Source organism: Collinsella sp. LCP19S3_F2 (assembly GCF_052121015.1).
Classification (GTDB): Bacteria; Actinomycetota; Coriobacteriia; order Coriobacteriales; family Coriobacteriaceae; genus Collinsella.
Map to the genome: position 1 here is coordinate 286,594 of NZ_JBQKFA010000001.1, position 93,964 is coordinate 380,557.

Below are 93,964 nucleotides of genomic sequence, written 5' to 3' on the forward strand. Positions count from 1 at the left end.
CGACGATGAGGCCATGGAGTATGACGAGGACTACGTGCGCGCCCTCGAGTACGGTATGCCTCCCGCGGGCGGCATTGGCATCGGTATCGACCGCGTGGTCATGCTGCTCACCAACCAGGCTTCTATCCGCGATGTCCTGCTGTTCCCGCACATGAAGCCCGAGAAGGGTTTCCAGTCCGGTGCCGCTGCCGCCAAGGCTGCAGAGGCCGGCAACGCCGCGAGCCCGTTCGTTAAGTCGCTCAAGCCCACGCTCGATTACTCCAAGATCGCCGTTGAGCCGCTGTTTGAGGAGTTCGTCGACTTCGATACCTTCTCCAAGAGCGATTTCCGCGCTGTGAAGGTCAAGGCATGCGAGGCCGTCAAGAAGTCCAAGAAGCTGCTGAACTTTACGCTCGACGACGGTACCGGTGCCGACCGCACCATCCTCTCCGGCATCCACGAATACTATGAGCCCGAGGACCTGGTCGGCAAGACCCTGCTTGCCATCACCAACCTGCCTCCGCGCAAGATGATGGGCATCCCCAGCTGCGGCATGCTCATCAGTGCCATCCACGAGGAGGAGGGCGAGGAGCGCCTCAACCTGATCCAGCTCGACGCCTCCATTCCCGCCGGCGCAAAGATGTACTAATTGGTTCCGCCGTTCTACCGAACGGCGGACCAGCCGACGCTGCGCGCCGCCCAGGGCGACAATTTGTCATTCAAAAGGCAAGGCATGACCAGAAGGTCTATGCCTTGCCTTTTTCATGCCAACTTGTTCGCCCTGGACGTCGCTCGCTGGCGTTGCCAATACATCGACGTTGTCGGAGTGGTCATTGGGGACGTTCTTAAACGACTAGTCATTCAAGAACGTCCCCAATGACTACCCAATGGCTATTGCACGCATGGCTCGCATGACAGTCGTCTCTTTTATGTTTCCTTTAGCCGTCGCTGTCTAGGATGGGGGTTAGTCGATAGGAAGGGAGCACCGGGATGGACGATGCGAGCGAGCGCGCAATCGAAGAGGACATGCTCGATCAGTTCAATTACTTTGATGATGAGGACGAGGAGCTGATCGACCGTCGCGAGCCAGCGCCGCTTGATTCCTTTGATCTGGTCGATGAAGAGACTGATAAGGTTGAGGACGAATCAACGGAGTCCCCACAGTCTTCGCGCCTTAACTCGCTGCTTTCGAGAGCCCCCATTCACCACGGCGTTCGTGCCGGCGCGCTCCATATGAAAACTGACTGGCACCAGATCGTGACGGCAGGCGATGAACTTGCCGTCGATGCGCCGCTCACCGATAAATCATCCATCGTCTGCCGCACCGGTATGCTTATGCTCGCGAGTGGAACGGGTGCCTGGCGCGTACGCGATACCATGAATCGAGTCGCCGCCGTACTCGGTGTCACCATCCATGTTGACTTAAGTCTCCTGTCGTTTGAGTGTACTTGCATCGAAGATGGCCACTGCTTTAACGAGGTCGTCAGTCTGCCGACAACCGGCGTCAACACCCATCGCATTTGGATGATGGAGAGTTTCCTCAAGGAAATCGAGACCTATGGTCGTCGCTTCACGGTGCACGAATATCACGAGATGCTCAAGACCGTTGAGAGTTCAAAACCTGATTACGCGCCTTGGCAACAGGGCCTTGCGGCAGCCTGCGCCTGTGACGCCTTTGTCTTTTTACTTGGTGGCGGTCCCATTGAGATGGCATGCGCGTTCGTGGGCGCGGGTGTCGGCAACTTTGCCCGCTCCCATATTCTCAAGCAAGGCCTTGGTCAGTTCAGCGCTTTGACGCTCGGTGTCGCACTGGCCTGTATCTCATATTTGCTGGCATTGCTCGGCCTCGCCCAGGTTGTTCCGGGTGCAATGTCGCACCAAGAAGGCTATATCGGCGCCATGCTCTTTGTGATTCCTGGCTTTCCGCTCATTACGGCAGGTCTCGACATCGCTAAGCTCGACATGCGAAGCGGTATCGAGCGTCTTTCGTATGCTGTGTCGATTATTGTGATGGCGACCCTCGTAGGTTGGATGGTTGCCGAGTGTGTGGGACTGGCGCCGGACGACTTTGCCCCACTGGGCCTTTCGCCGCTTGCCCTTACGCTCCTGCGCGTGGTGATGAGCTTCGTTGGCGTATTCGGCTTCTCGGTGATGTTCAACAGCCCGGTAAAGATGGCCGCGGCAGCTGGGTTGATCGGCGCCGTGTCCAATACCCTGCGTCTGACCCTTGTCGATGCGCCGACGATGATTCCCTTCCTGGGCCTCAGCACGGGAATGCCTCCCGAGGCAGCAGCGTTTATCGGCGCGCTGGTATCGGGTCTTCTGGCAAGCTTGGCCGAAGTCAAGCTCACCTACCCGCGCATCGCCCTCACGGTGCCTTCGATTGTCATTATGGTGCCCGGTCTGTATCTCTATCGCTCTATGTATTACATGTGCACCTTCGACACAGTCAATATGCTCGGCTGGTTTGTGCGCGCAGTGCTCATCGTAGCGTTTCTGCCCGTTGGGCTGGGTGTGGCGCGTACGCTCACCGACCCTCGCTGGCGCCACACCAGCTAATTGGTACAAGGGGGGACAGGTTACTTTGCACCAAATGAGTTGCGGTGAAATAGGGACTGAATTGCTGCTTAAAGGGTCAAAACAGTCCGTATTCCACTGCAACTTATGGGGTCGGGGGATTATCGGTGCCCTGCATCTTCATAAACTCAACGCTTACGAAGCGTGTGCTGTTCGTGTTAGGGTAGTTCCACCACATAAGTAGTCGCAGACGCACGTACCACGGGCGGGCGAGATGAAGTCCCAGTAACTCCATCTCGCCCGCCCGTTTTTGTTGGCGGCGCCGCGACGCAACACAGAAAGGACCATGCCCTTTATGCCTATCAACAAACGAGAGAGCCTGCTGTTCACCTTTATCATGTGCTTTTGCATGGTGTTCTGGATGAGCATCTACAACGTTGCCCTGCAGCACGGGGCCATCAACGGCGAGGTCATTGCCGCCGCGTGGCTCGGCTTCCCCGTTGCCTACATTTTTGCCATGTGCTGCGACTGGTTTGTTGCCAGCCCCCTTGCCAAGGGTTCCGCTTTTAAATTCCTGGTCACGCCGGGTAAGAGCTCACCGCTTGCCATGACGCTCGCCGTCAGTTCCTGCATGGTCGTTCCCATGGTCATCATCATGTCGCTCTACGGCGCGTGCGAAGGCCTGCTCCATATGCCCGGCGGCCCGCTTGCCAATCTGCAGGTGCTGCCGATGATGTGGCTCGTCAACATTCCGCGCAACTTTATCATGGCCCTGCCCTGGAACCTGCTGGTGGCTGGTCCGGTTGCTCGCTTTATCTTCCGCCATGCCTTCCCCATGGGAACCGTCTTTGAAGAACAGCATATGGAGCTCGTACGTATGCCGGGCGCTCCCGTTGCCGATGTCGTCGATGACGTTGCCGAGAGTATGGACGCCGAGCCCGTCTGCTAGGCAAGAGCCACTAACCTAGAGCGCCCGCCGCACCCGGCGATTCCTTTTTTGTAGACGTTGTCGTATGGCTGCACGCGGAAAAGGCCACAGCGGTTAACATATACTCCATATGGGTAAAGAGACCAAAGCGCCGCCACGAGTGGCGCTTTGCGTTTGAAAAACTAGCTCGTCTAAGAGGAACTAGCATGTTGGACCGTTTTACCGATCGCGCGCGCAAGGTCATGTCCATGGCCAAGCAGGAGGCGCTCGATCTTCACTCAAATAAGGTGGGTACCGAGCATCTGCTGCTCGCGCTCGCCAAGGAGGACGAGGGCATTGCCGCCGAGGCACTGCGCTCACTCGATATCTCCTACGATGACATCATGGACACGCTCAAGGAGGTCCAGACCACCGTTCCCGAGCCCAGCGAGGAGACCGAGGCCGCTAAGCTCGCCTTTACGCCGCTCGTCATCAGCGTGATGGAGCGTTCCTTCCGCGTGGCGCGCGAGAACAACCAGACCTATGTGTCGACCGAGCACCTGCTCATCGGTATCGTCGAAGAGGGCAACGGCATGGCCATGGACATTCTCATGCGCCTGGGTGTTTCGTCCGCTTCCATTAAAAAAGCCATCGAGAAGCTTACCGCCAAGGATCAAGACAAGAAGCGCCCGCTCGCCGGTGCCGGTGCCGGGCGTCCCGGTACAGGCCTGCCGTTCTTTAGCGGCTCGGACGCCTCGCAGCAAAAGGGGAGCGGCACCGACACGCTCAAGCAGTTCGCCACCAACCTTACGCAGAAGGCGCGCGACGGCGAGCTCGACCCGGTGATCGGTCGCGAAAAGGAAGTCCAGCGCATGATGGAGATCCTTTCGCGCCGCACCAAGAACAACCCGCTTATCTTGGGTGACCCCGGCGTGGGCAAGACGGCCATCGTCGAGGGCCTGGCGCAGCAGATCGCTGCCGGCAACGTGCCCGAGAACCTTATGAACCAGAACATCTGGACGCTCGACCTGCCGGGTCTTGTCGCGGGCGCCAAATATCGCGGTGAGTTTGAGGAGCGTCTCAAGAACGTAATCCAGGAGGCAACCGAAGCCGACGACGTCATCCTGTTTATCGACGAGATGCACACCATCATCGGTGCCGGTTCTGCCGAGGGATCCATCGATGCAAGCTCCATGCTCAAGCCCGTGCTCGCGCGCGGCGCTTTCCAGATTATCGGTGCCACCACGGCCGAGGAGTTCCGCAAGTACCTCACCAAGGACCCGGCCTTCGAGCGCCGCTTCCAGACCATCGATGTTGAGGAGCCAAGCGTCGAGGACACGGTCAAGATCCTGACCGCGCTCAAGCCGCGCTACGAGGAGCACCACCACGTGCGCTATACGCAGGGTGCCATCGAGGCCGCCGCGAACCTCTCCAACCGCTACATCCAGGATCGCTTCCTGCCCGATAAGGCCATCGACCTCATCGACGAGGCCGGCGCCCGCGCCCGCATTGCCGCCAACCGTGCGCCTGAGCCGGTGCGCGAGGCCGAGCATCGCGTGGAGGAGCTCAAGGCTGCCGCGCAGGAGGCCACCGAGGGCGACGACATGAACAAGGCCGCCGAGATTACCGAGCAGCAGAAGGCTGCCGAGATTGAGCTCGCCGAGGCCAAGGCAGCTTGGACGGCCGAGCTCGACGCCAGCCCGCTCACCATCGATGTCGCCCAGGTTGCCGACATCGTGTCCGTGACCTCGGGCGTGCCGGTGTCTTCGCTCACCGAGAGCGAAAGCCGTCGTCTGTTGCAGACCGAAAGCGTGCTCAAGACCCGCATTATCGGCCAGGATGAAGCTGTCGAGGCCGTGGCCAAGGCAGTGCGCCGCAGCCGCTCGCCGCTCAAGGACCCGCGTCGTCCCGGCGGCAGCTTTATCTTCTTGGGTCCTACCGGCACAGGCAAGACCGAGCTCGCCAAGACGCTCGCCGAGTACCTCTTTGGCAGCAAGGACGCGCTTATCAGCTTCGACATGTCTGAGTTTGGCAGCGAGTTCGAGGTCTCCAAGCTCATCGGTAGCCCCCCGGGCTACGTGGGCCACGACGAGGGCGGTCAGCTCACCAAGGCCGTTCGCCGTCACCCGTACTCGGTCGTGCTGTTCGACGAGATCGAGAAGGCGCACCCCGATATCTTCAACATCTTGCTGCAGGTGCTTGAGGAGGGTCGCCTGACCGATAGCCAGGGCAAGACGGTCGATTTCCGCAACACCGTGATCATCATGACGTCCAACGTGGGCGCCCGCGAGATTGCGCAGGATGCGAGCGTTGGCTTTGGCACCACCGGTGAGCAGGGTCTTACCTCGAGCGAGATTAAGGGCCGTGCGATGGGCGAACTCAAGCGCCTGTTCCGCCCCGAGCTGCTCAACCGTATCGATGACATCGTGGTGTTTCAGAAGCTTTCGGGCGAGAACCTGACCAAGATCGCTCACCTGCTGGTGGACGACCTGCGCCAGCGCCTGATTGCCAACGGCATGAACATCAAACTCACCGATGCGGCCTACGACAAGATCGTAGCCGAGGGTACCGACCTCACCAACGGCGCACGTCCGCTGCGCCGCGCCATCCAAAAGCTCATCGAGGATCCGCTGTCCGAGGAGCTGCTGGCCGGCGAGTGGGGCAGCGGCGATACCGTCCTGTGCGACGTGGCCGACGGCAAGTTCGTCTTTAGCCACGGTACGGGCGAGATCCCAGCGCCGCGTCCGGCAGGTGCGCTTGGGGGCGATACCGCTCCGGAAGCGCCGCACACCGGAAACGCCGCGCCTGTGAGCAGTGGCGTAAGCTCGGGCCCCGGCGGCATGATGCAAGCCGGTTCCGGCGCGCTGTAGGGCGTAACAAAACCTTGTGTCCACGAGGGCGTTCCAAAGGAGCGCCCTTTTTTCTGTTGGAAAGGCCCCTCGTTCAAAGTAAATCTCATTAAACATACCAACGGCGTATGCATAAGCGTTGATCAAGCGTTGAGGTTGGTTGAAGGGTCCAACGTCCCTTCGACGCGGTCCGTCTACCTGCTTTATCTTAATAAAGTGGCGTTTCTCCGCCGTTAGCCGATGATGCGAGAGCGCTCGGCGTTTTCGACTGGTTTATGCAAACGAAGTCTGGGAATATACAAGGCGCATGTCTTATTGTCTAACCAGTTGCGCCAAGGAGGCACCATGGACTACAAGATCACCGGCTATGAGCCCGCCCAGCTGTTCCATTTCTTTGAGGAGGTCAGCGCGATCCCCCGTGGGTCTGGCAACGAGAAGGGCATCAGCGATTTCCTGGTTGCGTTTGCCAAGGAGCGCGGCCTCGATGTGTATCAGGACGAGGTCTACAACGTCATCATTCGCAAGCCCGCATCTGCCGGTGCCGAGAATGCCCCGACCGTGATGCTGCAGGGCCACATCGATATGGTGTGCGACAAATTGGGCTCCGTTGAGCACGACTTTACGACCGATGGTATCGACCTGCTCGTCAAGGACGGCGTTCTCACCGCTAACGGCACCACGCTGGGCGCCGACAACGGTATCGCCGTCGCTCTGATGCTCACTGTTCTCGATGACGATTCGATCGTTCACCCCGCCCTCGAGTGCGTATTCACCACCGACGAGGAGACTGGCCTGGTCGGCGCCGAGACACTCGATAAGTCTCAGATTAGCGCCCGCACCATGATCAACCTTGACTCCGAGGAAGAGGGCGTTGCCACCGTCAGCTGCGCCGGCGGCGTCGTCGTTACCTACACCTGCCCGATCGCGCGCGAGCACAAGACCGGTAGTACCCTCACGTTCGACATCTCCGGCCTGCTGGGCGGTCACTCCGGCAGCGATATCCACCTGGAGCGCGGCAACGGCAACCTCATCATGGCCCGCATCATCGACCGCCTGATGGTTGCCGGCGAGCCCGCCATCGTTAGCTTTAACGGCGGCACCAAGGACAACGCCATCAACCGTGAGTGCAAGGCTGTTCTGGTCTACGCCGACCACGCTGCCGCCGAGGCCGCGGCCCAGATCGCAAAGGGCATTATCGCCGACGTCACTGCCGAGCTCGAGGTCTTCGACCCCGGCTTTACCTGCACTGTCGAGATTGCCGACGACGCCGAGGTCGAGGCCATGGACGAGAAGTCCGCGCTTGCCCTCATCCGCGCCCTGCGTCTTGCCCCCAACGGCGTGATCCGTCGCAACGTCGCTACCGACGGCTCCGTCGAGGTTTCCTCCAACATCGGTGTGGTTGCCACTTCTGACGACGAGGTCAAGATCATGCTGTCCCCGCGCTCCTCGATCACCTCGCTGCAGAACGAGTTCAAGGACCGCCTGCAGACGCTGGCCGATGTCTTGGGCTTCGACGCCAAGTTTGAGTTCGAGTATCCCGGCTGGAGCTATGCCGAGCATTCGCCGGTCCGCGACGTCTTTATCGAGAGCTATCGCGAGCTCTTTGGCTCCGAGCTGCGCATCGAGTCCATTCACGCCGGCCTTGAGTGCGGCCTGTTTGCCGAGGCCCTGCACGGCCTGGACGCCATCGCCGTGGGCCCGACGCTCTCCGATGTCCACACCCCGGACGAGAGCATGGAGCTCGCTTCTGCCGAGCGCTTCTACGAGCTGCTCATCGACGTCCTCAAGCGCCTTGCCGCGTAAAGGTCGCCTTGGTTAAGCCGCTCTAAAACGGCTGGCTATGAAAACGGCCGCCTGGCGTAATGCCGGGCGGCCGTTATTCGTTACAGTGCGAGGATCCCAAGGTGCTCAAGTAGGATCTTAAGCCCGATGAGGACGAGTACGACGCCACCCACGATGGTGGCGGGTTTTTCGTAGCGCGCGCCAAAGGTGTGGCCGATCGCTACGCCGGCGACGGAGAAGATAAACGTTGTGACGCCGATAAGTGATACGGAGGGCACGATATCGACCGAGAGCGCGGCAAACGAGATGCCCACGGCGAGCGCGTCAATCGAGGTGGCGATGGCAAGGATTAGGTACTCGCCCAGGTCGATCTTTTCGGCATCCTTGCCGTCGCCTTCGTCCTCATCCTCGTCTTCGGTAAAGGCTTCCCACAGCATCTTGCCGCCGATAAAGGCCAAAAGGATAAAGGCGATCCAATGGTCGATGGGACCGATGATGCCCATGAACTGGCTGCCGAGTGCCCAACCGATTACGGGCATGCCGGCCTGAAAGCCGCCAAAGAACAGGCCGAGCACAACGGCGACTTTAAGGTTGATCTTTTTCATGCCGAGACCCTTGCAGATGGAAACGGCAAAGGCGTCCATCGAAAGGCCAACGGCGAGCAACACGAGCTCTGCGAGTCCCATAGTCTGGCCCCCTCTCTGCGGGCGAACCCGATTACACGACTACTCCCTCATTTATATGAGACCCGATGCTACCACATGAGCAGCCAAAAGAGCCCCGTCCCAAATGAGCTACCTAAGCGGTGTTCGCTCATTCTGTAAGCATCGGAATTTGCGGGCGTCACAGGGGCAAACCGTGAGAAACTTATTGACGTTTATGGAGCGTATACGATGGGAGCGATGCCTTGGATAAGAACGAGCTGCAAAAGCGTATGGAACAGGCCATCCGCCTGACGGCACCTGGCCAGCCGATCCGCACCGCCCTTGACATGATCATCGCCGGTCACCTGGGTGCCCTTATCTGCGTCGGCGACACCGAAAACGTGCTCGCTGCCGGTAACGACGGCTTCCCGCTCAACATTTCGTTTACCTCGAACCGCCTGTTCGAGCTTTCCAAGATGGACGGCGCCATCGTCATCGACGGCGACCTTACCCAGATCCTGCGCGCCAATTTCCACCTCAATCCCGACCCCTCGCTCGCCACGAGCGAGACGGGCATGCGTCACCGTACTGCCGCTCGCATGTCGGTGCTCACCGACGCCATCGTGATCTCGGTCTCGGCCCGTCGTGCCGTCGTCAACGTGTATGTGCACGGCAAGAGCTATGAGATTCAGCCCGTCACCACCATCATGAGCTCGGTCAACCAGCTCGTCGCTACGCTTCAGACCACCCGTCAGTCGCTCGACCGCTCCCTGCTGCGTCTGACGGCCCTCGAGCTGGACGACTACGTCACGCTCGCCGACATCACCGGCATTTTCTCGAGTTTCGAGATCATGCAGCAGGCAAAGACCGAGCTTAAGGATTGCATTGTCAAGCTGGGCAACCAGGGCAAGCTCGTGCAGATGCAGCTCGAGCAGCTCGCCGGCTCCAGCATGGATACCGAGTACGACTTGATGATTCGCGACTACGCAAGCGATTCCTCCGAGGCAAACGCCGAGAAGATCCGTGCCGAGCTTAGCCGCATGACGCCCAAGGACTTGTCCGACCCGCAGCATGTGGCGGCGGTTCTGGGTTACGACGACCTGGACGAGGACTCCGTCATGACGCCGCTGGGCCTGCGCACGCTTTCGCGCGTGTCCGTCGTGCGCGACGGCGTGGCCGAGAAGATCGTCGACGAGTATGGCTCGCTGCAGGAGCTCATGGACGACATCAGCAAGGATCCGGAGCGCCTGGGCGACTTTGGCGTTAACAACCCTGCCATTCTTGCGGACTCCCTGTACCGCATGAAGGGCACCAAACAGGGGAACGCATAATGGCGCCCGTATGCGCCGTGGTCGTTGCCGGTGGCAGCGGCCAGCGCTTTGGTAATCCCGGTGGCAAGCAGCTCGTCAATGTAGCGGGCCGTCCGCTTATGAGCTGGTCCATCCGCGCGTTTGACCGTAGCGATAAGGTCGGCCACATCGTCGTGGTTTGCCCTGCCGAGCGTCGTGCCGAGATGCGCCGCCTGGCCATCAGCCCGTATTCGTATAACACGCCCATCAGCTTCGCCGATGCCGGCGATACTCGCCAGGACTCCACTCGTGCCGGCGTGCATGCGGTGCCGGCAGGCTTTGAATACGTCGCCATTCACGACGGCGCTCGTCCGCTCATTACTACCGAGGCCATCGATCACGCTATCGACGTGCTCGTGAGCGACCGATCGCTCGACGGTGTCGTGTGTGGCCAGCCCGCGATCGACACGCTCAAGATCGTCGATGGGGACAACATTGTCGAGACGCCGCCACGCGAACTCTATTGGGCCGCGCAGACGCCGCAAATCTTTAGTGTCGACGCCATGAAACGCGCCCATGCCGCGGCGATTGCCGAGGGCTTTATCGGTACGGACGATTCGTCACTGGTCGAGCGCATGGGTGGGCGCGTCCGCTGCGTCCAGAGCCCGCGCGACAACCTTAAGGTGACGGTGCCCGAGGACTTGCGTCCCGTAACCGCGATTTTGCTCGGGCGGATGGCCGAGAGAGAGGACCTTCCCCATGTTCAGTAACCTGCGCATTGGCCACGGCTACGACGTCCACCGTTTGGTGGAGGGGCGTCGATGTATCATCGGCGGGGTCGACATTCCCTACGAGCGCGGCCTGCTGGGCCACTCGGATGCCGATGTGCTCGCGCACGCGCTGGCTGACGCTATTCTGGGCGCCTGCCGCGGGGGAGACATTGGCAAGCTGTTCCCCGACACCGACCCCGCCTACGAGGGTGCCGACTCGATGGTGTTGCTTGCCCGCGTAATGGACTATGCGCGCGAGCTGGGCTTTGAGTTTGTCGATGCCGACTGCACCATTGCCTGCCAGCAGCCTAAGATCACCCCGCACCGCGATGCCATGCGTGCCAACTTGGCCCATGTCCTGGGCGTTGACGTCGAAAACGTGGGCGTCGCCGCCACCACGACCGAAAAGCTCGGTTGGGAAGGTCAAGGCGAGGGAATTGGCGCCTGGGCCGTCTGCCTGCTACAGAAAACCGTTAAGGAGTAACGAATGCGTATCTACAACAGCGCTACCCATAAAAAGGAAGAGTTCCAGCCCATCGAGCCCGGCAAGGTCCGTATGTACGTGTGCGGACCCACGGTTTACGACAACATCCACATCGGCAACGCCCGCACGTTCATCAGCTTCGATGTGATTCGACGCTGGCTCATCGCGAGCGGCTACGAGGTCACGTTCGCCCAGAACCTTACCGATGTCGACGACAAGATCATCAAGCGCGCTAACGAGCAGGGCCGTACGGCCGCCGAGGTCGCGACGGAGTTCTCGGATAAGTTTATTGGCGTCATGCGCGCTGCCAACGTGCTCGATCCCGATGTGCGCCCCCGCGCCACCAAGGAGATCGGCCCCATGATTGCCATGATCAAGGCGCTCATCGAGCAGGGCCACGCTTACGCCGCCGATAACGGCGACGTGTACTTTGCCGTGCGCAGCGATCCCAACTACGGTCAGGTCTCGGGCCGCAACATCGACGACCTTATGGTGGGTGCGCGCATCGAGGAGAACGAGGACAAGAACGACCCGCTCGACTTTGCGCTGTGGAAGGCCGCCAAGCCCGGCGAGCCCAGCTGGCCGAGCCCCTGGGGCGAGGGCCGTCCCGGCTGGCACACCGAGTGCGCCGCCATGGTGCACCGCTACCTGGGTACCCCGATCGACATTCACGGCGGTGGCTCCGACCTTGCCTTCCCGCATCACGAGAACGAGTGCGCCCAGGCTGCCTGCGCCTGGCACCAGGGCTTCTCCAACACCTGGATGCACACGGGCATGCTGCTGGTCGACGGCGAGAAGATGTCCAAGTCGCTTGGTAACTTCTTTACGCTGGCCGAGGTGCTCGAGCAGCACTCCGCTGCCGCCCTGCGCCTGCTGATGCTGCAGACGAGCTATCGCTCGCCGCTCGACTTCTCCTGGGAGCGCCTGGAGGGTGCCGAGAATTCGCTCACGCGTATCGCCGGTACGGTCGAGAACCTGCGCTGGGCCGCGAACCATGCGACGGCCGATGCCGATGAGGCGGCATCTGAGGCGTTTGCCGCCAAGGCTGCCGAGACCCGTGCCGCCTTTAAGGAGTGCATGGACGACGACTTTAACACCGCCGGTGCCATGGGCGCCGTCTTTGGTTTTGTCACCGAGTGCAATCAGTATCTGGAGCAGGCGGGCGACGCTGCCGACAAGGCCGCGGCTCTTGCTGCCGCCGATACGCTGGTCGAGCTGCTCGATACGTTTGGCGTTGAGCTTCCCGAGCCCAAGGTCGAGCTACCGCTGGGCCTTTTGGGCGTTGCCGCCGGCTTGGTCGCCTACACTGGTGACGACGTGGACGAGGCCGCTGCCAAGATTCTCGAGGCTCGCGCCGAGGCCCGTGCCGCCAAGAACTGGGACTTGGCAGATGCCATCCGCGATCAACTCAAGGACCTGGGCCTGACGATTGAAGATACCGCCGCCGGCACCCGTATCAAATCCCTCTAACCCCCGCGGGTTTCCCAAGCACCCGACCGCCCGAGCCACGGCACCTTGCCTTTCAATCGTCGGGCATGGACCCAAGGTCTATGCCCTCTTCTTTCAAGGCAATCTGCCGCACCTCGGGCGGTCGGTCTATTTGTTTCGTTTGATAGTTGTATTTAGGAGGCCGTCCTATGGCCGACAATCGCAAGCGTGCGCCTCGTGGCGGCAAGCAGGCCGCTTCTGGCTCGCGTCCGATTCGCCGAAATGACCGCGCTGCCGCTTCCAAGGGCCAGCGCGATCGCACCCAAGCTGCGCGTCCGCAGAGCGATCGCAACCGCGACGCTGTCCAGGCTCCCAAGGGCGAGTTTATCGAAGGCCGTCGTGCTGCCGTCGAGGCGCTGCGCACCGGTTTTCCCATCAAGTGCGCGCTCATTGCCGAGGGCGGGGAGCGCGATGCCGCCCTGTCTCGTCTGGTCGATGACCTCAACGCCGCGGGTGTCCGCATTAAGTACGTGCCGCGCGCGCAGCTCGATGCGCTGTCGAGCCATGGCGCTCACCAGGGTATTGCGCTCGAGGTGGGTAACTTCCCTTATGCGGATGTCGCCGATATCCTCGACCGTGCAGGCGAGGGTCCGGCACTTGTCGTGGTGCTCGACCACGTGACCGACGACGGTAACTTTGGCGCTATCGTGCGCTCCGCCGAGGTCGTGGGCGCGGCGGGCGTCATTATTGCCAACAAGCGCGCTGCCGGAGTGACCGTGGGCAGCTACAAGACCTCAGCCGGCGCCGTCATGCATCTGCCTATCGCGCAGGTCCCCAACATTGCCCGTGCGCTCGACGATCTTAAGGCCGCTGGCTTTTGGGTGGGCGGTGCCTCCGAGCACGCCGAGGGCAGTTGCTGGGATGCTCCCTTCGAGGGCCGCGTGGCGCTTGTCATGGGCTCCGAGGGCGACGGCATCTCGCGCCTGGTACTCGAGAAATGCGACTTTTTGACCAAGCTTCCTCAGCGTGGCATGACCGAGAGCCTCAACGTTGCCCAGGCAACGACGGCACTGTGCTTTGAGTGGCTACGTCGCAACGCCGGCGAGCTCATGGGGGAGGAGTAGCGCATGTCCAAGAAGAACCGCGCCAAGTCTAAGGCCAAGCGCTTTGGCGAAGGCTCGGCCAAGCCGATTGTCTCGGCCGCGACCTACGGCGTAGGCGGCAATGCGTTTGCGCAGGCTATCGCCGACCCGGTCTCCACGGTGCACTCCAATAAGCCCGAGCTGCTGGTGGTCGACGGCTACAACGTGATCCACTGCACGCCGCGCTACGAAAAGCTCGTGTACGACCATTCCGACGATCCGTATTCCAGCGACGTTCACGATATGGCGCGCACCGCCCTTATCAACGACGTCGCCGCCTTTGCCCAGGGCCGCTACGAGGCCGTAATTGTGTTTGACGGTGCAGGCAATATCTCTAGCGAGCGCCCCAACCTGCCGGCTCGCGGCGTGCGCATCGAGTTTTCGCCGACGGGTGTATCGGCCGATACCGTGGTACAAAAGCTCTGCATCGAGGCGCGCGAGGAAGGCCGCGCGTGCTCCGTTGTATCGAGTGACGGCACAATCCAGGCCGTCGTCATGGGCAAGGGCGTTACGCGCATCTCGAGCCGCATGCTGGTGGACGAGATCAAACAGATCGATAACGACGTCCGCGAGGCCGAGGAGGCTCCGCAGATCAAGATGACTCTGGGCAGTCGCCTGAGCCCCGATGCCCTGGCCAAGCTCAAAGCCCTGCGCGGGAGGTAGGTAAACCTTCTATGGGGAGCTGCTTTCTCGATTGATCAACCAACTGGTTTGTAATCAATGGGTTGCGGCTTGGCATCGCCAAAACGAATAGTTTTTGGTTCTGGCGAACAGATAAAACTATTCGTTCTGACGAATAGTTTTGAGATATGGTCGATCAAAGGGCCTGTTGCGCCCCGTCCGCAATTCCTTTATTCTTAATTGGCTTCGCGCGAAAGCGCCAAGTGTGCCAGTGTGGCGCAACGGTAGCGCAACTGATTTGTAATCAGTGGGTTGCGGGTTCGATTCCTGTCACTGGCTCCATGAGAGTTTCGGGCTCTGTTCCCTAGTGGGACAGGGCCCGTTTCTATTTATGGCGATTAGCGTCGGGCTGGGAGCCTGCCAGCTTTCCAGTTGTCTTAATCTGTAACAAGCGGAAGCAAAATATCGGTCTTGAAAAAAAGTTCCGCCCAAATGCGAACGGCCCTCAAATTCTTATAAATGAGAAATGGAGGGCGTGCGCATTTGGGCGGTACAGGGTGACCTTAATTAAGTTGGCTGAAATTCTATTCAGCCTCGTAATAAGTAGGCTCAACCTTTACGGTCTGCGCGCTGACGGTGCCGTAGGCTTCGAAGCGAACCTTCTCGCCCGGTGCCCAGCTGTTGACGTCGGTGTAAGCCTCGCCCTGCCTTACGCCATCGGCGTCATACAGTCCAAGGGTGATGGTGACGTTCGAGTAGGTGTACTGCGTAGTATTTTCAACGACGGCGGAATACGTGTAGCTGCCATAGCCGTCATCAGCGCAATCCCACGGGACATTGTTGAAGTTATTGGCTAGGCCCTCGTCCTGCTCGTTTTTCTTAGTGGCAGCGGTGCCGTTGGCAACGATGTCGTCAAAATCATCCTTGTACTTATCCGAAACAGTCAGATCGTATTTTTCGACAAGAACCTTCAGCGCAGAGGAGCGCTTGTCATAGGCGTCCGACCATTCCGTGTAGAACGAATCGCTCGAGGGGGAGTTGTTCTCTACCACATCCAATTGACCCTGGAGGGAGTTGATGTAGGAGAGGACGTCCTCCTGCATTTGGGAGTCCTTGAACTTTGCGTCTTTGAGCTCCTTGTCGATATCGAGCTCTGTGTTGATGAACTTCTTGTATGCTTTGCTGGTTCCGGTGTCTTCGCCATTTTGCTCCATCTCGCTTATGGCGTCCTGGCGAGCTTCATAGCCCTTGGCGATCGTCTCCATGGCGGTGTCATCAACATACTGAGGCTCCTCGCTCTTGTTGTTCGAGGAACATGCAGCCAAGCCGATCATGACGACCAGGCATGCAAATAGTACGGTAAGGCGTTTTTTCATATCGCATCCTTTCCCTTATTCCGACACGTCATAGGCTACCACCCCTTGTCATTAAAACACTGTTATAAGGGAGCTTTTCGGTAAATGGGAGCGAATCGTTTTCAATTTGTTGAGCAACAAAAAGTATTTTGTGACCGTCCGCGATGATGATCCTAAGTAAGCCGAAAGTGCCTCCCCGCCTTTGGTCTTGAATCTAGCTGGGGCTTCGAAGTCGCCGGTTTTAACGTACTGGAACTTTGGCATAGCCGCTCCTGTCTACCGTGTTTGCATCTATTTTACTGAGGCAGACGAACTCGAGGCTGCGACAAAGGTGCGAGTTGGGGGGCGGGAGCGATAAAAGAAAGACCGCCTGAGGCTGCATTGCCTGGGCGGTCTTCTGATCTTGAGTCGTTCTCTACTGGAGGTTCATTGCTTCGGAGATAACTTCCTCGCGCGATGCGACTGTTTTAATGTCGCTTGTATCGAACTTGAAATCATACGAGACGTTACTGACTTTCGCTTTTTCGCACTTCTCGATGTCAGATTTGGCTACCGAGGAGAAGCTCATTACCATGTGGTATTTATCACCGGACCCCGCAACAAGAGTATCCATGCCGCTCCAACAGCCATAGCCGGTCCCTGCGAACAGCTCATCGTACTGCCCCTTGTTCAGGTAGTAGTCGTCGGTATAGGAGTTCTTGTCGTCAAACTGTATTTCAGGCCCACACGTCCCGGCCGCGCCGCCCTTTGCCGCGTTTTCGTAATAAACGCCATTCAGGTTCTCGTCTTCGTCGGCGTCAACGGTCGAGAGCACCCATAACTCAACCGTCGAGTTTTCCGCATTCTCTACGGCGTACGCGCCCTTAAACGTCACGTGGTTCTTAGCGTTGTAATCTTCGTTCGAGACGTTGCCACAGCCTGCCATGGAAAGCGAAACGGCGCCCATCAATGCGAGAAAGCCCCTTCTGGACAGTTGATTCATCGTCGGCCTTTCTTATTGCACACTAAACAGCTCCTTTACTGTAATACGGACGTTCATTCGATTTGTTGAGCAACAAATACGAGCGGTGCATTATTTGGGGTCAAACGGAGTGGCTTTTGTGCGAGTTGAGGGGGCGGGTGCGGGGGTGATGCCTAGGTGTTTCCGTGATTTGACTTGTCTTCGAACGGTCTGCTCGCCCGCATAATATCGAACCACTCTTGCGACAGTTGCGGGACAATCCGCGCCCGTCCTTTCTCTTCTACGACAAAGGGTATGCCCCCGATGGCAGGAGGCTCCTGCCCGTCGGCTAGCGTCGGACCGAGCAGATATGCGGTTCCGCCTTTGAAGGGGCAGGCGTTGGTGACCTTGACGTTCCATGCTCGATATTTGTATTTGACCCAGGCGATGGCAATCTGTGCCCTCACGTTCCGCGACCCCCTCAGATTGCTGCATTCATTACCTATTTCCATTCGATCTTAGGGCTCATGCCGCTGGGCGACGCAAGGCCTGAAGCCGATTCGATCTTAACGTCTCTTTGTGACCTCCTTCGACCATAAACGGTAGTTAAACGCTGGTCGGAGGAGGTTTTAGAGGTTCGAAAAGAAGTTCTCAAAAGCTCCTGCAAAAAGCTCGAGTGCGGCTGCAATGATTTCCGTCATAAGATTGAAAACCTTGAGTGCTAGATCTGGGCGATTAACGAACAAAATTATTGCAAGCATTAAGGCGGCGAACGCGAGAAGAGGGAGCAGGCATCCCGTGAAGCAGCCTTCGCTTTCTGACTTCTTACGACGGTTTCCCGGTTTCTTCTTACGGCTCTCTGGCTTCCTCTGGCGGCTTTCCTCGGCGCGTTGTTTTTCAAGCTTTGACTCGGCAATATTGCAAGTAAGCTCTGCAACATTTGAGAGAAGCTTTGTTGCTGCTGTTGCGACTCCGAGAACTGCCAATAGCAGGCTGTCGGTATCTGTGGGGACATCAGACTCTTCATCAGACACGTTGAGCATGCCGCATTCGCTACAAGTATGAAGTGATTGCCAGCCCTCATAATCATCCTGGCCATTCAAGATTGCGTCACAGCATTCACAGTGCTTGATGTCCGTTGTGGAGTCGTAGATGAACTCTCCGCATGCGTCGCATATATAGCCATCGTCGTCCGCAGTAAAGAAGGGCTGTTCCTTTAGATCAGCATTGCAGTGGGGACAATGATATGAGCTCACGGTGACTCTCTCTTCTTTACGGTGCAGGCGTTATTCAATATAGCCGTTATGAGGTGTGGTGTCCGTATTAGCTAGGTGAGTGGCTAGGCGGTGGGCGTAGTGGGCGCCGTGGTCGGTAGTGGCGTGTTCGATGATGTGGGTGGCGCGGGTGTTGGGGGTGTAGGTGACGATGCCCGCGTGGTGGCGATCGCCTTCGGGTTGGTAGGCGTAGAGCAGATCTTCGGCAGATGCATTCAATAGCTCAAACGTAAGGCCAACCCAATAACAGGTTGCACTGTCGTTCATCCGACAAACGCTTGGAAATATGAACAGGTCACCTATGAAAAACATGTGGCCGAAAACCGACTCTACTGGGGAAAGGATGGAGGTAACACCTATTCAAGATTAAAGAAATTCCTAGCGGAGATGGACGGCGCTGTTCCCGCGAATCTCTGGTCATATAAGGAAGTGGGGTCGACGGATGTAGCAAGCAAGGAAGTGAGTAGCATCCTAGACGGTAAGTACTTTGACTTTCCCAAACCCACGGCTCTAATAGATAAGATTCTTGATATTGTTGCTGATAGTAACTCATTTATTGCCGATTTCTTTTCCGGATCTGGCGCAACCGCGCGTTCCGTCATCCATCAAAACATGCTCGACTCGGGATTAAGAAAGTTCATCTTGGTCCAACTCCCCGAGGTTTGCGACAGCAATTCGACAGCGTACAGAGACGGATGCGGTACGATTTGTGAAATCGGCGAGGAGTGCATCCGTCGAGCAGGCGAGAAGATCAGGGCCGAGGTCGATAAGACAAACGAGCAGCTCGAACTCGGCGCCGAGTCCAAGCCCGTGCCCGACATCGGCTTCCGCGTGCTGCGTGTAGACGAGTCCTGTCTCAAGGACGAGTACGCCACGCCCGAACAGTACGAGCAGACCGCGCTCGACCTCTTCGCCGACAACGCCGCTGAGGACGCCCCGCCGCTCGACCTTCTCTTCCAGGTCCTGCCCACGTTCCGCATCGAGTACTCCGCGAAGGTCGTCGAGCGCGAAACCGGCGGCAAGGTGTGCTTCGATGTCAATGGCGGCCAGCTTATCGCATGTTTTGACGAGGATGTCGATACCGTAGCGCTGGAGGCCATCGCCAAGGAGCGCCCACGCTACATGCCGTCTTCCGCGACGCATACTTCTCCAACGCCGCCGCCGTGGCAAACCTCGAGGAGCTCTTCAAAACCTTCAGCCCCATTACGAGGCCGAGCGGCGACGTGACATTTCGAGTCTCTTCGGCATGTTCGAGCCACAGGTCGAAAGCATTCTCGGTAGAGAGCGATATGAGGAAGACGATGGAGAGTGGGCTGACGTGTCTTCCCAGATTGTCCGCTCGATGACTCCGGCTCGCGAAAAATCTGGCGGGCAGAATCCGAGATGTGGTTGAATACGCGTTTTGGCTATCGTCTAAGCAAGAAGGATTTCGAGGCCATCTTCGAGATTCGCGGGCTGGAGCCAAATGAATGGACCGGTCGGTTCGTTGAAGATCTGCTGCCGATCAAATCAAAATGACGTCGCTGGTGAATCCCGTCTTCCAATTATTGGGAGACTTGCATTGCGGTTTGGGGCGTCGCTATAAAGTCCGAATCGAACCACACGTACATGGATTGAAACGTATGGTTCGATTCCAGTGCACAGCTATTTTCGATTACCCGCCGTTAGCTTAAAAGCGACGAGATACAAGATGCCGCCGATAACGTACATGCAGGCATCAAGCGGATCTGGGGTACTAAACTCGAGCACCATGGGCGCAAGTACTTCCCAGCAGATTGAGCATCCCACCGATAATGCCAAGCTACTTGCAAAGTTGCATATCGGCGTTTTCCCGCTCACCGTTTCGCAGAGGACGTTTACGTAGGCGGGAAAAATGATTCCTCCGCACAGATCTCCGAGCTGATAATGGGCGAAGTCGTAGGGGAGGAAAAAGTCGAAGCTCGCAATGTATCTGTTAACGAGATACACGATGCCGGCAAGCAGCGGCAGAAGATTTGCGCTGGAAATAAGCGCAGATCTGAATCGTTTAGCCACAGACCGCAAACATAGTCAGGCCAAGGCAAATGCCCAAAGCAATGATGATGATCTGGCTGCAGCCGTTACCCGAAGGGACCATGACACTCTCTTTCTCGATACATTAGTAAATTAAAGTATGCCACAGGAGGCAGCGTATTTGTTGAGCAACAACCTGTGGCTGATACCGTGTTACACGGCCTTGCGTCGGCTGAGGCATCAGCCGAATGACCTGGCACCTGTCGTGATGGCGCTCGACAATGGCGTGAGCACCGTCTACGCCCGTGACGGGCTATCGGTAGAACACATCATCTGGCTTCGAATAATGGGGGGAGTGCGAGTCATTGGCGTTTCTCGAAACGCTCGTTGCGCTCGCCGATTAATAGGCAACCCGTTGGGACTCATTACGCAGCCCGATTTAAACTGCTGACTTGGGTACCGCATGCATTTCGCATAGCCGCGGGAGGCTGCGGCAACCGCCTGACGCTATTTATGAGTCATGAGCTGTTTTGGTTATGCGAGATATCGAAAGGAATTCTAGGATGTCTGTAGATCTGAAAACAGTAAAAGATGCGATGAGCCTTGCGGCGAAGGTCCTGGTTGCGGCCGCGGACGTCATTGATGGCGCAAAGCAGCTCGGCGTCGATGTCGAAGCTGTCGGCGGCGCTGTAAAGGATGCTGCGGATGGTGCCGCTAACGGTGCACGTGTCGTTGCCGATGGTATTGGCAAGGGGCTCGGTGTCGCGGCCGACGGCTTTGGCGCGGCAGTTGGCGCGCTGGGCGGCGCCGCGAAAGCGTTGCAGGACTCAAGAGAGGCCGCCGAGGCTCGCAAGAAGATCAACGCCGCAAGGCAGTCGATTTTCGAAAGTGCGTCCACGGCGATGCCCCTGCACAAGTTTGTCTGCCAGCAGAAAAAGGCTGCCGATGCCGCGTTTAACGGCTTTGATATGCCTGGCTGCTACCTTATCGCGAAGTATCAAAAAGGCGATCACGATAAGAACTACAGTGACTATCTGGGAATTTATGTGGGCTCAAGCGAGCACATGTCGGAGGATATCGTTTCCACGCCCACGCGCTTGGGCGATCCGGATGTCTATGCCGATTACAAGTACCATCAAAACGTGATGCTATTTGTGTTTCCCTGCGAGCTAAAGGACCTCGATGAACGTCGCGAGCTCCTGCTGCGCTCGTTTGAAGGCAGCAGGCTCTACAACGGATCTGAGGTACTGGCTTAAGGGCTTGATTGGGGTTGGTCGACAATCTAGATCTGTAACACGAGGACGAGCATTCAGCTTCCAGCTGTTACAGATATAGACAATCTGGGGGCGAGCTGAGATGTGTCTCAATCTGTAACAACTAGGGAAGGAAAACCGTTCTAACTGTTACAGAATGAGACGTAAGCTAGGGTCTCTGCGAAACATCTCGATCTGTAACAACTAGGGAAGGAAAACCGTTCTTGCTGTTACAGATTTAGATAAACGGGAGACCGCCAGGGAAACATCTCGATCTGTAACAGATAGGGGAGAAAATGTTCTCTAGATGTTACAGATCGAGACAAAGGCCGGACCGGTCCCAGTCATCCTGGTTGAGCGAGGATATTCGGACGCACGAGGATCGTTATCGAAAGTCGATGCCGCAAGCGTGCTCCACCACACCAAAGTGTTCCCTCGGGAAATGTCGCCAGCGCAGCCAAATCCGCCGTTCTTCATATCTAAATTCAGCAAAACCGCAGGTCAAAGGTATATAGATACGCCCGGCACCGTGTATTTATAGGTTTTCGTTGACAGCCCCCAAGGTTGCATCGTATTATCTTTTTCGTTCGCGGGGGCGGAGGCCCAAAAGACCAAAGAACCTGCGGATACTTGAACGATTGGGAGTTTGCCCGAGTGGTTAATGGGGACGGGCTGTAAACCCGTTGGCTCTGCCTACATAGGTTCGAATCCTATAGCTCCCACCCGTCAAGTGCCTGTATAGCTCAGTCGGTAGAGCACTTCGTTGGTAACGAAGAGGTCACCAGTTCAAGTCTGGTTGCAGGCTCCATCCGGCGGTGTAGCTCAGTTGGTTAGAGCACACGGTTCATACCCGTGGCGTCACTGGTTCGAATCCAGTCACCGCTACCATAGGTAACACGGTGGCTTCTCAATAGTATGTTGAGAGGCCACTATGGTATAAAGGCATAGTCCCGTCCGGGGACGACCTGTTTAGAGGAGGGCTTTATGGCCAAAGAGAAGTTTGAGCGCACTAAGCCGCATGTTAACATCGGCACCATTGGTCACGTCGACCACGGCAAGACCACGCTGACCGCTGCCATCACCAAGGTTCTCTCCGAGACCGAGGGCTGCAAGGCTGACTTCACTGCGTTCGAGAACATCGACAAGGCTCCCGAGGAGCGCGAGCGCGGCATTACGATCTCCGTCTCCCACGTCGAGTACGAGACTGCTGCCCGTCACTACGCTCACGTTGACTGCCCGGGCCACGCTGACTACGTCAAGAACATGATCTCCGGTGCTGCTCAGATGGACGGCGCTATCCTGGTCATCGCCGCTACCGACGGCCCCATGGCTCAGACCCGCGAGCACATCCTGCTCGCCCGTCAGGTCGGCGTTCCCTACATCGTCGTCTTCCTGAACAAGTGCGACATGGTCGACGATGACGAGCTCATCGACCTCGTCGAGATGGAGACCCGTGAGCTCCTTTCCGAGTACGAATTCCCCGGCGACGACATCCCCGTCATCCGTGGTTCCGCTCTGGGCGCTCTCGAGGGCGACGCCAAGTGGATGGACGCCATTCGCGAGCTCATGTCTGCCGTCGACGAGTACATCCCGACGCCTGCTCGTGACAACGACCTCCCGTTCCTGATGGCCGTTGAGGACGTTATGACCATCTCCGGCCGTGGTACCGTTGCTACCGGCCGTGTCGAGCGCGGTGAGCTCAAGCTCAACGAGCCCGTCGAGATCGTCGGCATCAAGGATACCCAGAACACCGTCGTTACCGGTATCGAGATGTTCCGTAAGTCCATGGACTTCTGCGAGGCTGGCGACAACGTCGGTCTGCTGCTCCGCGGCATCAAGCGCGAGGACATCGAGCGCGGCCAGGTTCTCTGCAAGCCCGGTTCGGTTACCCCGCACACCAAGTTCACCGGTGAGATCTACGTTCTGACCAAGGAGGAGGGCGGCCGTCACACCCCGTTCTTCGATGGTTATCGTCCTCAGTTCTACTTCCGTACCACCGACGTTACCGGTACGGTCAAGCTCCCCGAGGGCACCGAGATGGCTATGCCTGGTGACCACATCACCATCGAGGGCGACCTCATTCACCCGATCGCTATGGAGGAGGGCCTGCGCTTCGCTATCCGCGAGGGTGGCCACACCGTCGGTTCGGGCATCGTCTCCACGATCATTGAGTAAATTAGCTCTCTGATACAGCTGACTTAGAGAACCCGGCACTTATATGGGTGCCGGGTTCTTTTCTACGTGGGTCTTTTTGCCTGATGATTACGCTTAGCTCGCTCTTAAGTTGAGCGTGAGGAATCGATTAGATCTCGTTGGCTCCATTGATGTGTTCCAAATATGAATGGATCTACCGAGAACCAATTGATTCGAGGTTTTCGTTGACAGCACTTACGTAGAGCTGATAAAGTACCAACTCGTGCCCGTACGGGGCGGATATGAAAGGTTCAGGATACATGCGTACTCTAGTTACTCTTGCGTGCACTGAGTGCAAGCGCCGCAACTATACGACCACTAAGAACAAGGCGAACATGCCTGATCGTATGGAGATCAAGAAGTATTGCCCCTGGTGCCGTCACCACACGCTGCACAAAGAGACTCGCTAGTCTCTAGTCACATACGCCAGTAGTTCAATTGGTAGAGCATCGGTCTCCAAAACCGAGTGTTGAGGGTTCGAGTCCTTCCTGGCGTGCCAGTCATTATTCCGTAAGCTCCCATTTGGGGGCTTACGGTTTACTCATGTATAAGCGCATTGCGCGGAGGTAACCCAAATGGCCAACAAGAAGAACAAGAAGAAGGCACAGCAGCAGGCGCCTGCCAACAAAGCTGCCGCCAACTCCAAGGTTGAGGCCAAGAAGGCCGTTGCCAAGAAGAGCGAGAAGGCTGCGAAGTCCAAGAAGAACGAGAAGCCCGGTTTCTTCGCCCGCACCAAGAAGTATTTTGCTTCGGTGAAGTCCGAGATGAAGCGTGTCACGTGGCCCGATAAGAAGGAGCTCGTGAACTACTCGGTCGTCGTTTGCGCTTCTCTGATCGTCGTCGGCGTCGTCATCGCTCTGCTCGATGCTGGCTTTGGCGAGGCTCTTGCTCTGTTCTCTGGATTGAGGGGCTAAACCATGTCTAAGCGTTGGTACGTCGTCCACACTTACTCTGGATACGAGAACCGCGTTAAGTCCGATCTCGAGCATCGCATCGAGACCATGGGCATGCAGGATCGTATCTTTGATATTGAGATTCCTATGGAGCGCGTCACCGAGATCAAAGAGGGTGGCAAGCGCGAGACCAAGGATTCTAAGATCTTCCCGGGTTATGTCCTGGTTCGCATGGAGATGGATGACGATGCATGGACGTGTGTTCGCAACACGCCCGGCGTCACCGGTTTCCTGGGCGGCAACGGCAAGCCCGCTCCGCTTTCCCGCGACGAGTACAATAAGATGACTCGTCGTCCCGGTAAGGGCGATTCGCCCAAGCGTACGTCGGTTGATATTGAGGTCGGTACGTCCGTCCGCGTCACCGATGGCCCGCTTACCGACTTTGATGGCAAGGTCTCCGAGGTTAACGCCGAGGCAGGCAAGCTCAAGGTCACGCTGATGATCTTTGGCCGCGAGACGCCGGTCGAGCTTGACTTTAACCAGGTCGCTGTCATCGCTTAAGTTTTCGTCCGTTCGCGCGAGCGTGCTTCTTCTGTGACTGCTCATCTCAGGAGTGCTTCTAACACGTGCGTGCTTACGATATAGCAAGTACTTCACACTCGTGATTCGAAAGGAATGACCATGGCTGAGAAGAAGGTTGCCAACGTCATTAAGCTCCAGATTCCTGCTGGTGCCGCTAACCCCGCTCCTCCCGTCGGCCCCGCCCTGGGCGCTGCTGGCGTGAACATCATGCAGTTCTGCCAGGCCTTTAACGCCGAGACGCAGGACAAGAAGGGCGACATTATCCCCGTTGAGATCTCTGTCTACGAGGATAAGTCCTTCTCCTTCATCACCAAGACTCCGCCGGCGGCTCACCTCATCAAGAAGGAGCTGAACCTCAAGTCTGGTTCCGCTAAGCCCCAGGCCGACAAGGTTGGCCAGCTCTCTCAGGAGCAGCTCACCAAGATCGCCGAGATCAAGATGCCGGACCTCAATGCCAACGACATTGACGCCGCCAAGAAGATCATCGCCGGTACCGCCCGTTCCATGGGCGTCACCATCGCTGAGTAGCGTTTTTCTAGGTAACGACGGGTGCTCCGACCGGGGCGCCCGTTAAATGTGTGCAATAGGGCACACGATACGATGTGGGAGGGCTCACGCCCGTTTAACCACAGGAGGTAATGCACATGGCTAAGCATGGTAAGAGCTATAACGCCGCTGCCGAGAAGGTCGACCGCGCCACGCTCTACACCCCCCTTCAGGCTGCCAAGCTCATCAAGGAGCTCGACACCGCCAAGTTCGACGAGACCGTCGAGGCCCACTTCCGTCTGGGCATCGATACTCGTAAGGCTGACCAGAACATCCGTGGTTCCATCTCCCTGCCCCACGGCACCGGCAAGACCGTTCGTGTTGCCGTCTTCGCCGAGGGCGAGAAGGCCCGTGAGGCCGAGGCTGCCGGCGCCGATATCATCGGTTCCGACGAGCTCGTCGCCCAGATTCAGAAGGGCGAGATCAACTTCGACGCCGCTATCGCTACGCCGAACATGATGGCCAAGGTTGGCCGCATCGGTAAGATCCTTGGTCCCCGTGGCCTCATGCCGAACCCCAAGCTCGGCACCGTGACCATGGACGTCGCCAAGATGGTCTCCGAGCTCAAGGCCGGCCGCGTTGAGTATCGCGCCGACCGTTATGGCATCTGCCACGTGCCCCTGGGCAAGAAGTCCTTCTCTGAGCAGCAGCTCGTTGAGAACTACGCTGCCCTGTACACCGAGATCCTGCGCGTCAAGCCCTCTTCAGCTAAGGGCAAGTACGTCAAGTCCATCTCTGTGTCTTCCACCATGGGCCCTGGCGTCAAGGTCGATCCCGCTGTCCAGCGTGACTTCCTGGCTGAGTAACTTCTAGTTACTGCCTGAGCAAAGCAAGCATTGCTAAAGGAACCCGGTTCTGTCTCGTGCAGGACCGGGTTCCTTGCTATTTCGGGCCAAAACCAACACGAAGGAGATAGGCGCCTTTGTGGTGGTTTTGGTTCAAAATCCCCGTTGCGCGTCGTTTTGCCTGTGTTACACTTTAGCCCAATGTAGTGAATACCCGAGGCTGAAAGGAGCCAGACATGTTCTATAACAAACAGCAGCTCCTAGGCCTAGCGCTACTAGATTGGATAGCGCGCTAGGGTTGTAATTTCGCTATAACGATTAGTTGTACCCGGGTGCGCTATCTTCCGCCGCTTTTGGGCGTGATGAGCGACACGGGTATTATTCTATCTTGAGGCACTCCATCTCTCCTGAAAGCCAACTGTATCTTTAGCCTGTCAGGAGGAAATCATGAGCCGCAAAATCGCAATCTTTGACACAACGCTTCGTGACGGGGAGCAGTCTCCCGGCGCCAGCATGAATACCGAGGAAAAGCTCGTTATTGCACGCCAGCTGGTACGTATGAATGTCGACGTGATCGAGGCGGGATTTCCTATTTCGAGCCCCGGTGATTATCGTTCCGTACAGGAGATTGGCAAGATCGCGGGTGACCGGTGCACGGTATGCGGTCTCACCCGTGCGGTCGATAAGGATATCGAAGTAGCGGCAGAAGCCCTCAAGACGGCTCAGAGGCCCCGTATCCATACCGGTCTGGGTGTGAGCCCCAGCCATCTGCGTGACAAGCTCCATATGACCGAGGATGAGGCTATCGAGCGCGCTATTCACGCCGTAAAGCACGCTCGTAAGTTTGTCGACGATGTCGAGTTTTATGCCGAGGATGCGGGCCGCTCCGATCAGGAGTTCCTGGTCCGCATTATCGAGGCAGCGATCAAGGCCGGCGCTACGGTCGTGAATATTCCGGACACCACGGGCTATAACTTGCCTTGGGAGTTTGGTGCTCGTATTCGCGATCTGCGCGAGCGCGTGGCCGGCATCGAGGACGTTACGATTTCGGTCCACACACATAACGATCTGGGCATGGCCACAGCCCTTGCACTCGAGGCCGTCCGCAATGGCGCGACGCAGATCGAGTGCACCATCAACGGCTTGGGCGAGCGCGCGGGCAACACGGCGCTCGAGGAGGTCGTCATGGCCATGAGGATGCACGAGCAGGATCTGGATGCACATACCGATATCGTAACGACCGAGCTCACGCGCGCATCTAAGCTCGTCAGCTCAATAACTGGCATTAACGTGCAGCCCAACAAGTCCATTGTGGGCGCTAATGCGTTTGCCCACAGCTCGGGCATTCACCAGGATGGCGTGCTCAAGGCGCGTGACACCTACGAGATTATCGATCCCAAGGACGTGGGTGCAGCGGGATCCGAGATTATCCTTTCGGCACGTTCGGGCCATGCGGCGCTGCGCCATCGTCTCGCCGAGCTGGGTTATACGTTTGGTGATGAGGAATTCGAGTCGATCTATCAGCGCTTCTTGGAGATTGCAGATCAAAAGAAAGAGGTATTTGACGAGGACCTGGAGTCGATGATTCAGGAGCGCCAGCGCGAGGTCAAGGCGATCTACACCCTCGACGCGCTTCAAGTTTCCTGCGGTGACCCGCTTATTCCTACGGCCACGGCAACCATCACGGACGAGGACGGCGCGACACGGGTGGTTTGCTCGACGGGTACTGGTCCGGTTGATGCGGCCTACAAGGCGGTCGACAAGGCCATCTCTGCCCATGGCGAGCTGACGGAGTTCAATGTTAAGGCCATTACGCGTGGTATTGACGCCATCGGTGAGGTGACGGTGCGCATCACCGCCGAGGATGGAAAGATTTACACCGGCCGCGGCGCGGATACCGACATTATCGTGAGCTCGGCCAAGGCTTACATCAACGCTATTAACCGCATGATTCAGACCAACCGTTCCAAGGCGGGCAAGTAACGATATTCGGCAGGGCAAAGCCCGCTTGAGAGGGGAATCACATGGCACGTCCCATGACCGTAGCAGAGAAAATTTTGGCGGCACACGCAGGCCTGGACGAGGTAAGGCCGGGCCAGCTGGTCGAATGCGACCTGGACATCGTGCTCGCCAACGACATTACCGCACCTATCGCGATCGATGTCTTTCGTGAGCTGGGTGCCACCGAGGTATTTGATCGCGATCGCATTTGCCTGGTGCCCGATCACTATGCGCCCAACAAGGACATCAAGAGCGCCGAGCAGACCAAAAAGATGCGAGATTTTGCGCACGAGCAGCATGTGACGCACTATTACGAGCAAGGCTGCGCGGGCATTGAGCATGCCCTGCTGCCCGAGCGCGGCGTGGTGGTCCCGGGTGATCTGATTATCGGTGCCGACTCGCATACCTGCACGTATGGCGCCTTGGGTGCGTTTTCGACCGGTGTGGGCTCAACAGACGCCGGCGTGGGCATTGCCACGGGGCGCGCATGGTTTAAGGTGCCGCCGACGATTCGCTTTGAGATTAACGGCGAGCTTGAGGACGGTGCCACCGCCAAGGACATCATCCTGCACATTATCGGCATGATCGGCGTGGACGGTGCCCTGTACCAGGCCATGGAGTTTGCCGGCAGCACCATCGAGGGCCTGTCGATGGAAGGTCGCATGACAATTTCGAACATGGCGATCGAAGCGGGCGGCAAGGCGGGCATTATCGAGGTCGATGATGTTGCCCGCGCCTGGCTCAAGGGGCGCTGCGAGCGTGATTACGTTGAGTATCACGCCGATCCAGACGCCGAGTATGCCCAGGTTATTGCCATTGACGCGGCCGACATTAAGCCGTGTGTATCGTGGCCGCATCTGCCCAGCAACACCCATCCGGTGAGCGAGAGCCGTCACATCATGATCGACCAGGCGGTAATCGGCTCGTGCACCAACGGACGTATCGAGGATATGCGTGCTGCGGCCGAAGTCATGCGCGGCCATAAGGTTGCCGACGGGGTGCGTTGCATCGTGATTCCGGCGACCCAGGCGGTCTTCCGCCAGTGCATAAAGGAGGGATTGACCGACATTTTCCTAGATGCCAACTGTGTGTTCTCCACGCCCACGTGCGGTCCGTGCCTGGGCGGCTACATGGGCATCTTGGCGGCGGGGGAGCGTTGCGTTTCTACGACCAACCGCAACTTTGTCGGCCGTATGGGCGACCCCACGTCCGAGGTCTATCTGGCCTCGCCGGCCGTGGCGGCTGCTTCTGCCGTGGCGGGGCACATATGCTTGCCGTCTGACCTGTAGGGGCTACGGGGTCCTTCGACCTTTGCTCGCTACTGCGGACAGTCCTGGCACTTTTTTTGTTCGCCGAAGGCGAACGCTAACTTTCCATTAGCTTTTTTGTAGCCGAAACGCGAACGAGGGATTTGATATTTGCTTGCGTCGAGTTCCGCACGAGCCGGAGAGCACTTAATGTGCTCTCCGTGCGAGCAGGACTGTCCGAGTAAGTAAGTAAATATCAAATCCCCCGCATTCCATGTTTGAACGGAGAATGATATGAACTTTGAAGGTTCGGTTTTTCGATATGGTCGTGATGTTGATACGGATGTCATCATTCCTGCTCGGTATCTGAACTCGTCCGACCATGCGCACTTGGCGGCGCATGCTATGGAGGATATTGATCCCGCGTTTGCCTCTGCCGTGAGGCCCGGTGACATCATTGTGGCTGAGGAGAACTTTGGTTGCGGTTCTTCGCGTGAGCATGCCCCGGTTGCCATTAAGGCTGCAGGGGTGTCGTGTGTTATTGCCAAGAGCTTCGCACGCATCTTCTATCGCAATGCCATTAACGTGGGCCTGCCCATTATGGAGTGCCCCGAAGCTGTCGATGCGATTTGTGCCGGCGATACCGTGAAGGTCGATACCGATGCGGGTGTCATCACCAACGAGCGTACTGGCGAGACTTTTACAGCTGAGCCGTTTCCGCCATTTATTGCCGAGATTATCGAGGCCGGCGGTTTGGTTGCGCGCACGCGTGCCAAGATTGTCGCGGCAAAGGGTCAGGAGGCGTAAGCGATTATGACGGTCAAGCTGGATAATCCGTTTGCAAACGGGCCGAGTAGCGAGAGCTGGAGCTGCAACGTGAAGAAGACCTATAAGATCTGCTGTCTTCCTGGTGACGGCATTGGGCCCGAGGTTATTACCGAGGGTAAGAAGGTGCTGGCTGCCGTGGGCAAGCGCGCTGGCGTAGAGTTTGCCTTTGAGGATCACCTGATTGGTGGCGCGGCGATCGATGCGTGCGGCAATCCGCTGCCCGATGAAACCCTTGCGGCGGCAAAGGCGTCGGACGCCGTGCTGTTGGCATCCGTCGGTGGCCCAAAGTGGGATTCGACCGATCCGGCGGCCCCGCGCCCCGAGCAAGGCTTGCTGCGTATCCGCAAAGAACTCGGCCTCTATACCAACCTTCGCCCCGTAAAAATCTACGACGCACTTGCCAGCGCATCGACGCTTCGTCCCAAAGTCATCAAGGGCGTTGACATGGTACTCGTCCGCGAACTTACCGGTGGCATTTACTTTGGCAAGCACGAGCGCTTTTATGACGAGGGCGGTGCGGGCACCGACGGTGTGGCTGGCCAGCGCGCGGTTGACGTAATGGAGTACCGCGAGTACGAAGTTGAGCGCATCGCCCGCCAGGCGTTCGAGGCAGCTCGCAAGCGCCGCGGCAAGGTGACAAGCGTGGACAAGCGCAATGTATTGGAGACGAGCCGCATGTGGCGTGAGGTCGTGCATCGCGTGCATGACGAGGAGTATCCAGATGTAGAGCTTGAGGACCTGCTCGTCGACAACGCCGCCATGCAGCTCATTAACCGACCGGCCGACTTTGACGTCGTAGTTACGGAGAACATGTTCGGCGACATTCTCTCCGACGAGGCGGCGCAGATTACCGGATCGCTCGGCATGCTTGCCTCGGCTTCGCTGGGCGATGGCGTGTCGCTGTTTGAGCCGAGCGCCGGCAGCGCGCCCGACATCGCGGGGCTCGGTATCGCTAACCCGCTCGCGCAGATCCTGTCGGCGGCAATGCTGCTCACGTACGCGCTCGACATGGGTGGGCAGGCTGCTTGGATCGAAAATGCCGTGGCGCGTGTGCTTGACGAAGGCTGGCGTACCCGCGACATCGCCGACGCCAGCACCCCTGCCGATAAGATCCTCGGCACGACCCAGATGGGCGATAAGGTCATCGCCGCGCTGTAGCGTCGAGATGTCCGGAACCACCACAAAGGCACCTGTCCCCTTTGTGGTGGTTACCAGGGGGTTCTGGCGGTTGAGGACTCGATTGCCTCGTGGCGTTTGAGCTCGCGGCGCATGGTTTGCGAATTGAGCCAGGCTGCCTGCCATCCACGGATGGGGTAGCGCGCCTCGTCCAGCTTAAACTGCGTATAGCCGCAGGCGTTGATAATCGTCGTCCCGCATGCGTGCTGGCGTTCGCGTTGAAAGTCGCGAACATAGCATTGGTGCACATGCCCGTGCACCATGTAGTCGGGATTCCATGTCTCGAGCGCTGTGTTAAAGCATGCGAATCCCCGATGCGGCAGATCGTCCAGATCGCCCATGCCGGCGGCGGGCGCATGGGTGAGCAAGATGTCGCAGCCGCCGACCATCCTCACTTTGCGGGACAGCTTGCGCACGCGCTTGGCCATCTCGCGCTCGGTGTACATGTTAGCGCCATCTCGATAGCGCATGGAGCCGCCAAGCCCCGCAATGCGGACGCCGCGATACACGTACACGGTGTCTTCGACACAGATGCAGCCGCCCGGTGCATGACGCGCGTAGCGGTCATCGTGATTGCCGCGCACGTAGATGAGCGGTCTGTTGATGACCGTGACCAAAAACTCAAGATAGTCCGGGTCCAGATCGCCAGCGGACAAAATTAGGTCGACACCCTCAAAGCGTTCCTTGCGAAAGCACTCCCATAGGCATCGTTCTTCGGTATCGGCTATGGCAAGGATTTTCATAGGGCGCGGACCTTCGGCTCATCGTCGGGCTGCGGAATGGTGCCCACCACGTTGTCTGCCAGCCAGTCCATCTCGACGATTTGCGTGCTCGGCAGTGGGGGAAAGCCCTCAATCTGCACCACGCCGTCTTGGCTATGGAGCTCGCCGCCAAATGGATTGATAGAGCCCTCGACGATGCCATTGCGGAGGAGCTGAACAAGCTTGCGCGTCTGATAGGGCAGACCCGGAGCGTAGCGAATGTCGATAACGCCCGAGCTCATGCCATACCAGTAGTTGACGGCGCGAACCTGGCTGTCGTCACTGGTCTCGTCCCAGGTGCCATGCAGCAGACTTCGCACGATAAGCTCGTAGTATCGGCCCCAGTTCCATACCGGCATGGCAATGCCGGCAACCTTGCCATCGACCAGGCGGTGGAGTCCGTAGGCCGTGGGGTCTTCGAGCGACTTTGACATGTCGGCGCCGGTCATGACGCTCACACCTTCGCGGCACATGGCCTCGGCAAGGCCTCCGGCGGGCACATCGCCCCAGGTCAGGATAATTTGCGCACGGGGGTCGAGCAGCGAGGCGCCAATCGCAAAGGCGTTGATCTCGCTGAGTGCGCCCGAGGCGAAGACCGACGCGTGGTAACCGATGCGGTGGTTGTCCGCCATACTGGCGGCAAGGGCGCCCAGGAGAAACTTGGCTTCGTACATCTTGCCAAAGTACGAACGGACGCTTTGGTGGGGAAGGCCGATGGAGCAGTTAAGGAACCGAACCCGGGGATATTCAACGGCAGCCCTGAGCGTGTATTCCATCAGGCGGTGCGAGGTCGAGAAGATGACGTTTGCTCCATGTTTGACAGCCGTTTCCACGGCGGCGTAGAACACGTCCGGATCGTGACAGTCCTCAAACGCCTCGGTGCGCACGATACCGCCAAAGTGCTCATCGAGATACTGACGCCCTTGGTCGTGCAGGCTGTCCCAGCTCGACGTCGCACAGGTGAATTCATGGATAAAGGCGATGCGCAGGGGGTTGGCCGCCGAATAGACGGTCTTGCCCATAAAGAAGTTGAGCATGCCGGAGGTGGACTTGGCGGGCAACCCCTCCTCATCGACGTTCGGCGATTCGACAAGATCGACCTTGTCCTCGTCACTTTTCCCGGCGATGACCAGCTCGCGCCAGATCTTGCACAGGCGGTTTACGACGATATCCGTCGGCGTATCCAGCAGGCGGTCCTGGTTGTACACATTGAGGTACACGAGCATGGCGTCGGCGGGCGTAATGTCCAGGTGGTCGCCGCCCGCGCGAAGGTAGGCGCGCTTAAAGAGTAGGAAGGTGTGGCGCAGGTAGTCGACCTTTTTCTGGGGCCATTTTTCGATAAGGTTCTGACCGAGCATCTTGGCGAGCGTTTCGTAGCTTCCTTCGCGCGAGAACTCGATCTCGTATAGGGGGCAGACACGCCAAAACGCGCAGAACTCGCCGTACAGGCGGCTTTCGACGGAATCCCATTTGCCGGGATAGAGACGGGTGACCTTGGCCGAAACCGTCGGGGCGTCCAGGAATTTGAGGACACTGACGCGTTTGTTGCCCTCCTGGACATAGAATCGATGCATGAATTCGGTGACGATGATGGGGTCGCGATAGCCCTCGGTTACCTGAATGTCGTAGAGGTTGGACCACTTGCGGGCGAACTCGGTGCTAAACGGCAGCAGGGGCATAAAGTTGCATGAAAAGGCGGACTGACGGCCCTTGGTAACCGTGCCGACAACCATTTCGAGCGGAATATCCCGCAGGCCGACATTCTCTCGCTGACCTAAGGGGAGCTGGGCAACCAAACTGTCGAGGTCCGTAAGGTATGGATGCTCGCTTTGGCTAATGGCGCGTCGACGTCCTTGCTCGCCGCGCTTGCGTGCTTGACGGTAGGCCTCTTCCATAGTTTGCTCCCTTAGTCGTTTAAACAACTGTATGAACTATGGTACCACGAATGAAAACCTCCCATTTCCCGATGTCCAAGAAATGGGAGGCAGTTCACCGTCCCCTTTGTGGCGGTTTAGGCGATGATGGGGGCGATGGCGCGGATGCAGGCGTCGGCAGCGGTGAATGTGGTGCTGTCGTCGCTGACGATAAAGATGATCTTGCCCTTGATGCCAAAGTCGCCGATTTCGCTAAAGAGCACGTAGGGCTCCTGGTCAAAGCCCGAGATGGGCGAGACGGCCGTTTTGGTGGCGCTGGTCAGCTCGTCTGCCAGCGCGTCAAGGGAAGCCCATTTAGACGTGTCCTTTACGGCAACGGGCACGGCCACACGTCCAAAGGGCATCAGATGCACGAGCGTGTTCTTGGAGATGTTGGAGTTGGGCACAATGATGGTCTGCCCGTAGGCATCCTCGATGGTCGTGTGGCGCCAGGTGATGTCCTGGACCACGCCCGACACGCCGCCAACCTCGATATTGTCGCCGGGCTTGATGATGCCCATAAAGGTCACCTGCATGCCGCCGATAAGGTTCGACAGCGTGTCCTGAAAGCCGAGCGAGATGGCAATGCCGCCGACGCCAAGAGCGGCGACGAGCGCGTTTGCGTTAATGCCAAAGCAGTTGTCGAGGATAAAACTGCCGCCGATCATCCAGATGACGGCGCGCGCAATGTTGATGAAGATACTCGATGCCGGAAGCGGGTTATCGTCGCGGTTGAGCAGGTGACGCAGCGTCTTGGAAACGACTTTGGCGGCGACGGCGGTGCCTATCGCCAAGATGCCAGCCCAGATGATGTTGTGGACCCACCGCTGCTCAAAGAAATGAAGAATCGGCTCAAACAATTCCATGTAGGGAAAACCTCCTCAAGATCGTTCAACCATAATACCCACCAAAAAGCCCGTCCGATCACAACGGACGGGCTTTTGCGCTCGATATAAGGTTTGTACGGCGGGGCTGCAAGGCCCGGCGGTGTAGCTTAGCGGCGGCGCTTCCAGATAATGCCGACCATGATGACGATGATGCCGCCGATGAGGCATGCACCGACCACGGTCAGCGTACGGTCTCCCGTTGCGGCAAGCTTACCGGCCGTCTTCTTGGTGGTGATCTGCGTGGTCGTCGTGCCGGGGTTGGATGAGGGCTCAGGCGTTGGGGTCGGATGGGGTGCGGGGCTCTCGGCGGAGCCAAAGCTGATGGTGCCCGCGAGTGAGGCCATCTTGTTCTCCCAGTCGTCCTGCCCGATCAGTGCCCTCAGCGCTGCCTCGCACGTACTCCACTCGGCGCACTTCTTAGCTTTTGCAAAGGTGGGAAAGACGGTCGTGTTGGTAATGATGTAGTTATTGGTGGCGACGGCGTAGTTCTTGGCGGGGTCGAGCGCGCTGCCATCCTTGGTGAGTGTGGCGCTCACAATGCGCTTGCCTTCGGGCTGCGTCCAATCAATCGTCACGTTAATGCCGCCAAAGGAGAGAACGCTGCCAGAGTCATCGCGCCACTTGTACTTGTCTTGCGCCTCCTGCTCGGTATGGCCGGCTGCCACGTAGGCTTGCTGAAGCTCGTAGCTGTGATTGCAATCGTCGCTGATCTGCAGTGAGTGCTCAAGCGCTGCGAGGAAGTTTGCACCGGTCATGGTCCAGGTCTCCACGGTGTTGCCATAAGGCGAGATGGCGATGACGTTGCCGGCGGTCACATCGCCCGCCGCGATGCCGCCGCGGATGCCGCCCGCGTTTTCGATGGCGAGGTCTGCCCCCGTCAGGGCAAGATAAGAGCCGCAGATCACATGCCCGATGGTCTGGGCCTTGGTGGTGTCGCTCGCTTTGCTGGGACGCAAATCGGTGGTGCGCACCATCTCCCAGCCATGCGTACCCGCGGCGTCTTCGCCGTAGAAATAGTCAGTGGCGGATGTGCCGATCACTTTGTTCGACTCGATTTTAAAGGCGTCGTCGAGTGGCTTGATTTTGTTATTGCGAACCTCATCGAGTTGACTCTGGTAGAAGGCGCCCTTGTCGGGGTCTGCCAAAAGGTCGTTGACGTTCTTGGCGGTGTAGAGCTTCTCGTCGCTGTCGTCTGCGGGGATCGTGACCGTGTCATCGTCGGTCGTCACGGTGCCATTCGTGTCGTACTTGTACGGAATGGAAAGCAGACCGACCTCGGCAAAGGCGCTGCCCGCCTCGACGACGCGGACCGGCTTGCCGTCGGCCCCCGTCACGTTTTCGTCTAAGTTGATGTGCTCGTGGCCCGCGACCAGTGCATCGACCCCAACGAGCCTTGCAGCAAAGGCCTTGGCGTTGAGCGTGTGCGCGATGCAGACGATAACGTTGCAGCCCTCATCCTCGCGCAGTCGCTTAGCCTCAGCATTGATGGCGGCTGCCGCATCCGAGAACGACGTGTCCTGGACAAGGCTCTCGCGCAGTGAGAATCCCAGCGACTCATCCATGGCACCCACGACGCCGACCTTGATTTTGTAGTCGAATGTGGAGTGGTCTTCGCTGTCCTCCCAGGTACGGTCGAGCGTTTTGGTGATGCTCGAGCTCCATACGCCGCTCGTAGACTTCGCGTTTGCGCAGAGCATGGCGAAGGGCGTGCCGGTGGTGCTGTAGCCGGTCATGGTGCGGAGCTTGTCAGCGCCGTAGCTCCAGTCGTGGTTGCCCGGCGTGGTCGCGTCGTAGCCGTTCGCATAAAAGGTGTCCATGAGCTCGGCGATGCTTTTGCCCTCGCTCATAGTGGCGAAGGATTGCCCGTGGAAGGTATCGCCCGCATCGAGCAAAAGATCGGGGGCACTGCTTTGAGCGCTATAGAGAACTGCCAGTCCGTCAAAGCCGACAGTGCCGGTACCCTTGCTTGCGTTGTAGCTGTACTTGTAGCTGCCGTGGATATCATTGGTGTGCATGACGGCCACGGAGCCGTCAATAGCGGCGGGCAGGTTCCCCGCGAAAGCGAGGCTTGGGATGCCTGTGAGCGCGCCGGCAAACAACGCGGCAGCTAACGCAAGGCGGGGGAGTCTTTTCATGGCGGTCTCCTTACTCTTTAACAAAACCGCCGCAAAGGTGTCTGTCCCTTTGCGGCGGTTTTGACGTCTGCGCAGATAAAACCTGCCAAAATAAACCTGTCCCTTTTTGGTAGGTTTAGCTCAGCAGCATGCGGTCGTTGGCGAGCTCGCCGCCCGAGACCTCCTCGAACTTCTGAAGCAAGTCGGCCACGGTGAGCGATTTCTTCTCATCGCCCGCCACGTCGTAGATTACGTGGCCCTCGTGCATCATGATCAGGCGATTGCCCAGACGGATAGCGTCGTTCATGTTATGCGTGACCATGAGCGTGGTCAGGTGGTTCTCGTCGACAATCTCCTCGGTCAGATTGAGCACCTTAGAGGCCGTCTTGGGGTCGAGTGCCGCGGTATGCTCGTCGAGCAGCAGCAGGCGCGGCTTGGTGAGCGTGGCCATGAGCAGGGTGAGTGCCTGGCGCTGGCCGCCCGAGAGCAGGCCGACCTTGGCGTTGAGGCGCGTGTCCAGACCAAGGTCCAGGCGTTTGAGCAGCTTGACGTACTCGTCCTTCTCGGCCTTGGTGACGCCCCACGAAAGGCCGCGACGCTGGCCGCGACGCTTGGCGAGTGCCAGGTTCTCGGCAATTTGCATGTCGGCTGCGGTGCCGCGCATGGGGTCCTGGAACACACGGCCCAGGTACTTGGCACGCTGCGACTCGCTCAGACGCGAGATGTCGGTGCCGTCGAGCTCGATAACGCCCGAATCGAGCGGATACACGCCGGCGATCATGTTGAGCAGCGTGGACTTGCCGGCGCCGTTGCCGCCAATCACGGTTACAAAGTCGCCATCGTTGAGGGTAAGGTCGACGCCGGTAAGAGCGCGCTTTTCGGTGACGGTGCCCTTGTTAAAGGTCTTCTTGACGTGCGAGAGCTTAAGCATCTGCCTCATCCCCCTTCGTGTAGGAGCTGCGGAGCTTATAGCGCTCCCAAACCACGGGCACGCATAGGGCCACGGCGACAATCACGGCGGAGAGCAGCTTCATGTCGTTGGCGTCCATGCCCAGCTGCAGCACGATGGCGCGGATGAGGAAGTACACCACGGAGCCAAAGACGGCGGAGGCAAGACGGACGCTAAACTGCGTGAGACCGCCGGGCAGCAGGCGGCCGAGCACCTCGCCGATAACAATGGCGGCGAGACCGATAACGATGGCGCCGGTGCCCATGCCAATGTCGGCGTACTTCTGGCTCTGGCAGATGAGCGCGCCCGAAAGGCCAATGAGGGCGTTGGAGAGCACGAGGGCGATCATCTTAGTGGAGTTGGTGTTGACGCCCAGGGCACGGATCATGTACTCGTTGTTGCCGGTGGCGCGCAGCGCCGAGCCGATCTCGGTGCCAAAGAACCAATACAGGATGGCAACGATAGCCACGGCGAGCAAGATGCCCAGGATGATGGCAACGGTGGACTGCGGCAGGCCCGTCATATTGCTGACGGCCGAGAACACGGTGCCCTTGGCAAGGATGGGCGTGTTGGATTTGCCCATGATGCGCAGGTTGATGGACCACAGGCTGATCTGAGTGAGGATTCCGGCGAGGATCGCGGGAATCTCAAAGACGGTGGTCAGAATGCCCGTGACCGCGCCCGCAATGGCGCCGGCGCACATGCCGGCCAAAACGGCGAGCAACGGGTCGGCATTGTTGTTGACGATGAGCACGGCGCAGACGCAGCCGCCGAGGGCAAAGCTGCCGTCGCAGGTCATATCGGGGATGTCGAGCAGGCGGAACGTGATAAACACGCCAAGCACCATAATGCCCCAGAGGACACCCTGCGAAACGGCGCCCTGCAATGCAATGAGCATGCTTCATACCTCCTAGGATAGGGTGGACACGTGATTTTCCATAATAGCGGTACCAATGCATAAAAGAGCAGCGGACGGACATTTTGTTTTACCAAAAACAAGCAGGGCGAACGCCGGTCTTTAGCGTTCGCCCCAATGACTCAGATATTGAATAACACAGCTATGGCGCAAGCGCGTGCCTAGCTGCGTTACCGCGCATGGCGCTACTCGTCTAGAGCGGAAAGGTCGATGCCCAGGGCCTCGGCCATCTCGTCGTTCTTGACGACGACCAGATCCTTGCTTGGGAGGTGCTTGATCGGCATATCCTCGGGCTTGGCCTCGCCCTTCAGAATCTTAACGGCCATCTCGCCCGCGGCGTAGCCCAGGTCCTCATAGTTGATGGAAAGGGTGAACAGGCCGCCGGCCATGCACATGCCCTCCTCGCCGGTCACAAAGGGAAGCTTGTTCTCCTTGCAGATCTGACCGACCTGCGAAGCGCCCGCGGCGATGGTGTTGTCAGTGGGGGAGTAGAGCGCGTCGACCTTGCCCACGGCAGACTCGACGACGGACTGGATCTCGTTGGAGCTCGAGACGGTGAAATCGGTGTACTCCAGGCCCAGCTTGTCGAGTTCCTTCTTGGCGGCCTTGATCTGGACGTCGGAGTTGGACTCGGCGGTGCAGTAGAGCAGTCCGACCTTTTTAACGTCGGGCAGGACCTTCTGCATCATCTCGAGCTGCTCGGCGACCGGGGTGAGGTCGGAGGCGCCGGTGACGTTGGTGCCGGGCTTGTCGTTGTCCTGGACCAGGCCGGAGGCGGCGTAGTCGGTGATGGCGCAGCCCACGATGGGGATATCGGCCGTGGCGCCGGCGGCAGCCTGTGCGGCAGGCGTGGCGATGGCGTAGATCAAGTTGACGTTGTCGCCCACAAACTTGTCGGCGATGGACTTACACGTGGACTGGTCGTTCTGGGCGTTCTTCTGGTCGATCTTGACCTTGAGTCCGCTCTTCTTGATGGCCTTGACAAAGCCGTCGTTGGCGGCGTCGAGCGCGGAGTGCTCAGTGAGCTGCAGAACGCCGATGGTGTAGTCGGAACCGGCGGCTGCAGAGCCGGAACCAGAGTTGCCGCCGCATCCGGCGAGCGGGGCCAGTGCGAGCAGGCCGGCGGAGACCAGAAGGCTCCTGCGGCTGATGGTGATGTCGTTCATGTCATTACCCCCAGTATAGAAATTGCTGGAAACACTGCACTCAAACAAAGTGCAAGTGGGTCTATAGTAGCGCCGATGCCCATTTTTTCAACAACCTGTCGGGTTTTTTAATACTGAACCGGATGGACGGCGGGGGATTCGGCGGGCAACGGCAAGACTTAGGCGGCGGGCGCGGGCCGCTCCCCCTCGTCCAGCGCGGCAAAGAGCTTCTTGCCGTCGAGCAGGCGCGTGCTAACGTTTCTCATGCGGCCGATCTCGATGGTGCGTAGGGTGTCGTCGGAGCCGTGCCCGTCGACGACCGTTCCCAGCAGATACGAGACGCCGTCTCGCTGTTTGATGGCAAAAGGCCGAACGGTCATCCTCGTCACTTCGATCTTGTCGTGTGTCGTGACGCTTGAAATGTCAAAGCTCACCGTGGTTCCGTGGTCGATGGCCCGCTCGATGAGCTCGCAGGTATCGATGCGTTTGGCGGGCGGTCGCGTGGTCTTGGCGGGTTTGCCCTCTGCGCTTGGTGCCGGCTCGGACGTATCGAGGTAGCCGCGAACGTCGGCGCTTGCCATGGCGACCAGATGGCGCGCTATGCTTTTTCTGGTCGCGATGGGTGTGGAGCGGTTGCGCATGACCATGCCATGGAGTCGAATGATTTCCTCGTCGGAGAGCGGTCGGGTGAGAAGTCGGTAACCCGCGCCGCGCTTGTACTCAATCTCGTATCCGGCATGTCGCAGGGCGGAAATCGCGGTATGGATACTGCGCCGCGCTGCCGAGACGGGCATGCGAGCGGGGTCGTCGGGATGGGCGAGGCGCTCGATCAGCTCATCGGGAGGAAGCGCTTTGTCCTCACCGGTATGCTCGCTTAAGAGTTGCAGGATGCGCACAGCGCGATAGGCTGCCATGGAAGCAGCGCCCCTGGTCGTGGCCTCGTAGTTCTCAACAGCGGGTTTGGCCATTGCGTTCACGTCCTTTCCGTTTTTGGGTGATGACGCTACGGAGCCTAGGACACGGGGTTTGCTTAGGGGCGCAGGGCACTCTGGGTGGTCGGTAGTCGTCGGCAAGCGGCGGATCGAGTTTTCAACAGCCCTGCTCAGCTGACCAAAAACTTGACAAAAGCCTGACGGATGCTGTTGAAAAAAGCGCCCCTCGGCTTGCCGAGAGGCGCTGGTGCGACACGCTGTAACGCGCGGGACGGAGCTGTGGCGATTAGAAATCGGCGTTGCCCACGGTGCGGGGGTGCGGAAGGACGTCGCGGATGTTGCCCACGCCCGTCAGGTACATTACCAAGCGCTCGAAGCCCAGGCCATAGCCGGCGTGCTTGCAGGAGCCATAGCGGCGCAGGTCAAGGTAGTACTTGTACTGCTCGGGGGCCATGCCAAGGTCCTTGATGCGGGCCTCGAGCAGATCCAGGCGCTCCTCGCGCTGGGAGCCACCGATAATCTCGCCGATGCCCGGCACCAGGCAGTCGGCGGCGGCGACGGTCTTGCCGTCGTCGTTCATGCGCATGTAGAAGGCCTTGATCTCGGCCGGGTAGTCGGTCACGAAGGTCGGGCGCTTAAAGTGCTCCTCGGTCAGGAAGCGCTCGTGCTCGGTCTGCAGGTCAATGCCCCAGCTGACAGGATAGTCAAACTTGTGACCGGCGGCGACGGCCTGCTCCAGGATCTCGACGGCCTCGGTGTAGGTGACGCGGGCAAAGTCGGAGTTGGCCACGTGGTTCAGGCGCTCGATCAGGCCCTTGTCCACAAACTTGTTGAGCATGTTGAGCTCGTCGGGGCAAGTGGCCATAACGTCCTTAAGAACGTACTTGAGCATGGCCTCGGCGTTATCCATGTAGTCGTTCAGGTCGGCAAAGGCCATCTCGGGCTCGATCATCCAAAACTCGGCGGCGTGGCGCGTGGTGTTGGAGTTTTCGGCGCGGAAGGTGGGGCCAAAGGTGTACACGTCGCCAAAGGCCATGGCAAAGTTCTCGGCATTGAGCTGGCCGGACACGGTAAGGCTTGCATGCTTGCCAAAGAAGTCCTGGCTCCAGTCGACCTCTCCGGACTCGGTGAGAGGCGGATTTTTGGGGTCGAGCGTGGTCACGCGGAACATCTCGCCGGCGCCCTCGCAGTCACTCGTGGTGATGATGGGGGTGTTGACGTAGACAAAGCCCTGCTCCTGGAAGAAGCGGTGGATGGCGGCAGCCGCGACAGAGCGGATGCGGAACACGGCACGGAACAGGTTGGTGCGCGGGCGCAGGTGCTGCTGGGTACGCAGGAACTCGACGGTTGCGCGCTTCTTCTGCAGCGGGTAGTCCGGGGCGCTCGTGCCCTCTACCTCGATGGAGGTGGCAGAAAGCTCGAAAGGCTGGGGCGCATCGGGGGTCAGCTTGACGGTGCCGGTGCAAATGAGTGCAGCCGAGACGTTTTGGTGGGCGATCTCGTCGTAGTTGCCGAGCGTCTCGCGGTTCATGACGACCTGCAGGTCGCGGAAGCAGCTGCCGTCGTTGAGCGTGACGAAGCCAAAGTTCTTCATGTCGCGGACGGACTTGACCCAGCCGGCGACAGTGACGGTCTGGCCGCCGAGCGACTCGGCATCGGCATAGAGCTGCGCGATTTTGGTGCGGTTCACGTATCCTCCCATAACGGTTGAATGATAGTTATCCATATAGTTCGATATTCTAGCAGCTCGGCTCATTTGGGCTATACAGATAAGGCATTGACGGGACGGTTTTCAAACGAAAAGCGCCCGCGGCCAGATGGTCGTGGGCGCTTGCGTGTTGCCTATTGGCTGTACGGCGCAGGACTCGTTACTTGGTCTTAGCCACCAGCAGCGGGTCGCCCAGCTTGACGAGCGGGTTGCCGCCGATAAGCGTTCCAGACTCGCCGACATGGTCGATGCTCTTAAGACGATCGAGCTCGGAGATGATGACGGTCACGATGTCCTCGTGGCCAGCGGCCTTAATGGCATCGCGGTCGAAACTGATGAGCGGCTGGCCTGCCTTGACCACATCGCCCATCTCGACAAAGCGGGCAAAACCCTTGCCGTTCATTTGTACGGTGCCCAGGCCGACATGGATGAACACGCGAAGGCCGTCCTCGGTGATCATGCCAATAGAGTGGTTGGTGACGGTGGTGGCGCCGATGCGGCCGTTAGCGGGCGCATAGATGGTGCCGGTGATGGGCTCGATGCCGTAGCCCTGGCCGAGCATACCCGAGGCGATGGTCTCGTCGGGAATCTCGTTTAGATTGACGAGCACACCGTTAACGGGAGCGTAGATGACGCCTTCGCGGGTGGCGAAGCTTGCTGCGGGCGGTACGGATGCCTCGCCCGACGAGTTGAACGTGGACTTGAGCGAATCGAGTAGACCCATAGATGCCTCCAACGTATCAAGTGCGCATGTAGCGCACGCGTAGTTTTGCCGGAAACGTTTCGTGTGTGTTACCGGCTCGGTCAGCGTCTCTATTTTACGCTGCTCAACGACGGCCCTGAGCTGGGATTATGTGATATATCAGTTGAAGGGAACTTATTGCGGATACGTTTCGATGCCGTGCGTCCAAGTGGGGTACGCTTGAAGGCGATACATAACGTGCGCGCGAATCGCGCGAAGGGAGCATATATGATCGTCGAGAGCCATGCGCTGTGGGGCGAGGAGCCGACCGAGGAATATCCGGCGACGTTTACCTATATGGGGGCCGAACCGCTGCCCGGCAAGCCCAATGGTCGTCGCCCGGCAGTGATCATCTGCGGCGGAGGCGCGTTTACGCACATCGCTCCGCACGAGCAGGACCCGGTGGCGTTTGCATTTTTGGATCACGGGTACCAGGCCTTTGTTCTCAACTATGTCACGAGTGGCACGGGTGACGTGAGCTTTCCGCACCCCCAGGCAGATCTTGCCAAGATGGTCGCCACGGTTCGTGCGAATGCCGACGAGTGGCATGTCGATCCCAAGCGCGTGTGCGTTGTGGGCTTTTCGGCGGGCGGCATGATTTGCGCCTCGCTGGCAACGCAGTGGAAGACCGGCCCCTTCGCGGCACTTGCCGGGGCGCGTCCGGACGACATTCGTCCCGATGCCGTGGTGCTGGGCTATCCATTGCTCGACTTTGCCTATGTCCGCGACATGCAGACGCGCGATCCGCGCATCGACTTGCGCGTGCCCAAGACAGGTGGCAAGACGGGGCGCGATTTGCTCAACGACTACTTGTCGATGGTGACGGGTGGCGAGGCGACCGAAGAGCACCTGGCCGATATCTGCCCTACCACGCATGTTTCGCGTCAGATGCCGCCGACCTTTGTGTGGGGCGTGTCCGATGACAAAACGGCGCCGATCGCGCAGGTCTATCCGTTTGCTCAGCGCATGGCCGAGGAGGGCGTCGCTTGCGAGATGCACGTCTTTGACCAAGGCGGTCACGGCCTTTCGCTCGGCAATGCCAATACCGCGGTCGACAACGAGGACAAGCAGGTGGCAGTCCGCCCTTGGATTCGCCTAGCCTTCCGCTTCCTGGAGCGCCATCTGTAAGAGAGTAAGAGGGCCAGCCCCATCCCGTCCCTCATAACTTGCGGTGGAATAGTTCCTGTTTTTGCTGGTTAAAGCCCCAAACAGGAACTATTCCACCGCAACTTCGTTTTGGTGCCCGGGCCGGAAACCGCGTCCCAGTTTTGCCCCTCAAGGTGGGATACAGTTTCCCGCAGAGGGTCGATCGGGAAAATGCGTCCCGGTCTGAGCGACGATTCCGGGATGCATTTTCCGTAAGATGCCTCAACCGGAAAACGCATCCCGTTTTGAAGCTTCAGAGTGGGACGCGGTTTCCCCGAGAGGCCCCATCGGGAAATCGGGGACCGGAATTCGCCTGAGTAGTGGGATGCAGTTTCCGCAGCAGGCTCGTCTGGAAAACCGGGGTCCGGAATCCCCATTGCAACAATCTGTTGATTGAACGTCGCTGTATGTTCGCGCTATCATGCATGGTTAAAATTGGTTAGCCATGGCAAACGGTTAGCAATGGTGAACATAAATGCAACGCCCTGTGGGCGTCGGGGGAGGAACACGGACGTGAAGCTCGATACACTCGAGATTGGAAAGGACGCCGTTGTCGCATCGGTGGCATCGGACGATCAGGCACTCCGACAGCATATTTTGGACATGGGCTTAACGCCGGGCACCGAAGTCACCATGATGAAGTACGCCCCTATGGGCGACCCGCTCGAGATTCGCCTGCGTGGCTACGAGTTGACGCTGCGCAAAGACGATGCTGCTCGCATTGAGCTCGTGGGTATTCACGACACCGATACGAGCCCGCGCGTTAACGCCGCAATCGGCACGACGGAGCACCCGGCGCTCGGTGAGGGGACGTATTCGCCCCGCGCGGCAAAAACGGCCGTGCCCGAGGGCGCGCCGCTGCACTTTGCCCTCGCCGGCAACCAAAATTGCGGCAAGACCACGCTGTTCAACCAGCTGACGGGTTCCAACCAACATGTTGGTAACTTTCCCGGCGTGACGGTCGACCGCAAGGACGGTACTGTTCGTAACCACCCCGAGGCGAGCGTTACCGACCTGCCCGGTATTTATTCGTTGTCGCCGTACACGGGCGAGGAGATTGTCAGCCGTCAATTCATCCTTGACGAGCATCCCGACGCCATCATCGACATCATCGATGCCACCAATATCGAGCGTAACCTCTACCTGACGCTGCAGCTTATGGAGCTCGACTGCCCCATGGTCATCGCGCTCAACATGATGGACGAGGTGACGGCCAACGGCGGCGCCGTGGACGTCAACCTGCTCGAGAGCCTGTTGGGCGTGCCTGTTGTCCCCATTAGCGCTGCCCGCAACGAGGGTATCGGCGAGCTGGTGGATCACGCTCTGCATGTGGCGCGGTTCCGCGAGCGCCCGGGTCGCCTGGACTTCTGCGCGCCCGATGGCCCGGACGGCGGTGCGCTGCATCGCTGTATCCACGGCATTGCCAACCTGATCGAGGACCATGCCGTGACGGCCCGCATTCCGCTGCGTTTTGCGGCGACCAAGCTGGTTGAGGGCGACGAGCTGGTGACCGAGGCACTTCACCTGGATCGCAACGAACTTGACGCTATTGAGCACATCATTACCCAGATGGAGGGCGAGGCTGGCACCGACCGCCTGTCTGCGCTGGCCGATATGCGCTTTAGCTTTATCGGCGACGTGTGTGGGCGCTGCGTCGTCAAGCCGCACGAGAGCCGCGAGCACGTGCGCTCCGTTAAGATCGACCGCATCCTGACGGGCCGCTACACGGCCATTCCGGCGTTCCTGGCGATCATGGGCCTCGTCTTTTGGCTGACGTTTGGCGTGATCGGCGCGGCGTTGCAGGGACTTATGGAGGACGGCATCGCTGTCATCATCGCCTCGGCCGATGCGGGTCTCAAGGCGTTCGGAACCAACGACGTGGTGCGCTCGCTGGCTGTCGACGGCGTGCTTACGGGCGTGGGCAGCGTGCTGACCTTCCTGCCGATTATCGTCGTGCTCTTCTTGTTCCTCTCCATTCTGGAAGACTCCGGCTACATGGCGCGCGTGGCCTTTGTCATGGATAAGGTGCTGCGTCGCTTTGGCCTGTCGGGCCGCAGCTTCGTGCCCATGCTCGTTGGTTTTGGCTGCACCGTGCCGGCTATCATGTCGACCCGTACACTCCCATCCGAGCATGATCGCAAGATGACGGTCATGCTCACGCCGTTCATGAGCTGCTCGGCCAAGTTGCCGGTTTACGGCTTGCTGTGCGGAGCATTCTTCCCGCAGGCGACGGTCCCAGCCATGGTCTCGCTCTATCTGATTGGCATTGCGGTCGGTTGCATCGCGGCTTTGGTGCTCAACCGCACGGCATTTAAGGGCGACCCGGTGCCGTTTATCATGGAGCTACCCAATTACCGCCTGCCGAGCATCAAGACGACGGTGATGCTGGCGTGGGATAAGGCCAAGGACTTTATTACCAAGGCCTTTACCATCATCTTTGCCGCCACCGTGGTCATCTGGTTCCTCCAGACGTTTGACATCCGCTTTAATGTGGTCGCCGATCAGTCGCAGAGTCTACTTGCCGGTCTGGGTAGCATCATCGCGCCGTTGTTGGCGCCGCTTGGCTTTGGCGACTGGCGTGCATCCACGGCGCTCGTCACCGGACTTATCGCCAAGGAGAGCGTCATCTCGACCCTCACCGTGCTTTTGGATGCAACGTCACCCGCGGCGCTGTCGACCATGTTTTCGCCGTTTACCGCCTACGTGTTCTTGGTCTTTACGCTGCTGTACCCGCCCTGCGTGGCGGCAATCGGTGCCGTCAAGAGCGAGTTGGGCGCGCGCTATGCCGTTGCCGTGTTCGCGTTTCAGGTGATGGTCGCCTGGATTGTGGCGTTTGTCGTGCATGCGGCGGGCATATTGCTGGGGTTGGCTTAGCTATTTATTGACGGCGCAACCTCTGTGTATTGAGTTGTTGATTGCGGCCCCGCATCTGTGCTGACGGATGCGGGGCCGTTGCTATATAATCGCCCACCGCCCAAGACAATCGGAGAGGTTTCCTACATGACTCAGGCAAGACAAGATGGCATCTCGCTCAAGCAGTGGCTCCCGCTTATCGGGCTCGCCTGCTGCGCGTTCGTGTTCAACACATCGGAGTTCATGCCCATCGGCCTTCTGACTGATATTGCCGTATCGTTCTCGCTCACCGAGGCCCAGGCAGGCATCATGATTTCGGTCTACGCCTGGGGCGTCATGCTGCTGTCGCTGCCGCTTATGGTGTTTGCCTCGCGCTTTGAGTTCAAGCGTATGCTGCTCGGCGTGCTCGCCGTGTTCTCTCTGGGTCAGTTCCTGTCCGCCGTGGCGCCCACCTATCCTATTTTGGTCTGTGCACGCCTGGTGGTCGCTTGCGCACATGCCGTGTTCTGGTCGGTCGCCTCGATTATGGCCTCGCGCCTGGTCGACACCCGTCACGGGGCGCTCGCCATCAGCATGATCGCCACGGGCTCGTCCATCGCGCAGATCTTTGGCCTGCCGATCGGCCGCGCCATCGGGCTGGCTGTGGGCTGGCGCATGACATTCGCTGTGGTCGGGGCCTTTTCTGCCGCCGCGGTGGTGTACCAGGCAGCGGTGTTCCCGGCCATGCCGGCGGGAGAGCGCTTTGCCGTCAAACAGCTGCCCGAGCTGCTCAAGAACCCGTTCCTCATCGCGCTCTACGCGGTCACGGTTTTTATGGCGACCGGCTATTACACAGGCTACAGCTATATCGAGCCCTTCCTGGCGCAGGTCGCGCACGTCGACGCGGGCGCCATTACCATGACGCTGACGGCGTTTGGCTGCTCCGGTCTGGTGGGCAGCTGGCTGTTTGGCCGCCTGTTCGACGGGCACCGCTTCCCGTTTTTGGCTATCACACTCTCCGGCGTGCCAGCGGCCCTGCTGCTCATGGGTTCGGCCGCATCGTCGCTCGCAGCAGTGCTTGCCGTCTGCGTGCTGTGGGGCTGCTGCGCCACGGCCTTTAACGTGGCATTTCAGGCCGAGCTCATCAAGTACACGCCCGCGGATTCGTCGGCTGTCGCCATGTCGATCTTCTCGGGCCTGTTTAATCTGGGTATCGGCACGGGCACCGCGATCGGCGGCGGCGTGGTTTCGGGTCCCGGTATCGCCTGGATCGGCTTCGCGGGCGGGGCGATTGCCGTCGTGGGCGTCATCCTCGCCATCACGGTGATGTTCCCGGCCATACGCCGCGCAAAGCCCGTCGCCTAATCACGTTTCCTCATCAGTTGCGGTGGAATAGCTCCTGTTTAAGGCCTCTGAAGGCCCAAGCAGGAGCTATTCCACCGCAACTTATTTTGGGGGAGGGGATACAAGCTGGGCATACAATGGATGTCGTTGTGTTGAGCTTACCGGGAGGTTGCTATGTGGGCATACGAGACGACGTTCTATCAAATCTATCCGCTGGGCTTTTGTGGAGCTCCGCGCGAAAACGCCGCGCCCGTTGCTGAGGATGAGCTTGCCCAGGCTGCCAACGACGCGCCCAACCCCGATGCCCCCATCATGAAAATCGCCCAATGGGCCGACTACCTGCAAAAACTCGGTATTGGCGCTGTGCTCATCAACCCACCGCTCGAGTCCGATAGCCATGGCTACGACACGCGCAGCCTGCGCCACATCGACCGTCGCCTGGGTGGGGATGCCGACTTTGCCGCCGTGTGCGAGACGCTGCATGCCCACGGCATCCGCGTGGTGCTCGACGCCGTCTTCAACCACGTCGGTCGCGGCTTTTGGGCCTTCCGCGATGTGCAGGAGCGCAAGTGGGACTCGCCCTACAAGGACTGGTTCCACATCAGCTTTGACGGCGACTCGTGCTACGGCGACGGCTTTTGGTACGAGGGCTGGGAAGGCCATTTTGAGCTCGTGAAGCTCAACCTGCAAAACCCCGCCGTGGTCGATTACCTGCTCGAGTCCGTGCGCCGTTGGGCCGATGTCTTTGGCGTCGACGGTCTGCGCCTGGACGTCGCCTATATGCTCGACCGCGACTTTATGCGCCGCCTGCACGCCTTTGCCCGTGAGCTCAAACCCGATTTTGTGCTGATCGGCGAGACGCTCCACGGCGACTACAACCAGATCGTCAACGACGAGATGCTCGACTCCTGCACCAACTACGAGTGTTACAAGGGACTGTACTCCAGCTTTAACTCGATCAACATGTTTGAGATCGCCCACTCGCTGCACCGTCAGTTTGGCGGCGACCCGTGGTGCATCTACCGCGGCAAGCACCTGCTGTCGTTTGTCGACAACCACGACGTGCCGCGCCTGGCGAGCATTCTCACCGACAAGTCGTGCCTGCGTCCCGCCTATGGCATGCTCTTTGGCATGCCGGGCATCCCGTGCATCTACTATGGCAGCGAGTGGGGAATTGCTGGCGAAAAGGGCGGCCCCGATGGCGACTGGGCGCTGCGCCCTGCGCTCGATGAGCCTGCGCCCAACGAGCTGACGGCGTTCATCACACAGCTTACGCACCTGCGCTCGGCCGACGATGCGGCGGCCCGCGCTCTCAGCTACGGCGCGTACCGCAACGTGGTGATCCAGAACAAGCAGCTGCTGTTCGAGCGCGCCTGCGACGACGCGACGGTGCTCGTGGCGGTCAATGCCGTGAACGAGCCTTATACCTTTGGAGCCGGCGAACTCAACGGTTCCTTCGTCGACCTACTTGCCGACGATGCACCCACGGTCGAGCTGACGGGTGCGCTTGAACTTGCGCCCTACGAGGTGCGCTATCTGTTGAGGGCCTAGGTCATGGCGGCGTCAGACGAGGGCTATCAACATATTGAGCATGGGTTTGAGCCCGTGTTTGACCAGCACTCGCGCGTTTTGGTGCTCGGGTCGTTTCCCTCGGTGCTTTCGCGCGCCAATGCCTTTTATTACGGCAACCCTCAGAATCGCTTTTGGCGCGTGATGGCCGCGTGCCTTGGTGTGCCTGCACCACCCAACGAGGGCGACCCTTTGGTGGGCGGCGAGCCCGCGACGCTCGACGCCTCTATTGCCGCCAAGCGATCCATGCTGTTGAACGGTGGTGTGGCCCTTTGGGATGTGGTCGAGAGCTGCGACATTAAGGGGTCGAGCGACGCGAGCATCCAAAACGTTGTGCCGGCATATATCGAACGCATCACTGGAGCTGCGCCCATCGAGCGGGTGGTATGCAACGGAGGTACGGCGGGGCGCCTCTATAAGCGCTATCTACAAGAACGCACCGGGCTGCCCGCTGTCGTATTGCCGTCAACTAGTCCCGCTAACGCGGCCTGGTGCCTGGAGCGGCTTGTCGAGCGCTGGCGCGAGGCAGCTGACTGGACCGCACGGTAATCTAGATCCTTGATTGAGCATGGGCACCGAGGCGTTTGATGATGGCGCGCCAGATTGGTGCGGGCACGGCGGGCTTGGCGCGCACCATGCCGTCGGCATCGACACTGTCGGCATCGCCGCCGCCAAGCAGCTGCGCATGCTCTATGGAGCAGCCCATGCGTACGGCGCCTACAAGCTTATCCATCGCTTCGGAAAATGGCCGGCGTAAGAGGCCCATACGCGGGGAGTGGCGAAGCGCCACAATACCGCTGCTGGCGCAGATGACAACGCCACCGCACCATGGCAGGTCACGTAGAATACATGCCCGGTACAGGTGGTCGAGGACTTCGTCCGCCTGCTTGTTGTTTTTTGACAAGGCCTGGACGACGACATAGACGCGTGTCTCTGTATCCCCGAAGCGATCGAGTATCTGCTCGACAGTGATCATCGCCTCATCATCAAATGCATCATCAACAGCGAACACCATGCCATCGACTACACCGGCATCATCCGCCTCCAAATCGACCGAACGGGGGAGCGCGGTGCCGGAAAGCTGAGCATAGGCGGCGATGGCATCCTGCAGGTCCCAGAGTAAAAACTCAAGATCGGCGCTCTCGGGAATACTGATATACGCAATGGTTTGCAGCGTTTTTGGTACATCGCCGCGTGCAGTTGTCTCCATGCCGCCTCCTTTCCGGTTGGTTTCCGTTTAGGTTACACCGTCTGGTGGCGCGCGGGCGCGCTATCCTAGTGCAACCCTTACGAAAGGAACGCCATGCGTCTACCCATGAACACCTCGCTTGCCACGCTCAAGCCCTCCGGCATTCGCCGGATCAACGCGCTCGCCGCCCAGCACCCGGGGTGCATCGCGCTTGCGCTTGGCGAGCCCGATTTTCCCACGCCCGATGTGATTAGCGCCGAAGTGACTGCTTCGTTGGACCGCGGTGACACGCACTATCCGCCCAACAACGGCCGTCCCGCCCTGCGCGAGGCGCTGTCTACCTACATGGGAGACGCGGGCCTTACGTTTTCGGCCGACGAGATCATCCTAACCGACGGCGCGACCGAGGCCCTGTCGGCAACATTTATGGCCATGCTCAACCCCGGCGACGAGGTTATTATCCCCACGCCGGCCTTTGGCCTGTACGAGAGCATCGTCGTGGCCAACCACGCCAAAGCGGTCTTTTTGGATACGGAGCCCGCGCAATTTCAGATTGACGAGGAAGCGCTTCGCGCCTGCGTGACGCCGGCGACTAAGGCTATCGTCATCTGCACGCCCAACAATCCTACGGGCTGTATCCTCGACGCGGCATCGCTCGACGCCGTGGCACACGTGGCAGAGCAAGCGGGCATCTACGTAATCTGCGACGACGTATATAACCGCCTGGTCTATGTGGATGGCTATGAGCGCTTTGCCCAGCGCCACCCGGAGCTGCGTGAGCAGACGGTGGTCATCGAGAGCTTCTCCAAGCCATGGTCTATGACCGGCTGGCGCTTGGGCTGGCTCGCAGCTGCAGCCCCCGTCATCGCCGAGATCGCAAAAGCTCACCAATACCTAGTATCGAGCGCCGTCTCCTTTGAGATGGACGCCGCGGCCCGAGCCCTGACCGTCGACCCAACCCCCATGCTCAAAGTCTACCGAGCCCGCCGCGAACGCGTGCTCGCAGCCTTAGACACCATGGGCCTCGACGTAGTGGAACCAGCCGGCGCCTTCTACGCTTTCCCCAGCATCAAACAGTTCGGCCTAACAAGCGAAGACTTCTGCATCAAAGCTATCAAAGAAGCCAACGTAGCCCTAGTCCCCGGAGACTGCTTCGGCACCGAAGGCCACATCCGCTTAAGCTACTGCGTCTCCGACCAAGATCTGGACGAAGGCCTCCGCCGCCTGTCCACCTTCATTTCGACTTTGTAGTCCTCAGGGATGCAACACATCAGCCCACCGACATAAGGATTGTGAGTGGGGCGCGTCGGCCAACGGCAACCCTGGCTGCCCCAAAGTCAACACAGGTCGCGCCGCCAAAGGCCAGGCGCAAGCTTTTCGTAGATTCCGCACGAGCCGAAGAGCACTAAATGTGCTCTTCGTGCGAGCCCAGGACCTGACCGAGCGAAAAGCTTGCGCCTGGCCTTTGGCGGCGCGACCGAGATGGTGGAATTGTGTGCAGCCAGGGTTGCCGTTGACCGACGCCGGGGTCCCCGCCATAATACTTTCGGTTCACGCACGAATCCGCTGCCAGAGACAGCCGGTGCAAACGGGCATTGCCCGCGAGCTCAATGGGATATCCCGCCAGCCGAGGTGGTCGAGTAGATATGTCTTCTCGCCCCCGTCGCTCATGCAGCGCGGGGGCTTTCTTTTTGGACATGCCCCCGTCACGTCCTTGTGGCGGACCGTGCCCGGAAAGAATTCGAGGAGGTGTAATTCATGCCCCAGCAGTACAAAATCGACAAGGTTGCAGAGATCGAGTCCCGTATCGCCGAGAATGCCGGTCTGTTCGTCGTCAACTACAACGGTCTGACGGTTAAGCAGGCTCAGGAGCTGCGTCATCAGCTTCGCGAGTGCGGCGCCGAGATGAAGGTCTACAAGAACAACCTGGTCAAGATCGCTCTCAAGAACCAGGAGCAGCCCGAGCTCGACGAGATCCTCGCCGGCCCCGTCGCTTATGTGTTCTACGAGACCGAGCCGGTCGAGGCCGCTAAGACCCTTAAGGACTTCTCCGCTAAGTCCAAGGGCGTCCTTGAGATCAAGGGCGGTATCTCCGACGGCAAGGCCGTTTCCGCTGATGATGTTAAGGCTATCGCCGAGCTGCCCACCAAGGACCAGCTTCTCGGCCAGATCGCCGGTCTCATCTCCGGTTTCGCTCGCGACATCGCTGTCTGCGTCAACGGCGTTTCCTCTGGTCTCGCTCGTTCGATCCAGCAGGTCTCCGAGCAGAAGGCAGCCTAGTCGCTGTTTTCACCCGCGGCGGCAACGCCGCACCCCTGGCGCATTCGCGCCGTGTTTTAACTGATCTCCGTGCACAGACACGGAAACCGAAAGGACTTAGAAATGGCTAAGCTTACCACCGATGAGATCATCGATGCTCTTAAGGAAATGACCCTTCTCGAGGCTTCCGAGCTCGTTAAGGCTATCGAGGACACCTTCGGCGTTTCCGCCGCTGCTCCTGCCGCTGTTGTCGCCGCTCCCGCTGCTGGCGCTGCTGAGGCCGAGGAGAAGACCGAGTTTGACGTCGTGCTCGAGGGCTTCGGCGACAACAAGATCCAGGTCATCAAGGCCGTCCGTGAGCTCACCAACCTTGGCCTGAAGGAGGCCAAGGAGGTCGTCGAGAGCGCTCCCAAGGCTGTTCTCGAGGGTGCCAAGAAGGAGGACGCCGAGGCTGCCAAGGAGAAGCTCGAGGCTGCTGGCGCTGCTGTCACCCTCAAGTAATCAGGCTTTCTCGCCAGATTTCTTTGCAGACGGGGTTCGCATTGCGAGCCCCGTCTTTTTTGTTTTGGCCCCTCATTCCCATTGCTCGGCACGCAGAACACCGCTGTCTTCGCCGTGCCAATCCCGTTACCGCTGGGGCATAAAATTGCACCATTCGAGCAATAATTTGCGTTGACCTGCTGAAGAATTGCGTTTGCCTTACGGCGACGTATGTCTCCGGCGGTAAGATACTTCGGTATCGCAATTTGGTCTGCGGCCGCCGTGCCGCACGCTTGGGGCGCTTTGCGCCTGCGAAAGGATCCTTGAATAATATGAAGGCAATCATCCCCGCCGCCGGTCTAGGCACGCGTTTTCTGCCTGGCACTAAGTGCACGCCCAAAGAGATGCTGCCGGTGCTCGACAAGCCGGTTATCCAGTACGTCGTTGAGGAGGCACTCGACCCCGAGGAGGTCGACGACGCCATCATCGTTACCTCTCCCGGTAAGCCCGAGCTGCTGAGCTACTTCCAGCCCGATCGTTCGCTCGAGAACCTGCTGCGCGAGCGCGGCAAGAACGCCTATGCCGATGCCGTCGCCCACGCTGGCGGTATGCCGGTCGATTTCCGTTATCAGTACGAGCCCAAGGGCCTCGGCCATGCCATTCGCTCGGCGGCCGATGCTGTGGCGGGGGAGAACTTCCTGGTTCTTCTGGGCGACTATGTTGTGCCCAACCATGACATTTGCGACAAGATGCTTGCCGTCTCCAAGGAGCATGGCGGCGCTTCGGTTATCGCTGTTGCCGCGTGTGCTCCCGAGGAGGTCAGCCGCTATGGCGTTATCGCCGGCGAGCGCGTGGGCTCCCTCGAGGGCGCTGAGGGCGTTGGCGATGCCGAGCCTGGCGCCGTGTGGCGTATCGGCGGCTTGGTGGAGAAGCCTGCTCCCGAGGCTGCGCCTTCTAACCTTTACATCGTCGGACGCTATCTGCTGAGCCCGCTGGTCATGGAGCTGCTTGCCGACCAGCAGGCCGGCAAGGGCGGCGAGATCCAGCTGACCGACGCTATGGCCCGTTCGCTCGACCGCGAGGCCATGTACGCCGTCGTCATCGATCCTCTGTCGGGCTACGACACCGGCACGCCTTCTGGCTGGATGGCCACCAACGCCCTTATGGCCGCAAGCGATCCTCGCTTTGCCGATGCCTTCTGGGATGCCATCGACGAGCGCGGCGGCTTGATGCGCAAGTAGACAGCGCTTACGGGTGCGGACTTCGGTCTGCACCCGTTTTTTTGCGAACTGCCGCTTAGCTCCGGAAAGTGCGACCCACAATTTGGTCGAATTCTGGGATGCGCTTTCCGGCTGAGGACCCTAGCGGAAAGCGCATCCCAGAATATCGGCTCAGGACGGGATACAGTTTCCCAAACAGGGCTCAATCGGAAACTACGACCTAGTTTGAGGCCTCAAAACGGGACGCAGTTTCCGCCCGATCAGCCTTCGCTGCCATTCCGCCATTCAGCGACGCGCATCAGAAACTCTGTTCACAGAAAATATATGAACATATGTTCGATATACACATATCTACCTGCGCATTTTCTGTCGAAAAACTTTGCTACTCCAAAAACTCAATCGCGTCAAGGCTTTTCTTGCCCAACGGTCGGTACCTGATAAACTATTAGGTTGCGATAACTGGCGAAGCTATGCCTCGCCAACCCACCGAGCATTTCCGTGAAGGAGGAAAAACCTGGTGACCTACGCATACACTGCCACTGAGCGCAAGCGCGTCAGCTTCGGGAAAATCCCGGAGGCCATGGAGCTCCCCAACCTTATCTCTGTTCAAAGGGAATCCTTTGAGCGTTTTAAGGACGAGGGCCTTCGTGAGGCGTTTAAGGAATCCAGCCCCATCCAGAGCCAGAACCATGTTCTCGAGGTTACCTTCGGCGAGCATCAGTTTGGCGACCCCGCGCACACCGTCGAGGAGTGCCGCGAGAAGGATATGACCTATCAGGCTCCGCTTCTGACCGACGTCCGTCTCACCAACAAGGAGACTGGCGAGATCAAGGAGCAGCTCGTCTTTATGGGCGACTTCCCCATGATGACCGATCAGGGCACCTTCATCATCAACGGTACCGAGCGTATCGTCGTCTCGCAGCTCGTCCGTTCCCCGGGCGTGTACTTCAGCTCCGAGATGGATTCGGGCAAGCAGATCTACAAGGCTCAGATCATCCCGTCCCGCGGTGCCTGGCTTGAGTTTGAGGTCGACAAACGCGACCAGCTCATGGTCTCCATCGACCGTAAGCGCAAGCAGAGCGCCACGATGTTCCTGCGCGCCCTTGGCATCGCCGTCACCAACGACGACATCATCGAGCTGCTCGGCAACTCCGATGTGATCAAGCGCACCCTCGAGCGCGATACCGCCCTCACCCGCGAGGATGCTCTTATCGAGATCTACCGTCGTCTGCGCCCGGGCGAGCCCCCCACCGTGGATGCTTCCCGCAGCCTGCTCGAGGGCCTGCTCTTCAACCCGCAGCGCTACGACCTGGCCCGCGTCGGTCGCTACAAGGTCAACAAGAAGCTCAACCTCACTACCGAGGAAGAGGTCACGGTGCTCACCGACGAGGATATCGTCGCTACGCTGCGCTACCTTCTGTCCCTCGCTGCCGGCGAGCAGGGCTTCAAGGTTGACGACATCGACCACTTTGGCAACCGCCGTATCCGCACCGTCGGCGAGCTCGTCGCCAACCAGTTCCGTATCGGCATGAGCCGTATGGAGCGCGTCGTCCGTGAGCGCATGAGCTCCCAGGACATCGACGAGATTACCCCGCAGTCGCTCATCAACATCCGCCCGATCGTGGCCTCCATCAAGGAGTTCTTCGGTTCCTCGCAGCTCTCGCAGTTCATGGACCAGGCGAACCCCCTGACCGGTCTGACCCACAAGCGCCGTCTGTCCGCACTCGGCCCTGGCGGTCTTGCCGGCCACAAGTCGGGCTCCAGCCGCCGCACCAACGTGCCGACGGCCGTCCGCGACGTTCACAATTCGCACTACAGCCGCATGTGCCCGATCGAGACCCCCGAAGGCCCCAACATCGGCCTGATCGGCTCGCTTGCCCTCTACGCCCGCGTCAACGAGTATGGCTTCATCGAGGCCCCGTTCCGCCGCGTCGAGAACGGCGTTGCCACCGACCAGATCGACTGGATGACCGCTGACGAGGAGGAGAAGCACGTTATCGCGCCGGCCAACACGCCGCTCGATCCCAAGACCAACGAGTTCATCACGACCGATGCCGAGGGCAAGATCGTCCGTCCGCATTCCGTGATCGCCCGTACCCGCGACTTCGACGGCTCCTTCGGCGCTCCCGCCGACGTGCCCGTCGAGGACGTCGACTACATGGACGTCTCGCCGCGCCAGATGCTCTCCGTCGCAGCCACGCTGATCCCGTTCCTCGAGCACGACGACGCTAAGCGTACGCTCATGGGCGCCAACATGCAGCGTCAGGCTGTGCCGCTGGTTCACCCCGCCGCTCCCTATGTCGGTACCGGCATGGAGCGTCGCGCCGCCCTGGACTCTGGCGAGGTCACCCTGGCCAAGAACGCCGGCGAGGTCATCTTTGCCGATGCCTCCAAGATTATCGTCAAGCATGCCGGCGGCATGGACGAGTATCACCTGGCCAAGTACCAGCGCTCCAACCAGTCCACCTGCATCAACCACCGCCCGCTCGTGCGCGTCGGCGACACCGTTGAGCAGGGTGAGCCTCTGGCCGACGGTCCTTCGACCGATCACGGCGAGCTCGCACTGGGCCAGAACCTCACCGTGGCCTACATGCCGTGGGAAGGCTTCAACTACGAGGACGGTATCGTCGTGTCCGAGCGCCTGGTGGCCGAGGACCTGCTGACGACCATCAACATCACCCGTCACGAGATCGACGCCCGCGATACCAAGCTCGGCCCCGAGGAGATCACTCGCGAGATCCCGAACCTCTCCGAGGACATGCTTGCCAACCTCGACGAGGACGGCATCATCCGCATCGGCGCTGAGGTCGGCCCTGGCGACATCCTGGTCGGCAAGGTTACCCCTAAGGGCGAGAGCGCTCTGACTGCCGAGGAGCGCCTGCTGCGCGCCATCTTCGGTGCCAAGGCTCACGACGTTCGCGACACTTCCCTTAAGATGCCTCACGGCGCTTACGGCCGCGTCATCGACGTCGTCCGCTTTAGCCGCGAGAACGGCGACGACCTGGCCCCCGGCGTCAACGAGCAGGTGCGCGTCTACGTCGCCCAGCGCCGTAAGATCCAGCAGGGCGATAAGATTGCCGGCCGCCACGGTAACAAGGGTGTTATCTGTAACGTTCTGCCGGTCGAGGACATGCCCTACATGGCTGACGGTACCCCGATCGACGTTATCCTCAACCCGCTGGGCGTTCCTTCGCGTATGAACGTCGGCCAGCTGCTCGAGTGCCACCTTGGCTGGGCTGCTGCCTGCGGTTGGGATACCGAGGATGCCGATTCCGACAAGTACGTCCCCGGTCCGTTCTTTACCGCGACGCCCGTCTTCGACGGCGCCAAGGAGGACGAGATCGCCGAGGTCATCCGTCGTGCCAACAAGAATATGCTCAACAAGGCCACCGCTGCCTTTGGCGATCACATGCGCCCCGAGTTTGTCACCCAGCTTGACGAGCGCGGAAAGACCCGCCTGTTTGACGGCCGTACCGGCGAGGAGTTCCGCGAGCCCATTACCGTGGGTACGTCCTACATCCTCAAGCTCGGTCACATGGTCGACGACAAGATCCACGCCCGTTCGACTGGCCCTTACAGCTTGGTTACCCAGCAGCCGCTGGGCGGCAAGGCCCAGTTCGGCGGCCAGCGCTTCGGCGAGATGGAAGTTTGGGCACTGTACGCATACGGTGCTTCCAACGTCCTGCAGGAGATCCTGACCGTCAAGTCCGACGATACCGTGGGCCGCGTCAAGACCTACGAGTCCATCGTCAAGGGCGAGAACGTCCCGGTTCCGGGTATCCCCGAGTCCTTCAAGGTTCTCGTCAAGGAGATCCGTTCCCTCGCACTGGACATCGAGCCCATGCGCGATGCCGACGAGGACGCCTCCGCCCCCGTGACCGCCGAGGAGACCTCTGCCCTCGATGACCTGGCTGCGCTCGCCGGCGTTGACGCCGACGTCGAGGCCCAGGATGCCGAGACCGCCGAGGCACCCGAGGCTGTCGCCGCCACGACCACTGATAAGGAGTAGTTGACTGTGGCAGATTTCGAAGCTACTGAATTTGACTCGGTAAAGATCTCCCTTGCCTCCGCCGACCAGATCCGTTCCTGGTCGCACGGTGAGGTCAAGAAGCCGGAGACCATCAATTACCGTACCCTCAAGCCCGAGAAGGACGGCCTGTTCTGCGAGAAGATCTTCGGTCCCGCCAAGGACTGGGAGTGCTCCTGCGGCAAGTACAAGGGCATCCGCTTTAAGGGCATCGTCTGCGAGCGCTGCGGCGTCGAGGTCACCTCGGCCAAGGTGCGTCGCGACCGCATGGGCCATATCGAGCTCGCCGCTCCCGTGTCCCACATCTGGTACTTCAAGAGCCCCACGAGCTTCCCGATGAGCCGTATGCTCGACATCAAGTCCAAGGACCTCGAGAAGGTTCTGTACTTTGCCAGCTACATCATCACCGAGGTCGACTACGAGGCTCGCGAGGCCGACGCTGACGATCTGCGTGAGGAGCTCGCCGCCGATCTGGAAGAGATCGATGCCGAGTGCGCCCGCCAGATCGAGTCCCTCAAGGAGCAGGGCAACCCCGAGAACTTTGACGAGTTCTCCGACGAGGAGCCGCTGACCCCCGAGGAGATCGCCTCCGGCATCGTCGACATCGAGGAAGAGTGCAAGGACGAGAAGCAGCTCCGCACGGACGCCTTCAACGCCTTCATGAAGCTCACCGAGCGCGACCTCATCTCCGATGAGCCGCTGTTCCGCGAGATGACCCGTTACTACTCCATGTACTTCAAGGGTGGCATGGGTGCCGAGGCCGTCCGCGACCTGCTCGCTGCCATCGACCTCCCCTCCGAGGCCGAGAAGCTCAAGGCCATCATCGCCGACGAGGACTCCCAGAAGCAGAAGCGCGAGAAGGCCGTCAAGCGCCTCGAGGTCGTTGACGCCTTCCTGAAGGGCGGCAACAGCCCCGCGAACATGATTCTGGATGTCATCCCGGTCATTCCGCCCGATCTGCGCCCGATGGTCCAGCTCGACGGCGGCCGCTTCGCCGCGTCCGACCTCAACGACCTGTATCGTCGCGTGATCAACCGTAACAACCGACTCAAGCGCCTGCTCGACCTGGACGCCCCTGCGATCATCGTGAACAACGAGAAGCGCATGCTCCAGGAGTCCGTGGACGCCCTGTTCGACAACGGCCGCCGTGGGCGCCCGGTCTCTGGCCGTGGTGGTCGCCCGCTCAAGTCGCTCGCCGAGGCCCTCAAGGGCAAGCAGGGTCGTTTCCGCCAGAACCTGCTGGGCAAGCGTGTCGACTACTCTGGCCGTTCGGTTATCGTTACCGACCCCAAGCTGCTGCTGCACCAGTGCGGTCTGCCCAAGACCATGGCGCTGGAGCTCTTCAAGCCCTTCGTCATGAAGCGCCTGGTCGAGCTTGGCAAGGTCGAGAACATCAAGGGCGCCAAGCGCGCTATCGACCGCGGTGCCACCTTTGTGTGGGACATCCTCGAAGAGGTCATCGACGGCCGTGTCGTGCTGCTCAACCGTGCACCGACCCTGCACCGTCTGTCCATCCAGGCCTTTGAGCCGGTGCTGGTCGAGGGCAAGGCTATCCACCTGCACCCGCTGGTCTGCGCGCCCTTCAACGCCGACTTCGACGGCGACCAGATGTCTGTCCACGTGCCGCTGTCCAGCCAGGCTCAGGCCGAGGCCCGCGTGCTCATGCTCTCTGCGAACAACCTGCGCTCGCCGGCATCCGGCAAGCCGGTCAACATCCCCTCGCAGGACATGATCATTGGTGTGTACTACCTGACCCAGGTCCGCGACGGTCTGCCGGGCGAGAACCACGTGTTCTCGAGCTTCGACGACGCGTTGCACGCCTATGACTGCCGCTCCGAGGTCGATATGCAGGCCAAGATTCAGGTCCGCGTGTCCGCCGAGAACGCCAACGTCATCAACGAGGACGGCACCCGTATCTTCCGCGTCAAGAACGGCAAGAACGAGTTCGTCGACTACGATGTCACCGGTAACAAGACCGCACGCTTCGAGACTTCTATCGGCCGCATCATCTTCAACCGCCAGTGCCTGCCCGAAGACTACGAGTTCATGAACTACAAGATGGTCAAGGGCGATGTGGCCAAGCTGGTTGCCGACTGCTGCGATCGTTACCCCGAGGCCAAGGTAGGCCCGATCCTCGACTCTATCAAGTACTCCGGCTTCCACTACGCTACCCGCGCCGGCCTCACCATCTCGGTGTGGGACGCTCTCATCCCTGCCGAGAAGCAGGAGCTGCTCGACCGCGCCCAGGCCAACGTCGACCAGATCAACGAGTACTTCGAGGAGGGCTTCATCAACGAGACGGAGCGCCACATCGAAGTCGTTAACGAGTGGACCGCTTGTACCGATAAGGTCGCAGCGCTCATGCTCGACATGTTCGACGAGGAGAACCCGCTGTACATGATGGCCGACTCCGGCGCCCGTGGTTCTAAGACCCAGCTGCGTCAGCTCGGCGGCATGCGTGGCCTGATGGCAGATATGTCCGGCGAGACGATCGACCTTCCCATTAAGGCGAACTTCCGCGAGGGCCTGCTGCCGCTCGAGTACTTCATTTCGACCTACGGCGCCCGTAAGGGCCTGGTCGATACCGCATCCCACACCTCGGACTCTGGCTACCTGACCCGTCGTCTGGTCGACGTGGCCCAGGACGTCATCGTCCGCGAGGAGGATTGCGGTACGCACGAGGGCGTCACCTACAACCTCATCATTCCCGGCACCACCGACCTCAACACCGATCTTGTCGGCCGTTGCTTTATTGAGGACGTCGTGGCTCCCGATGGCACCGTGCTCTTTGAGCAGGACGGCTATATCGAGAAGGTCGCCGACATCCAGAAGATGGTCGATGCGGGCCTTAAGAAGGTCAAGCTTCGCGCGCTGCTCACCTGCCGCTCCAAGTACGGCGTGTGCCAGAAGTGCTACGGCTGGGATCTTTCCACCCGTCGTCCGGTCGCCATCGGTACCGCAGTCGGCATTATTGCCGCCCAGTCCATCGGCGAGCCCGGTACGCAGCTTACGATGCGTACCATTCACTCCGGCGGCGTCGCTGGCGTCGACGATATTACGCAGGGTCTGCCTACGGTCAGCCGTATGTTCGATATCGTCGGCAACGTCAACGAGAAGATCCTGGGTCGCGAGGCCGAGCTGGCTCCGTACTCCGGCCACCTCTCGATTAAGCCCGAGAAGTCCGAGTACGTGCTGACGCTCACCGACTCCGAGGATCACACCCGTGTCCTCGACGAGCGTCGCGTCCCCGCTTCGGTGCGCTTTATGCCCGAGATCGAGGACGGCTGCGAGGTTCGCGCCGGCGACCAGATCACCAAGGGCTTCGTCAACTTCCGCAACCTGCGCAAGCTGACCGACATCGAGTCGACGATGCACACCTTCGTCGAGAGCGTCAAGGACGTCTACACCAGCCAGGGCGTCGACCTGAACGACAAGCACATCGAGGTGCTCGCACGTCAGATGCTGCGTCGCGTTCAGATTACCAACCCCGGCGACTCCAAGTACCTGCTTGGTCAGTACGTCGACCGCTACGAGTTCGCCGACGAGGTCGAGCGCGTTGCCCGTCTGGGCGGTCAGGCTCCCGTGGCTGAGCCCGTCATCTTGGGTACGCTCAAGGTTGCGTCCAACATCGACTCCTGGCTGTCGAGCGCTTCGTTCATCCGTACCGCCGGCGTCCTTACCGAGGCTGCTATTGAGGGCAAGGTCGACCACCTGCTCGACCTTAAGTCCAACGTCATCGTCGGTAAGAAGATCCCGGCTGGTACCGGCCTCAAGCCGTACGCTAACGCCAAGCTGACGTATCGCACGGCCGACGGCTACGTGGACATCGATGGTCCGGCTTCGCCCAACGCCAAGTCGCTGCCCGAGTGGGCTCCCGTGGAGCTCAAGGACCTGGACGAGCGGCTCCCACAGCAGCTCGACTGGGCCGGCTACGACGAGTTTGGCGGTGCCGACGGTTCGTTCACCCGCAACGGCCACACCATCTCCGCCGAGAAGGCTCGCCTGTACCTGTTCGACGACCTGGGCGTGTCGCAGCGCTGGACCAACAAGTTCAGTGAGGTCGGCATCGAGACGGTCGGCGACCTGGTTGGCAAGTCCGAGGAGGATCTGCTGCGCATCGATGGCATCGGTGCCAAGGCGATCGAGGAGCTCCGTGACGGCCTCGAGGCCCACGACCTGCTCTACATCCTCGAGAACAACGACGACGTTGCCGACGAGGAAGACCTCTCGCAGCTGCTGCAGATGGTCTTTAGCCCCGACGGTCCGGACGACATCCTGCTGGGCACCTCCGCTCCGACGCATCACGCCGATGCCGACGAGGAGCTCCTGGGCGTCCCGATCGACGACAAGAAGGCTTCCGCCAACGGTGCCATCAACGAGGACATGGCTTCCCTCGACGAGCTGCTCAACCAGCTCGTGGACACCGACGACGCCGAAGAGGCCAAGGACAACGACGGGGAGTAATTTCCCAGTACGTTAACCGCCCTTCCAAAGACCCGTTTCCCAACAGGGAAGCGGGTCTTTTTTGTTGAGGAACGTTGCCCCGACGAGTACGTCGGATTCCCGGGACGGGCGGCCCGGGGGTTAAGTTTGTCGCGAGTTCCGCACGAGCCGGAGGCCACTTAATGTGGCCTCCGTGCGAGCCAGGACTGTAGAGCAGCAAACTTAACCCCCGGGCCGCCCGTCCCGGGAATCCGCCCTCGCGCACAGGAGGGGATTCCTTTTGTGTAGGCTTTGCGGAAATGTGGCTATTTTAGGATACGCCCGGCGGCGTGGTCTGTTGACGACACAGCTAACGGCACGTATCCTATCGAACTGCGTGTTTCGTAGGGGGATGCTGACCCCTCGATTCAAGCCGTTGCACTTTACAGAAAGCTGGAATCATTCGAGAAGGAGTACGCTTTGCCTACTATTAACCAGCTGGTTCGCCAGGGCCGTCGTTCCGCGCCCAAGAAGTCCAAGAACGCTGCTCTGCAGCACAACTCCCAGAAGCGCGGCGTGTGCACCCGCGTCTTCACCACGAGCCCCAAGAAGCCGAACTCGGCTCTTCGTAAGGTTGCCCGTGTTCGCCTCGTCAACGGCATCGAAGTTACTGCTTACATTCCGGGTGAGGGCCACAACCTGCAGGAGCACTCCATCGTGCTCGTCCGCGGCGGTCGTGTTCGTGACCTCCCTGGTGTCCGTTATCACGTCATCCGTGGCGCCTACGATGCTGCTCCGGTCCAGAACCGTATGCAGGCCCGTTCCAAGTACGGTGCTAAGCGCCCCAAGGCCAAATAAGCCAGATAACGTTTTGATACTTTCGCCGTGTGCCGCCTAAGCGCCGCACGGTAGACACTTAAGGAGATTTCACATGCCGCGTCGTGCAGCAGCTAATCGTCGTGAGGTTCAGCCTGACGCCGTTTACAACAACCGCCTGGTGACTCAGCTCATCAACAAGGTCCTTCTTGACGGCAAGAAGGCCACCGCTGAGCGCATCGTTTACACCGCTTTCGAGATCGTTGCCGAGAAGTCCGAGGGTGGCGACGCTCTCGCTACCTTCAAGAAGGCTATGGACAACGTCAAGCCCACGCTCGAGGTTAAGCCCAAGCGTGTCGGTGGCGCTACCTATCAGGTCCCGATGGAGGTCAACTCCCGTCGTTCCACCGCTCTGGGCATCCGCTGGATCGTCAACTTCTCCCGCGCTCGCAAGGAGAAGACCATGGCTGAGCGTCTCGCAAACGAGATTCTGGACGCTTCCAACGGCCTGGGCGCTTCCGTCAAGAAGCGTGAGGACGTCTTCAAGATGGCCGAGGCCAACCGCGCGTTCTCTCACTATCGTTGGTAAGTTAAGGTAAGGAACTAACATGGCTAAGGCTAAGCACAAGCTTTCCGATACCCGTAACATCGGCATCATGGCCCACATCGATGCCGGTAAGACCACCACGACCGAGCGTATTCTTTACTACACCGGTAAGACCCACAAGATCGGTGAGGTCCATGAGGGCGCTGCCACCATGGACTGGATGGTTCAGGAGCAGGAGCGCGGCGTAACCATTACCTCCGCTGCTACCACGTGCTTCTGGAACAAGGACGGTAAGGACTACCGCATCCAGATCATCGACACCCCGGGCCACGTTGACTTCACCGCCGAGGTCGAGCGCTGCCTGCGCGTCCTCGATGGCGCTGTCGCCGTCTTCGACGCCGTTGCCGGCGTCCAGCCCCAGTCTGAGACCGTTTGGCGTCAGGCTTCTACCTTCAACGTTCCCCGCATCGCCTTCATCAACAAGTATGACCGCGTGGGCGCTGACTTCTTCAACGCTATCGAGACCATGAAGGATCGTCTCGACGCCAACGCCGTGGCCGCTCAGGTCCCGATGGGCGCCGAGGACAACTTCTGGGGCGTCATCGACCTGGTCACCATGACTGCATGGGACTTCAAGGCCGACGAGAAGGGCATGACCTACCCCGAGCCGATGGACGAGATCCCGGCTGAGTTCGCCGACATCGCTGCCACCAAGCGCGAGGAGCTCCTTGACGCCGCTGCCAGCTTTGACGACGAGCTCATGGAGAAGATCCTCATGGAGGAGGACTTCACCGTCGAGGAGCTCAAGGCTGCTCTGCGCAAGGGCGTTCTGGCCAACGAGCTCAACCTCGTCTTTGTGGGCTCCGCCTACAAGAACAAGGGCGTTCAGGAGCTGCTCGACGCTGTCGTCGACTACCTGCCCAGCCCGCTCGACGTTGAGGCCGTCACCGGTACCGATCCGGAAACCGGCGAGGAGATTGTGCGTCATCCCTCCTTCGACGAGCCCTTCTCCGGCCTGGTCTTCAAGATCATGACCGACCCGTTCGTCGGTAAGCTCACCTACGTCCGCGTTTACTCCGGTCGCGCCGAGTCCGGCTCCTACGTGGTCAACGCCTCCAACGGTCAGCGCGAGCGCCTCGGCCGCATCCTCGAGATGAACGCCGCCGAGCGTATCGACCGTGACGATGCTTGCGCCGGCGACATCGTCGCCTGCGTTGGCTTCAAGAACTCCACCACCGGTGACACCCTGTGCGCCGAGGGCAAGGAGATCGTCCTCGAGAAGATCGAGTTCGCCAAGCCCGTTATCGACGTTGCCATCGAGCCCAAGACCAAGGCCGAGCAGGACAAGATGTCCCTGGCTCTGACCAAGCTCGCCGAGGAGGACCCGACCTTCACGGTGTCCACCAACCACGAGACCGGCCAGACCATCATCGCCGGCATGGGCGAGCTGCACCTCGAGATCATCGTTGACCGTCTGCTCCGTGAGTTCAAGGTTGACGCTAACGTCGGTAAGCCCCAGGTTGCCTACCGCGAGACCGCTGGTCACGACGTCGAGAGGGCTGAGGGCAAGTTCGTCCGTCAGTCCGGCGGTCGCGGTCAGTACGGCCACGCCGTCATCAAGCTCGAGAAGATGGAGGAGGGCTTCGGCTACGAGTTCGTCAACGCTATCGTCGGCGGCGTCGTGCCCAAGGAGTACATCCCGTCCATCGACAAGGGCATCCAGGAGGCCCTGAACACCGGTGTTATCGCCGGCTTCCCGGTCCTCGACGTTAAGGTCACCCTGTTCGACGGTTCTTACCACGAGGTCGACTCCTCCGAGGCCGCCTTCAAGATCGCCGGTTCCATGGCTATCAAGGACGCCCTCAAGAAGTCCGATCCGCAGCTGCTCGAGCCGATCATGGCTGTCGAGGTCGAGACCCCCGAGCAGTACATGGGCGACGTTATGGGCAACCTCTCCGGTCGCCGCGGCAAGATCGAGGGCATGGAGGATCGCAAGAACACCAAGCTCATCCGTGCCAAGGTGCCGCTGGGCGAGATGTTCGGTTACGCTACCGACCTTCGCTCCCAGACCCAGGGCCGTGCATCCTACACGATGCAGTTCGACTCTTATGAGCCTGCGCCCAAGTCCATCGTGGACGAGGTCATGAGCAAGAACGCCTAAGTTCGAGCTCCCTGTTACGTAATCCGCGAGAACATCTCTCGCACTCTTTGGAGGTTTAAGTTGGCTACCCAGAAGATCCGCATTCGCCTCAAGGGCTATGATCACGAGGTCGTCGATCAGTCCGCGAAGCTCATTGTCGAGACCGCTCAGAAGACCGGCGCTCGCGTTTCCGGTCCTGTTCCCCTGCCCACCGAGCGCAACCTGTACACGGTCATCCGCTCGCCGCACAAGGACAAGGACTCCCGCGAGCAGTTCGAGATGCGCACCCACAAGCGCCTCATCGACATCCTCGACCCCACCTCGGGCACCGTTGATTCGCTCATGCGTCTCGACCTCCCCGCTGGCGTCGACATCGACATCAAGCTCTAAGCTTTTTGCTCGATAGTGCGATTTGTTAGGCCGCAGCCCTAAGGGTTGCGGCCTTTTTTGTATCGATGGGGTAAAGGGTCTACACTACTGAGCTATTCGACAAACGGGTGTATGAGTAAAACTGTTGGGGGCAGATATAGATGGTCGAGTGGATCGTTCGTCGTGCGCAGGGCGACCGTGCGCGCGTGGGCACGTTGGCGGGCGTGGTGTGTATTCTCGCTAATGTGGCACTATGCGCTGCGAAGGGTGCAATTGGCGTGCTGTCGGGATCGGTTTCGATTGTGGCGGACGCCATGAACAACCTGTCCGATGCCAGCTCAAACATCGTGAGCGTGCTTGGCTTTAAGCTGGCGGGCAAGCCGGCGGACCCCGAGCACCCTTACGGCCATGGCCGCTACGAGTATCTCTCGGGTCTGGTCGTGGCGGCGCTTGTGCTGCTCATCGGCCTCGAACTGGTGAAGTCCTCGTTTGAGCGTATCGTCCACCCCGAACCCGTCGAGTTCTCGCTTGCCCTGGTGGCAGTCTTGGCGCTTTCGATGGTTGTTAAACTGTGGATGGCGGCCCTCAACCAAAAGCTCGGTGACCGTATTGAGTCTGAGACGCTGCATGCGACCGCGCAGGATTCCAAGAACGATGTCCTTGCCACAGGCGCCGTGTTAGCGTGCGCAATTGTTTCGCAGGTGACGCATATCAATCTTGATGCTTGGGTCGGCCTTGCCGTTGGCGCCTATATTGGCTGGAGCGGTTTTGAGCTCATCCAGGATACGGTGAGCCCGCTTTTGGGTCAGGCGCCCGATCCCAAGCTGGTCGAACATATTCGCGGCAAGATCATGAGCTACCCTGGCGTTTTGGGCGTTCATGACCTAATGGTTCACGACTACGGTCCGGGCAGGAAGTTCGCAAGCGCTCACGCCGAGATGGCGGCCGAGGCCAGCCCGCTGGAAAGTCATGACACGCTCGACAATATTGAACAGGCATTTAGGGACGAAGACGACATGATTGTCACGCTTCACTACGATCCCATCGTGACCGATGACCCCAAGGTGGCGAGCATGCGCTTGCGCATTCACGCCATGGCCCAACAGATCGATAGCCGCCTTTCGATTCATGACCTGCGCTGTGTGCCGGGTCCTACGCACACCAACGTGATCTTTGACTGTGTGCGTCCCTCGGATTTGGGCATGGGGGCCGATGAGCTCAAGCACGCGTTGGCCCAGAGGGTCGAATCGGAATATCCCAAGTCGATTGCCAAGATTACGATCGACGATGACTACGTAGGGCATACCCACGAGTAGGTCTGCGCCGGCAAAGCACGTTATACAGAAGGGGAGAATATGAAGAGGCTGTATCTGCTCCGCCACGGCCAGACGGAATTCAACGTCAAAAAGCTCGTCCAGGGTCGCTGTGATTCACCGCTTACCGATTTGGGCCGTCAACAGGCCCAAGCGGCAGCCGAATGGCTCAAAGCCCACGGCGTCGTCCCCGACAAAGTGGTCTCATCGCCTTTAGGCCGAGCCATGGACACGGCAAGTCTCGTCGCATGCGAGATCCTCGGTCCGGATGCTACTGTCGAGCCCTGCGAAGGCATCATCGAGCGCGGCTATGGGACCTTCGAGGAAGGCCCGCACGACGCATTGCCTACCGACGTTTGGGATCCGGGCGAGGATTTGGTCCCCTTCGGAGGAGAAGGAAGCCGCGCGCTGCAAGAACGCATGGTAGACACTCTCACCAATATCATGGGCGCCGAGGGCATCGAAACCCTTCTAGCAGTAAGCCACGGCAGCGCCAGCCGCCAATTCATCAAGGCTGCAGCCCCAGAGGGTTTCGAGCTCCCAGCAAAACTCCCCAACTGCGCCATCATGATCTTCGATTTCGACGATGCGCGAGAAGAGGACGATACGCCCCAATGCAAGTTCACCTTGCAGCAAATTGTGGATCCCCAACAATGTCATTAGCCTGAGCGAGCAAGGTTTAGCAGACATCAACGTGGCGTCTCCCGAGCTTGGCAGAGGGGCGGCGAAATATATTAAGTTTGTCGCGAGTTCCGCACGCAAAGGAAAGCACTTAATGTGCTTTCCGTCTTGCGCAGGACTGTAGAGCAGCAAACTTAATATATTTCGCCGCCCCTCTGCCAAGCCCAGGCGACTTCACGCACTTTACCTGCGTAAACAATGTGAGTGAAATATGAATCTCGATGGATACGCCCGCAGCCGTGTATACTAAACAGCTGTGTGAAACCAGGGGAGTATTCTGGCTGGACAAAATGCCTGCTTAATAGGGTTGTCAGGTAGTCCGGACGCAATACAAGGCTGGGGAGCACGTCGTGTAAGTAGTGGTCCTCTAGGGGCGTACGCTCGGTGGTGTACGCATTGTCCCAAGACCACGCGAGAGTTGGGATCATATCTTGATCAGCATGATTCTCGGCCGCAAGATTGGCATGACCCAGGTTTGGGACGAGAACGACAACGTCGTTCCCGTCACGGTCATCCAGGCTGGCCCCTGCGCTGTCTCGCAGGTTAAAACTCAGGCAACCGACGGCTATGACGCCGTCCAGATCGGTTTCGGCGACATCAAGGCCAAGAACGTGAACAAGCCCATGGCTGGTCACTTCGCCAAGGCCGGCGTCGAGCCTGTCCGCTTCCTTCGTGAGGTCCGCGTCGAGAACGGCGAGGAGCACAAGGTCGGCGAGGTCGTCACCGTCGCTGATTTCGCTGATGTCGAGAAGGTCGACGTCATCGGTACCTCCAAGGGTAAGGGCTTCCAGGGTCGCATCAAGCGCTGGGGTCAGCGCCGCGGTCCTATGACGCATGGTTCTCACTTCCAGCGTCACCCCGGTTCTATCGGTCAGTGCGCCTATCCTGCGCGCGTCCTCAAGGGCGTCAAGATGGCCGGCCACATGGGTAACGAGCGCGTTACCGTCAAGAACCTTTCCGTTGTCCGCATCGATGCCGAGCAGAACCTCATCTTGGTCAAGGGCGCTGTCCCGGGTGCCAAGAATGGTCTCGTCGCCATCCGTATGGCCTAAGGGCCCAGCCCATTTAGCCCAGCGTCATACCAAGGAGAACACTTAAATGGCAAAGTTTGAAGTAAAGAACAGCGAGGGCAAGAAGGTCGCCGAGGCCGAGCTCGCCGCTGAGGTGTACGGCATCGAGCCGAACATCCACGTTATGCACCACATCGTCAAGTGCCAGATGGCCTCTTGGCGTCAGGGCACCCAGTCCGCTAAGGGCCGCTCTGAGGTTTCCGGTGGCGGCAAGAAGCCTTGGCGTCAGAAGGGCACCGGTCGTGCCCGCCAGGGTTCCATCCGTGCTGCCCAGTGGCGTCACGGTGGCGTTGTCTTCGCCCCCAAGCCCCGTTCCTACGCTAAGCGTATGAACAACAAGGAGGTCAAGCTGGCTATGCGCTCTGCGCTGTCCGCCAAGCTGGCCGATGGCGAGCTCGTGCTCGTCGACGACTACGGCTTCGAGAAGCCTTCCACCAAGGCTGCCGTTGCCATGCTCAAGGCTCTTGGCCTTGAGGGCAAGCGTCTGACCATCATCGTTCGCGATGAGGACGTCAACGCCTACCTGTCGTTCCGCAACATTCCCAAGACGTTCATCATCACTGCCGACGAGGCCAACACCTATGATCTCGTCAACAACAACGCTGTGCTGATGCCCGCCGACATCGCCGCTCACTTCGGGGAGGTGCTTGCATAAATGACCGCCCACGAGATCATCATTCGTCCGATCGTGTCCGAGCGTTCCTTCTCCGGCATGGAGCAGAACAAGTACACGTTCGAGGTCGCCAAGGATGCTAACAAGTATCAGATCAAGGACGCTGTCGAGGAGATCTTCGGCGTCAAGGTCGTTCGCGTGAACACCCTGACGGTCAAGCCCAAGACCAAGCGCGTGCGCTATGTCGCCGGCAAGACCCGTTCTTGGAAGAAGGCCATCGTTACGCTGGCCGAGGGCGACACCATCGAGGTCTTTGGCAACCAGGCCTAAGACTCGCTGCTGTTGAGTGAGCTCATGCCTCCCAAATAGGGGAGGCGAGAGCTCAAGGTTTTGGGCGTATAAAATGGACACGCCCGGAACCGTGTATACGTCCGGTGTCATCGCACCCGAGGCAGAACCTCGAATCCCTGTCTGCGATGGCTAACGGATACCTATTGAAAGGGATTGTAATGGCTGTAAAGCACCTTAAGCCGACCTCCGCTGGTAGGCGTTGGCAGACGATCTCCGACTTCTCCGAGATCACCTGCACCAAGCCCGAGAAGTCTCTTCTCGAGCCCCTGCCCAAGAAGGCCGGTCGTAACAACAACGGCCGCATCACCACCCGCCACCAGGGCGGCGGCGTGAAGCGTCGTTACCGCGTGATCGACTTCAAGCGCAACAAGGACGGCGTGCCCGCCAAGGTTGCCACGATCGAGTACGATCCGAACCGTTCCGCTCGCATCGCTCTGCTGCACTATGCTGACGGTGAGAAGCGCTACATCCTGGCCCCCAAGGGCCTCGAGGTCGGTCAGACCGTCATGTCCGGTTCTGACGCCGACATCAAGCCGGGCAACGCTCTGCCCCTCGCCGACATCCCCGTCGGTACGCTCATCCACGCCGTCGAGTTCCAGCCGGGCAAGGGCGCCGCTATCGCCCGTTCCGCCGGTAACTCCTGCCAGCTGATGGGTAAGGAGGGCAAGTACGCCATCGTCCGTATGCCTTCCTCCGAGATGCGCCGCATCCTCGTTACCTGCCGCGCCACCGTCGGTGAGGTCGGCAACGCCGATCACGCCAACATCGTCATCGGCAAGGCCGGCCGTAAGCGTCACATGAACGTGCGCCCGACCGTCCGCGGTACCGTCATGAACCCTGTCGACCACCCGCACGGCGGTGGCGAGGGCAAGAACCACACCTCTGGTCGTCCCTCTGTTACCCCCTGGGGTAAGCCGACGAAGGGCCTTCGTACGCGCAAGAAGAAGAAGGTCTCGAACCAGCACATCATTCGTCGCCGTAAGAAGTAATTTCGGATACCGAGTTTTAGGAGAAAGCACTTATGAGCAGAAGTCTCAAAAAGGGCCCGTTCGTGGAGACTCGCCTTCTCTCGCGTATCACCGCGATGAACGAGGCTGGCAAGAAGGACGTCGTGAAGACCTGGTCCCGCGCGTCCACCATCTTCCCCGAGATGGTTGGTCACACCATCGCCGTCCACGACGGCCGCAAGCATGTGCCCGTGTATGTTACCGAGTCCATGGTTGGTCACAAGCTCGGCGAGTTTGCGCCGACTCGTACGTTCCGTGGCCACAAGGCCAAATAGGGGGTTAACCGTAAATGGCAACTAAGTCTATTGAAACTGAGGCCACCGAGGTTCGCGCCGTCGCTAAGTACGTGCGTGTTTCCCCCAGCAAGGCCCGCCTGGTGGTCGATCTGATCCGCCGCAAGCCTGTCGCTCAGGCCTTCGACATCCTCCACTTCTGCGACCGCGCCGTCGCCGTGGATGTCGAGAAGGTTCTCCGTTCCGCCGTTGCGAACGCCGAGAACAACAACGGTCTGCGTGCCGACAACCTGGTTGTCGCTGCTGCCTATGTTGACGAGGGTCCGACGCTTAAGCGCATCCGTCCCCGCGCCAAGGGTTCCGCTTCCCGCATTCTGAAGCGTACTTCCCACATCACCGTCGTCGTTGCTCCTCGAAAGGAGGCGTAAAGCTGTATGGGTCAGAAAGTCTACCCCACCGGCTTCCGTCTTGGCATCACCGAGAACTGGCGCTCCCGCTGGTTCGCAGAGAAGGATTACGCTAAGACCCTCGGTAACGATCTCGAGATCCGCAAGTACCTCGAGAAGCGTCTCTCCCGCGCAGCTGTCTCCCGCGTCGAGATCGAGCGCGCTGGCGACAAGGTGAAGGTCATCATCTTCACCGCTCGCCCCGGCGTTGTCATCGGTAAGAAGGGTGCCGAGATCGATACCCTCCGCACCGAGCTCGAGAAGGTCGCTGGCGTCTCCAAGGGCCAGCTCTCCGTCGACGTTGTCGAGATCAAGCGCCCCGAGCTCGACGCCAACCTCGTTGCTCAGTCTATCGCTGAGCAGCTCGAGGGCCGCGTTGCCTTCCGTCGCGCCATGCGCAAGGCTGTCCAGTCCGCCCGCAAGGCCGGCGCCAAGGGCATCCGTATCCAGTGCTCCGGTCGTCTCGGCGGTGCCGAGATGGGCCGTCGTGAGTGGTACCGTGAGGGTCGCGTGCCTCTGCACACCCTCCGTGCCAAGATCGACTACGGCACGGCTGTCGCCAGCACCACCATGGGTGCCTGCGGCGTGAAGGTCTGGATCTACCTGGGCGAGAAGCTCCCGGGCCAGCCTGTTCCCAACCCTGCACTCGAGGGCTCTTCCCGTCCTCGTCGTCGTAACTCCGAGAGGAGGGGTCAGTAGTGCTTGCCCCTAAGCGTATTCTTCACCGCAAGGTGCAGCGTGGCTCCATGAAGGGCCAGGCCAAGGGTAATACCGAGCTGCATTTCGGCGAGTTTGGTATCCAGGCTCTCGAGGCCCATTGGATCACCAACCGTCAGATCGAGGCCGCTCGTATTGCCATGACCCGCTACATGAAGCGTGGCGGTCGTGTCTACATCACGATCTTCCCCGATAAGCCCATCACCAAGAAGCCTGCCGAGACTCGCATGGGTTCTGGTAAGGGTAACCCCGAGGAGTGGGTGGCCGTCGTCAAGCCCGGCCGCATCATGTTCGAGGTCAAGGGCGTGCCCGAGGAGGTCGCTCGCGAGGCTCTGCGTCTGGCGCAGCACAAGCTCCCCATCAAGACCAAGATCGTCGCTAAGCCTGCCGCTACAGAGACGGCCGAGGAGGAGAACTAATGAAGCCCGCAGAGATTCGTGAGCTCTCGGACGCTCAGCTCGTTGAGAAGCTGAAGGAAATGCGCGCCGAGCTCTTTAACCTTCGTTTCCAGATGGCCACCAGCCAGCTGGACAACACCGCTCGCGTCAACACCGTGAAGAAGGACATCGCTCGCGTCCTCACGGAGCAGCGCGCCCGCGAGATCGCAGCGGAGAAGTCCGCTGTCGCCGAGTAGGACCTAAGGAGAGAACATGACTGATTCGCGTAACTCGCGTAAGGTCCGTACGGGTGTCGTTACCTCCGTCTCCGGTGCCAAGACCATCGTTGTCACCATCACCGAGCGCAAGCGTCACCCCAAGTACGGCAAGATGATGACCAGCTCCAAGAAGCTGCACGCTCACGACGAGGAGTGCACGGCTGGCGTGGGCGATACCGTCCGCGTTATGGAGACCCGTCCTATGTCCAAGATGAAGCGTTGGCGCCTCATCGAGGTCGTCGAGCGCGCTAAATAAGCAGTCGCTCTTACGACTTGTACGTTTCCGAAGATGTGCGTATGCCTGGCTTGCATACCACGGGCCGCATAAAGGCTGCGCACCTCTCTTCGGTTCTTAGTTCGGAGGAACATCTACCATGATTCAGATGCAAACCATGCTGAACGTCGCCGACAACTCCGGCGCTCGCAAGATTCGCTGCATCAAGGTGCTTGGCGGTTCCAAGCGTCGTTATGCAGGCATCGGCGATGTGTTCATCGGTGCTGTCCAGGAGGCTACCCCTGGCGCCAACGTCAAGAAGAAGGACGTTGTCCGTTGCGTCGTCGTTCGCACCGTTAAGGAGATCCGCCGCAAGGATGGCTCCTACATTCGCTTTGATGATAACGCCTGCGTTGTCATCAACAACGATGGTTCGCCCGTCGGCACCCGTATCTTCGGGCCCGTCGCTCGCGAGCTTCGTGACAAGAAGTACATGAAGATCGTCTCGCTCGCTCCCGAGACCCTGTAGTTAGGGGAGATATATGTATATCAAGAAGGGCGATAAGGTCCAGGTTCTCTCTGGTAAGGATCGCGGCAAGCAGGGCGTTGTCCTGCGTGCTCTCCCCGCCGAGAACAAGGTCGTTGTCGAGGGCGTTTCGGTCGTCAAGAAGGCCGTCAAGCCCAACGCTGCCAACCAGCAGGGCGGCATCGTTTCGCAGGAGGCTCCTATCGATGCCTCCAACGTCAATCTCGTTTGCCCCGAGTGCGGTAAGGTTACCCGCGTCGGTCACGAGAAGGACGGCAAGAACAAGCTGCGCGTCTGCAAGAAGTGCGGCCACAAGTTCTAAGCTGCCCGCAACATCTAAGTTGCTAGCAAAGGCCCGGATGCCACGGCACCCGGGCCTTTTTCTATCCCTACTCATTGGGGACAGACTTAAATGAGTGGCTACTCATTGGGGACAGACATAAATGACTAGTCGTTGGGGACGTTCTTAAACGGCTAGTTGATGGGGAAAGTCTTGCCACGAAAGCGTCGTACGGGGAACGCCCCCAGGTTCCGGCAGCCTGGGACAGTCCCTATGTGCCGGCAGTTAGGGATGATCTTTTGATGTCTGATGCCCCTAGGGGGCAGAGTAAGACAGCCTGCTTTGCCTTTAGGGGTTTTGTTGTTACGCCTTTTTCTGCATCATAACGATCGATGCATGCGTATTTACGCACAGAGTCTTGCGCGATAATGCGCATAGCCGCGCAAATATCTGCTAATTATGGTTTAATAATAACCGATAAACAAATAAACATGCAAATGCAAGCAAATACGCGCAAATTTGTGCGAATATAAGGCTGTTGGAAATGAAGAACTTCCGATAACTCAGGAGGCACATGATGACAGATTCCAAACAGGCTCCGCTCGACGCCGAAGCAGCCGCTAAGGCGGCGTTTGCCTCGGTCCAGGATCAGCCGTTCCCTAACGACATCTTTACAGCTCCCGAGCTTCGTTGGGCTGTGATCGGCTGCGGCGTTATCGCCAATCAGATGGCCCAGTCTCTCGCCCTTGCCGGTCGCAAGCTTGCGGGCGTCGCCAACCGCACGCTGTCCAAGGCCCAGGCTTTTGCCGAGCAGTATGGCGTCGAGAAGGTGTACGAGACGGTTGAGGACCTCTACGCCGATCCCGACATCGACGCCGTTTATATCACCACGCCGCATAACACGCATATCACCTACCTGCGCGCCGCTCTGGCAGCTGGCAAGCACGTGCTTTGCGAAAAGGCCATCACCCTCAACTCCGCCGAGCTCGACGAAGCGCGTGCCATTGCCGACGAGCATAACGTGGTCCTTATGGACGCCACCACGGTGCTCCACATGCCCTTGTATCGGGAGCTGCGTCGCCGCATGGATGCCGGCGAGTTTGGCCGCATGAACCTCGCTCAGCTCAACTTTGGCAGCTACAAGGAATACGGCGACCTGACCAACCGTTTCTACAATCGCAACCTTGCTGGCGGTGCCATGCTCGATATTGGCGTGTATGCCCTGTCCGTCATGCGCCTCTTTATGGCAAGCCAGCCTGTTGAGGTCGTTTCGCTCGGCAACACCTGCGAGACCGGCGTTGACGTTGCGGGCGGCATCGTCTGCCGTAATGCCGAGCAGCAGCTGGGCGTGGTGAGCCTTACGCTCCACTCCAAGCAACCCAAGCGCTCGGTCATCAGCTTTGACAAGTGCTATATCGAGGTCAACGAGTATCCCCGCGCCGATCACGCGACCATCGTGTGGACTGCGGACGGGCACCGTGAGGAGGTCCACACCGGCACCGAGGCTTACGCCCTGTGCTACGAGATGGCCGACCTGGAGAAGGCCGTTGCCGGCGATGATTCGAAGCGCGAGCTTCTGGATTATGCTTCTGATGTTATGGAGCTTATGACCAAGCTCCGCGCCGACTGGGGAGTCGTGTACCCCGAGGAGGAGTAAGCGATGCTTGCGGAGGATAGGCTCAACGCGATCGTGTCGATGGTCCAGCAGGCTGGCTCGGTTACTGTGCAAGAGCTTGCCGATACCCTGGGCGTAACGGCGTCTACCATTCGGCGCGATCTGCAGACGCTCGATCGAGCACACCGTATCGCCAAGGTCCACGGTGGAGCGACGAGTCTTGAGCGCGCACACGTGACGCGCGACCTAACGCTCAATGAGCGCAGCGACCTCCATAACGACGACAAGGAGCGTATCTGCGCCCGTGCCGCGGCGCTGGTGGAGCCCGAGAGCTTTGTATACATCGACTCGGGTTCGACGACGCTCAAGCTCATCGAGCATCTTCCACACCTTGAAGATGTCACCTATGTGACCGATTCCGTGCTCCATGCTCAGCACCTCGCTTTGCGCGGCATGCGTACCGTGGTACTAGGCGGCGAGCTCAAGCCCGAGACCGAAGCGCTCGTTGGCCCCGATGCCTTGGCAACCTTAGACCGCTACAACTTCAACTGTGGCTTTTGGGGTTCTAACGGCATTGCCGCCGAGCAGGGCTTCACGGCGCCCGATATCGAGGAAGCGCAAGTAAAGCGCATCTCGATGCGCCATACGGCCAAGCGCTTTGTAATCTCGGACGCCAGTAAATTTGGCATGGTGGCGCCCGTCAAGTTCGCAGATTTTCGCGACGCAACGATTATTACCGCGGGCGAGGTGCCCGCCAAGTATCGGGCAATGGACAACGTCATCACGGTCTAGCGACGGGACAAGGCCAAAACCATCACAAAGGTGCCTGTCCCCATTGTGGTGGTTCGTAACGAAAACCGAGTAGTTTTCTCAATAGAAAAGCGGCAACGTCCATCACAGGCGTTGCCGCTTTCGTTGTCCGCCGGTTTGTCTAAGTCTGTAACAACTGGACCGTTAAAAGTGGGTTAGATGTTACAGATTGAGATACTTCCGAACCGCACCATCCCTTTGTCTCAATCTGTAACATCTGGGACCGATTTTGCCGAGTTATTGTTACAGATCGAGATTTTCCCTTGAGGGGGATTTGAATGTCTCGATCTGTAACAGATAGACCGGAAAATGGGTTCTAACTGTTACAGATCGAGATGTTTTGGGGCTGCGGCTGAGCCATCGTGGCGGCTTGACGTTTGCCCAGATAAAACCTGCCAAAATAAACCTGTCCCTTTTTGGCAGATTTTAGGGCTCCCAGGGGCAGGGGGCTTCGATGTAGATGTGCTCGCCGGTTACGGGATGGGTAAAGGATACGCTGTGGGCGTGGAGCATGAGGCCACAGGGGCGCGGCGTTCCGTACAGGTCGTCGCCAACCAGGGGATGGCGCTCGCTTGCCAGGTGCACGCGGATCTGGTGTTTGCGGCCCGTGAGCAGCTCAACATCGATATACGAACGGGTGGGCAGGCCTCGGCGGCTCTTAAGGCGCTTGAGCACCTTGACGCGCGTCTGCGACGGCTTGCCGCTGGCGCCGACGCGCATCTTGCGGCTATCGTGGCGGTCGCGGGCGATGGGCTTGTCGATGAGCTTTTCGTTCCAGTCGATCTTGCCCTCGGCGAGCGCCAGATAGTGCTTTTCGAAGGCGTGGTCGATGACCATCTGGTCAAAGGCGGGCTGCGTCTGCTTGTCGAGCGAGAACAACACCACGCCGGTGGTGTCGCGGTCCAGGCGATTGAGCGGCTGCATGTCGGTCGCGGCAAAGCCGTCGCCCATCGCCAGCAAAAGGTCGCTGGCATAGTCGGTAAGCGTGCGCTCGCCTGTGCCGTCGCCGTGGACGATCATGCTGGCGGGCTTATCGATGGCCATGAGCCAGGCGTCGCAGTAGAGGACTTGGGGTTCTTCGTTCACGTGTAAGCCTTTCGGTTAGCTAATTCCCACAAACATGCAGCCCGAAGTGGCGCCGCGCAGGCGGGCGGTGGGCTTACGGCCGGCCTGCGCGGCCTCGACGGCTCGACGGACGCGTGCGACGGCGCGGCCAATCTCATCGGCCTCGAGCAGGGTTCCGTCGACCATGAGACGGCGCACGCCGGCGTCGAGCAGCTGTGGAACCTGCGGTGTGAGGTCGATGGGGTAGGCGTCGTACAGGCGCGAGCGGCCGTGGATGTCGGTACGCACCGGCATGACCTTGCCGTCGATATTCTTGAGCGACAGCTTGCGGGCGCGCAGACGGCAGTTGGCACAATCGTGGATGCAGCCATTGGCCACCTGCAGGATGCAGTGCTCGCTCGTCATAACGCGCGGGCGGCCGAAAACGGTGATGCCCAGGGCCGCGGGCGCGGAGGTACCAAGCGAGATAATCTCGTCGAGCGTGATCTCGGGCGAGAGCCAAAACGCCCCGGCTCCGCGCTCGGCGAGTGCCTCCATGCAAGGCGTGTTGTGCACGGGCAGGCAAGAGCGAATCTCGGCCGTGGCACCAACCTGGGCGGCCAGGGCAAGCTCAGAGATGTTGCCAATAGCGACCGTGGCACCGGCAACGACCCACGGGTCGACGCGCGCGTGGTCGACGGCGCGGCAGACCTCATCGAGCACGGGGACAATACCCTGCTCAAACGCATCGGCGGGGGAGAGCCCGGCCGCATCGAGCGCGTCGGTGGTCATATAGATGCGCGCGGCTCCCTCCGCGCGCGCTGCCTCGGCGGCCTCGAGCGAGGTGACGGTGGCGCAGATCTGCGGCTCATCGCGGTAGTGCTCGGGCGCGGGGCGGGAATCACTGGTGACAATCGCCGGCAGCTCGAGCGTGTGGGCGCGCTCGTCATACGGCGCCAAAATGGCCTCCTCGAGCGCCTTGCAAGCGGCGGCGCGCACCTTGTGCACAGCGGAGAAGCCCATGCCACAGCCCTCATCGAGCGCCACGTCAAAGCTCGCGGCCTCAAAGGGAGAGGAGCCCATGCGGCCCACATGCTCCACCAGATCGGATGCCTCGACGGCGCGGGTCTTGGCGGCCTCGACGGTAAAGCCGGTGGCGGTGGCGGTGAGCGTGGGGTCGTCGCAGCAGGTGAGCGTGACGGTAAACGGCTCGCCTAGGCGCGCCGCGACGGACACGTCTACGGCGCGGCGGCGCAGCACGTCGCGCTTGAGCGCGGCGCCGGCAGCGTCAATGGCGCGCTGACTGCGAATCACACGCACGCGGCAGCCCTCGGGCATGCTGCGGGGCACGCGGCACTCGATGATGTCGCCGGCGGCGGCATCATCGGTAGCGATGGTGGTCAGGAATTGGTCGAACTCATCGTCGTGACGAAGCTCCAACAGGTCGCCCTTGCCTACAGGCTCAAACAGCTCAATGCGGGCGATGGCGGCGCGGCGACGACGGTCGTCGGGTTTGAGCCCGCGCACGTCGCGGTTGGCCAGACGGCTGCCCAGCACCGTGCCCACGATCTGGCCGCGGTTGTTGGAGCGCTCGTAGCTCATCATCTCGTCGCCCGAGGTGCCGTCCTGATAGGCGTGCGTAAAGTCGCGGTTAAAGCAGCGCTTGAGTTGGCGCTGGCGAGCGGCGTCCTCGTCCTTATCTACGACGGCCCCGGCCAGCATGTCATCGATCTGATGACGATACACATCGACGATGGAGTACACGTAATCGGGCGCCTTCATGCGGCCCTCGAGCTTGAGCGATGCGGCGCCGGCGTCATACAGGCGGCGAACAAGCTGTGAAGTGTTGGTATCGCGCGGGCATAGCGCGCGCTCGCGACCGGCAGGGGAGAGCGAGTGGCCGTTCTCGTCGATCAGCTCGTAGGGCAGACGGCAGGGCTGAGCGCACATGCCGCGGTTGGCCGAGCGGCCCGCCATGGCAAAGCTCGAGAGCAGGCACAGGCCCGAGTAGCAAAAGCAGATGGCGCCGTGGCTAAAGACCTCCAGGTCAACGTCGGGCGCGGCGTCGTGGATGGCAGCGATCTCGTCGATGGAAAGCTCGCGCGAGAGGGTCACGCGGTCGGCGCCCTGCTCGCGGCACCAGATGGTTCCGCGGTCATCGTGGATGTTCGCCTGGGTCGAGATATGGGTCTCGATGCCGGGCATGGTGCGCTTGACCTCAAAGAACAGGCCCCAGTCCTGGATGATAAAGGCGTCGGCGCCCAGCGTGGAGCAGCGGTGGATGAGCTGCAGTGCATCGCCCATCTCGGACTGCTTGATGACGATGTTGACCGTGACGTAGACGCGCGAGCCGGCCAGGTGCGCGGCGCGGCAGGCCTGCTCAAAGGCCTCATCGGTAAAGTTGGTGGCCTTGCGGCGGGCGTTGAAGCTGCCCATGCCGCAGTAGATGGCGTCTGCCCCGGCGGCGAGCGCGGCGGCAAAGGGCTCCGGGCCTCCGGCGGGGGCCAGAAGCTCGGGCCTGCGGTTGGTGGTTCGGCTGGCGGTTGCGGTCATATCCTGCCTTTCAAAATGCTCAGATACCCAAAAGTATAGTGGCGCCGTCGCGATGGGCGATGCCCGCAGTCTAAGCAGGACAAAGTCTTCAGTAGCCTGGGCTGGCTGACCCGGTGGAGAACCGTTCAGCGGTTCTGGGAAACCGTTGGGCGATAAAATATTCTCGCATTCTGATAATTATCTTGCAGCGGGCGAAATCATCCCCTACTATCCCAATCAAGCGCGGTGTTCAGACCGAACTGTGCCTCCCGGTGCGAACGCCGCGCTCACGCTCTCTATTTGATCGTAAGGAGAAAAACATGAGCAAGACCGTCGTGTCTTCCGATAACGCGCCCGCAGCCATCGGCCCGTATTCCCCCGGTATCCAGTCCGGCAACATGGTGTTCCTGTCCGGCCAGCTGGGCATCGATCCCGCGACCGGTAAGCTGCCCGAGGGCATCGAGGCCCAGGCCAAGCAGTCCCTCGCCAACGTCGAAGCCCTGCTGACCGCTGCCGGCGCTACGTTTGCCGATGTCGTCAAGACCACGGTCTACCTGGCTGACATCGCCGACTTTGCCGCCGTGAACGAGATTTATGCCTCCAAGTTTGAGGCCCCGTTCCCCGCGCGCAGCGCTTTCCAGGTTGCCGCTCTTCCGGCTGGCGGTCTGGTCGAGATCGAGGTCGTCGCCGCTCTCTAAGGCGTTGGCAACAACTAAACATGACATGCAAAAAGACCCTGCAGCGCGTGTGAGCTGCAGGGTCTTTTGTCGCGTGACGGATCGCTTGCGGAGCCACCAAGGGCAGTCTTTTTGGGACGGGGCCATTTTAGCTACCCCTATATGCAGGATTGATTTTACTTGCGGCTCATCGAAATCGTGGGCAGAGGGAGGGTAGCTAAAATAGCCCCGTCCCAAAAAGACTGCCCGCGCTCCATTTTGCTCGTTAGCCCTCCTTGCGAACTTTTTGCAGGTAGCGGTAGACGCTGGGCTCCGAGATGCCCAGTGAGGTGGCAGCGCAGGCAACAGCGCCCTTGAGCATAAATACGCCGTTGCCGTTAAGGTGGCGAATAACGTCCACGCGATCGGCCTGCCCAAGCGAGGCGACATCCTGGCCGCGGCTTTCGAGCAACTCGGAAATGCTGCGGTCGATGAGCTCCTGCGTGGACTCCGAAAGTATTTCGACCTCGATAGACGCGGGCTCCGCCTGCCTTGGCACAGCGTCGAAGCAGGCCATGAGCTGCTGAGCCATGGCGTTGATGGAGCGTACCGTGGAAAGATCGGTGTTGACGCAGAGCATGCCGACGATCTCGTTATCCTCGCGAATAAAGTACGTTGCGGATTCCAACGTCTTGCCACCGGCACCGCGCCCCTCGTAGCCCGTAATAAACGGCAGGTCGCGATACTTGGGGTCGTGCATGATCTTGAGTGCCAGATCGGTGGCGGGACCGCCGACCTTGCGGCCGCTCACGATGCCGTTGCGGATATCGACGATGGCGTGGTCGGGATCCGAGAAATCGTGCAGCACGATTTCGCTGTTTTTGCCGAGTATCTGCTCCAGGAAATCGACCATCGGCAAAAAGCGACGTACAGTCTCGTTCACGGGCAACTCCTTTGGATGAAATCGGAAGTTTCATAACAATTTTTTCTTATGGTAACACGGTGTCTATTGACTCGTATATTCGCAGGTACATTGCGTAATACAGACGAACGGTAGGATTTTGGCGGTAAGCGGTCGACCAAAAGAAAAGTTAGATGTTATTTTGACCAGACACTTTCCTGACCTGCGGAAATGCGTTGTCTCAGCTGAAAAATAGTCTGATAACAAAAAATTATTATTGAGAATGAGAAAATTCTTTAATACGATATTCACCGAAGGCACAACCTCAACCCCGCACTGCGTCACAATAGAGCGCTAGATGCGAAAACAACTACTTCGAGGATTGGTGGTCAAATGGCCCAGGAGACGGTTACGAACGGCACTGAAGCCCTGTTCACTCGCGAAGGCATGCCGCCCGTTAAGGAAATGATTCCGTGTGCCCTTCAGCACGTACTGGCATCGTTTGCCGGCATCATTACCCCGGCGGTCATCATGGCCGGCGTCTACGGCTTTAACAGCCAGCAGAGCACCGACATCATTCAGGTGGCGCTCATTCTTTCGGCAATCGACACGGCCCTTCAGGCCTTCGCTCCTTTCCGCCGCATCGGCGGCGGCCTGCCCATCGTCATGGGCGTCTCGTTCGCGTTCCTGCCGGCCCTGCAGGCCATGGGTGCCTCGGGCTTTAGCTTTGGTGCGCTGCTGGGCGGCGAGATTGTCGGCGGTGCCGTCGCGGTCCTCTTTGGTCTGGCCTACAGCAAGATTAAGTGGCTGTTCCCGCCCGTCGTGACCGGTACGGTCATCTTCTCCATCGGCGTCTCCCTGTATCCCACGGCCGTCAAGTATATGGCCGGCGGTATGGGCACGCCGCTGTGGGGCACCCCGCAGGCCTGGTGCGTCGCTCTTATCACCTTCGCCGTGGTCTTCGCGCTCGCCAACTTTGGCAAGGGCACGTTCAAGCTGGGATCCGTGTTCTTTGGCATGATCGTTGGCATGATCGTCTCCATCCCCTTTGGCATGATCGACTTCTCCAGCGTCGCCACCGCTCAGGTCTTCGCCCTTCCCAAGCTCATGCCCTACGCACTCGAGTTTGATCCCGAGGTCTGCATTACCCTCGCCGTCGTGTTCCCCATGGTTGCCATCCAGGTTATCGGCGATGTCTCCGCCGCCTGCCTGGGCTCCATCGACCGCATGCCCACCGAGCGCGAGCTCTCCGGCGCTATCGTGTCCCAGGGCCTCACCTCTATGGTCGGCGGCCTGCTGGGCGGTCTTCCCACCAGCGCTCTTGGCCAGAACGTGGGCATCATCTGCTCCAACAAGGTCGTCAACAAGTGGGTCTTTGTGATCATCGCGTCCGTCTTTGCCATCGCCGGCCTGTTCCCGCAGCTTTCTGCCGTCCTTTCCGCTATCCCGCAGCCCGTCATCGGCGGCGCGACCGTCGGCGTCTTTGGCACCATCACCATGAACGGCGTGCGCATGTTCACCCGCGAGGGCCTCACGCAGCGCACCACCACCATCGTCGGCACCTCCGTCGTCTTTGGCCTGGGTATCTGGATGGCCAGCGGTTGCCTTGCCGGCGAGGGTATGCCCGCCTGGGTGTCCACCGTCATCGGCTCCAATGCCGTAACCCCCACCGCCATCATGGCCATTGTCCTTAACCTGATCCTCCCGCAGACGCCGGTCGTGGCTCAGCACATCGATGCCGCCAAGGACGCTGCCGTGGATCTGGTCTTGCCCGAGAGCAAGAAGTAACCAATTCGGTGCTATTCGTCGGCGGACGTATCGCCTCGTCCGCCGACGTCATGCGGCGCCAAGCCGCACTTCAAAGGGCTTGTCCCTTTGGTGAAGCGTTGACGGGAGAGGGCCCGTTTCCGGTGTAGGCCGGCGCTTCGCACTTCCGCCATGTCAGAGGTGTCAAACCCCGCCTCTGATGTTGAAGGGAGCATTTATGCTTCTGGTCGCTAACGGTTCCGTCTTTACCCGCAACGCTCAGACTCCGTTCATTCCCAACGGTGCGGTCGCTATTGACGGAGATACGATCGTCGAAGTGGGCCCCGAGCGCGAGCTCAAGGCCAAGTACCCGGATGCCGAGTACGTCGACGCCCAGGGCAACCTCATCATGCCCGGACTTATCAACTGCCACACCCACATCTACTCGGGTCTGGCCCGCGGCCTTGCCATTAAGGGCTGCAACCCCACCAACTTCCTGGAGAATCTTGAGCAGCAGTGGTGGAAGATCGACGACAACCTGACGCTCGACGGCACCAAGGCCAGCGCCTATGCCACGATTCTTGACTCCATCCGCGATGGCGTCACCACGATCTTCGATCACCATGCGAGCTTCTGCGAGATCCCGGGCAGCCTCTTTACCATTAAGGATGCAGCTCAGGAGCTGGGCATGCGTTCGTGCCTGTGCTACGAGGTCTCCGATCGCCGCGGCCAGGAAAAATGCGACCAGGCCATTGCCGAGAACGCCGAATTTGCCCAGTGGGCCGCCAAGGAGCGTCGCGATAACGACAACCACATGATCGCCGCCATGTTTGGCGGCCATGCCACCTTTACACTGTCGGACGAGACCATGGACAAGATGGCCGAGGCCAACAACGGCCTGACCGGCTTCCACATCCACGTGTGTGAGGGCATGAACGACGTGTGGGATTCCCGCCTCAACCGCGGCGGCATCAGTCCCGTCGAGCGCCTGCTGCAGCACAACCTGCTTGGTCCCGACACCATGCTGGGCCACTGCATCCACGTGACGCCTGCCGAGATGGATATCGTCAAGGAGTCCGGCACCTGGCTGGTCAACAACCCCGAATCCAATATGGGCAACGCCGTGGGCTGTGCCCCCGTGCTCGAGTTCTTCCGCCGCGGCATCCCCGTGTGCATGGGTACCGACGCCTACACCCACGATATGCTCGAGAGCCTTAAGGTCTTCCTGATCATTCAGCGCCACAACGCCGCCATGCCCAACGTGGGCTGGTGCGAGGCCATGACGATGCTGTTCGAGAACAACGCCAAGATGGCGAGCAAGTACTTCGATCGCAAGCTCGGCGTGCTCGAGGCCGGCGCCGCTGCCGATGTCATCGTTATGGACTACAAGCCTTTTACGCCGCTGAGCGAGGAGAACATCGACGGCCACATGCTCTTTGGCATGATGGGCAAAAACTGCCGCACCACCATCATCAACGGCCGTGTCCTGTACAAGGATCGCGAGTTCGTTGGCATTGATGAGGACAAGATCAACGCGTGGACCATGGCCGAGTCCAAGAAGCTCTGGAGCACGCTCAACGATCGCGTGTACTAATTACAAGTAGATTCACGCGCGCCGGATGTTTCGCCGCATCCGACGCGCGCATAGGCGGCCTCCGCGGGGTCGCCGGCGCTGTGCTAGCGCTACACCGTATTTGCGCCCGTCGCGCGGTCTCGCCGGGCGTTACAGAGAGGAGCTCACTATGAGCGACATCATGAGGCCGATCCCGTTTTCGCAGCTGATGAACTGGATCATCGAGGAGCACAAGACCCAGGACGCCATCTTTGGCGTGCGCAAGATGGTCACGACCAACCAGGAGAGCGCACTTCCCATTTTTGACGAGCGCATCGAGACTCCGTTTGGCCCGGCCGCCGGCCCCAACACGCAGCTTGCCCAGAACATCGTGGCATCCTACGTGGCCGGTGCGCGCTTCTTTGAGCTCAAGACCGTTCAGGTTATGGACGGCGAGGAGCTCTCCAAGTGTGTGAACAAGCCCTGCATCGTGGCACAGGACGAGTGCTACAACTGCGAGTGGTCGACCGAGCTCGAGGTTCCGCAGGCATTTGCCGAGTACGTGAAGGCATGGTTTGCCTGCCACCTGATCGCTCGCGAGTACGGTCTGGGCAGCCCGGACGGCTTCGTCTTCAACATGTCCGTGGGTTATGACTTGGAGGGCATCAAGAGCCCCAAGGTCGATGCGTACATTGAGGGCATGAAGGACGCCAGCGGCTCCGAGGTTTGGAACGAGTGTCGCACGTGGGCGCTCGCTAACCTGGACAAGTTTGAGCATGTCGACGCCGCATTTGTCGAGTCCATCCCGGCGCGCGTCTCAAACTCCATCACCGAGTCCACCCTGCATGGCTGCCCGCCCGCCGAGATCGAGCGCATCGCGACCTATCTGATCACCGAGAAGGGCCTCAACACCTACATCAAGTGCAACCCCACGCTGCTGGGCTATGAGTTTGCCCGCCAGCGTCTGAACGAGCTGGGCTTTGACTACATCGTTTTCGACGATACGCACTTCCGCGAGGACCTGCAGTGGGCCGACGCCGTGCCCATGTTTGAGCGCCTGATTGCCCTGTGCGCCGAGCGCGGTCTTGAGTTTGGCGTCAAGCTCACCAATACCTTCCCCGTCGACGTGACGAGGAACGAGCTGCCCTCCACCGAGATGTACATGTCGGGCCGTTCGCTGTTCTCGCTGACCATCGAGGCCGCCCGTCGCATTACCGAGCAGTTCGATGGCAAGTTGCGTATCAGCTACTCCGGCGGTGCCACGGTCTACAACATCCGCGCCCTGTACGATGCCGGTATTTGGCCCGTCACCCTGGCGACCGACGTGCTCAAGCCCGGTGGCTACGAGCGCTTTAGCCAGATGGCTGGCGAGTTTACCGATCTGGACGGCAAGCCGTTCGCGGGCGTCTCGCTCGAGGCCGTGACCGCGATCCAGACCGACTCGCTCACCAACCCGCTCTACAAGAAGCCGCTGCGCCCGCTGCCTGACCGCAAGGTCGCCGGCAAGAGCCCGCTTTCCGACTGCTTTACCACGCCGTGCCGCACGAGCTGCCCCATCCAGCAGGATATTCCCGCCTATCTGGCGGCAGTGGATGAGGGCCGCTACGAGGACGCGCTCAACATCATCATCGAGCGCAACGCCCTGCCGTTCATTACCGGCACCATCTGCCCGCATCCCTGCGGCCGCGCCTGCGAGCGTGCGTTCTACGAGCCCGAGGGCGCCCAGATTCGCGCCAGCAAGCTCAAGGCCGCCCGCGAGGCCATGACCGCCGTGCTGCCCAAGCTGCGCGCCCAGGCTATCGCCAACGACGGCGAGCGCAACGTTGCCGTTATCGGTGGCGGCCCGGCCGGCCTGGCGACGGCGTTCTTCCTGACGCGTGCCGGCGTGCCCGTCACCATCTTTGAGGCCCGTGATTCTCTCGGCGGCGTGGTCCGTCACGTGATTCCCGAGTTCCGCATTGCGAGCGACGATATCTCGCACGACGCCGAGCTCTGCCTGGCCTTTGGCGCCAAGGTGCAGCTCAACGCTCGCGTGGAGTCCATCGACGAGCTCAAGGCCCAGGGCTTTACCGACGTGGTCGTGGCCACCGGTGCCTGGATGCCCGGCTCTGTGGGCTTGGGCGAGGATGCCGAGCTCGACGTGCTGGAGTTCCTCGAGGCCGCCAAGAAGGGCGATAAACTCGAGCTGGGCGAGGACGTCGTGGTCATTGGCGCCGGCAACACCGCCATGGACGCGGCGCGTGTGGCCAAGCGCCTGGCTGGTGTGAAGAACGTGCGCCTGGTGTATCGCCGCACCAAGAAGCAGATGCCCGCCGACGAGGAAGAGCTCGATCTTGCTCTTGCCGACGGCGTTGAGTTCTGCGAGCTGCTGGCTCCCAAGGCGCTCAACGGCACCGTACTGACCTGCGATGTTATGGAGCTTGGCGAGCCGGATGCAAGCGGCCGTCGTAGCCCCGTCGCCACGGGTGAGACCGTCGAGCTTCCTGCCACCACGGTGATTTGCGCCGTGGGCGAGGGCATCGATGCCAGCCTGTACGATGCCGCGGGCGTCGAGCACGACCGTCGCGGCCGCCTTGCCGCCACCTCCACCGGCGTCGAGGGCGTCTGGGCTGCGGGCGACTGCCGTCGCGGTCCTGCCACCGTGGTCGAGGCCATCGCCGACGCCGCCGAAGTCGCCCGCGCCATCGCCGGCGTGGACTTTAACAAGTACGCCGGCTGCAACGAGCAGGCAGGCCGCGAGGATACCTGCTACGAGCGCAAGGGGTCGCTGTGCCGCGACAAGCGCAACTGCACCAAGACCCGCTGCCTGGGCTGCGGCTCGGTGTGCGAGGTCTGCTGCGACGTGTGTCCCAACCGCGCCAACGTTGCCATTAAGGTGCCGGGTCTGGCCAAGCATCAGGTCGTCCATGTCGACGGCATGTGCAACGAGTGCGGCAACTGCGCCGTGTTCTGCCCCTACCAGGAGGGTCGTCCCTACAAGGACAAGCTCACCCTGTTCTGGAGCGAGGAGGACATGGAGAACTCCGAGAACGAGGGCTTCCTGGCCGTGGATGAGGATCACTTTAAGGTCCGCGTCGCCGGCACGGTCCGCACCGTCTCGGTCGATGCCGTCAACACCGGTCTGCCCGAGGCCGTCCGCCTGACCATTAGGGCCGTGCGCGACAACTATTCGTACCTTCTTAAGAAATAGGCGAGTCTCTTATGGCCAAATCCATTCAACATAACGTGGCCTACGTTGCCTGCGGAAGCGGTTGCGCCTCCGCAGGCGGCGACGCCCGCTGCAGCGAAGGCTGCATTGGCTGTGGCGCCTGCGTTACGGCCTGCCCCCACGGTGCCATCGCACTGGTCGACGGCGTCGCCCGCGTGGACCGCTCCAAGTGCACGGGCTGTGGCCTGTGCGGCATGGCGTGCCCGCAGCGCGTGATTGCCTTCGTTCCCGGCTACCAGAACATCCTGGTGCGGTGCAACAATACCGATAAGGGTGCCATTGCGCGCAAGATCTGCGACACCAGCTGCATCGGTTGCGGCATGTGTGCCAAAAAGTGCCCTGCCGGCGCAATCCGCATCGAGGACAACTGCGCCCATATCGACGGCGCGGACTGCCTGTCGTGCGGCATGTGCGCGGTTGTGTGCCCGCATGGCGCCATTCACGACCGCACCGGCATCGCCGCCGGCGTGTAGAAGGGAATCACCATGGCACAGGAATTCACTTTTACCGTTAACGGCGTGGAGCGCACGACGACTCAGAACAAGCCGCTGCTGCGTTATCTGCGCGACGACCTGCACATTCACTCCGCCAAGGACGGCTGCTCCGAGGGCGCCTGCGGCACCTGCACCATCCATGTGGACGGCGCGGCTGTGAAGGCTTGCGTGCTGACCACCGCCCTTGCCGCCGGCCGTAACATTGTGACCGTCGAGGGCCTGCCCCAGGACGTGCGCGAGGCCTTTGTGTACGCCTTTGGCGCCGTGGGCGCCGTACAGTGCGGCTTTTGCATCCCCGGCATGGTCATGGCGGGCGCAGCGCTCATCGCCGAGGACCCCGAGCCCACCGAGGAGCAGATCAAGTACGCCATTCGCGGCAACGTCTGCCGTTGCACTGGCTACAAAAAGATTATCGAGGGCATCTCGCTGGCCGCTGCGGTGCTCCGCGGTGAAAAGCAGATCGACGAGGATTTGGAGCGCGGCGACGACTACGGCGTGGGCAAGCGCGCCTTTCGTATCGACGTGCGCAAGAAGGTGCTCGGCGAGGGCAAGTATCCCGACGACATCGACGAGCTCGATCAGCCGGGTCTGACCTACGCCAGCGCCGTGCGCTCCAAGTACCCGCGCGCCCGTGTGCTCTCCATCGATACCTCCAAGGCCGAGGTCCTGCCCGGCGTGGTGGGCATCCTGCGCGCCGAGGACGTGCCGGTCAATCAGGTCGGCCACCTTATCCAGGACTGGGACGTCATGATCGCGGCGGGCGATATCACCCGCTGCGTGGGTGACGCCATTGTGCTGGTGGTCGCCGAGGACGAGGCGACGCTCGAGAAGGCCAAGAAGCTCGTAAAGATCGATTACGAGCCGCTGGAGCCCGTGCGCAACATCGCCGAGGCCAAGGCTGCCGACGCTCCGCGCCTGCATGACAGTTTCTTTGCCTTTGGCAACACGGTGGAGCTCAAGGACAACGTGTGCCAGAGCCGCCATGTGACGCGCGGCGACGCCGCCAAGGCGCTGGCAGAGAGCGCGTTTACCGTGACGCAGCGCTTTACCACGCCCTTTACCGAGCATGCCTTCTTGGAGCCCGAGTGCGCCGTCGCCTTTCCGTACAAGAACGGCGTCAAGGTGCAGTCGACCGACCAGGGCGCCTACGATACGCGCAAAGAGTGCGCCCACATGTTTGGCTGGGATAGCGAGCCCGAGCGCGTGGTCGTCGAGACCATGCTCGTGGGCGGCGGCTTTGGCGGCAAGGAGGACGTTTCGGTCCAGCACCTGGCCGCGCTTGCTGCCTATAAGTTCCAGCGTCCTGTGAAGTGCAAGCTCACGCGCGCCGAGTCGCTTGCGTTCCATCCCAAGCGCCACGCCATGGACGGCACCTTTACGCTGGGCTGCGATGCCGAGGGCAACTTTACCGGCCTGGATTGCGAGATCAACTTTGATACCGGCGCCTACGCGTCGCTGTGCGGTCCGGTGCTCGAGCGTGCCTGCACGCACGCCGTCGGCCCCTACAAGTACCAGAACACCGACATTCGCGGCTTTGGCTACTACACCAACAACCCGCCCGCCGGCGCATACCGCGGCTTTGGCGTTTGCCAGTCCGAGTTTGCGCTCGAGAGCTTGATCGACCTGCTTGCCGAGAAGGTCGGCTTGGATCCGTGGGAGATTCGTTACCGTAATGCCATCGAGCCGGGCGAGGTTTTGCCCAACGGCCAGATCGCCGATTGCTCCACGGCGCTTAAGGAGACGCTGCTCGAGGTCAAAGATGCCTACTATGCGCATCCCGGACACGCCGGTATCGCCTGTGCCATGAAGAATGCCGGCGTGGGCGTGGGCCTGCCCGATGCCGGCCGCTGCAAGATTCGCGTCGAGGATGGCCGCGCCGTCGTTTATGCCGCCACGTCCGACATCGGCCAGGGCTGCAACACCGTCTTTTTGCAGGACGTTGCCGAGGCATGCGGCCTGCCGCTTCGCTGCATTGCCAACGGCGAGTGCTCCACCGAGAACGCCCCGGACTCCGGCACCACGTCCGGCTCGCGTCAGACGGTCGTGACCGGCGAGGCCGTGCGCGGTGCCGCCTTCCTGCTGCGCGATGCTATGCTTGGCATCGAGGCCGGCAAGCCTGCACCCGCCGCTCCGGTGAGCGCACATGGCGACGGCGTCAAGATCGAGTACGACGACGGCCGTGCCTATCAGCTGCGCACACAGGAACTCGTCGCCGGCCAGGGTATGCATCCTCAGGATCCCGCGGCCGCCATCAAGGCGCTCGAGGGATGCGAGTTTAGCTACGTGTACCTGGAGCCGACCGACAAGCTGGGCGCCGACGTGCCCAACCCCAAGAGCCACATCTGCTACGGCTTCGCCACACATGTGGTCATTCTGGATGATGACGGCCGCGTGAGCGAGGTCTATGCCGCGCACGATTCCGGCAAGGTGGTCAACCCCATCTCCATTCAGGGTCAGATCGAAGGCGGCGTGCTCATGGGTATGGGCTATGCGCTTACCGAGGATTGGCCGCTCAAGGACTGCGTACCCCAGGCAAGGTACGGTACGCTCGGGCTGTTCCGTGCGCCCGAGATTCCGGATATCCACGCCATCTACGTGGAGAAGGACGAGCTGTTGCCCGTGGCATATGGCGGCAAGGGCATCGGCGAGATCGCAACGATCCCCACGGCGCCCGCCGTGCAGAACGCCTATCGCGCATTTGACGGCAAGCTGCGTCCCGATCTGCCCATGGTGGATACGCCCTACAGCCGCGCCCGTCACCGCGGCTAGGGTAGGGCGCGGACAGTTATTGCTGACGAGCTGTTCGCGCTCAACGCCAACTGCGTATGCTGCGCCATTGGCCCCGGCTCCATCGCGAGCCGGGGCCTTTTGTTTGGAGCGCCTCCGCATGCGGAAGCTGCGTCCCAGAATTGGCGCTCAGAATGGGGCGTGCTTTCCGGTAGAGCCTCTAGCGGAAAGCGCATCCCGGAATCCGCGCCTGGAATGGGACGCACTTTCCGGAACGGCCCTCAACCGGAAACTGCGTCCCAGAATTTCGCTCCAGAGCGGGATGCCGTTTCCGGCTGAACCCTCTGGCGGAAAGTTCATCCCAGAATTGACGCTCGGGGTGGGACACGGTTTCCGGATGGAATCTCAGCGGAAACTGCGTCCCAGTTTGAGCGTCTATTCCGGGATGCGGTTTCCGCTGGGCGCTTCATCCGGAAAGTCTGTCCCGTTCTGAGGCCTGATTCTGGGATGCCGTTTCCGCTAGGCCCGCCATTTGGAAAGCGCATCCCATTTTGAGCACGGGACTGCGGACAAAAAGTTGGACCGTTGAGGTCCGGAACGGAGTCCGCATGGCATACAGTAGGAGAATGGTGGAGAGGGCCAGGGCGCTTCGCGGCGCCGGGCTCACCG

General features: G+C 60.0%; 80 protein-coding genes and 5 tRNA genes (1 of these 85 cut by a window edge). 65 read left to right on the forward strand and 20 right to left on the reverse strand.

Features of this window, described 5'->3' with window-relative positions; all coding sequences use genetic code 11:
- From lysS to ACTQX9_RS01270, 5 genes are all read left to right on the forward strand, one after another.
- Window positions 1-628, forward strand: the final stretch of a protein-coding gene (gene lysS / locus ACTQX9_RS01250) for a lysine--tRNA ligase (protein ID WP_154514782.1). 1,337 nt of this gene lie to the left of the window's left edge; only the last 628 of its 1,965 coding nucleotides appear in the window; its start codon lies beyond the left edge, outside the window; the stop codon is at window positions 626-628.
- A 341-nt stretch (window positions 629-969) separates the two neighbouring features.
- Window positions 970-2,538, forward strand: a complete 1,569-nt coding sequence (locus ACTQX9_RS01255; protein WP_441540276.1) for a threonine/serine ThrE exporter family protein — start codon at window positions 970-972, stop codon at window positions 2,536-2,538.
- Window positions 2,539-2,851: 313 nt separating this feature from the next.
- Entirely contained in the window at window positions 2,852-3,445 is a 594-nt protein-coding gene (locus tag ACTQX9_RS01260) for a DUF2798 domain-containing protein (RefSeq protein ID WP_441540277.1), read from the forward strand.
- 185 nt (window positions 3,446-3,630) lie between these two features.
- Window positions 3,631-6,273 carry an ATP-dependent Clp protease ATP-binding subunit gene (locus ACTQX9_RS01265; protein ID WP_427718343.1) on the forward strand — a complete coding sequence of 881 codons (2,643 nt, stop codon included), beginning with the start codon at window positions 3,631-3,633 and terminating at the stop codon, window positions 6,271-6,273.
- A 324-nt stretch (window positions 6,274-6,597) separates the two neighbouring features.
- Complete coding sequence (locus ACTQX9_RS01270) at window positions 6,598-8,055, forward strand: aminoacyl-histidine dipeptidase (protein WP_427796172.1); 1,458 nt, start codon at window positions 6,598-6,600, stop codon at window positions 8,053-8,055.
- A gap of 80 nt (window positions 8,056-8,135) precedes the next feature.
- On the opposite strand, the gene ACTQX9_RS01275 is transcribed toward ACTQX9_RS01270, so the two are convergent.
- A complete protein-coding gene (locus ACTQX9_RS01275; RefSeq protein ID WP_154514774.1) occupies window positions 8,136-8,720 on the reverse strand; it encodes a manganese efflux pump MntP in 585 nt (194 codons plus the stop codon).
- A 248-nt stretch (window positions 8,721-8,968) separates the two neighbouring features.
- On the opposite strand from ACTQX9_RS01275, the gene disA reads away from it, so the two are divergent.
- The 7 genes from disA (at window position 8,969) to ACTQX9_RS01310 (ending at window position 14,754) form a co-directional block, all read left to right on the forward strand.
- Window positions 8,969-10,009 (forward strand): DNA integrity scanning diadenylate cyclase DisA, encoded by a 1,041-nt coding sequence (gene disA / locus ACTQX9_RS01280; RefSeq protein WP_370450554.1) that lies wholly within the window; start codon window positions 8,969-8,971, stop codon window positions 10,007-10,009.
- Window positions 10,009-10,737: a 2-C-methyl-D-erythritol 4-phosphate cytidylyltransferase gene (gene ispD, locus ACTQX9_RS01285; RefSeq protein ID WP_154514770.1), complete on the forward strand. Its 729-nt coding sequence runs from the start codon at window positions 10,009-10,011 to the stop codon at window positions 10,735-10,737. Before disA ends, ispD begins: the two co-directional genes overlap by 1 nt.
- On the forward strand, window positions 10,727-11,221 hold the full coding sequence (ispF, locus tag ACTQX9_RS01290; protein ID WP_441032115.1) for a 2-C-methyl-D-erythritol 2,4-cyclodiphosphate synthase: 495 nt from the start codon (window positions 10,727-10,729) through the stop codon (window positions 11,219-11,221). Before ispD ends, ispF begins: the two co-directional genes overlap by 11 nt.
- Window positions 11,222-11,224: 3 nt before the next feature.
- Window positions 11,225-12,691 carry a cysteine--tRNA ligase gene (gene cysS, locus ACTQX9_RS01295; RefSeq protein ID WP_441540278.1) on the forward strand — a complete coding sequence of 489 codons (1,467 nt, stop codon included), beginning with the start codon at window positions 11,225-11,227 and terminating at the stop codon, window positions 12,689-12,691.
- Between the two features lie 167 nt (window positions 12,692-12,858).
- Window positions 12,859-13,773: a 23S rRNA (guanosine(2251)-2'-O)-methyltransferase RlmB gene (gene rlmB / locus ACTQX9_RS01300; protein ID WP_441540279.1), complete on the forward strand. Its 915-nt coding sequence runs from the start codon at window positions 12,859-12,861 to the stop codon at window positions 13,771-13,773.
- A 3-nt stretch (window positions 13,774-13,776) separates the two neighbouring features.
- Entirely contained in the window at window positions 13,777-14,454 is a 678-nt protein-coding gene (locus ACTQX9_RS01305) for an NYN domain-containing protein (protein WP_427718358.1), read from the forward strand.
- Between the two features lie 225 nt (window positions 14,455-14,679).
- A tRNA-Thr gene (locus tag ACTQX9_RS01310) sits at window positions 14,680-14,754 on the forward strand.
- A 242-nt stretch (window positions 14,755-14,996) separates the two neighbouring features.
- On the opposite strand, the gene ACTQX9_RS01315 is transcribed toward ACTQX9_RS01310, so the two are convergent.
- The 5 genes from ACTQX9_RS01315 to ACTQX9_RS01335 all read right to left on the reverse strand — a co-directional run bounded on the left by ACTQX9_RS01315 (window position 14,997) and on the right by ACTQX9_RS01335 (window position 18,248).
- Window positions 14,997-15,788, reverse strand: coding sequence for an FxLYD domain-containing protein (locus ACTQX9_RS01315; RefSeq protein WP_427747692.1), 792 nt, complete (start codon window positions 15,786-15,788; stop codon window positions 14,997-14,999).
- A gap of 394 nt (window positions 15,789-16,182) precedes the next feature.
- The gene (locus tag ACTQX9_RS01320) at window positions 16,183-16,749 is read right to left on the reverse strand and encodes a hypothetical protein (protein ID WP_441540280.1); all 567 of its coding nucleotides are present in this window, start codon (window positions 16,747-16,749) and stop codon (window positions 16,183-16,185) included.
- Between the two features lie 152 nt (window positions 16,750-16,901).
- Window positions 16,902-17,174 (reverse strand): hypothetical protein, encoded by a 273-nt coding sequence (locus ACTQX9_RS01325; RefSeq protein WP_427727039.1) that lies wholly within the window; start codon window positions 17,172-17,174, stop codon window positions 16,902-16,904.
- Between the two features lie 162 nt (window positions 17,175-17,336).
- Window positions 17,337-17,963 (reverse strand): hypothetical protein, encoded by a 627-nt coding sequence (locus ACTQX9_RS01330; RefSeq protein ID WP_441540281.1) that lies wholly within the window; start codon window positions 17,961-17,963, stop codon window positions 17,337-17,339.
- Window positions 17,964-17,993: 30 nt separating this feature from the next.
- On the reverse strand, window positions 17,994-18,248 hold the full coding sequence (locus ACTQX9_RS01335; RefSeq protein WP_441540282.1) for a hypothetical protein: 255 nt from the start codon (window positions 18,246-18,248) through the stop codon (window positions 17,994-17,996).
- A 45-nt stretch (window positions 18,249-18,293) separates the two neighbouring features.
- Here ACTQX9_RS01335 and ACTQX9_RS01340 point away from each other — a divergent pair, with 45 nt between their 5' ends.
- The 16 genes from ACTQX9_RS01340 (at window position 18,294) to leuB (ending at window position 31,459) form a co-directional block, all read left to right on the forward strand.
- A complete protein-coding gene (locus ACTQX9_RS01340; RefSeq protein WP_441540283.1) occupies window positions 18,294-19,208 on the forward strand; it encodes a DNA methyltransferase in 915 nt (304 codons plus the stop codon).
- Window positions 19,209-20,536: 1,328 nt separating this feature from the next.
- Window positions 20,537-21,229 carry a hypothetical protein gene (locus ACTQX9_RS01345; RefSeq protein ID WP_427727045.1) on the forward strand — a complete coding sequence of 231 codons (693 nt, stop codon included), beginning with the start codon at window positions 20,537-20,539 and terminating at the stop codon, window positions 21,227-21,229.
- 637 nt (window positions 21,230-21,866) lie between these two features.
- A tRNA-Tyr gene (locus ACTQX9_RS01350) sits at window positions 21,867-21,948 on the forward strand.
- A gap of 10 nt (window positions 21,949-21,958) precedes the next feature.
- Window positions 21,959-22,034 (forward strand) — tRNA-Thr (locus tag ACTQX9_RS01355).
- Window positions 22,035-22,037: 3 nt separating this feature from the next.
- A tRNA-Met gene (locus tag ACTQX9_RS01360) sits at window positions 22,038-22,114 on the forward strand.
- Between the two features lie 96 nt (window positions 22,115-22,210).
- On the forward strand, window positions 22,211-23,401 hold the full coding sequence (gene tuf / locus ACTQX9_RS01365) for an elongation factor Tu (protein WP_154514756.1): 1,191 nt from the start codon (window positions 22,211-22,213) through the stop codon (window positions 23,399-23,401).
- Between the two features lie 278 nt (window positions 23,402-23,679).
- Window positions 23,680-23,829, forward strand: a complete 150-nt coding sequence (rpmG, locus tag ACTQX9_RS01370; protein ID WP_102372646.1) for a 50S ribosomal protein L33 — start codon at window positions 23,680-23,682, stop codon at window positions 23,827-23,829.
- A gap of 13 nt (window positions 23,830-23,842) precedes the next feature.
- Window positions 23,843-23,918: transfer RNA gene (locus ACTQX9_RS01375), tRNA-Trp, on the forward strand.
- 76 nt (window positions 23,919-23,994) lie between these two features.
- Window positions 23,995-24,333, forward strand: a complete 339-nt coding sequence (gene secE / locus ACTQX9_RS01380; RefSeq protein ID WP_154514754.1) for a preprotein translocase subunit SecE — start codon at window positions 23,995-23,997, stop codon at window positions 24,331-24,333.
- 3 nt (window positions 24,334-24,336) lie between these two features.
- Window positions 24,337-24,873: a transcription termination/antitermination protein NusG gene (gene nusG / locus ACTQX9_RS01385; RefSeq protein WP_427718370.1), complete on the forward strand. Its 537-nt coding sequence runs from the start codon at window positions 24,337-24,339 to the stop codon at window positions 24,871-24,873.
- A gap of 120 nt (window positions 24,874-24,993) precedes the next feature.
- A complete protein-coding gene (rplK, locus tag ACTQX9_RS01390; RefSeq protein ID WP_022093893.1) occupies window positions 24,994-25,422 on the forward strand; it encodes a 50S ribosomal protein L11 in 429 nt (142 codons plus the stop codon).
- Window positions 25,423-25,538: 116 nt separating this feature from the next.
- Window positions 25,539-26,246, forward strand: coding sequence for a 50S ribosomal protein L1 (rplA, locus tag ACTQX9_RS01395; protein ID WP_154514750.1), 708 nt, complete (start codon window positions 25,539-25,541; stop codon window positions 26,244-26,246).
- 426 nt (window positions 26,247-26,672) lie between these two features.
- Window positions 26,673-28,208, forward strand: coding sequence for a 2-isopropylmalate synthase (locus tag ACTQX9_RS01400; RefSeq protein WP_441540284.1), 1,536 nt, complete (start codon window positions 26,673-26,675; stop codon window positions 28,206-28,208).
- A gap of 41 nt (window positions 28,209-28,249) precedes the next feature.
- Window positions 28,250-29,515, forward strand: coding sequence for a 3-isopropylmalate dehydratase large subunit (gene leuC / locus ACTQX9_RS01405; protein WP_441540285.1), 1,266 nt, complete (start codon window positions 28,250-28,252; stop codon window positions 29,513-29,515).
- A gap of 252 nt (window positions 29,516-29,767) precedes the next feature.
- Window positions 29,768-30,280 (forward strand): 3-isopropylmalate dehydratase small subunit, encoded by a 513-nt coding sequence (locus ACTQX9_RS01410; protein ID WP_154514746.1) that lies wholly within the window; start codon window positions 29,768-29,770, stop codon window positions 30,278-30,280.
- Between the two features lie 6 nt (window positions 30,281-30,286).
- Complete coding sequence (gene leuB, locus ACTQX9_RS01415) at window positions 30,287-31,459, forward strand: 3-isopropylmalate dehydrogenase (RefSeq protein WP_441540286.1); 1,173 nt, start codon at window positions 30,287-30,289, stop codon at window positions 31,457-31,459.
- Window positions 31,460-31,509: 50 nt separating this feature from the next.
- Here leuB and ACTQX9_RS01420 read toward each other — a convergent pair whose 3' ends face one another.
- The 10 genes from ACTQX9_RS01420 to ACTQX9_RS01465 all read right to left on the reverse strand — a co-directional run bounded on the left by ACTQX9_RS01420 (window position 31,510) and on the right by ACTQX9_RS01465 (window position 43,526).
- Entirely contained in the window at window positions 31,510-32,220 is a 711-nt protein-coding gene (locus ACTQX9_RS01420) for a metallophosphoesterase family protein (protein ID WP_441540287.1), read from the reverse strand.
- Window positions 32,217-34,133: a BMP family ABC transporter substrate-binding protein gene (locus ACTQX9_RS01425; RefSeq protein WP_441540288.1), complete on the reverse strand. Its 1,917-nt coding sequence runs from the start codon at window positions 34,131-34,133 to the stop codon at window positions 32,217-32,219. The genes ACTQX9_RS01420 and ACTQX9_RS01425 overlap by 4 nt, the downstream gene beginning before the upstream one ends.
- A 116-nt stretch (window positions 34,134-34,249) precedes the next feature.
- Window positions 34,250-35,017, reverse strand: coding sequence for a mechanosensitive ion channel family protein (locus ACTQX9_RS01430; protein WP_441540289.1), 768 nt, complete (start codon window positions 35,015-35,017; stop codon window positions 34,250-34,252).
- 128 nt (window positions 35,018-35,145) lie between these two features.
- Window positions 35,146-37,173 (reverse strand): bifunctional metallophosphatase/5'-nucleotidase, encoded by a 2,028-nt coding sequence (locus ACTQX9_RS01435; RefSeq protein WP_441540290.1) that lies wholly within the window; start codon window positions 37,171-37,173, stop codon window positions 35,146-35,148.
- Between the two features lie 115 nt (window positions 37,174-37,288).
- Window positions 37,289-38,083 carry an ABC transporter ATP-binding protein gene (locus tag ACTQX9_RS01440; protein WP_117839998.1) on the reverse strand — a complete coding sequence of 265 codons (795 nt, stop codon included), beginning with the start codon at window positions 38,081-38,083 and terminating at the stop codon, window positions 37,289-37,291.
- The gene (locus tag ACTQX9_RS01445; RefSeq protein WP_427718394.1) at window positions 38,076-38,999 is read right to left on the reverse strand and encodes an ABC transporter permease; all 924 of its coding nucleotides are present in this window, start codon (window positions 38,997-38,999) and stop codon (window positions 38,076-38,078) included. Before ACTQX9_RS01445 ends, ACTQX9_RS01440 begins: the two co-directional genes overlap by 8 nt.
- A gap of 203 nt (window positions 39,000-39,202) precedes the next feature.
- Entirely contained in the window at window positions 39,203-40,183 is a 981-nt protein-coding gene (locus ACTQX9_RS01450; RefSeq protein ID WP_441540291.1) for an ABC transporter substrate-binding protein, read from the reverse strand.
- A 158-nt stretch (window positions 40,184-40,341) separates the two neighbouring features.
- Entirely contained in the window at window positions 40,342-41,130 is a 789-nt protein-coding gene (locus tag ACTQX9_RS01455) for a hypothetical protein (RefSeq protein ID WP_441540292.1), read from the reverse strand.
- Window positions 41,131-41,380: 250 nt separating this feature from the next.
- Window positions 41,381-42,784: an asparagine--tRNA ligase gene (gene asnS, locus ACTQX9_RS01460; protein ID WP_441540293.1), complete on the reverse strand. Its 1,404-nt coding sequence runs from the start codon at window positions 42,782-42,784 to the stop codon at window positions 41,381-41,383.
- Between the two features lie 178 nt (window positions 42,785-42,962).
- Window positions 42,963-43,526 (reverse strand): PTS sugar transporter subunit IIA, encoded by a 564-nt coding sequence (locus ACTQX9_RS01465; protein WP_154514730.1) that lies wholly within the window; start codon window positions 43,524-43,526, stop codon window positions 42,963-42,965.
- Between the two features lie 246 nt (window positions 43,527-43,772).
- Between ACTQX9_RS01465 and ACTQX9_RS01470 the strand changes: the two genes are divergently transcribed.
- From ACTQX9_RS01470 to ACTQX9_RS01490, 5 genes are all read left to right on the forward strand, one after another.
- Window positions 43,773-44,672 carry an alpha/beta hydrolase gene (locus tag ACTQX9_RS01470; RefSeq protein ID WP_427793558.1) on the forward strand — a complete coding sequence of 300 codons (900 nt, stop codon included), beginning with the start codon at window positions 43,773-43,775 and terminating at the stop codon, window positions 44,670-44,672.
- 480 nt (window positions 44,673-45,152) lie between these two features.
- Window positions 45,153-47,564, forward strand: coding sequence for a ferrous iron transport protein B (gene feoB / locus ACTQX9_RS01475; RefSeq protein WP_441540294.1), 2,412 nt, complete (start codon window positions 45,153-45,155; stop codon window positions 47,562-47,564).
- A gap of 126 nt (window positions 47,565-47,690) precedes the next feature.
- Complete coding sequence (locus ACTQX9_RS01480; protein WP_441540295.1) at window positions 47,691-48,887, forward strand: MFS transporter; 1,197 nt, start codon at window positions 47,691-47,693, stop codon at window positions 48,885-48,887.
- A gap of 153 nt (window positions 48,888-49,040) precedes the next feature.
- The gene (locus ACTQX9_RS01485; RefSeq protein ID WP_441540296.1) at window positions 49,041-50,417 is read left to right on the forward strand and encodes an alpha-amylase family glycosyl hydrolase; all 1,377 of its coding nucleotides are present in this window, start codon (window positions 49,041-49,043) and stop codon (window positions 50,415-50,417) included.
- Window positions 50,418-50,420: 3 nt separating this feature from the next.
- Entirely contained in the window at window positions 50,421-50,984 is a 564-nt protein-coding gene (locus ACTQX9_RS01490; protein WP_441540297.1) for a uracil-DNA glycosylase family protein, read from the forward strand.
- A 1-nt stretch (window position 50,985) separates the two neighbouring features.
- On the opposite strand, the gene ACTQX9_RS01495 is transcribed toward ACTQX9_RS01490, so the two are convergent.
- Window positions 50,986-51,645, reverse strand: coding sequence for a hypothetical protein (locus ACTQX9_RS01495; RefSeq protein WP_441540298.1), 660 nt, complete (start codon window positions 51,643-51,645; stop codon window positions 50,986-50,988).
- A gap of 93 nt (window positions 51,646-51,738) precedes the next feature.
- On the opposite strand from ACTQX9_RS01495, the gene ACTQX9_RS01500 reads away from it, so the two are divergent.
- The 26 genes from ACTQX9_RS01500 to ACTQX9_RS01625 all read left to right on the forward strand — a co-directional run bounded on the left by ACTQX9_RS01500 (window position 51,739) and on the right by ACTQX9_RS01625 (window position 78,417).
- Entirely contained in the window at window positions 51,739-52,875 is a 1,137-nt protein-coding gene (locus ACTQX9_RS01500; protein ID WP_441540299.1) for a pyridoxal phosphate-dependent aminotransferase, read from the forward strand.
- Window positions 52,876-53,382: 507 nt separating this feature from the next.
- Window positions 53,383-53,904: a 50S ribosomal protein L10 gene (gene rplJ / locus ACTQX9_RS01505; RefSeq protein ID WP_117646079.1), complete on the forward strand. Its 522-nt coding sequence runs from the start codon at window positions 53,383-53,385 to the stop codon at window positions 53,902-53,904.
- Between the two features lie 102 nt (window positions 53,905-54,006).
- Window positions 54,007-54,384 carry a 50S ribosomal protein L7/L12 gene (gene rplL, locus ACTQX9_RS01510; RefSeq protein ID WP_154514707.1) on the forward strand — a complete coding sequence of 126 codons (378 nt, stop codon included), beginning with the start codon at window positions 54,007-54,009 and terminating at the stop codon, window positions 54,382-54,384.
- 311 nt (window positions 54,385-54,695) lie between these two features.
- Complete coding sequence (locus ACTQX9_RS01515) at window positions 54,696-55,604, forward strand: UTP--glucose-1-phosphate uridylyltransferase (RefSeq protein ID WP_368136490.1); 909 nt, start codon at window positions 54,696-54,698, stop codon at window positions 55,602-55,604.
- 559 nt (window positions 55,605-56,163) lie between these two features.
- Window positions 56,164-59,592: a DNA-directed RNA polymerase subunit beta gene (gene rpoB / locus ACTQX9_RS01520; RefSeq protein ID WP_229770619.1), complete on the forward strand. Its 3,429-nt coding sequence runs from the start codon at window positions 56,164-56,166 to the stop codon at window positions 59,590-59,592.
- 6 nt (window positions 59,593-59,598) lie between these two features.
- A complete protein-coding gene (locus ACTQX9_RS01525) occupies window positions 59,599-64,074 on the forward strand; it encodes a DNA-directed RNA polymerase subunit beta' (protein WP_441540300.1) in 4,476 nt (1,491 codons plus the stop codon).
- Between the two features lie 438 nt (window positions 64,075-64,512).
- The gene (gene rpsL, locus ACTQX9_RS01530) at window positions 64,513-64,890 is read left to right on the forward strand and encodes a 30S ribosomal protein S12 (RefSeq protein ID WP_154514699.1); all 378 of its coding nucleotides are present in this window, start codon (window positions 64,513-64,515) and stop codon (window positions 64,888-64,890) included.
- Between the two features lie 73 nt (window positions 64,891-64,963).
- The gene (gene rpsG, locus ACTQX9_RS01535) at window positions 64,964-65,437 is read left to right on the forward strand and encodes a 30S ribosomal protein S7 (protein ID WP_006235013.1); all 474 of its coding nucleotides are present in this window, start codon (window positions 64,964-64,966) and stop codon (window positions 65,435-65,437) included.
- A 19-nt stretch (window positions 65,438-65,456) separates the two neighbouring features.
- Window positions 65,457-67,556 (forward strand): elongation factor G, encoded by a 2,100-nt coding sequence (gene fusA, locus ACTQX9_RS01540; RefSeq protein WP_154514697.1) that lies wholly within the window; start codon window positions 65,457-65,459, stop codon window positions 67,554-67,556.
- A 60-nt stretch (window positions 67,557-67,616) separates the two neighbouring features.
- The gene (rpsJ, locus tag ACTQX9_RS01545; protein WP_427717612.1) at window positions 67,617-67,925 is read left to right on the forward strand and encodes a 30S ribosomal protein S10; all 309 of its coding nucleotides are present in this window, start codon (window positions 67,617-67,619) and stop codon (window positions 67,923-67,925) included.
- Window positions 67,926-68,065: 140 nt separating this feature from the next.
- Window positions 68,066-69,220 carry a cation diffusion facilitator family transporter gene (locus tag ACTQX9_RS01550; RefSeq protein WP_441540301.1) on the forward strand — a complete coding sequence of 385 codons (1,155 nt, stop codon included), beginning with the start codon at window positions 68,066-68,068 and terminating at the stop codon, window positions 69,218-69,220.
- A 39-nt stretch (window positions 69,221-69,259) separates the two neighbouring features.
- Window positions 69,260-69,880 (forward strand): histidine phosphatase family protein, encoded by a 621-nt coding sequence (locus ACTQX9_RS01555; RefSeq protein ID WP_441540302.1) that lies wholly within the window; start codon window positions 69,260-69,262, stop codon window positions 69,878-69,880.
- Window positions 69,881-70,329: 449 nt separating this feature from the next.
- Window positions 70,330-70,950: a 50S ribosomal protein L3 gene (rplC, locus tag ACTQX9_RS01560; protein ID WP_089572481.1), complete on the forward strand. Its 621-nt coding sequence runs from the start codon at window positions 70,330-70,332 to the stop codon at window positions 70,948-70,950.
- 46 nt (window positions 70,951-70,996) lie between these two features.
- Window positions 70,997-71,623, forward strand: coding sequence for a 50S ribosomal protein L4 (gene rplD, locus ACTQX9_RS01565; protein WP_006235032.1), 627 nt, complete (start codon window positions 70,997-70,999; stop codon window positions 71,621-71,623).
- The gene (gene rplW / locus ACTQX9_RS01570) at window positions 71,624-71,911 is read left to right on the forward strand and encodes a 50S ribosomal protein L23 (RefSeq protein WP_006235033.1); all 288 of its coding nucleotides are present in this window, start codon (window positions 71,624-71,626) and stop codon (window positions 71,909-71,911) included.
- A 179-nt stretch (window positions 71,912-72,090) separates the two neighbouring features.
- Window positions 72,091-72,921, forward strand: coding sequence for a 50S ribosomal protein L2 (rplB, locus tag ACTQX9_RS01575; RefSeq protein ID WP_117583062.1), 831 nt, complete (start codon window positions 72,091-72,093; stop codon window positions 72,919-72,921).
- Between the two features lie 32 nt (window positions 72,922-72,953).
- Complete coding sequence (rpsS, locus tag ACTQX9_RS01580) at window positions 72,954-73,214, forward strand: 30S ribosomal protein S19 (RefSeq protein ID WP_006235035.1); 261 nt, start codon at window positions 72,954-72,956, stop codon at window positions 73,212-73,214.
- A 14-nt stretch (window positions 73,215-73,228) separates the two neighbouring features.
- Complete coding sequence (rplV, locus tag ACTQX9_RS01585) at window positions 73,229-73,600, forward strand: 50S ribosomal protein L22 (protein ID WP_006235036.1); 372 nt, start codon at window positions 73,229-73,231, stop codon at window positions 73,598-73,600.
- 6 nt (window positions 73,601-73,606) lie between these two features.
- Window positions 73,607-74,317: a 30S ribosomal protein S3 gene (gene rpsC, locus ACTQX9_RS01590; protein ID WP_154514689.1), complete on the forward strand. Its 711-nt coding sequence runs from the start codon at window positions 73,607-73,609 to the stop codon at window positions 74,315-74,317.
- Entirely contained in the window at window positions 74,317-74,754 is a 438-nt protein-coding gene (gene rplP, locus ACTQX9_RS01595) for a 50S ribosomal protein L16 (protein ID WP_370450531.1), read from the forward strand. The genes rpsC and rplP overlap by 1 nt, the downstream gene beginning before the upstream one ends.
- Window positions 74,754-74,969, forward strand: a complete 216-nt coding sequence (gene rpmC / locus ACTQX9_RS01600) for a 50S ribosomal protein L29 (RefSeq protein WP_006235039.1) — start codon at window positions 74,754-74,756, stop codon at window positions 74,967-74,969. Before rplP ends, rpmC begins: the two co-directional genes overlap by 1 nt.
- A gap of 16 nt (window positions 74,970-74,985) precedes the next feature.
- Complete coding sequence (rpsQ, locus tag ACTQX9_RS01605; RefSeq protein ID WP_006235040.1) at window positions 74,986-75,246, forward strand: 30S ribosomal protein S17; 261 nt, start codon at window positions 74,986-74,988, stop codon at window positions 75,244-75,246.
- Window positions 75,247-75,364: 118 nt separating this feature from the next.
- Window positions 75,365-75,733, forward strand: coding sequence for a 50S ribosomal protein L14 (gene rplN / locus ACTQX9_RS01610; RefSeq protein ID WP_117734331.1), 369 nt, complete (start codon window positions 75,365-75,367; stop codon window positions 75,731-75,733).
- Window positions 75,734-75,746: 13 nt separating this feature from the next.
- The gene (gene rplX, locus ACTQX9_RS01615) at window positions 75,747-76,052 is read left to right on the forward strand and encodes a 50S ribosomal protein L24 (RefSeq protein WP_006235043.1); all 306 of its coding nucleotides are present in this window, start codon (window positions 75,747-75,749) and stop codon (window positions 76,050-76,052) included.
- 535 nt (window positions 76,053-76,587) lie between these two features.
- On the forward strand, window positions 76,588-77,667 hold the full coding sequence (locus tag ACTQX9_RS01620; protein WP_154515174.1) for a Gfo/Idh/MocA family protein: 1,080 nt from the start codon (window positions 76,588-76,590) through the stop codon (window positions 77,665-77,667).
- Window positions 77,668-77,670: 3 nt separating this feature from the next.
- Window positions 77,671-78,417, forward strand: coding sequence for a DeoR/GlpR family DNA-binding transcription regulator (locus ACTQX9_RS01625; protein ID WP_427717633.1), 747 nt, complete (start codon window positions 77,671-77,673; stop codon window positions 78,415-78,417).
- A 444-nt stretch (window positions 78,418-78,861) separates the two neighbouring features.
- Here ACTQX9_RS01625 and ACTQX9_RS01630 read toward each other — a convergent pair whose 3' ends face one another.
- Window positions 78,862-79,521 carry an RluA family pseudouridine synthase gene (locus ACTQX9_RS01630; protein ID WP_441540303.1) on the reverse strand — a complete coding sequence of 220 codons (660 nt, stop codon included), beginning with the start codon at window positions 79,519-79,521 and terminating at the stop codon, window positions 78,862-78,864.
- A 15-nt stretch (window positions 79,522-79,536) separates the two neighbouring features.
- A complete protein-coding gene (locus tag ACTQX9_RS01635; protein WP_441540304.1) occupies window positions 79,537-82,032 on the reverse strand; it encodes a DUF3656 domain-containing U32 family peptidase in 2,496 nt (831 codons plus the stop codon).
- Window positions 82,033-82,331: 299 nt separating this feature from the next.
- Here ACTQX9_RS01635 and ACTQX9_RS01640 point away from each other — a divergent pair, with 299 nt between their 5' ends.
- Entirely contained in the window at window positions 82,332-82,709 is a 378-nt protein-coding gene (locus ACTQX9_RS01640) for a RidA family protein (RefSeq protein ID WP_154514683.1), read from the forward strand.
- Window positions 82,710-82,953: 244 nt separating this feature from the next.
- Here the strand turns inward: ACTQX9_RS01640 and ACTQX9_RS01645 are convergent, their stop codons facing one another.
- A complete protein-coding gene (locus ACTQX9_RS01645; RefSeq protein ID WP_441015054.1) occupies window positions 82,954-83,610 on the reverse strand; it encodes a helix-turn-helix transcriptional regulator in 657 nt (218 codons plus the stop codon).
- 351 nt (window positions 83,611-83,961) lie between these two features.
- Between ACTQX9_RS01645 and ACTQX9_RS01650 the strand changes: the two genes are divergently transcribed.
- The 5 genes from ACTQX9_RS01650 (at window position 83,962) to xdh (ending at window position 93,337) form a co-directional block, all read left to right on the forward strand.
- A complete protein-coding gene (locus ACTQX9_RS01650) occupies window positions 83,962-85,356 on the forward strand; it encodes a uracil-xanthine permease family protein (RefSeq protein ID WP_441015052.1) in 1,395 nt (464 codons plus the stop codon).
- Between the two features lie 196 nt (window positions 85,357-85,552).
- Complete coding sequence (gene ssnA / locus ACTQX9_RS01655) at window positions 85,553-86,908, forward strand: putative aminohydrolase SsnA (RefSeq protein ID WP_441033072.1); 1,356 nt, start codon at window positions 85,553-85,555, stop codon at window positions 86,906-86,908.
- Window positions 86,909-87,056: 148 nt separating this feature from the next.
- A complete protein-coding gene (gene ygfK, locus ACTQX9_RS01660; RefSeq protein WP_441033069.1) occupies window positions 87,057-90,056 on the forward strand; it encodes a putative selenate reductase subunit YgfK in 3,000 nt (999 codons plus the stop codon).
- An 11-nt stretch (window positions 90,057-90,067) separates the two neighbouring features.
- Entirely contained in the window at window positions 90,068-90,547 is a 480-nt protein-coding gene (locus ACTQX9_RS01665) for a 4Fe-4S binding protein (protein WP_035137469.1), read from the forward strand.
- Between the two features lie 12 nt (window positions 90,548-90,559).
- Complete coding sequence (xdh, locus tag ACTQX9_RS01670; RefSeq protein ID WP_441033065.1) at window positions 90,560-93,337, forward strand: selenium-dependent xanthine dehydrogenase; 2,778 nt, start codon at window positions 90,560-90,562, stop codon at window positions 93,335-93,337.
- The last annotated feature ends 627 nt before the right edge of the window (window positions 93,338-93,964 follow it).

Excerpts from the sequence above, each read along its gene's own strand:
- ACTQX9_RS01255 (WP_441540276.1), top strand. The coding sequence starts at position 970 with ATGGACGATGCGAGCGAGCGCGCAATCGAAGAGGACATGCTCGATCAG.
- ACTQX9_RS01260 (WP_441540277.1), top strand. The coding sequence starts at position 2,852 with ATGCCTATCAACAAACGAGAGAGCCTGCTGTTCACCTTTATCATGTGC.
- ACTQX9_RS01265 (WP_427718343.1), top strand. The coding sequence starts at position 3,631 with ATGTTGGACCGTTTTACCGATCGCGCGCGCAAGGTCATGTCCATGGCC.
- ACTQX9_RS01270 (WP_427796172.1), top strand. The coding sequence starts at position 6,598 with ATGGACTACAAGATCACCGGCTATGAGCCCGCCCAGCTGTTCCATTTC.
- ACTQX9_RS01275 (WP_154514774.1), bottom strand. The coding sequence starts at position 8,720 with ATGGGACTCGCAGAGCTCGTGTTGCTCGCCGTTGGCCTTTCGATGGAC.
- disA (WP_370450554.1), top strand. The coding sequence starts at position 8,969 with ATGGAACAGGCCATCCGCCTGACGGCACCTGGCCAGCCGATCCGCACC.
- ispD (WP_154514770.1), top strand. The coding sequence starts at position 10,009 with ATGGCGCCCGTATGCGCCGTGGTCGTTGCCGGTGGCAGCGGCCAGCGC.
- ispF (WP_441032115.1), top strand. The coding sequence starts at position 10,727 with ATGTTCAGTAACCTGCGCATTGGCCACGGCTACGACGTCCACCGTTTG.
- cysS (WP_441540278.1), top strand. The coding sequence starts at position 11,225 with ATGCGTATCTACAACAGCGCTACCCATAAAAAGGAAGAGTTCCAGCCC.
- rlmB (WP_441540279.1), top strand. The coding sequence starts at position 12,859 with ATGGCCGACAATCGCAAGCGTGCGCCTCGTGGCGGCAAGCAGGCCGCT.
- ACTQX9_RS01305 (WP_427718358.1), top strand. The coding sequence starts at position 13,777 with ATGTCCAAGAAGAACCGCGCCAAGTCTAAGGCCAAGCGCTTTGGCGAA.
- ACTQX9_RS01315 (WP_427747692.1), bottom strand. The coding sequence starts at position 15,788 with ATGAAAAAACGCCTTACCGTACTATTTGCATGCCTGGTCGTCATGATC.
- ACTQX9_RS01320 (WP_441540280.1), bottom strand. The coding sequence starts at position 16,749 with ATGAATCAACTGTCCAGAAGGGGCTTTCTCGCATTGATGGGCGCCGTT.
- ACTQX9_RS01335 (WP_441540282.1), bottom strand. The coding sequence starts at position 18,248 with ATGAACGACAGTGCAACCTGTTATTGGGTTGGCCTTACGTTTGAGCTA.
- ACTQX9_RS01345 (WP_427727045.1), top strand. The coding sequence starts at position 20,537 with ATGTCTGTAGATCTGAAAACAGTAAAAGATGCGATGAGCCTTGCGGCG.
- tuf (WP_154514756.1), top strand. The coding sequence starts at position 22,211 with ATGGCCAAAGAGAAGTTTGAGCGCACTAAGCCGCATGTTAACATCGGC.
- rpmG (WP_102372646.1), top strand. The coding sequence starts at position 23,680 with ATGCGTACTCTAGTTACTCTTGCGTGCACTGAGTGCAAGCGCCGCAAC.
- secE (WP_154514754.1), top strand. The coding sequence starts at position 23,995 with ATGGCCAACAAGAAGAACAAGAAGAAGGCACAGCAGCAGGCGCCTGCC.
- nusG (WP_427718370.1), top strand. The coding sequence starts at position 24,337 with ATGTCTAAGCGTTGGTACGTCGTCCACACTTACTCTGGATACGAGAAC.
- rplK (WP_022093893.1), top strand. The coding sequence starts at position 24,994 with ATGGCTGAGAAGAAGGTTGCCAACGTCATTAAGCTCCAGATTCCTGCT.
- rplA (WP_154514750.1), top strand. The coding sequence starts at position 25,539 with ATGGCTAAGCATGGTAAGAGCTATAACGCCGCTGCCGAGAAGGTCGAC.
- ACTQX9_RS01400 (WP_441540284.1), top strand. The coding sequence starts at position 26,673 with ATGAGCCGCAAAATCGCAATCTTTGACACAACGCTTCGTGACGGGGAG.
- leuC (WP_441540285.1), top strand. The coding sequence starts at position 28,250 with ATGGCACGTCCCATGACCGTAGCAGAGAAAATTTTGGCGGCACACGCA.
- ACTQX9_RS01410 (WP_154514746.1), top strand. The coding sequence starts at position 29,768 with ATGAACTTTGAAGGTTCGGTTTTTCGATATGGTCGTGATGTTGATACG.
- leuB (WP_441540286.1), top strand. The coding sequence starts at position 30,287 with ATGACGGTCAAGCTGGATAATCCGTTTGCAAACGGGCCGAGTAGCGAG.
- ACTQX9_RS01420 (WP_441540287.1), bottom strand. The coding sequence starts at position 32,220 with ATGAAAATCCTTGCCATAGCCGATACCGAAGAACGATGCCTATGGGAG.
- ACTQX9_RS01425 (WP_441540288.1), bottom strand. The coding sequence starts at position 34,133 with ATGGAAGAGGCCTACCGTCAAGCACGCAAGCGCGGCGAGCAAGGACGT.
- ACTQX9_RS01430 (WP_441540289.1), bottom strand. The coding sequence starts at position 35,017 with ATGGAATTGTTTGAGCCGATTCTTCATTTCTTTGAGCAGCGGTGGGTC.
- ACTQX9_RS01435 (WP_441540290.1), bottom strand. The coding sequence starts at position 37,173 with ATGAAAAGACTCCCCCGCCTTGCGTTAGCTGCCGCGTTGTTTGCCGGC.
- ACTQX9_RS01440 (WP_117839998.1), bottom strand. The coding sequence starts at position 38,083 with ATGCTTAAGCTCTCGCACGTCAAGAAGACCTTTAACAAGGGCACCGTC.
- ACTQX9_RS01445 (WP_427718394.1), bottom strand. The coding sequence starts at position 38,999 with ATGCTCATTGCATTGCAGGGCGCCGTTTCGCAGGGTGTCCTCTGGGGC.
- ACTQX9_RS01450 (WP_441540291.1), bottom strand. The coding sequence starts at position 40,183 with ATGAACGACATCACCATCAGCCGCAGGAGCCTTCTGGTCTCCGCCGGC.
- ACTQX9_RS01455 (WP_441540292.1), bottom strand. The coding sequence starts at position 41,130 with ATGGCCAAACCCGCTGTTGAGAACTACGAGGCCACGACCAGGGGCGCT.
- ACTQX9_RS01465 (WP_154514730.1), bottom strand. The coding sequence starts at position 43,526 with ATGGGTCTACTCGATTCGCTCAAGTCCACGTTCAACTCGTCGGGCGAG.
- ACTQX9_RS01470 (WP_427793558.1), top strand. The coding sequence starts at position 43,773 with ATGATCGTCGAGAGCCATGCGCTGTGGGGCGAGGAGCCGACCGAGGAA.
- feoB (WP_441540294.1), top strand. The coding sequence starts at position 45,153 with ATGGTGAACATAAATGCAACGCCCTGTGGGCGTCGGGGGAGGAACACG.
- ACTQX9_RS01480 (WP_441540295.1), top strand. The coding sequence starts at position 47,691 with ATGACTCAGGCAAGACAAGATGGCATCTCGCTCAAGCAGTGGCTCCCG.
- ACTQX9_RS01485 (WP_441540296.1), top strand. The coding sequence starts at position 49,041 with ATGTGGGCATACGAGACGACGTTCTATCAAATCTATCCGCTGGGCTTT.
- ACTQX9_RS01490 (WP_441540297.1), top strand. The coding sequence starts at position 50,421 with ATGGCGGCGTCAGACGAGGGCTATCAACATATTGAGCATGGGTTTGAG.
- ACTQX9_RS01495 (WP_441540298.1), bottom strand. The coding sequence starts at position 51,645 with ATGGAGACAACTGCACGCGGCGATGTACCAAAAACGCTGCAAACCATT.
- ACTQX9_RS01500 (WP_441540299.1), top strand. The coding sequence starts at position 51,739 with ATGCGTCTACCCATGAACACCTCGCTTGCCACGCTCAAGCCCTCCGGC.
- rplJ (WP_117646079.1), top strand. The coding sequence starts at position 53,383 with ATGCCCCAGCAGTACAAAATCGACAAGGTTGCAGAGATCGAGTCCCGT.
- rplL (WP_154514707.1), top strand. The coding sequence starts at position 54,007 with ATGGCTAAGCTTACCACCGATGAGATCATCGATGCTCTTAAGGAAATG.
- ACTQX9_RS01515 (WP_368136490.1), top strand. The coding sequence starts at position 54,696 with ATGAAGGCAATCATCCCCGCCGCCGGTCTAGGCACGCGTTTTCTGCCT.
- rpoB (WP_229770619.1), top strand. The coding sequence starts at position 56,164 with ATGGAGCTCCCCAACCTTATCTCTGTTCAAAGGGAATCCTTTGAGCGT.
- rpsG (WP_006235013.1), top strand. The coding sequence starts at position 64,964 with ATGCCGCGTCGTGCAGCAGCTAATCGTCGTGAGGTTCAGCCTGACGCC.
- fusA (WP_154514697.1), top strand. The coding sequence starts at position 65,457 with ATGGCTAAGGCTAAGCACAAGCTTTCCGATACCCGTAACATCGGCATC.
- ACTQX9_RS01550 (WP_441540301.1), top strand. The coding sequence starts at position 68,066 with ATGGTCGAGTGGATCGTTCGTCGTGCGCAGGGCGACCGTGCGCGCGTG.
- ACTQX9_RS01555 (WP_441540302.1), top strand. The coding sequence starts at position 69,260 with ATGAAGAGGCTGTATCTGCTCCGCCACGGCCAGACGGAATTCAACGTC.
- rplD (WP_006235032.1), top strand. The coding sequence starts at position 70,997 with ATGGCAAAGTTTGAAGTAAAGAACAGCGAGGGCAAGAAGGTCGCCGAG.
- rplW (WP_006235033.1), top strand. The coding sequence starts at position 71,624 with ATGACCGCCCACGAGATCATCATTCGTCCGATCGTGTCCGAGCGTTCC.
- rplB (WP_117583062.1), top strand. The coding sequence starts at position 72,091 with ATGGCTGTAAAGCACCTTAAGCCGACCTCCGCTGGTAGGCGTTGGCAG.
- rpsS (WP_006235035.1), top strand. The coding sequence starts at position 72,954 with ATGAGCAGAAGTCTCAAAAAGGGCCCGTTCGTGGAGACTCGCCTTCTC.
- rplV (WP_006235036.1), top strand. The coding sequence starts at position 73,229 with ATGGCAACTAAGTCTATTGAAACTGAGGCCACCGAGGTTCGCGCCGTC.
- rpsC (WP_154514689.1), top strand. The coding sequence starts at position 73,607 with ATGGGTCAGAAAGTCTACCCCACCGGCTTCCGTCTTGGCATCACCGAG.
- rpmC (WP_006235039.1), top strand. The coding sequence starts at position 74,754 with ATGAAGCCCGCAGAGATTCGTGAGCTCTCGGACGCTCAGCTCGTTGAG.
- rpsQ (WP_006235040.1), top strand. The coding sequence starts at position 74,986 with ATGACTGATTCGCGTAACTCGCGTAAGGTCCGTACGGGTGTCGTTACC.
- rplN (WP_117734331.1), top strand. The coding sequence starts at position 75,365 with ATGATTCAGATGCAAACCATGCTGAACGTCGCCGACAACTCCGGCGCT.
- rplX (WP_006235043.1), top strand. The coding sequence starts at position 75,747 with ATGTATATCAAGAAGGGCGATAAGGTCCAGGTTCTCTCTGGTAAGGAT.
- ACTQX9_RS01620 (WP_154515174.1), top strand. The coding sequence starts at position 76,588 with ATGACAGATTCCAAACAGGCTCCGCTCGACGCCGAAGCAGCCGCTAAG.
- ACTQX9_RS01625 (WP_427717633.1), top strand. The coding sequence starts at position 77,671 with ATGCTTGCGGAGGATAGGCTCAACGCGATCGTGTCGATGGTCCAGCAG.
- ACTQX9_RS01635 (WP_441540304.1), bottom strand. The coding sequence starts at position 82,032 with ATGACCGCAACCGCCAGCCGAACCACCAACCGCAGGCCCGAGCTTCTG.
- ACTQX9_RS01640 (WP_154514683.1), top strand. The coding sequence starts at position 82,332 with ATGAGCAAGACCGTCGTGTCTTCCGATAACGCGCCCGCAGCCATCGGC.
- ACTQX9_RS01650 (WP_441015052.1), top strand. The coding sequence starts at position 83,962 with ATGGCCCAGGAGACGGTTACGAACGGCACTGAAGCCCTGTTCACTCGC.
- ssnA (WP_441033072.1), top strand. The coding sequence starts at position 85,553 with ATGCTTCTGGTCGCTAACGGTTCCGTCTTTACCCGCAACGCTCAGACT.
- ygfK (WP_441033069.1), top strand. The coding sequence starts at position 87,057 with ATGAGCGACATCATGAGGCCGATCCCGTTTTCGCAGCTGATGAACTGG.
- ACTQX9_RS01665 (WP_035137469.1), top strand. The coding sequence starts at position 90,068 with ATGGCCAAATCCATTCAACATAACGTGGCCTACGTTGCCTGCGGAAGC.
- xdh (WP_441033065.1), top strand. The coding sequence starts at position 90,560 with ATGGCACAGGAATTCACTTTTACCGTTAACGGCGTGGAGCGCACGACG.